Origin of the sequence: Nocardioides agri (assembly GCF_013778305.1) — a bacterium.
Lineage (GTDB): Bacteria > Actinomycetota > Actinomycetes > Propionibacteriales > Nocardioidaceae > Nocardioides > Nocardioides agri.
Map to the genome: position 1 here is coordinate 611,454 of NZ_JACEIC010000001.1, position 111,387 is coordinate 722,840.

At 72.2% G+C, this 111,387-nt stretch carries 115 protein-coding genes and 1 tRNA gene (1 of these 116 cut by a window edge); 52 read left to right on the top strand and 64 right to left on the bottom strand.

Features of this window, described 5'->3' with window-relative positions:
* Nucleotide 1: 1 nt before the first annotated feature.
* Nucleotides 2-997 (bottom strand): NADP-dependent oxidoreductase, encoded by a 996-nt coding sequence (locus tag HZF07_RS03110; RefSeq protein ID WP_157346878.1) that lies wholly within the window; start codon nt 995-997, stop codon nt 2-4.
* A 44-nt stretch (nt 998-1,041) separates the two neighbouring features.
* Nucleotides 1,042-1,326, bottom strand: coding sequence for a Fe-S cluster assembly protein HesB (locus HZF07_RS03115; protein WP_157346879.1), 285 nt, complete (start codon nt 1,324-1,326; stop codon nt 1,042-1,044).
* A gap of 111 nt (nt 1,327-1,437) precedes the next feature.
* Between HZF07_RS03115 and HZF07_RS03120 the strand changes: the two genes are divergently transcribed.
* The 3 genes from HZF07_RS03120 to HZF07_RS03130 all read left to right on the top strand — a co-directional run bounded on the left by HZF07_RS03120 (nt 1,438) and on the right by HZF07_RS03130 (nt 3,297).
* Nucleotides 1,438-1,887, top strand: coding sequence for an OsmC family protein (locus HZF07_RS03120; RefSeq protein WP_157346880.1), 450 nt, complete (start codon nt 1,438-1,440; stop codon nt 1,885-1,887).
* Nucleotides 1,887-2,765, top strand: coding sequence for an oxidoreductase (locus HZF07_RS03125; protein WP_157346881.1), 879 nt, complete (start codon nt 1,887-1,889; stop codon nt 2,763-2,765). The genes HZF07_RS03120 and HZF07_RS03125 overlap by 1 nt, the downstream gene beginning before the upstream one ends.
* 88 nt (nt 2,766-2,853) lie before the next feature.
* Nucleotides 2,854-3,297, top strand: a complete 444-nt coding sequence (locus HZF07_RS03130) for a ferritin-like domain-containing protein (protein WP_181644701.1) — start codon at nt 2,854-2,856, stop codon at nt 3,295-3,297.
* 21 nt (nt 3,298-3,318) lie between these two features.
* Here the strand turns inward: HZF07_RS03130 and HZF07_RS03135 are convergent, their stop codons facing one another.
* From HZF07_RS03135 to HZF07_RS03155, 5 genes are read right to left on the bottom strand one after another with little or no spacing between them, the layout of a single operon-like run.
* Entirely contained in the window at nt 3,319-4,032 is a 714-nt protein-coding gene (locus tag HZF07_RS03135) for a peptidylprolyl isomerase (protein WP_157346882.1), read from the bottom strand.
* Nucleotides 4,033-4,050: 18 nt separating this feature from the next.
* A complete protein-coding gene (locus HZF07_RS03140) occupies nt 4,051-5,124 on the bottom strand; it encodes an alanine racemase (protein ID WP_181644702.1) in 1,074 nt (357 codons plus the stop codon).
* Nucleotides 5,121-5,957: an aldo/keto reductase gene (locus HZF07_RS03145; RefSeq protein WP_157346884.1), complete on the bottom strand. Its 837-nt coding sequence runs from the start codon at nt 5,955-5,957 to the stop codon at nt 5,121-5,123. The genes HZF07_RS03140 and HZF07_RS03145 overlap by 4 nt, the downstream gene beginning before the upstream one ends.
* A 14-nt stretch (nt 5,958-5,971) precedes the next feature.
* The gene (locus HZF07_RS03150; protein WP_157346886.1) at nt 5,972-6,418 is read right to left on the bottom strand and encodes a hypothetical protein; all 447 of its coding nucleotides are present in this window, start codon (nt 6,416-6,418) and stop codon (nt 5,972-5,974) included.
* On the bottom strand, nt 6,415-6,627 hold the full coding sequence (locus HZF07_RS03155; protein WP_157346888.1) for a hypothetical protein: 213 nt from the start codon (nt 6,625-6,627) through the stop codon (nt 6,415-6,417). The genes HZF07_RS03150 and HZF07_RS03155 overlap by 4 nt, the downstream gene beginning before the upstream one ends.
* A gap of 43 nt (nt 6,628-6,670) precedes the next feature.
* Here HZF07_RS03155 and HZF07_RS03160 point away from each other — a divergent pair, with 43 nt between their 5' ends.
* Nucleotides 6,671-7,345, top strand: a complete 675-nt coding sequence (locus HZF07_RS03160) for a M50 family metallopeptidase (RefSeq protein ID WP_309504350.1) — start codon at nt 6,671-6,673, stop codon at nt 7,343-7,345.
* A gap of 9 nt (nt 7,346-7,354) precedes the next feature.
* Complete coding sequence (locus tag HZF07_RS03165; RefSeq protein WP_181644703.1) at nt 7,355-8,227, top strand: LLM class F420-dependent oxidoreductase; 873 nt, start codon at nt 7,355-7,357, stop codon at nt 8,225-8,227.
* Between the two features lie 6 nt (nt 8,228-8,233).
* Here HZF07_RS03165 and HZF07_RS03170 read toward each other — a convergent pair whose 3' ends face one another.
* Nucleotides 8,234-8,731, bottom strand: a complete 498-nt coding sequence (locus HZF07_RS03170) for a VOC family protein (protein WP_157346892.1) — start codon at nt 8,729-8,731, stop codon at nt 8,234-8,236.
* Nucleotides 8,732-8,840: 109 nt separating this feature from the next.
* Here HZF07_RS03170 and HZF07_RS03175 point away from each other — a divergent pair, with 109 nt between their 5' ends.
* The 3 genes from HZF07_RS03175 to HZF07_RS03185 are packed head-to-tail and all read left to right on the top strand — an operon-like array spanning nt 8,841 to nt 10,071.
* A complete protein-coding gene (locus tag HZF07_RS03175; protein WP_157346894.1) occupies nt 8,841-9,275 on the top strand; it encodes an SRPBCC domain-containing protein in 435 nt (144 codons plus the stop codon).
* Nucleotides 9,272-9,619 carry an ArsR/SmtB family transcription factor gene (locus HZF07_RS03180; protein ID WP_181644704.1) on the top strand — a complete coding sequence of 116 codons (348 nt, stop codon included), beginning with the start codon at nt 9,272-9,274 and terminating at the stop codon, nt 9,617-9,619. The genes HZF07_RS03175 and HZF07_RS03180 overlap by 4 nt, the downstream gene beginning before the upstream one ends.
* Before the next feature lie 5 nt (nt 9,620-9,624).
* Complete coding sequence (locus tag HZF07_RS03185; RefSeq protein ID WP_157347535.1) at nt 9,625-10,071, top strand: SRPBCC family protein; 447 nt, start codon at nt 9,625-9,627, stop codon at nt 10,069-10,071.
* A 99-nt stretch (nt 10,072-10,170) separates the two neighbouring features.
* Here HZF07_RS03185 and HZF07_RS03190 read toward each other — a convergent pair whose 3' ends face one another.
* A complete protein-coding gene (locus HZF07_RS03190) occupies nt 10,171-10,521 on the bottom strand; it encodes a hypothetical protein (RefSeq protein WP_157346896.1) in 351 nt (116 codons plus the stop codon).
* A gap of 51 nt (nt 10,522-10,572) precedes the next feature.
* A complete protein-coding gene (locus HZF07_RS03195) occupies nt 10,573-10,914 on the bottom strand; it encodes a hypothetical protein (protein WP_157346898.1) in 342 nt (113 codons plus the stop codon).
* 652 nt (nt 10,915-11,566) lie between these two features.
* Here HZF07_RS03195 and HZF07_RS03200 point away from each other — a divergent pair.
* Nucleotides 11,567-12,130, top strand: a complete 564-nt coding sequence (locus tag HZF07_RS03200; RefSeq protein WP_157346900.1) for a dihydrofolate reductase family protein — start codon at nt 11,567-11,569, stop codon at nt 12,128-12,130.
* 114 nt (nt 12,131-12,244) lie between these two features.
* Here the strand turns inward: HZF07_RS03200 and HZF07_RS03205 are convergent, their stop codons facing one another.
* The 6 genes from HZF07_RS03205 to HZF07_RS03230 form a co-directional block, all read right to left on the bottom strand.
* The gene (locus tag HZF07_RS03205) at nt 12,245-14,593 is read right to left on the bottom strand and encodes an ATP-binding cassette domain-containing protein (RefSeq protein ID WP_157346902.1); all 2,349 of its coding nucleotides are present in this window, start codon (nt 14,591-14,593) and stop codon (nt 12,245-12,247) included.
* A 40-nt stretch (nt 14,594-14,633) separates the two neighbouring features.
* On the bottom strand, nt 14,634-14,870 hold the full coding sequence (locus HZF07_RS03210; RefSeq protein ID WP_157346904.1) for a hypothetical protein: 237 nt from the start codon (nt 14,868-14,870) through the stop codon (nt 14,634-14,636).
* On the bottom strand, nt 14,870-15,280 hold the full coding sequence (locus HZF07_RS03215; protein WP_157346906.1) for a VOC family protein: 411 nt from the start codon (nt 15,278-15,280) through the stop codon (nt 14,870-14,872). The genes HZF07_RS03210 and HZF07_RS03215 overlap by 1 nt, the downstream gene beginning before the upstream one ends.
* Nucleotides 15,281-15,285: 5 nt before the next feature.
* Nucleotides 15,286-15,663: a helix-turn-helix transcriptional regulator gene (locus tag HZF07_RS03220; protein WP_157347536.1), complete on the bottom strand. Its 378-nt coding sequence runs from the start codon at nt 15,661-15,663 to the stop codon at nt 15,286-15,288.
* 89 nt (nt 15,664-15,752) lie between these two features.
* Nucleotides 15,753-16,550 carry a GNAT family N-acetyltransferase gene (locus HZF07_RS03225; RefSeq protein ID WP_181644705.1) on the bottom strand — a complete coding sequence of 266 codons (798 nt, stop codon included), beginning with the start codon at nt 16,548-16,550 and terminating at the stop codon, nt 15,753-15,755.
* Between the two features lie 435 nt (nt 16,551-16,985).
* A complete protein-coding gene (locus tag HZF07_RS03230) occupies nt 16,986-18,671 on the bottom strand; it encodes a DUF7800 domain-containing protein (protein ID WP_181644706.1) in 1,686 nt (561 codons plus the stop codon).
* A gap of 83 nt (nt 18,672-18,754) precedes the next feature.
* Here HZF07_RS03230 and HZF07_RS03235 point away from each other — a divergent pair, with 83 nt between their 5' ends.
* The gene (locus HZF07_RS03235) at nt 18,755-19,165 is read left to right on the top strand and encodes a hypothetical protein (protein WP_157346908.1); all 411 of its coding nucleotides are present in this window, start codon (nt 18,755-18,757) and stop codon (nt 19,163-19,165) included.
* Here the strand turns inward: HZF07_RS03235 and HZF07_RS03240 are convergent.
* Entirely contained in the window at nt 19,162-20,178 is a 1,017-nt protein-coding gene (locus tag HZF07_RS03240; protein ID WP_157346910.1) for a zinc-dependent alcohol dehydrogenase family protein, read from the bottom strand. The genes HZF07_RS03235 and HZF07_RS03240 overlap by 4 nt on opposite strands.
* Before the next feature lie 102 nt (nt 20,179-20,280).
* Between HZF07_RS03240 and HZF07_RS03245 the strand changes: the two genes are divergently transcribed.
* Nucleotides 20,281-21,807, top strand: a complete 1,527-nt coding sequence (locus HZF07_RS03245) for a helix-turn-helix domain-containing protein (RefSeq protein WP_157346912.1) — start codon at nt 20,281-20,283, stop codon at nt 21,805-21,807.
* A 46-nt stretch (nt 21,808-21,853) separates the two neighbouring features.
* On the opposite strand, the gene HZF07_RS03250 is transcribed toward HZF07_RS03245, so the two are convergent.
* Nucleotides 21,854-22,123, bottom strand: coding sequence for a zf-TFIIB domain-containing protein (locus HZF07_RS03250; protein WP_157346914.1), 270 nt, complete (start codon nt 22,121-22,123; stop codon nt 21,854-21,856).
* Between the two features lie 65 nt (nt 22,124-22,188).
* Between HZF07_RS03250 and HZF07_RS03255 the strand changes: the two genes are divergently transcribed.
* The 3 genes from HZF07_RS03255 to HZF07_RS03265 all read left to right on the top strand — a co-directional run bounded on the left by HZF07_RS03255 (nt 22,189) and on the right by HZF07_RS03265 (nt 24,940).
* Nucleotides 22,189-23,007: a glycerophosphodiester phosphodiesterase family protein gene (locus HZF07_RS03255; protein ID WP_309504359.1), complete on the top strand. Its 819-nt coding sequence runs from the start codon at nt 22,189-22,191 to the stop codon at nt 23,005-23,007.
* A complete protein-coding gene (locus HZF07_RS03260) occupies nt 23,004-24,368 on the top strand; it encodes an MFS transporter (protein WP_157346916.1) in 1,365 nt (454 codons plus the stop codon). The genes HZF07_RS03255 and HZF07_RS03260 overlap by 4 nt, the downstream gene beginning before the upstream one ends.
* A 188-nt stretch (nt 24,369-24,556) precedes the next feature.
* Nucleotides 24,557-24,940: an RNA polymerase-binding protein RbpA gene (locus HZF07_RS03265; RefSeq protein WP_157346918.1), complete on the top strand. Its 384-nt coding sequence runs from the start codon at nt 24,557-24,559 to the stop codon at nt 24,938-24,940.
* A gap of 26 nt (nt 24,941-24,966) precedes the next feature.
* On the opposite strand, the gene HZF07_RS03270 is transcribed toward HZF07_RS03265, so the two are convergent.
* From HZF07_RS03270 to HZF07_RS03285, 4 genes are all read right to left on the bottom strand, one after another.
* The gene (locus HZF07_RS03270; RefSeq protein WP_157346920.1) at nt 24,967-25,500 is read right to left on the bottom strand and encodes an FxsA family protein; all 534 of its coding nucleotides are present in this window, start codon (nt 25,498-25,500) and stop codon (nt 24,967-24,969) included.
* Nucleotides 25,497-26,240: a polyprenol monophosphomannose synthase gene (locus tag HZF07_RS03275; RefSeq protein ID WP_309504361.1), complete on the bottom strand. Its 744-nt coding sequence runs from the start codon at nt 26,238-26,240 to the stop codon at nt 25,497-25,499. Before HZF07_RS03275 ends, HZF07_RS03270 begins: the two co-directional genes overlap by 4 nt.
* A gap of 13 nt (nt 26,241-26,253) precedes the next feature.
* The gene (lnt, locus tag HZF07_RS03280) at nt 26,254-27,789 is read right to left on the bottom strand and encodes an apolipoprotein N-acyltransferase (RefSeq protein WP_181644707.1); all 1,536 of its coding nucleotides are present in this window, start codon (nt 27,787-27,789) and stop codon (nt 26,254-26,256) included.
* Nucleotides 27,790-28,190: 401 nt separating this feature from the next.
* Nucleotides 28,191-28,793: a TetR/AcrR family transcriptional regulator gene (locus HZF07_RS03285; RefSeq protein WP_181644708.1), complete on the bottom strand. Its 603-nt coding sequence runs from the start codon at nt 28,791-28,793 to the stop codon at nt 28,191-28,193.
* Nucleotides 28,794-28,880: 87 nt separating this feature from the next.
* Here HZF07_RS03285 and HZF07_RS03290 point away from each other — a divergent pair, with 87 nt between their 5' ends.
* From HZF07_RS03290 to HZF07_RS03350, 13 genes are all read left to right on the top strand, one after another.
* A complete protein-coding gene (locus HZF07_RS03290; protein ID WP_181644709.1) occupies nt 28,881-29,627 on the top strand; it encodes an enoyl-CoA hydratase/isomerase family protein in 747 nt (248 codons plus the stop codon).
* A complete protein-coding gene (locus HZF07_RS03295; protein ID WP_181644710.1) occupies nt 29,620-31,038 on the top strand; it encodes an AMP-binding protein in 1,419 nt (472 codons plus the stop codon). The genes HZF07_RS03290 and HZF07_RS03295 overlap by 8 nt, the downstream gene beginning before the upstream one ends.
* Nucleotides 31,035-32,627: an amidohydrolase gene (locus HZF07_RS03300; RefSeq protein WP_181644711.1), complete on the top strand. Its 1,593-nt coding sequence runs from the start codon at nt 31,035-31,037 to the stop codon at nt 32,625-32,627. The genes HZF07_RS03295 and HZF07_RS03300 overlap by 4 nt, the downstream gene beginning before the upstream one ends.
* A 5-nt stretch (nt 32,628-32,632) precedes the next feature.
* On the top strand, nt 32,633-33,226 hold the full coding sequence (locus HZF07_RS03305; protein WP_157346922.1) for a GNAT family N-acetyltransferase: 594 nt from the start codon (nt 32,633-32,635) through the stop codon (nt 33,224-33,226).
* A 59-nt stretch (nt 33,227-33,285) separates the two neighbouring features.
* A complete protein-coding gene (locus HZF07_RS03310) occupies nt 33,286-34,752 on the top strand; it encodes a KamA family radical SAM protein (protein WP_157346924.1) in 1,467 nt (488 codons plus the stop codon).
* Between the two features lie 684 nt (nt 34,753-35,436).
* The gene (locus HZF07_RS03315) at nt 35,437-35,769 is read left to right on the top strand and encodes a competence type IV pilus major pilin ComGC (protein WP_157346926.1); all 333 of its coding nucleotides are present in this window, start codon (nt 35,437-35,439) and stop codon (nt 35,767-35,769) included.
* A gap of 86 nt (nt 35,770-35,855) precedes the next feature.
* Entirely contained in the window at nt 35,856-36,956 is a 1,101-nt protein-coding gene (locus HZF07_RS03320) for a type IV pilus twitching motility protein PilT (RefSeq protein WP_157346928.1), read from the top strand.
* 4 nt (nt 36,957-36,960) lie between these two features.
* The gene (locus HZF07_RS03325; RefSeq protein WP_157346931.1) at nt 36,961-38,703 is read left to right on the top strand and encodes a GspE/PulE family protein; all 1,743 of its coding nucleotides are present in this window, start codon (nt 36,961-36,963) and stop codon (nt 38,701-38,703) included.
* Between the two features lie 2 nt (nt 38,704-38,705).
* Entirely contained in the window at nt 38,706-39,911 is a 1,206-nt protein-coding gene (locus HZF07_RS03330; protein ID WP_157346933.1) for a type II secretion system F family protein, read from the top strand.
* Nucleotide 39,912: 1 nt separating this feature from the next.
* Nucleotides 39,913-40,398, top strand: coding sequence for a prepilin-type N-terminal cleavage/methylation domain-containing protein (locus HZF07_RS03335; RefSeq protein ID WP_157346935.1), 486 nt, complete (start codon nt 39,913-39,915; stop codon nt 40,396-40,398).
* Entirely contained in the window at nt 40,389-41,042 is a 654-nt protein-coding gene (locus HZF07_RS03340; protein ID WP_157346937.1) for a PulJ/GspJ family protein, read from the top strand. The genes HZF07_RS03335 and HZF07_RS03340 overlap by 10 nt, the downstream gene beginning before the upstream one ends.
* Nucleotides 41,039-43,153: a hypothetical protein gene (locus HZF07_RS03345; RefSeq protein WP_157346939.1), complete on the top strand. Its 2,115-nt coding sequence runs from the start codon at nt 41,039-41,041 to the stop codon at nt 43,151-43,153. The genes HZF07_RS03340 and HZF07_RS03345 overlap by 4 nt, the downstream gene beginning before the upstream one ends.
* Entirely contained in the window at nt 43,150-43,938 is a 789-nt protein-coding gene (locus HZF07_RS03350; protein ID WP_198346527.1) for a prepilin peptidase, read from the top strand. Before HZF07_RS03345 ends, HZF07_RS03350 begins: the two co-directional genes overlap by 4 nt.
* A gap of 46 nt (nt 43,939-43,984) precedes the next feature.
* Here the strand turns inward: HZF07_RS03350 and HZF07_RS03355 are convergent, their stop codons facing one another.
* From HZF07_RS03355 to HZF07_RS03365, 3 genes are read right to left on the bottom strand one after another with little or no spacing between them, the layout of a single operon-like run.
* Nucleotides 43,985-45,193 carry an acetate/propionate family kinase gene (locus HZF07_RS03355; protein WP_181644712.1) on the bottom strand — a complete coding sequence of 403 codons (1,209 nt, stop codon included), beginning with the start codon at nt 45,191-45,193 and terminating at the stop codon, nt 43,985-43,987.
* A complete protein-coding gene (gene pta / locus HZF07_RS03360; RefSeq protein WP_157346941.1) occupies nt 45,190-47,289 on the bottom strand; it encodes a phosphate acetyltransferase in 2,100 nt (699 codons plus the stop codon). The genes HZF07_RS03355 and pta overlap by 4 nt, the downstream gene beginning before the upstream one ends.
* Nucleotides 47,290-47,333: 44 nt before the next feature.
* A complete protein-coding gene (locus HZF07_RS03365) occupies nt 47,334-47,786 on the bottom strand; it encodes an Lrp/AsnC family transcriptional regulator (RefSeq protein ID WP_309504366.1) in 453 nt (150 codons plus the stop codon).
* A 72-nt stretch (nt 47,787-47,858) separates the two neighbouring features.
* Between HZF07_RS03365 and HZF07_RS03370 the strand changes: the two genes are divergently transcribed.
* Both HZF07_RS03370 and HZF07_RS03375 read left to right on the top strand, forming a co-directional pair.
* The gene (locus HZF07_RS03370) at nt 47,859-48,767 is read left to right on the top strand and encodes a 5'-3' exonuclease (protein WP_157347558.1); all 909 of its coding nucleotides are present in this window, start codon (nt 47,859-47,861) and stop codon (nt 48,765-48,767) included.
* A gap of 28 nt (nt 48,768-48,795) precedes the next feature.
* Nucleotides 48,796-49,449 carry an SDR family oxidoreductase gene (locus HZF07_RS03375; protein WP_157346943.1) on the top strand — a complete coding sequence of 218 codons (654 nt, stop codon included), beginning with the start codon at nt 48,796-48,798 and terminating at the stop codon, nt 49,447-49,449.
* Nucleotides 49,450-49,452: 3 nt separating this feature from the next.
* Here HZF07_RS03375 and HZF07_RS03380 read toward each other — a convergent pair whose 3' ends face one another.
* The 13 genes from HZF07_RS03380 to dop all read right to left on the bottom strand — a co-directional run bounded on the left by HZF07_RS03380 (nt 49,453) and on the right by dop (nt 62,637).
* Nucleotides 49,453-52,257, bottom strand: a complete 2,805-nt coding sequence (locus HZF07_RS03380) for a DEAD/DEAH box helicase (RefSeq protein WP_157346945.1) — start codon at nt 52,255-52,257, stop codon at nt 49,453-49,455.
* A gap of 22 nt (nt 52,258-52,279) precedes the next feature.
* Nucleotides 52,280-53,161 carry a diacylglycerol/lipid kinase family protein gene (locus tag HZF07_RS03385; RefSeq protein WP_181644713.1) on the bottom strand — a complete coding sequence of 294 codons (882 nt, stop codon included), beginning with the start codon at nt 53,159-53,161 and terminating at the stop codon, nt 52,280-52,282.
* A gap of 9 nt (nt 53,162-53,170) precedes the next feature.
* On the bottom strand, nt 53,171-53,569 hold the full coding sequence (locus HZF07_RS03390) for a hypothetical protein (RefSeq protein ID WP_157346946.1): 399 nt from the start codon (nt 53,567-53,569) through the stop codon (nt 53,171-53,173).
* Nucleotides 53,566-54,402, bottom strand: a complete 837-nt coding sequence (tatC, locus tag HZF07_RS03395) for a twin-arginine translocase subunit TatC (protein WP_181644714.1) — start codon at nt 54,400-54,402, stop codon at nt 53,566-53,568. The genes HZF07_RS03390 and tatC overlap by 4 nt, the downstream gene beginning before the upstream one ends.
* 22 nt (nt 54,403-54,424) lie before the next feature.
* A complete protein-coding gene (locus tag HZF07_RS03400) occupies nt 54,425-54,700 on the bottom strand; it encodes a Sec-independent protein translocase subunit TatA (protein WP_181644715.1) in 276 nt (91 codons plus the stop codon).
* 61 nt (nt 54,701-54,761) lie between these two features.
* Nucleotides 54,762-55,751: a helix-turn-helix transcriptional regulator gene (locus HZF07_RS03405; RefSeq protein WP_157346950.1), complete on the bottom strand. Its 990-nt coding sequence runs from the start codon at nt 55,749-55,751 to the stop codon at nt 54,762-54,764.
* The gene (locus tag HZF07_RS03410) at nt 55,748-56,725 is read right to left on the bottom strand and encodes a helix-turn-helix transcriptional regulator (protein ID WP_157346952.1); all 978 of its coding nucleotides are present in this window, start codon (nt 56,723-56,725) and stop codon (nt 55,748-55,750) included. Before HZF07_RS03410 ends, HZF07_RS03405 begins: the two co-directional genes overlap by 4 nt.
* 22 nt (nt 56,726-56,747) lie before the next feature.
* The gene (locus HZF07_RS24295) at nt 56,748-57,698 is read right to left on the bottom strand and encodes an FKBP-type peptidyl-prolyl cis-trans isomerase (RefSeq protein ID WP_157346954.1); all 951 of its coding nucleotides are present in this window, start codon (nt 57,696-57,698) and stop codon (nt 56,748-56,750) included.
* 84 nt (nt 57,699-57,782) lie between these two features.
* Complete coding sequence (gene pafA / locus HZF07_RS03420; RefSeq protein WP_181644716.1) at nt 57,783-59,144, bottom strand: Pup--protein ligase; 1,362 nt, start codon at nt 59,142-59,144, stop codon at nt 57,783-57,785.
* Nucleotides 59,145-59,265: 121 nt separating this feature from the next.
* Nucleotides 59,266-60,063 carry a proteasome subunit alpha gene (prcA, locus tag HZF07_RS03425; RefSeq protein WP_157346956.1) on the bottom strand — a complete coding sequence of 266 codons (798 nt, stop codon included), beginning with the start codon at nt 60,061-60,063 and terminating at the stop codon, nt 59,266-59,268.
* On the bottom strand, nt 60,060-60,917 hold the full coding sequence (gene prcB / locus HZF07_RS03430; protein ID WP_181644717.1) for a proteasome subunit beta: 858 nt from the start codon (nt 60,915-60,917) through the stop codon (nt 60,060-60,062). Before prcB ends, prcA begins: the two co-directional genes overlap by 4 nt.
* The gene (locus HZF07_RS03435) at nt 60,914-61,111 is read right to left on the bottom strand and encodes a ubiquitin-like protein Pup (RefSeq protein ID WP_157346958.1); all 198 of its coding nucleotides are present in this window, start codon (nt 61,109-61,111) and stop codon (nt 60,914-60,916) included. The genes prcB and HZF07_RS03435 overlap by 4 nt, the downstream gene beginning before the upstream one ends.
* 17 nt (nt 61,112-61,128) lie before the next feature.
* Nucleotides 61,129-62,637, bottom strand: coding sequence for a depupylase/deamidase Dop (dop, locus tag HZF07_RS03440; RefSeq protein WP_157346960.1), 1,509 nt, complete (start codon nt 62,635-62,637; stop codon nt 61,129-61,131).
* 41 nt (nt 62,638-62,678) lie between these two features.
* Here dop and HZF07_RS03445 point away from each other — a divergent pair, with 41 nt between their 5' ends.
* Nucleotides 62,679-63,308, top strand: a complete 630-nt coding sequence (locus HZF07_RS03445; RefSeq protein WP_157346963.1) for a class I SAM-dependent methyltransferase — start codon at nt 62,679-62,681, stop codon at nt 63,306-63,308.
* On the top strand, nt 63,305-63,778 hold the full coding sequence (locus HZF07_RS03450) for an aminoacyl-tRNA deacylase (RefSeq protein WP_157346965.1): 474 nt from the start codon (nt 63,305-63,307) through the stop codon (nt 63,776-63,778). The genes HZF07_RS03445 and HZF07_RS03450 overlap by 4 nt, the downstream gene beginning before the upstream one ends.
* Here the strand turns inward: HZF07_RS03450 and HZF07_RS03455 are convergent.
* From HZF07_RS03455 to HZF07_RS03470, 4 genes are all read right to left on the bottom strand, one after another.
* Nucleotides 63,775-63,921, bottom strand: a complete 147-nt coding sequence (locus tag HZF07_RS03455; RefSeq protein WP_157346967.1) for a hypothetical protein — start codon at nt 63,919-63,921, stop codon at nt 63,775-63,777. The genes HZF07_RS03450 and HZF07_RS03455 overlap by 4 nt on opposite strands.
* 35 nt (nt 63,922-63,956) lie before the next feature.
* Complete coding sequence (gene arc, locus HZF07_RS03460; RefSeq protein WP_157346969.1) at nt 63,957-65,711, bottom strand: proteasome ATPase; 1,755 nt, start codon at nt 65,709-65,711, stop codon at nt 63,957-63,959.
* Between the two features lie 150 nt (nt 65,712-65,861).
* Nucleotides 65,862-66,770, bottom strand: a complete 909-nt coding sequence (locus HZF07_RS03465; RefSeq protein ID WP_181644781.1) for a tRNA (adenine-N1)-methyltransferase — start codon at nt 66,768-66,770, stop codon at nt 65,862-65,864.
* 65 nt (nt 66,771-66,835) lie between these two features.
* Nucleotides 66,836-67,972, bottom strand: coding sequence for a site-2 protease family protein (locus HZF07_RS03470; protein WP_220131821.1), 1,137 nt, complete (start codon nt 67,970-67,972; stop codon nt 66,836-66,838).
* A gap of 82 nt (nt 67,973-68,054) precedes the next feature.
* Here HZF07_RS03470 and HZF07_RS03475 point away from each other — a divergent pair, with 82 nt between their 5' ends.
* Nucleotides 68,055-68,927: a RecB family exonuclease gene (locus tag HZF07_RS03475; RefSeq protein WP_309504373.1), complete on the top strand. Its 873-nt coding sequence runs from the start codon at nt 68,055-68,057 to the stop codon at nt 68,925-68,927.
* A 9-nt stretch (nt 68,928-68,936) separates the two neighbouring features.
* On the opposite strand, the gene HZF07_RS03480 is transcribed toward HZF07_RS03475, so the two are convergent.
* Entirely contained in the window at nt 68,937-69,614 is a 678-nt protein-coding gene (locus HZF07_RS03480; protein ID WP_157346971.1) for an HAD family hydrolase, read from the bottom strand.
* The gene (gene metH, locus HZF07_RS03485; protein WP_309504377.1) at nt 69,607-73,350 is read right to left on the bottom strand and encodes a methionine synthase; all 3,744 of its coding nucleotides are present in this window, start codon (nt 73,348-73,350) and stop codon (nt 69,607-69,609) included. The genes HZF07_RS03480 and metH overlap by 8 nt, the downstream gene beginning before the upstream one ends.
* A 138-nt stretch (nt 73,351-73,488) precedes the next feature.
* On the opposite strand from metH, the gene HZF07_RS03490 reads away from it, so the two are divergent.
* On the top strand, nt 73,489-74,337 hold the full coding sequence (locus HZF07_RS03490) for a PAC2 family protein (protein ID WP_181644718.1): 849 nt from the start codon (nt 73,489-73,491) through the stop codon (nt 74,335-74,337).
* A 10-nt stretch (nt 74,338-74,347) separates the two neighbouring features.
* Here the strand turns inward: HZF07_RS03490 and mshC are convergent, their stop codons facing one another.
* From mshC to HZF07_RS03510, 4 genes are read right to left on the bottom strand one after another with little or no spacing between them, the layout of a single operon-like run.
* Entirely contained in the window at nt 74,348-75,595 is a 1,248-nt protein-coding gene (gene mshC, locus HZF07_RS03495; protein WP_157346973.1) for a cysteine--1-D-myo-inosityl 2-amino-2-deoxy-alpha-D-glucopyranoside ligase, read from the bottom strand.
* Nucleotides 75,596-75,631: 36 nt separating this feature from the next.
* On the bottom strand, nt 75,632-76,399 hold the full coding sequence (locus HZF07_RS03500) for an SCO1664 family protein (RefSeq protein WP_181644719.1): 768 nt from the start codon (nt 76,397-76,399) through the stop codon (nt 75,632-75,634).
* Entirely contained in the window at nt 76,396-76,977 is a 582-nt protein-coding gene (locus HZF07_RS03505; protein WP_157346975.1) for a DUF3090 family protein, read from the bottom strand. The genes HZF07_RS03500 and HZF07_RS03505 overlap by 4 nt, the downstream gene beginning before the upstream one ends.
* Nucleotides 76,978-76,987: 10 nt before the next feature.
* Nucleotides 76,988-77,719, bottom strand: coding sequence for a histidine phosphatase family protein (locus HZF07_RS03510; RefSeq protein ID WP_157346977.1), 732 nt, complete (start codon nt 77,717-77,719; stop codon nt 76,988-76,990).
* A gap of 32 nt (nt 77,720-77,751) precedes the next feature.
* On the opposite strand from HZF07_RS03510, the gene corA reads away from it, so the two are divergent.
* A complete protein-coding gene (gene corA / locus HZF07_RS03515) occupies nt 77,752-78,723 on the top strand; it encodes a magnesium/cobalt transporter CorA (RefSeq protein WP_181644720.1) in 972 nt (323 codons plus the stop codon).
* Nucleotides 78,724-78,732: 9 nt separating this feature from the next.
* Here the strand turns inward: corA and HZF07_RS03520 are convergent, their stop codons facing one another.
* Nucleotides 78,733-79,557, bottom strand: a complete 825-nt coding sequence (locus HZF07_RS03520) for an undecaprenyl-diphosphate phosphatase (protein ID WP_309504381.1) — start codon at nt 79,555-79,557, stop codon at nt 78,733-78,735.
* 74 nt (nt 79,558-79,631) lie between these two features.
* On the opposite strand from HZF07_RS03520, the gene HZF07_RS03525 reads away from it, so the two are divergent.
* Both HZF07_RS03525 and HZF07_RS03530 read left to right on the top strand, forming a co-directional pair.
* Nucleotides 79,632-80,579, top strand: a complete 948-nt coding sequence (locus tag HZF07_RS03525) for an aldo/keto reductase (protein ID WP_157346979.1) — start codon at nt 79,632-79,634, stop codon at nt 80,577-80,579.
* A 29-nt stretch (nt 80,580-80,608) separates the two neighbouring features.
* Nucleotides 80,609-80,827 carry a DUF5703 family protein gene (locus tag HZF07_RS03530; protein ID WP_157346981.1) on the top strand — a complete coding sequence of 73 codons (219 nt, stop codon included), beginning with the start codon at nt 80,609-80,611 and terminating at the stop codon, nt 80,825-80,827.
* Between the two features lie 16 nt (nt 80,828-80,843).
* Here HZF07_RS03530 and HZF07_RS03535 read toward each other — a convergent pair whose 3' ends face one another.
* A complete protein-coding gene (locus HZF07_RS03535; protein WP_157346983.1) occupies nt 80,844-82,166 on the bottom strand; it encodes a M20/M25/M40 family metallo-hydrolase in 1,323 nt (440 codons plus the stop codon).
* 65 nt (nt 82,167-82,231) lie between these two features.
* On the opposite strand from HZF07_RS03535, the gene HZF07_RS03540 reads away from it, so the two are divergent.
* Both HZF07_RS03540 and HZF07_RS03545 read left to right on the top strand, forming a co-directional pair.
* A tRNA-Leu gene (locus HZF07_RS03540) sits at nt 82,232-82,317 on the top strand.
* 193 nt (nt 82,318-82,510) lie between these two features.
* On the top strand, nt 82,511-84,232 hold the full coding sequence (locus HZF07_RS03545) for a CHAP domain-containing protein (RefSeq protein ID WP_157346985.1): 1,722 nt from the start codon (nt 82,511-82,513) through the stop codon (nt 84,230-84,232).
* Nucleotides 84,233-84,247: 15 nt separating this feature from the next.
* On the opposite strand, the gene HZF07_RS03550 is transcribed toward HZF07_RS03545, so the two are convergent.
* Complete coding sequence (locus HZF07_RS03550) at nt 84,248-84,745, bottom strand: hypothetical protein (protein ID WP_157346987.1); 498 nt, start codon at nt 84,743-84,745, stop codon at nt 84,248-84,250.
* 182 nt (nt 84,746-84,927) lie between these two features.
* Between HZF07_RS03550 and HZF07_RS03555 the strand changes: the two genes are divergently transcribed.
* On the top strand, nt 84,928-85,497 hold the full coding sequence (locus HZF07_RS03555; RefSeq protein WP_157346989.1) for a hypothetical protein: 570 nt from the start codon (nt 84,928-84,930) through the stop codon (nt 85,495-85,497).
* Nucleotides 85,498-85,534: 37 nt separating this feature from the next.
* On the opposite strand, the gene HZF07_RS03560 is transcribed toward HZF07_RS03555, so the two are convergent.
* From HZF07_RS03560 to fadD1, 3 genes are all read right to left on the bottom strand, one after another.
* Nucleotides 85,535-86,197, bottom strand: coding sequence for a hypothetical protein (locus HZF07_RS03560; RefSeq protein WP_157346991.1), 663 nt, complete (start codon nt 86,195-86,197; stop codon nt 85,535-85,537).
* 128 nt (nt 86,198-86,325) lie between these two features.
* Nucleotides 86,326-87,789: an LCP family protein gene (locus HZF07_RS03565; protein WP_157346993.1), complete on the bottom strand. Its 1,464-nt coding sequence runs from the start codon at nt 87,787-87,789 to the stop codon at nt 86,326-86,328.
* Nucleotides 87,790-87,846: 57 nt separating this feature from the next.
* Nucleotides 87,847-89,430, bottom strand: a complete 1,584-nt coding sequence (fadD1, locus tag HZF07_RS03570; protein ID WP_157346995.1) for a fatty-acid--CoA ligase FadD1 — start codon at nt 89,428-89,430, stop codon at nt 87,847-87,849.
* A 97-nt stretch (nt 89,431-89,527) separates the two neighbouring features.
* Between fadD1 and HZF07_RS03575 the strand changes: the two genes are divergently transcribed.
* The 5 genes from HZF07_RS03575 to HZF07_RS03595 are packed head-to-tail and all read left to right on the top strand — an operon-like array spanning nt 89,528 to nt 92,960.
* A complete protein-coding gene (locus HZF07_RS03575) occupies nt 89,528-90,751 on the top strand; it encodes a hypothetical protein (protein WP_157346997.1) in 1,224 nt (407 codons plus the stop codon).
* Nucleotides 90,752-90,773: 22 nt separating this feature from the next.
* On the top strand, nt 90,774-91,385 hold the full coding sequence (locus HZF07_RS03580) for a sulfite oxidase-like oxidoreductase (protein ID WP_181644721.1): 612 nt from the start codon (nt 90,774-90,776) through the stop codon (nt 91,383-91,385).
* Nucleotides 91,382-92,077 carry an FAD-binding oxidoreductase gene (locus HZF07_RS03585; RefSeq protein WP_309504384.1) on the top strand — a complete coding sequence of 232 codons (696 nt, stop codon included), beginning with the start codon at nt 91,382-91,384 and terminating at the stop codon, nt 92,075-92,077. Before HZF07_RS03580 ends, HZF07_RS03585 begins: the two co-directional genes overlap by 4 nt.
* Before the next feature lie 15 nt (nt 92,078-92,092).
* Nucleotides 92,093-92,356 carry a GlsB/YeaQ/YmgE family stress response membrane protein gene (locus HZF07_RS03590; RefSeq protein WP_157346999.1) on the top strand — a complete coding sequence of 88 codons (264 nt, stop codon included), beginning with the start codon at nt 92,093-92,095 and terminating at the stop codon, nt 92,354-92,356.
* A gap of 10 nt (nt 92,357-92,366) precedes the next feature.
* Nucleotides 92,367-92,960: a LysR family substrate-binding domain-containing protein gene (locus HZF07_RS03595; RefSeq protein WP_157347001.1), complete on the top strand. Its 594-nt coding sequence runs from the start codon at nt 92,367-92,369 to the stop codon at nt 92,958-92,960.
* Here HZF07_RS03595 and HZF07_RS03600 read toward each other — a convergent pair whose 3' ends face one another.
* Nucleotides 92,961-94,397 carry a GuaB1 family IMP dehydrogenase-related protein gene (locus HZF07_RS03600; RefSeq protein ID WP_181644722.1) on the bottom strand — a complete coding sequence of 479 codons (1,437 nt, stop codon included), beginning with the start codon at nt 94,395-94,397 and terminating at the stop codon, nt 92,961-92,963.
* Nucleotides 94,398-94,433: 36 nt separating this feature from the next.
* On the opposite strand from HZF07_RS03600, the gene galK reads away from it, so the two are divergent.
* The 3 genes from galK to HZF07_RS03615 all read left to right on the top strand — a co-directional run bounded on the left by galK (nt 94,434) and on the right by HZF07_RS03615 (nt 97,831).
* On the top strand, nt 94,434-95,606 hold the full coding sequence (galK, locus tag HZF07_RS03605) for a galactokinase (RefSeq protein ID WP_157347003.1): 1,173 nt from the start codon (nt 94,434-94,436) through the stop codon (nt 95,604-95,606).
* A 159-nt stretch (nt 95,607-95,765) separates the two neighbouring features.
* The gene (locus HZF07_RS24300; protein ID WP_198346528.1) at nt 95,766-96,410 is read left to right on the top strand and encodes a hypothetical protein; all 645 of its coding nucleotides are present in this window, start codon (nt 95,766-95,768) and stop codon (nt 96,408-96,410) included.
* 32 nt (nt 96,411-96,442) lie between these two features.
* Nucleotides 96,443-97,831, top strand: a complete 1,389-nt coding sequence (locus HZF07_RS03615; protein ID WP_309504388.1) for an LLM class flavin-dependent oxidoreductase — start codon at nt 96,443-96,445, stop codon at nt 97,829-97,831.
* Here HZF07_RS03615 and HZF07_RS03620 read toward each other — a convergent pair.
* From HZF07_RS03620 to HZF07_RS03640, 5 genes are read right to left on the bottom strand one after another with little or no spacing between them, the layout of a single operon-like run.
* Nucleotides 97,824-99,038, bottom strand: a complete 1,215-nt coding sequence (locus HZF07_RS03620; RefSeq protein WP_157347005.1) for an acyl-CoA dehydrogenase family protein — start codon at nt 99,036-99,038, stop codon at nt 97,824-97,826. The two genes, HZF07_RS03615 and HZF07_RS03620, sit on opposite strands and share 8 nt — an antisense overlap.
* Nucleotides 99,035-100,396 carry an acyl-CoA dehydrogenase family protein gene (locus tag HZF07_RS03625; protein ID WP_157347007.1) on the bottom strand — a complete coding sequence of 454 codons (1,362 nt, stop codon included), beginning with the start codon at nt 100,394-100,396 and terminating at the stop codon, nt 99,035-99,037. The genes HZF07_RS03620 and HZF07_RS03625 overlap by 4 nt, the downstream gene beginning before the upstream one ends.
* Nucleotides 100,397-100,454: 58 nt before the next feature.
* Nucleotides 100,455-101,480 carry an ABC transporter permease subunit gene (locus tag HZF07_RS03630; RefSeq protein WP_157347009.1) on the bottom strand — a complete coding sequence of 342 codons (1,026 nt, stop codon included), beginning with the start codon at nt 101,478-101,480 and terminating at the stop codon, nt 100,455-100,457.
* Complete coding sequence (locus HZF07_RS03635) at nt 101,477-102,373, bottom strand: ABC transporter ATP-binding protein (RefSeq protein ID WP_157347011.1); 897 nt, start codon at nt 102,371-102,373, stop codon at nt 101,477-101,479. The genes HZF07_RS03630 and HZF07_RS03635 overlap by 4 nt, the downstream gene beginning before the upstream one ends.
* Nucleotides 102,370-102,762, bottom strand: a complete 393-nt coding sequence (locus tag HZF07_RS03640) for a GntR family transcriptional regulator (RefSeq protein WP_157347013.1) — start codon at nt 102,760-102,762, stop codon at nt 102,370-102,372. Before HZF07_RS03640 ends, HZF07_RS03635 begins: the two co-directional genes overlap by 4 nt.
* Before the next feature lie 100 nt (nt 102,763-102,862).
* On the opposite strand from HZF07_RS03640, the gene def reads away from it, so the two are divergent.
* Together def and HZF07_RS03650 are read left to right on the top strand one after the other, a co-directional pair.
* Nucleotides 102,863-103,462, top strand: coding sequence for a peptide deformylase (gene def / locus HZF07_RS03645; protein WP_157347015.1), 600 nt, complete (start codon nt 102,863-102,865; stop codon nt 103,460-103,462).
* Nucleotides 103,463-103,568: 106 nt separating this feature from the next.
* Nucleotides 103,569-104,705 (top strand): magnesium and cobalt transport protein CorA, encoded by a 1,137-nt coding sequence (locus HZF07_RS03650; RefSeq protein WP_157347017.1) that lies wholly within the window; start codon nt 103,569-103,571, stop codon nt 104,703-104,705.
* Between the two features lie 118 nt (nt 104,706-104,823).
* Here HZF07_RS03650 and HZF07_RS03655 read toward each other — a convergent pair whose 3' ends face one another.
* Together HZF07_RS03655 and cobA are read right to left on the bottom strand one after the other, a co-directional pair.
* A complete protein-coding gene (locus tag HZF07_RS03655) occupies nt 104,824-105,627 on the bottom strand; it encodes a TrmH family RNA methyltransferase (protein WP_157347019.1) in 804 nt (267 codons plus the stop codon).
* Nucleotides 105,627-106,850, bottom strand: a complete 1,224-nt coding sequence (gene cobA, locus HZF07_RS03660; RefSeq protein ID WP_309504392.1) for a uroporphyrinogen-III C-methyltransferase — start codon at nt 106,848-106,850, stop codon at nt 105,627-105,629. Before cobA ends, HZF07_RS03655 begins: the two co-directional genes overlap by 1 nt.
* Nucleotides 106,851-106,944: 94 nt before the next feature.
* On the opposite strand from cobA, the gene HZF07_RS03665 reads away from it, so the two are divergent.
* From HZF07_RS03665 to HZF07_RS03675, 3 genes are read left to right on the top strand one after another with little or no spacing between them, the layout of a single operon-like run.
* The gene (locus HZF07_RS03665) at nt 106,945-107,472 is read left to right on the top strand and encodes a YbhB/YbcL family Raf kinase inhibitor-like protein (RefSeq protein WP_157347023.1); all 528 of its coding nucleotides are present in this window, start codon (nt 106,945-106,947) and stop codon (nt 107,470-107,472) included.
* A 9-nt stretch (nt 107,473-107,481) separates the two neighbouring features.
* Nucleotides 107,482-108,759, top strand: coding sequence for a type I glutamate--ammonia ligase (locus tag HZF07_RS03670; protein ID WP_157347025.1), 1,278 nt, complete (start codon nt 107,482-107,484; stop codon nt 108,757-108,759).
* Nucleotide 108,760: 1 nt separating this feature from the next.
* Entirely contained in the window at nt 108,761-109,813 is a 1,053-nt protein-coding gene (locus tag HZF07_RS03675; protein WP_181644723.1) for an amidohydrolase family protein, read from the top strand.
* Between the two features lies 1 nt (nt 109,814).
* Here the strand turns inward: HZF07_RS03675 and HZF07_RS03680 are convergent, their stop codons facing one another.
* Together HZF07_RS03680 and HZF07_RS03685 are read right to left on the bottom strand one after the other, a co-directional pair.
* Nucleotides 109,815-110,432: an FMN reductase gene (locus HZF07_RS03680; RefSeq protein WP_157347027.1), complete on the bottom strand. Its 618-nt coding sequence runs from the start codon at nt 110,430-110,432 to the stop codon at nt 109,815-109,817.
* Nucleotides 110,429-111,387, bottom strand: the 3' portion of a protein-coding gene (locus tag HZF07_RS03685; protein WP_157347029.1) for an LLM class flavin-dependent oxidoreductase. The gene runs 187 nt beyond the window's last position; the window shows 959 of its 1,146 coding nt (coding positions 188-1,146); its start codon lies beyond the right edge, outside the window; it ends in the stop codon at nt 110,429-110,431. Before HZF07_RS03685 ends, HZF07_RS03680 begins: the two co-directional genes overlap by 4 nt.

The following is a 111,387-nucleotide window of genomic DNA, read 5'->3' on the forward strand; positions in this document are numbered from 1 at the left end:
CCTAGAGACGGACGAGCATCTTCCCGGTGTTGTCGCCGCGGTGCAGGCCCAGGAAGGCGTCGACCGCGTGGTCGAGCCCGTCGACGACGGTCTCGCGCCAGGTCAGCGAGCCGTCGGCGACCCAGGCGCCCGCCCGCCGGTAGAACTCCGACGTGGCGTCGCCGTGGTCGGTGACGATGAAGCCGCGCATGGTCAGTCGCTTGCTGACCATCATCATCAGGTTGCGCGGGCCGGGCACCGGCGCGTCCGCGTTGTAGTCGGCGATCGCGCCGCAGGCCGCGATCCGGCCGAAGTCGGCCATCGCGAAGATCGCCGCCTCGAGGTGGTCGCCGCCGACGTTGTCGAAGTAGACGTCGACCGGCCCGTGCTCGCGCAGTTGGCGGCCGATCGGCGCCGCCTTGTAGTCGAGGGCGACGTCGAAGCCGAGCTCGTCGGTCAGCCACGCGCACTTCTCGGGGGAGCCCGCCGACCCGATCACCTTCGACGCGCCGAGGAGCCGGGCCATCTGCCCGACGGCGGAGCCGACCGCCCCGGCCGCGCCCGAGACGAAGACCGTGTCGCCCTCCTTCAGCTCGGCGACCCGGGTGAGCCCGACGTACGCCGTCATGCCCGGCATCCCGAGCGCGCCGAGGTACGCCGAGGCCGGCACCTGCGAGACGTCGACCCGGCGTACGGCGCGCGCCGGCAGCAGCGCGTGGGTCCGCCACCCGGCCTGGTGCAGCACCGTGTCGCCGACCCGGACGTCGGTCGACCCGGAGGCCACCACCTCGCCGACGGCGCCGCCGTCGAGCGGCGCGTCGAGCGCGAACGGCGGGACGTAGGACTTCACGTCGTTCATCCGACCCCGCATGTAGGGGTCGACCGACATGAACGTGTTGCGCACGAGCACCTCGTCCGGGCCGGGGTCCGGGAGCTCGGTCTCCACCGTGCGGAAGTTCTCCGGCGTGGGCCAGCCGTGCGGGCGGGAGGCGAGGTGGATCTCGCGGGAGGGGGTCATGACAGCGATCCTCGCAGCCGCCCCGCCCGCACGGACGCCGGGTCCTAGCCCTGCAGGCCGAGCGCGAACTCGACGCGCCCGTCCGGGTCGACGGCGGCGTCGAGCACCTTGTCGTCGAGCAGCTCGGCGGCCTGGGCGTCGAGGTAGACGGTCGCCTCGCCCTGCTCGACGACCTGGTCGCCGGGCTCGGGCTGCTCCGCCGCGGTGACCTCGAAGGCCGGTTCTGGTGTGGTCGCGGTGGTGATGCGCAGGCCCGCGGCGTCGCTGCGGCCCGGCTGGTGGGTGATCTCGGTGACGATGGCAGTGGCGGTGTCGGTGAGGGTGAGCATCGCTCGCCTTTCCGATCGCGGTTGCTGGTCTAGTCCACCGTTGCCGATGATCGGCCGCCACACAAGCCGGGCCTCCTCCGGGCGTGTCGGCGTTCTGGCACGCTGAGCGCCATGACCCCCGACCTGCCCGTCCCGCCCGTCGCCGAGAACACCCGCCGCCGCATCGACCTGACCAAGATCGGTGACGGTCGCTTCAAGGCCACCAATGCGCGTGGGGGAGTGTTGCCGATCGGCTCCGGGGGAGACCCCGACTTCACGCCGGTCGAGCTCCTGCTCGCCGCCATGGCCGGCTGCAGCGCGATCGACGTGGACCTGATCACGGGCAAGCGTGCCGACGCGACGTCGTTCGCGGTCGTCTCGGAGGGCGACAAGGTCCGCGACGAGCAGGGCAACCACCTCGTCAACCTCCGCCTCACCTTCGAGGTCCGCTTCGCCGACGACGAGGCCGGCGACGCCGCCCGCGACGTGCTCCCGCGCTCGATCGCCCAGTCGCGCGACCGACTGTGCACCGTCGGCCGCACCGTGCAGCTCGGCGCACCGATCGAGTACGTCGAGGCCTGATGGGCGGCGGCAACCGCGGGTGGGAGGTGCCTCGCCAGGACGGTCGACGCTTCGTCGTGACCGGGGCGAGCAGCGGGCTCGGCCTGGAGACCGCCCGGGTGCTGGCCGAGCGCGGGGCCGCGGTCGTGCTCGCGGTACGCAACCCGGCGAAGGGCGAGGCGGTCGCGGCGGCCCTTGAGGGCGACGTCAGCGTCTGCCCGCTCGACGTGGCGTCGCTGGACTCGGTGCGCGCGTTCGCGGCCGAGATCGGCCCGATCGACGTGCTGATCAACAACGCCGGGGTGATGGCAGTGCCCTACGCGCTGACCGCTGACGGCTTCGAGACCCAGCTGGCGACCAACCACCTCGGCCACTTCGCGCTCACCAACCTGCTGCTGCCGCAGCTGAGCGACCGGGTCGTGGTGATCTCCTCGGACGTGCACGCCCGCGGCGAGGTCGTGCTCGACGACCTGAGCTGGGAGCGACGCGTCTACAAGCCGTTCGGCGCGTACGCCGCCTCGAAGCTCGCCAACCTGCTCTTCCTGCTCGAGCTCGACCGCCGGCTGCGGGCGTCCGGGTCGGACGTGCGAGCGGTCGGTGCCCACCCCGGATCGACGGCGACCGCGATCACCGGGTCCACGGGCAACGCGTTCAAGACCTGGGTCGGCAGCTGGGGCCACAAGCTCGCCGGCATGTCGGTGCGCAAGGGCGCGCTGACCACCCTCTACGCCGCCACCATGGACGTCCCCGGCAACACCTTCATCGGCCCCGACGGGTTCCTGGAGATGCGCGGCTGGCCGACCGAGGTCGAGCGTGCTGACCGCGCCCTCGACGCCGACCTGGCCCGCGGGCTCTGGGAGCGGTCGGAGGAGATGACCGGGGTGCGGTTCCCGCTGTAGCGCCGGCACGTCCGGATCCCCAGCGGTTAGCCGGCGGCCTGGCGGGTACGGCTCCTCGAGCCATCAACCACACCATGGAGGAGCCACTGTGTCGGACGACAACAAGGTCGCCAAGGAGCTTGTCGAGACCCTCAAGGACGGCGAGCGAGGCTTCGCCCGCGCTGCCGAGAAGGTCCGGGACGGCGATCACCCCGAGTGGGCCACCACGCTCCAGCGCCTGTCGGAGCAGCGCGCCGGCTTCCACCGCGAGATCGTCGCCCTGGGCCACGACTACGGCGAGGACGTCGACGAGAGCGGCACGCTCGCCGGGACCGTGCACCGCGGCTGGATCTCGCTCAAGGACGCCCTCACCGGTGACGACCCCACCGCCGTCCTCAAGGCGGCGTCGACGGGCGAGGACCACGCCGTGTCCGAGTACGAGAAGGCGCTCGAGCAGGACCTCAGCGCCGGCTTCCGGGACGTCGTGACCCGGCAGCACGCCGCGGTCGTCGCCGCCCGCGACGAGGTCAGGGCGCTGCAGGGAGCCGCCTGACCCGTCGGCCCAGTCGACGGCTCAGTCGTCGAAGGTCACGCCCGTGATGAACACGGGCGTGGCCGGCGCCCCGTCGGGGCCGCCGTCGGCGGTGCCCTTGGCGGCGATCTTCTCGACGGCCTTCAGCCCCGCCTCGTCGAGCTGGCCGAAGACGGTGTAGCTCGGCGGCAGCGGGGTGTCGCCGTAGACCATGAAGAACTGGGAGCCGTTGGTGTTCGGGCCCGCGTTCGCCATCGCCAGGGTGCCGGCCGGGTAGGTCTCGGACCCGCTCAGCTCGTCGTCGAACGAGTAGCCGGGGCCACCCGAGCCGGTGCCGGTCGGGTCACCGCACTGCAGCACGGCGATGCCGGACTCGGCGGTGGTGAGCCGGTGGCACGGCGTGTCGTCGAAGTAGCCCTGCCCGGCGAGCGAGACGAACGAGTTGACCGTGCACGGGGCCGTGTCGGCGTCCAGGGTCGCCGGGATGTCGCCGGAGGACGTGGTGATCAGCACCGGCACCTCGCCGGAGACCGACGGCTCGGCCGGCGGCGCGTCGACCGGGGTGGCCGGCTGCTGCCCGTCCTCGGGGTACTCGCAGGCCCCGGCCTCCGCAGGCGCCGACGTGGAGGTGTCCGGCGACGCCGTCGGCGTGGGGTCGGAGGCGGTGTCGTCGCCGTCGCCGTCGTCGCCGCACCCGGCGAGAGCGAGCACGGCGACCAGCGAGGCTGCGGCCAGGACGGGACGGCGAGAGCGCATGGCCCAGAGGCTACGGGGTCAGCTGTTCCGACCGCGTGCCGACACCGACCAGCGGACGAGCCCACCGCCGTCGTCGACCCAGAGGGCGTCCGCGAGGTTGACGGTGTTGCACACGTGGTTGGGCACGACGTCCACGCGCGTGCCGAGCGCCGGCAGCGGCGCGCCCGCGAGGTCCACCACCGCGTGATGCTCGGAGAGCTGGACGACGCGGGCGTCCGGGTACGCCGGCAGCCGGCCCCAGCCGGTGGCGTACGCCGCGCGGTCGGCGCCCAGCGCCTTGCTCCCGCTGTCGAGCACCAGGTGGCCGCCGGCGTGGCTGACGACCGTGGCCCGGCACACCAGGGCGATCGACGACGGCGGGACGACGCCGAGCTCCCACTGCTGGGCGTCGCCGAAGACGTAGACCCCGGGGCGCATCTCGGTGACGACGCCGGTGTCGGTCACCGCCAGCGTCGGCGTCGAGCCGCCGCTGACCACGTCCGGCTCCAGGCCGGAGGCGCGCAGCGAGGCGACCGCGGCGGTGAGCGCGCGAGCCTCGTCGGCCGCGGCACCCTCCCGCGCGTCCGGCCCGTAGCCGTGGCCCGGGAACGTGAAGACGCCGCGCAGCGTGAGTCCCGCCTCCACCGCGGCGGCGGCGACCTCGCCGGCGTCGGCCGGATCGGCGCCGCTGCGGTGGTGACCGGAGTCGACCTCGACCAGGACCGCGACGTCGGCACCCTCCAGCAGCGCACCGTTGTGCCGCGCGGCCTCGACCGAGTCGATGCCGATTGCGACGTCCGCCCGCTGGCCGAGGTCGCGCAACCGCGCCGCCGACTCGGCGGTCAGCCAGAGCGGGTAGGCGACGAACACGTCCTCGGCGCCCGACTCCTCGACGAACACCTCCGCCTCGCCGATGGTCGCGACCGTCAGCCCGACGGCGCCCGCCTCGAGCTGCAGCCGCGCGACCTCCGGGCACTTGTGGGTCTTGGCGTGCGGCCGCATCGCGACGCCCGCGGCCGCGGCCCGGTCGGCAGCGGCCGCGACGTTGGTGCGGAGCCGGCCCAGGTCGACACGGAGGTACGGCGTGGGCGGCTCGACCGAGCCTGCGCTCACATCTCCTCGTGCGTGTCGGGGTCGCCGTCGAAGAGACGACCGTCCGGGCGCCCGAGGGCGGTGATCGCGGCGACCTCGTCGTCGGTGAGCTCGAACCCGAAGACGTCGAGGTTCTGCCGCTGGCGCTCGGGCGTCGCGGACTTCGGGATCGGCACCGCGCCCAGCTGCACCTGCCACCGCAGGATCACCTGGCCGGGCGTGACGCCGTACGCCTCGGCGGCGGCAGCGACGGGCGGCTCGCTGAACGGCGCCTGCCGCTTGCCCAGCGGGCTCCACGACTCCGTGCGGATGCCCAGGCGCTCGTTGACGGCGCGCATCTGGACCTGCGGGAAGTAGGGGTGCAGCTCGATCTGGTTGACCACCGGGGTCACGCCGGACTCGTCGATGATCCGCTGGAGGTGCGCCTCGGTGAAGTTCGAGACGCCGATCGAGCGCACCAGGCCCTGCTCACGCAGGTCGACGAGCGCGCGCCACGCCTCGGCGTACCGGTCCTGGCTCGGGTTCGGCCAGTGGATCAGGGAGAGGTCGAGGTGGTCGAGGCCCAGCCGCTCCAGCGACTCGTGGACGCTGCGGGTCGCGTCGTCGTACCCGTGGTCGCGGCCGGGGATCTTGCTCGCCACGAGCAGGTCCTCGCGGGCGACGCCGGACTGCCGGATCGCCCGGCCGACCTCGGACTCGTTGCGGTAGTTGACCGCGGTGTCGATCAGCCGGTAGCCGTTCTCGATTGCGGACCGGATGGCGGCCACGCCGTCGTCGCCGGTCAGCGGGTAGGTGCCGAAGCCGATCGCCGGGAGGGAGGTGCCGTCGTTCAGGGTGTAGGTGGGGATGCCCATGGCGCTCAACGTACTCACCCGCCGGAGTCGACCTCGTCGGGTGTCGCCTCGTGACCCGGGAGGCCGTCGGTGCGGCGGTCCTCCTTCATCTCGGCCTCGTAGAGGTGCCGCTTGCCCTCGACGAGCCGGTCGCGGGCGAGCCGCTCGAGCTCCTTGAAGACCGAGTAATACTCGTCGTCGTACGCCTCGACGATCTGGAAGGTCCAGCGAGCCGGGATGACGTTGCGGCCCACGAGGTCGCGGTCGATCCGGTCGGCGAGCTCGGCGTGCCCGGCGTCGCGCAGCTCCTCGACGGCGTCGCCGAGCGTGAGGTCGGCGGTGCCGGACAGGCGGTGGAAGGTGTAGAGGTGGCCTCGTGCGACCTCGACCGCCTCGAGCGCCTCGGAGAGCTTGCCGAGCGCGGAGACCGTCGCGTCGGTGACGCCGTCCGGCCGGCGGTGGGCCTCGTCCGGACCGCTCATCCGTCGAGGACCTCCGCGGCGGAGACGGCGCCGTGCTCGGACTCGATCGCGTCGGCCAGCTTCGTGACGTCGCCGGCCGGCACGTCGACGCCGGCCTCGGCGAACCCGTCGCGGAGCTCGGCCGCCACCGTGCCCTCGGTCGCGCCGTCCTGGTAGGAGGACACCCGGTCGACGACCGCCTGGATGGCTTCGATCTTCTCGTCAGTCATGCCGCCGTCGTACCCGTTGGAGAGGTCCGGCACGCTTGCGCGCGTGGACTTCCAGGACGCACCGGGCGAGGCGGTCGCCACCGGCGTGGTCGCGCTGCTGCTGGTCTGGGCGCCGGTGTGCTGGAGGTTCACCCGGCACCTCGTCACGATCGCCCACGAAGGCGGCCACGGCGTGGTGGCGCTGCTGACCGGGCGCTCGCTGGCGGGGATCCGCCTGCACTCGGACACCTCGGGCCTCACGGTCTCCCGCGGGCGACCCCGTGGACCGGGCATGGTGGCGACGACGTTGGCCGGGTACGTCGCGCCGGCGCTGCTGGGCCTGGGCGCGGCGTACCTGCTGCTGCGCCAGCAGCCCCTCGCCGTGCTCTGGTCGGGCCTGGTGCTGCTCGCGCTGCTGCTGCTCCAGATCCGCAACTTCTTCGGTCTCTGGTCGGTGGGGGTGGCCGGCGCCGCGCTGTTCGCCGTCACGTGGTGGGGGAGCGGGGCGGTCCAGTCGGCGGCGGCCCACGTCGCGACCTGGTTCCTGCTGCTCGCCGCGCCCCGACCGGTCCTGGAGCTGCAGTCGCTGCGCCGGCGGGGCCGCGCGCGGACCTCCGACGCCGACGTGCTCGCCCGGCTGACCCGGCTGCCGGGCACCCTCTGGGTCGCGGTGTTCCTCGTCGTCACCGGCGGCTGCCTGGCGCTGGGAGGCACGTGGCTGTTGGGCCCGCGGGGCTAGGTTGGCGGAGTGCGCATCGGCATCCACTACGCCAACTTCTCCCACCCCGACTGGCAGCACACGCTGCTCGACCGGCTGACCGCCACCGCCCAGGTCGCCGACCAGGGCGGTGCCTCGATCTTCACGGTGATGGACCACTGGTTCCAGATGGAGATGCTCGGTGGCCCGCCGGAGCCGATGCTCGAGGGCTACACGACGCTCGGCTACCTCGCCGGCCAGACCGAGAACGTGCGGCTGGGGCTGCTCGTCACCGGCACGACGTACCGGCACCCGGGGCTGCTCGCCAAGATCGTGACGACCCTCGACGTGCTCTCGCGCGGCCGCGCGCAGCTCGGGATCGGTGCCGCCTGGTACGACCGCGAGCACGCCGGCCTGGGCGTGCCCTTCCCCTCCACCGGCGAGCGCTTCGAGCGGCTCGAGGAGACGCTGCAGGTCGTGCGCCAGATGTGGAGCGACGACGACGGCGCCTACGAGGGGCGCCACTACCGGCTCGCGGAGACCGTCAACGTCCCGCCGCCGGTGCAGCGGCCGCACCCGCCGATCCTGGTCGGCGGGTCGGGGGAGCGCAAGACGCTCCGGCTGGTGGCGCAGTACGCCGATGCGTGCAACCTCTTCGCCGCCGGCGTCGACGAGATCCGTCACAAGCTCGATGTGCTGCGCCGGCACTGCGACGACGTGGGGCGCGACTACGACACCATCGAGAAGACGATGCTGGGCGGCGCCGCCGACCCCGTCTCGAACCCCGACGCGTTCGTCACCGAGATGGCCGGGTACGCCGCGCTGGGGATCACCACGGTCGAGGTCATGCCGTCGACCCCCGACCCGGTGGGCTGGACGACCACCGTCTGCGAGTCGCTGGTCCCGCGGCTGGCCGAGCTCTGACCGTGCCTAGAGCACGACCTCGCCGTACATCTCGCCCAGCGGGTCGGAGATCAGCTCGACCCGGGTGCCGTCGGGGTCCTTGAGGTAGATCGACGAGCCGCTCTCGAGGAGGTAGTCGACGCCCTGCGCGTCCAGCTTCTCCTTCAGGTGCGCCCACCGCTCCGGGTCGACGGAGATCGCCAGGTGGTGCAGGCCGCCCAGGACCTCGGCGTACGGCCCGACGTCGAGGCCGGGGAAGTCGAAGAACGCGATGAGGTTGCCGTTGCCGATGTCGAAGAAGAAGTGGTTGGAGCCCGCGTAGTCGCGGTTCTCGAAGATCTCGGTGAGCGGGAACTCCAACAGCTCCTGGTAGAAGCGCACCGTCGTCTCGACGTCCGCGCACACGATCGCGACGTGGTGGAGCCCGCGCGCCGACGATGCGGGGCGGCTCGCCTCGGGGGCGAGGTACTGCTCCTTGATCCGCTCGCGCTCGGCGGCGATCCGGTCCAGGTCTCGGTCGGCCATGGGCCGACGGTACTCCAGTTTTCAACTGCTCTGCTTGTGCAACAAAGGGTTGCGCTTTGGGTTCTGCCGACGTACGTTGATACGCAACCAAACGTTGCAGGAGGCAGTCATGGAGTTCGCATCGCTCGAGCGCGAGGTCTACATCGCGGCGTCGCCCGAGGTGGTCTTCGAGGTGGTGAGCCGGCCCGAGCACATCCGCGAGTGGTGGCCGGACGACGCGTCGTACGACGTGACGCCGGGCGCGACGGGGCAGATCAGGTTCGGCGACCCGGATGACGGGGGAGTCCTGGAGACCCTGACCGTCGTCGACGTGCGGCCGCCCGAGTCGTTCTCGTTCCGGTGGACCGACAAGGACCTGCTGGTCACGTTCTCCCTGACGCCGTCGGGGGAGGGCACCCTGCTCAAGCTGACCGAGACCGGCTTCCGCGAGGCGGGCTGGGAGCGGGCCGTGCTCGAGGAGACCTATCGCGAGCACGAGCAGGGCTGGGACCACTTCCTGCCGCGGATCGCGCCGTACGTCGCGTCGCTGGGTGCCCGTCGGTGACGACATCGGTGGACGACGACCTCTGGTCGGCGGTGGGCGACCCGACCCGGCGCCGGATGCTCGACCTGCTGCTGGAGCAGGGCGCCGGCACGGCCACCAGCCTGAGCGAGCGGCTGCCGGTGACCCGGCAGGCCATCGCCAAGCACCTGGTCGTGCTCGACCGGGTGGGCCTGGTGCACGGCACCACGGCCGGGCGGGAGCGGAGGTACGAGGTGGACGACGAGCAGCTCGAACGCGCGGTCGCGCAGCTCAACGCGGTCGGCTCGGCCTGGGATGCCCGGCTGGCGCGGATCAAGCGGATCGCCGAGGCGATCGCAGCCAACAAGACCAACGAGAAGGAGTGAGCGAGATGGTGGACATCCTGCACCAGGTGGGAGTGGCGGGCGCGGCACCGAAGGAGGTGTACGACGCCCTCACGACGCTGGACGGGCTCGCCGGCTGGTGGACGGTCGACACCGCGGGGGAGACCTCCCCCGGCGGCGTCATCGAGTTCCGGTTCGGGCCGGGCGGCATGGACATGCGGGTCGACGAGCTCGACGAGGGCCGCCTGGTCCGCTGGACGGTCGTCGACGGGCCCGAGGAGTGGATCGGCACCACGATCCGCTGGGAGCTGTGCGAGGAGCCGGACTGGGGAACGCTCGTGATGTTCTGGCACGAGGGCTGGCGCGAGCCGGTGCCGTTCATGCACCACTGCTCGACCAAGTGGGCGACGTACCTGATCAGCCTCAAGCAGCTCGTCGAGACCGGCGCCGGCGCACCTGACCCGAACGACCTCAAGATCGTCAACTGGAACTGAGGGTCCGGCCAGGAGGGGTGGCTCCACGGACATTGCCTGACATAATGTCAGTTATCGGCGAACCGGCAGAGACGCACACTCTTGCCGATGTACGTGCGTTCAGTAGGCGCGGACGAGGAACTCTTGACCCAGTTCCTGCTGAAGGACCTGTCGGAGTCGTTCGCCCTCATGGCCCCATCGACGCCACTCGGCGTCGTCACCGTCCACCACCTCATCGCCACCCGGACTGACGTGTCGCTGCCACCAACTCAGCCAATCAATCAGGTCGTGCTCTAGTTGCTGGCTGAGCCCCAGGGTGCCTGGGGCCACGAACCCGGGGCCGTGCTCGGCGAACACTTCCACCGGGAACGTGAGCCCGGGCTCCGGGGACAACTGCACGTTGACCGGTCCAACGGTCTGCGCCAGGAGGCGGTCGATCCACTTCGCTCTTTGGCTGCCCACCTCGTCCACGAAGCGATGTTCCCACCAAGCGGGGCATCCGCCCATGCTGCGATCGATGCGTCAGGTCCAGATGCGGGTGATCCAGGGCGATGGTTCGCCGGTGGCGTCTGCGAAGGCTGCCAGTGACTGGACTTCGGCGCGGCGTACGCCGTCTGGGAAGAAGCCGCGGGAGAAGTGGCCGACGCGGCCGCCGCCGAGCCGTAGGGCGTTGTCGGCGTCGGTGCGGTAGCCCTTGACCGCGTAGGTGGCGAAGCCCTTGCCGACGTAGGCGGAGAACTGTGCGCCGGACTTGATCCGGGCGTAGGTGAACCGGCTGCCGAACCCGGCCGACACGAGCCGTCGCCGGAGCCACTCCAAGTCCACGAAGCGCCCGTCCTTGACCACGATGTGCGCGTGGGTCATGCCGGACTTGCTGCCCTTGGCCGACCAGAGGCGCCGGCGGCACGAGCTCGAGCGCCACGAAGCCAACGTCTGGCGCATGGCGATGCCGAGGCGTCGACGTCGGTTCCGTTGGCGACTGCGGCGTAGCGCGTAGAAGCCAGCGTGAGTCCATGCCCCGGCGCGGTTGCAGCCGGGCGGGTGCGGGGCCCCGCCGCTCCCCAACCGGGCCGGGGCCAGGTCGTGGCTGCTGGATCGGACGATGGGTAGCGCTGACAGACGAGACGACGACTTCACGGCGGGACTCCGGGACTACGAGACGGATGGAGCCGCGCGACCTGTCTCGTAGCCGGTCTATGTCTGTCCCTGGAAGCAAAGAGCAGCCCGGTGGCTACCTATGCCGGGCCGTAGAAGTCGTATGTCAGGGGTGTTCGCTCGCGCGGTGCGCCGAGCCTAGAACCCGGCACCGACAACGCGCCGACGATCCCCACGCCAGTCGCCCAGGGGCCGTCGCGCGTCCTCGGCGCTCCGCGCCTTGCGGGCGCCCAACGACCCCTCAGCGACACCCGTTTGACCCCCCTGAGGCCCCCGTCAGCACCCTGGTGTCAGTTATCGGCGATATGATCAGCCGTGGCGATCGATGGCCTTCGCGCGCGTCCTGGTCTGTACTGACGCCATGCGGAGACTCTCCTACGCCATGAACCTCAGCGTCGACGGCTACACCGCCGCGCCGGGCGATGACCTCAGCTGGAGCGCACCCAGCGACGAGCTGTTCCAGTGGTGGTCCGACCGGGTCGCCGAGACCGGATTGTCGCTCTACGGGCGCAGGCTGTGGGACGGGATGAGCTCGCACTGGCCGACGGCGGACCAGCAGCCTGGCGTCACGCCGGCGCACGCGGAGTTCGCCCGCCGCTGGCGGGACCTGCCGAAGGTGGTGTTCTCCTCGACGATCACCGAGGTCGACTGGAACGCCCGTCTCGTCACCGGCGACGCGGTCGCCGAGATCACCCGGCTGAAGGCCGAGGACGGCGGTCGCATGGACATCGCCGGCGCCACCCTGGCCGCGGCGGCCATGCGGGCCGGGCTGATCGACGAGTACGCGATCGTCACCCACCCGGTCCTGGTGGGCGGCGGCACGCCGTTCTTCACGGCCCTGGACAGCTGGGTGAGCCTCGAGCTGGTGGAGACTCGGACGTTCGCCGACGGCATCGTCCTCACCAGGTACGAGACCAGGCGCTGAGTCCCCCGCCGGCCGTCCTCGGTCGCGGGTGTGGTCGTCGCACCTGACCCCACGGTCGCCGTCTGGCCGCCGTCACGACGCTCAGGTCAGGTGCGACGGCGACACAGCCGCCCGCTAGGAGCCGACGTACGCCGCGAGGTGCTCGCCGGTGAGCGTCTTCTTCCTCGCGCCGACGAGGTCCGCGGGCGGGCCCTCGAAGACCACGAGCCCGCCGTCGTGGCCGGCGCCGGGTCCGAGGTCGATGATCCAGTCGGCGTGCGCCATCACGGCCTGGTGGTGCTCGATCACGATGACCGACCGGCCCGAGTCGACGAGGCGGTCCAGCATGCCGAGGAGGTTCTCGACGTCGGCGAGGTGCAGGCCGGTGGTCGGCTCGTCGAGCACCAGGATGGAGCCGTCCTTGGGCAAGTGCGTGGCGAGCTTGAGGCGCTGGCGCTCGCCGCCCGAGAGCGTCGTGAGCGGCTGGCCGAGCTTGAGGTAGCCCAGCCCGACGTCCTCCAGTCGCGCCAGGATCGCGGCCGCGGCCGGCGTCTTGGCGTCACCGGCCGCGAAGAACGCGTGCGCCTCCCTGACCGGCAGGTCCAGCACCTCGGCGATGTTGAGCTCGCCGAGGCGGTACTCCAGCACCGCCGCCTGGAACCGCTTCCCGCCGCAGTCCTCGCAGACCGTCGCGACGGTCTCCATGAAGCCGAGCTCGGTGTAGATCATCCCGTTGCCGTTGCAGGTCGGGCACGCGCCCTCCGAGTTCGCGGAGAACAGCGCTGGCTTCACGCCGTTGGCCTTGGCGAACGCCTTGCGGATCGGCTCCAGGAGCCCCGTGTACGTCGCCGGGTTGCTGCGCCGCGAGCCCCTGATGGCGCCCTGGTCGACGACCACCACGTCGTCGCGCCCGGCGAGCGAGCCGTGGATCAGCGACGACTTGCCCGAGCCCGCGACCCCGGTGACGACGCAGAGCACGCCGAGCGGCACGTCGACGTCCACGTCGCGCAGGTTGTGCGTCGACGCGCCGCGGATCTCGAGCCTGTCGGTCGGCTCGCGGACGGCGTCCTTGAGCCGGGCCCGGTCGTCGAGGTGCCGGCCGGTGACGGTGTCACTCCCCCGCAGCCCCTCGACCGTGCCCTCGAAGCAGACCGTGCCGCCCTCGGTGCCCGCCCCGGGCCCGAGGTCGACGACGTGGTCGGCGATGGCGATCGTCTCCGGCTTGTGCTCGACCACGAGCACGGTGTTGCCCTTGTCGCGCAGGTCCAGGAGCAGCTTGTTCATGCGCTCGATGTCGTGCGGGTGGAGCCCGACGGTCGGCTCGTCGAAGACGTAGGTGACGTCGGTGAGCGCGGAGCCGAGGTGCCGGACCATCTTGGTCCGCTGCGCCTCGCCGCCGGACAGCGTGCCCGACGGTCGGTCGAGCGAGAGGTAGCCCAGGCCGATCTCGACGAACGAGTCGAACAGGTGCAGCAGGTTGGCGACGAGCGGCGCCACGCCGCGGTCGTCGATCCCGCGCAGCCACTCCGCCGCATCGGTGACCTGCATGGCGCAGACGTCCGCGATGCTGAGGCCGTCGATCTTCGAGGAGCGCGCGGACTCGTTGAGCCGGGTGCCCTCGCACTCCGGGCAGGTCTTGAAGACGGCCGCGCGCTCGACGAACGCCCGGATGTGCGGCTGGAGCGAGTCGACGTCCTTGGAGAACATCGACTTGCGCAGCTTGGGGATCAGCCCGTCGTAGGTGACGTTGATGCCCTTCGCCTTGATCTTCGTCGTCTGCTTGTAGAGCAGGTCGTGGCGCTCCTTCTCGGAGTACTCACCGATCGGCTTGTCCGGGTCGAAGAACCCCGACTCGATGAACGTCGCGACCATCCACCCGTCGGCGGTGTAGCCGGGCACCAGGATGGCGCCGTCGACGAGCGACTTGGACTCGTCGATGATCACGGCCAGGTCGAGGTCCGAGATCGTGCCGCGGCCCTCGCACTCGGCGCACATGCCGCCCAGGTAGACGGCGTCCTGGACGATCTTCTTCTCCCCCTTCGGCCCGGTCATGACGCCGCTGGCCCGGGTGGTGGGGATGTTGAAGGAGAACGCCGTCGGCCCTCCGATGTACGGCGTGCCGAGCCGGCTGAAGAGGCTGCGCAGCATCGCGTTGGCGTCGGTGACGGTGCCGAGCGTGGACCGCGCGTTGGCGCCCATCCGCTCCTGGTCGACCAGGATGGCCGTGGTCAGGCCCTCGAGCCCGTCGACCTCGGGACGCGGCAGGTTCGGCATGAATCCCTGGACGAACGTCGAGTAGGTCTCGTCGATGAGCCGCCGGGACTCCGCCGCGATGGTGCCGAAGACGAGCGAGCTCTTGCCGGACCCGGACACCCCCGTGAACACCGTCAGCCGACGCTTCGGCAGCTCGACCGACACGTCCTTGAGGTTGTTCTCTCGTGCGCCCTGGACCCGGATGAGGTCGTGGTTGTCGGCAGCGTGCATGAGGCGGGTGGCTCCTTCGGTCGGGCGGGCTCGGGCGGGCTCAGTCGTCGGGAAGGGCGGCGAACGCCTTCTTGGTGTCCTTGTACCAGCCCATCCCCTTGATCGGGTGCTTCCAGCGGCCGCGCATGTCCTTGTCGGCGGGCACGTGGGCCTCGTCGCCGGCGGCGACCATGTCCTTGAGGTGCTGGTCCTGGGCGTTGATCACGTCGTCGGCGCTCTCCCCCTGGAACGCCTGGTCGCACGGACCGCCCATCTGACGGCAGGTCATCGTCTTCATCAGGCCACCGCCCGGATCCGGACCAGGTTGCCGGCGGGGTCGCGGAACGCGCAGTCGCGCAGCCCGTAGGGCTGGTCGACCGGCTCCTGGACCACCTCGGCCCCCTTGGCCTGGACGGCGTCGAACGTGGCGTCCACGTCGTCGCTGGCGAGCAGGATCCACCCGTAGGTGCCCTTGGCCATCATGTCGGTGATCATCCGGCGCTCGTCGTCGGTGATGCCCGGGTCGACGGCCGGCGGCCCGAGCAGGATCGACGTGCCGGGCTGGCCGACGGGCCCGACGGTGATCCAGCGCATCGTGCCCGTGCCGACGTCGGTGCGGACCTCGAAGCCGAGGACGTCGCGGTAGAACGCGACCGAGGCGTCGGGATCCTCGTGCGGAAGGACGGTGGTGTGGATGGTGAGGTTCATGGGCTTCACGCTAGGTGCGGATCACCCACCGACGCTTCTTGATTCCTGACCGGTCTGCTGACCTGCTTCACCACGCACGAGGGCACGCCCTTCATCTCCCGGGCGGCCTGCCGGTAGCTGCTCGGCGACATCCCGACGAGCTCGGTGAACCGGGTGCTGAACGTGCCCAGCGACTGGCAGCCGACCTCGAAGCAGACGTCGGTGACGCTCAGGTCGCCGCGGCGCAGCAGCGCCATCGCCCGCTCGATCCGCCGGGTCATCAGGTAGGAGTACGGCGACTCGCCGTACGCCGCCTTGAACTGCCGGCTCAGGTGGCCCGCCGACATGTTGACCCCCCGGGCGAGCGCCTCGACGTCCAGCGGCTGCGCGTACTCGCGGTCCATCCGGTCGCGGACCCGGCGCAGGAGCGCGAGATCGCGGCGGCGCTGGGCCTCCTTCTGCGCGTCCTTCTGGGCGTCGGCCGGCGTGCTGCTCACGCCTCAGATCGTGTCACGTAGGGGGTGGTGCCGCCCACCGTGTGCAGCCCGAGCCGCTCCAGGATCGGCCGGCTGTCGTCGCTGGCGTCCACCTGCAGGATGTCGTGGCCCAGGTCGAGCGCCAGCCGGGCCCGGACGGCGACGAGCGCGCGATAGACGCCCCTGCCCCGGTACGCCGCCAGCGTGCTGCCGCCCCAGAGCCCGGCCACCCGGGTGCCGACCGTCGGTGCCAGCCACGCGGCGCTGACGACCCGACCGTCGGCCTCGGTGTCCTCCACGACGAAGACCCGCACCGGGTCGACGGGGTCGGCGACGCGGCTCGCGAGGTCGTCGGCGAGCCACGTCCAGTCCTCACCCCAGACCTCGCTCTCCATGGCGCCGATCCGGTCGAGGTCCGCACGCTCGGACACCTCGCGCACCGCGAGCCCGGACGGCAGGACCGGCTCGACCGCCAGCGGAGCGGCCTCCCCCAGCACGAGCGCCTCGTGGTCCTGCGGCTGGGCACCGGCCGCGACGAGCAGCGGCAGCAGGTCGGCCCGGTCGTGGTCGAACGTCTTCCACTCGAAGCTCTCGCCGAGCTCCGCGTAGTAGGCGAACGTGCGGTCGACGAGCGCTGACAGCTCCTCGAGGCTGAGGTCCGACGCGTCCTGGGTGAGCATCGCGAACCCCTCGTGGGTGGTCAGCGCGCGAGCCACCGGACCGTCGCGGGTGACCGTCCATGCGTCGGGCACGCGCTGGTCGAAGGTGGCGCGCACCTGCTCGTCGTAGAGGCGCAGCAGCTCGTCGGGGGTCACGTCCGCGGATGCTGGCACGGGCAGGTGCCGTGGGGCCAGCGGTTATCCGCCCGCGGAGAGCCGCTCCGCTGGCCCGAACGGGCTATGCGGAGACCGCCGGGGCGGGTCAATTCGGTGCGAATCCGCCCAAATCGGACTTCCCGGGCGTCCCACGTGTCACCGTCGAAGGGTCGGACCGACCCGGTCCGGACTGCCTGGGGGGCATCGCCGAGGTCAGGGAGGAGGTAGCGCCATGTGGGACACCGTCCAGACGAACACCGTGCATCTCTCGCACGACATGCCGTGCCCGCAGTGCGGTCACGCCCTCCACACCTACCTCGCGTGTGGAGACTCGTGTGACTGCCAGCCGGCCATGGTCCGCGGCGCGGAGCTCGTCTCCGCCTGACCCTCGACCGACTCGCCTCCGGGGTGGCGGCTCGACGGCCTCGCGGCGGCTCAGCCGACGGGGTCGACGGTCGCCTCGCGCTTGAGCACGGGCAGCTCTGGGCGATCGTCGACCACTCCGGAGACCCACCACATCCGCATCCCCTCGGGGTCGAGCTCGAGGACCGCGAGGTTGTTGGCGTACCACGGTCCGTGCGTGACCGACCACCGCAGCGGCTCGAGAGGCACACCGGCGGACAGCGACAGCAGCCGACCCACCACGGTCGAGGCGCGGCGCGCCGCGAACCCGACGACCGCGCGCATCTTCCGCGGCAGCGGGTTGCGGATCGGCGAGCAGACCGCCTGCAGGATCCGGCTGGCGGCGACGCCGCCGCGCGGCCACGCCTCGGCGAGGTAGCTGTGGTGCACGTCGCCGGACAGGAACGTGATCGTCCGCGGCGCCCGGCCGCGCTGCCCCGTCGCGACCTCGAGGACGATCTCCGCGAGGTCGCGGAAGCCGCGTTCGAAGGCCGCCCAGTGCTCGAGGTCCGCACCCTGGCGGAAGCGCTCGCCGAGCCACTTCCCGGGCCTCCCCCACGCGCCCTCGGCGATCGACTCCCCGAAGGACTCCGCGTGGTGCAGCCCCGGCCCCAGCAGGAACGGCAGCGACGTCCCGACCAGCAGGTGGTCGACGTCGCCCTGCATCTGCGCGTCGAGCCACATCAGCTCGCCCTCGTCGAGCATCGATCGCCGCTCCGGCTCGAGCACGCGGGCCGCGCGTGAGTCCACGACGACGAGGCGCGCCTGGGTGTCGAAGTCGCGGGAGTAGCTCCACCGGTAGGTCTCCGGCCGCTGGTCGGCCCGGTCCGCGAGCGCGTCCAGGGCGTCGGAGATATCCAGCTCGTCCGGCCCGTCGTACGCCACGACCGTGCGCCACAGCTCGTCGACCGCCCGCTCCTCGGGCCCCAGGTTCCCGAGGTGCTGGTGCACCCAGTAGGCCGCCAGGCCACCGACCACCCGGTCGTGCCACCAGTCGGTGGACTCCATCGCCCGGCGCCAGGTCCACGACGTGTTCCAGTCGTCGCGGATGTCGTGGTCGTCGAAGATCATCGCGCTCGGGATCGTCGACAGCAGCCAGCGGTTCGCGGGGTCCGACCAGGCCAGGTCGTAGAGATGGGCGTACTCCTCGTAGTCCTTGAGCTCGTACCACGGCGCCACCTCGGGGTCGCGCCGCTGCTCGATGAAGGCCCGCATCGCCGGGCTCGTCTCGTCGGCGTACACCTGGTCGCCGAGGAAGAGCACGAGGTCGGGCCAGCGCTCCCCCGGGTCCTCCGAGCCCCCCTCGGTGATCCCGGCCATGAAGAGCGCATAGGCGCGCAGCGCGTCGACGCCGAACTGCTCCGTGCTCTCCTCGTCGTGGGAGCGGCTCACCCGGCAGGAGCCGAAGGCCATCCGCAGCGGCTTGCCCGGCTCGAGGGTCGCGATCACCGATGGCGGGAACTCCGCGAACGCAGGGTCCTCGGAGGGCCACACGCGGACGCCGTCGACCTCTACGGCGTACGGCGTGCGGGTGCCGGGCCGCAGGCCGGTGAGCTCGACGAGCGCGTAGTGGTGGCCGTGGACGCGGAAGGTGCGGGCCGCCGCGCTCTGGTCCCCGGCGACGACGCAGACCTCGGCCGCGTCGCGGGTCTCGACCCAGACGGCGGCGGACGTCGTATCCACGTGGCGCAACAGCGGTCCCAGCACAAGCGGAGTCACCTCCCCTGCCTACCCCGACGGAGCCGACCTGAAGCCCCACCCTGTGCCGACACGCGGGGACGGTTGGCTCTAGGCTTCCGCTCATGGCGACTCCCGAGCGACGCACCGCAACCGGCACCCCCGCTGTCCCGGCCGCCGCGCAGGCCGCGGCCGGCCCGGTCCCCGTGATGGGGCCGTTCGGTTGGCTGCTGATCCTCAGCGCCGGCATCGGCCTGATCCTCGCGACCTGGCTGCTCTACGGCACCGGGTACGACGGCATGTGGGCCGGCTACCGCGACGGCGTCATCGCGACGATCGTCGTGCTCGCCGCGATGGCCCTCAACACCACCCTCCCCAAGCAGCCGATCCTCGCGCTGCTCGGCGCGTGCGGCATCCTGCTGATCCTCTTCGCGGTGTTCCTCGACAACGAGACCGTGGTGTTCGTCAGCGAGATCGTCGCGGGCGTCGTCCTGCTGGCCGGCGTCGCGCTCTACAGCTCCGGCCGCAAGAGCTAGGGCCGCACCAGCACCTTGATCGCGCGGCGCTCGTCCATCGCGCGGTAGCCCTCGGCCACGTCGTCGAGGGACACGGTCAGGTCGAAGACCCGGCCCGGGTCGATGCCGCCGGCCAGCACCCGCTCGAGCAGCTCGGGGATGTACTTGCGGGTCGGCGCCATGCCGCCGTGCAGGCCGATGTTCTGGGTGAACATCCGGCGCAGCGGCAGCTCGATGCCGTGGGGCGCGCCCACCATGCCGACCATCGACCCCGGCCGGGCGACGCGGAACGCGGTCTGCATCGACTGGTCGGTGCCGACGCACTCGAGCACCGCGTCGGCGCCGACGCCGTCGGTGATCTCCATGACCGCCTCGACCGCGGCCTTGTCACGCTCGGCCACGATGTCGGTCGCGCCGAACGCGCGGGCGATCTCCTGGCGCGGCTCGTGGCGCGACATCGCGATGATCGTCTCGGCGCCGAGCAGCGACGCCGACAGCACGCCGAACAGGCCCACGGCGCCGTCGCCGACCACGACCGCCGTACCGCCCGGGCGCACCTGCGCCGACACCGCCGCGTGGTAGCCGGTCGGGAACACGTCGGCCAGGGTCAGCAGCGACGGGATCAGCGCCTCGTCGGGCATGCCGTCGGTCTTCACCAGGCTGCCCTCGGCCTGGGTGACGAGGGCGTACTCGGCCTGGCCGCTCTGCGTGAAGCCGAGGTTGACGCAGCCGGACTGCGCGCCCGCCTGGCAGTGGACGCACGTGTTGTCGCAGTGGTCGAACGGCACGATCACGAAGTCGCCCGGTCGGAAGGACGTCACCTCCGCGCCGACCTCCTCGACGACGCCGACGCACTCGTGGCCGATCGTGTCGCCGGGCGTGATGTCGTTCTCGCCGCGGTAGGGCCACAGGTCCGAGCCGCAGATGCACCCGGCCACGATCTTCACGATCGCGTCGGTCGGCGCGGAGATCGCCGGGTCGGCGACCTCGCTCACGCGGATGTCTCGGGTACCGTGGATCGTCGTTGCGCGCATGCCGCCATCTTGGCAGGCCGGTCCTCGGCCCCGCTCCCCCGCGCCCGCCACGCCGCGACCCCGCGAGGTTGTGTTATCTCATATGTGAGTTACCGTGGTCGCATGAGCGAGGGCTACAAGGACCGCATCGGCAACCTCATCCGCGACGCGCGCAAGCACCGTGGGCTGACCCAGCACCAGCTCGCCGAGCGGCTCGGCACGAGCCAGAGCGCGGTGAACCGGATCGAGAAGGGCCACCAGAACCTCTCCCTGGAGATGCTGGCCCGCATCGGCTCGGCCCTCGACTCCGAGATCGTGGCCGTCGGCGCCGGTCCCACGCACCTGCGGATCACCGGGCCCACCACCCTGTCGGGCGAGATCGACGTGAAGACGTCGAAGAACGCCGGGGTCGCGCTGCTCTGCGCGACGCTGCTCAACCGGGGTCGCACCACGCTGCGCAAGGTGGCGCGCATCGAGGAGGTCAACCGGCTGATCGAGGTGCTCACGAGCCTCGGCGTGCAGTGCCGCTGGCTCAACGACGACAACGACCTCGAGATCGTGCCGCCGCGCGACCTCGACCTCGACCACGTCGACGCCGAGGCGGCCCGCCGTACCCGCTCGATCATCATGTTCCTCGGCCCGCTGCTGCACCGCGCCGACGTCTTCCAGCTCCCGTACGCCGGCGGCTGCGACCTCGGCACCCGCACCGTCGAGCCGCACATGGCGGCGCTGCGGCCGTTCGGCCTCGAGGTCAAGGCCACCGACGGGCTCTACCACGCGGCGGTCAACCGGGCGATCGAGCCCGGTCGTCCGATCGTGCTCACCGAGCGCGGCGACACCGTCACCGAGAACGCGCTGATGGCAGCGGCGCTGCACCCCGGCACCACCGTGATCCGCAACGCCTCGTCCAACTACATGGTCCAGGACCTGTGCTTCTACCTGCAGCGGCTCGGCGTCACCGTCGACGGCATCGGCACCACGACGCTGACCGTCACCGGGCTGGCGGAGATCGACGTCGACGTCGACTACGCGCCCAGCGAGGACCCGATCGAGGCGATGTCGCTGCTCGCGGCCGCCATCGTCACCCAGTCCCAGATCACGATCCGGCGGGTGCCGATCGAGTTCCTGGAGATCGAGCTCGCGCTGCTCGAGGAGATGGGGCTCGCCTACGAGCGCAGCGAGGAGTACGTCGCGCTCAACGGCCACACCCGGCTGATCGACATCACCACGCGACCGTCGGTGCTGCACGCGCCGCTCGACAAGATCCACCCGATGCCCTTCCCGGGCCTCAACATCGACAACCTGCCGTTCTTCGCGGTGATCGCCGCCGTCGCCGACGGTCAGACGCTCCTCCACGACTGGGTCTACGAGAACCGGGCGATCTACCTCACCGACCTCAACAAGCTCGGCGCCCGGGTCAAGCTGCTCGACCCGCACCGGGTGATGATCGAGGGGCCGACCAGCTTCAGTGGCACCGAGCTCGTCTGCCCGCCGGCGCTGCGCCCGGCCGTGGTCATCCTGCTCGCGATGCTCGCCTCGAAGGGCACCAGCGTGCTGCGCTCGACGTACGTGATCCACCGCGGCTACGAGGACCTCGCCGAGCGCCTCAACCAGCTCGGCGCCAACATCGAGACGTTCCGGGACATCTAGCGAGCGAAGCGGGGCGGGCAACTAGCGCCGACTCGGCGGCGAGCCCTCAGTCGAACAGCGTCTCGATGAACGCCCGGGCCGCGGGCTTGCCGGCCGGCGGCGCGGTCATGTCGGCGGTGATCCGGGGCATCGGCGCGGTGTGCTGGCCGGCATGGCGGTGCCAGTCGGTCTCGGCCTCCACCAGGGCGCCGAGGTCGGCGCGGGAGAGGAAGACCCCGTGACCCTCCGGACAGCTGTTGATCTCCCCCTCGCCGGAGGAGCCGATCGCACGGGTCACGAGCTCCGCGCCGCACCGCGGGCAGGTCAAGGTCTCCATGCTTCGACGGTACCGCTCGCGTGGCGCACCGGCGCGGCCCCGCGCCGATCCGCGATACTCCCGGCGTGAGCAGCCCCGGCCCCGCCCCCCGCACCGGGTTCGCCTACCTGGACCGGCGGGTCGAGGACGGCGGGCCGGTCCTCGCGTTCGCGCACCGTGGCGGCGCCTACCACGCGGAGATCGAGGGCCTGGAGAACACCCTGGCCGCGTTCAGCCACGCGGTCGCGCTCGGCTACGAGTACCTCGAGACCGACGTCCACGTCACCAGCGACGGCGTCCTACTGGCCTTCCACGACGCGGTCCTGGACCGGGTCACCGACCGCGAGGGCGAGATCGGGCGGACGACGTACGCCGAGGTCCGCGAGGCCCTGGTGGGGGGCCGGGAGACGGTCCCGACCCTCGCCGAGCTCTTCGACGCCTTCCCCCACGCGCGCTTCAACATCGACCTGAAGTCAGACGGCGCGGTCGAGGCGCTCGCCGCGTTCGTCCGCGAGCGGGACGCGTGGGACCGCGTGCTGGTCGGGTCGTTCTCGCGGCGGCGTACGACGCGCTTCCGGGCACTGACCGGCGGCCGGGTCCCGACCAGCGCCACCCCGCTCGACATCGTCCTATTCCGGCTGCTGCCCAGCGGCCGGCTCGCGGGCCGCCTGACCCGGTGCGCCGCCCTCCAGGTGCCGCACCGGCGCGGTCGCCTCGTCATCGCGACCGCCGGCCTGGTCAGACGCGCCCACGCGGCCGGCCGGCACGTGCACGTCTGGACCATCGACGACGCCGACGAGATGGGCGTCCTGCTGGACCGTGGTGTCGACGGCATCTTCACCGACCGCACCGACATACTCAGAGCGGTCCTCACCCGGCGAGGCCAGTGGAGGGAGTCGCCATGACCGCGCAGCTGGACCTGCAGGAGCGCCGGCGCGAGCAGAAGGCCTGGTACTGGTACGACTGGGCCAACAGCGCCTTCGTGACGACGACCGCGGCGGTGCTGTTCGCGCCGTACCTCACCTCGGTGGCCGAGAAGGCCGCCTGCGGCTTCGTCACCGACGAGGACAAGGGCCAGAAGTGCACCACCGACCTGCACGTGCTCGGCCTGGACGTCTCGGCGGGCTCGCTGGTCTTCTACATCGTCACGGTCAGCACGATCCTGTCCGCGGTGATCCTGCCGATCGTCGGCGCCATCGCCGACCGCAGCAGCAGCAAGCCCAAGCTGCTCGGGGGGTTCGCGTGGGCCGGCAGCCTCTTCGCCGGCCTGATGGTCTTCGTCGCCGGGGAGGACTGGCAGCTCGGCGCCGCCCTGCTGCTGCTCGCGACGCTGTGCCTGGGGGCCAGCCTGGTCGTCTACGACTCGATCCTCGTCGAGATCGCCGACCCCGACGAGCGCGACCGGGTGTCCTCGAAGGGCTGGGCGCTCGGCTACCTCGGCGGCGGCCTCCTGCTCGCGGCGAACTTCGTGCTGCTGACCGTGATGAGCGACAGCACCGAGCTCGCCGTCCGCATCAGCCTGCTCTCCGCCGGCATCTGGTGGGCGGTCTTCACGGTCATTCCGGTCCGCGGCGTCAGGTCGCGCCCGCCGGTCAACCCGGTCGCCGAGAGCGGCGGTCTGGTGCGGGCCAGCTTCGGCCAGCTGTGGCACACCCTCAAGGACCTGCGCGGCTACCCGGTCACGCTGACGTTCCTGCTCGCCTACCTCTTCTACAACGACGGCATCCAGACCGTCATCTACGCCGCCTCGGTGTACGGCGAGAAGCAGCTCGGCTTCGAGAAGAGCACCGTCCTGATGGCGTTCCTCGTCGTGCAGTTCGTCGGCATCGCCGGCGCCCTCGGCTTCGGCCGGGTCGCGGGCCGGATCGGCGCATACAAGGTGATCCTCAGTGGGCTGTTCATCTGGCTCGCCGTCGTGGTCGCCGGCTGGCTCACGCCGGCGGACAGCCTCCCCCTCTTCCTGCTGCTCGCCGTGGCGATCGGCGTCGTGCTCGGCGGCACCCAGGCGCTGTCGCGGTCCTTCTACAGCCAGCTCATCCCCCGCGGCCGCGAGGCGGAGTACTTCTCGCTCTACCAGGCCTGCGAGCGCGGCACGAGCTGGATCGGCACCCTGATCTTCGGACTCGTCCACCAGTGGACCGACTCCTACCGCCCGGCCCTGCTCGCGCTCATGGTGCTGTTCGTGCTCGGCATCGCGCTCCTGGTCCGGGTCGACCCGGCGCGCGGGATCCGGGAGGCCGGCAACCAGCTCCCCCAGGTCGTGTGAGCGTTCCTGAGAAGTCGCTGTGACCGGTGCCACGAGCGCCGATTCCCGGAATCTTGTCCGTACCTCTACCGTTGAACGGGTTGAGACGTCGACGAGGTGGGTAACTCATCTTCGAGGTCCGGCGTCACAGACGCGGATCCCGTCCGTCTCGGTCAGGTAGTCGGGGGACAAGATTCGGGAGGTGGCTCATGGCGGAGCGCACACTGCGTGGAGCACGTCTGGGGGGCCAGAGCTTCGAGGACGAGCGCGGCATCGAGTTCGCGGCTCGTCAGCAGGTCGGTTACGAGTGCCCCCAGGGGCACGGGTTCGAGATCACGATGTCCGTCGAGGCTGACGTCCCGGCCATCTGGGAGTGCCCGCGCTGCGGCGCCGAGGCGCTGAGCACCTCGGGCATCCAGCCCGAGGTCAAGGCGGAGAAGCCCGCTCGCACCCACTGGGACATGCTCCTCGAGCGCCGCTCGGAGAAGGAGCTCGAGGACATCCTCAAGGAGCGTCTCGAGTTGCTCCGCAACGGTGAGATCGGGCCGGCGCACCTGCACCGCGCCAACCAGAAGAAGCGCAAGGCTTCCTAGCGGCTACGTCGCGTCGGCGGCGACCCTCACTGGTCGTCGTCGTCGTGGACGACCTCGCCCCGGACGACGGGCCCCTCAGCGGGCCCGGGTCCGGGGCCTCGTCGTTCCTGACCCGGTCGGTCAGCACCGGGTCGGCCCGGCCCGCGGACGTCGATCACGCCGGCCAGCATCCGCCGTGAGACCGCCGCTGCCAGCAGGCCACGGAAGATCGGTCGCGTGAGCGGGAAGATCAGCAGGATGCCGAGGATGTCGGTGATGAACCCGGGGGCCACCATCAGCGTGCCGCCGACCAGGATGAGCGCGCCGTCGGCGATCTCGGTCGCCGGCATCCGGCCGCTGTCGAGCGCCTCGCGCAGCGCCCGCCAGGTGCGTGCCCCCTCGTGGCGGATGAGCCAGGTGCCGACGACGCCCGAGAGCACCAGGAGGCCAACCGTCCACAGCACGCCGATCTGCTGGCCGACCTGGACGATGACGTAGATCTCGATCATCGGCATGAGGATGAAGACGATGAACAGCACCGCCTGCGCCCAGCGCAGGCCCCGGCTCCGGGCGGGGCTCATCGCTGCAGCGCCCGTCGTACCTGCCGGGCCCGCTCGCGCAGGCCCCACGCCGTGATCCGGCGCAGCGACTCGGCGGCCACGGCGCCGCTCATCTTCGAGTCGCCCCGGACCCGCTCGACGAACTCGATCGGGACCTCGCGGACGACCATGCCCGACCTGAGCACGCGCGCGACCAGGTCGGTCTGGAAGACGTAGCCGGTCGACTGGACCGACGCGAGGTCGATCTTCTCCAGCGCGGCGCGGCGGAACAGCCGGAAGCCGGCGGTCGCGTCGTGCACGCGCACGCCGAGCAGCATCCGGACGTAGAGGTTGCCGCCGCGGGAGAGCAGCTCGCGGCGCAGCGGCCAGTTCACCACGGACCCGCCGGGCACCCAGCGCGAGCCGATCACGAGGTCGGCGTCGCCGAGCGCGGCGAGCAGCCGGTCGAGCTGCTCGGGCTGGTGCGACCCGTCGGCGTCCATCTCGCCGATCACGTCGTAGCCGCCGGCGAGCGCGACCCGGAACCCGTGCAGGTACGCCGCGCCGAGCCCGGCCTTGGCCGGCCGGTGCACCACCGTGACCGCCCGGTCGGCGGCCGCCAGCCCGTCGGCGATCGCGCCGGTGCCGTCGGGCGAGCCGTCGTCGACCACGATGATGTCGACCTCCGGCTGGGCGGCACGCAGCCGGCCGACGATCCAGGCGATGTTCTCGGCCTCGTTGTAGGTCGGGATGACCACGACGACCCGTCCGATCGGGGTCACTGCGGGCGCCTCTTCACTCGCTCCTGCTCTCTGCACCGGCGAGCTCGGGCTCGGGTGGGACTACGTGCTCGTTGCGCTGCCGACGATACGGGACCAGCGCCAGCGCCAGACCGAGAGCCGTGAGGAACACGCAGATCCGGCCGGACCACGGCCCGATCCGCACGGACGGCGGCACCGAGGTCGTCAGCTGGACCTGCTCGACGAGGGCGGCCTGGGTGCGGGTCGGGGCGCTCGCGACGACGGTGCCGTCAGGGGCGATGACGCCCGAGACCCCGTTGGTCGCGGCGACCACCAGCCACCGTCCGGTCTCGATCGCGCGCAGCCGGGTGATCGCGAACTGCTGCGCGATCTGGTGGGTGTAGATGAACGTCGCGTTGCTCGTCTGCACGGTGAGCATCTGGGCGCCGCGGGAGACCTGGGCGTAGATCCCGTCGTCGTAGGCCACGTCGAAGCAGATCGCGTCGCCGACCTCGGTGCGCGCGATCGTCAGCGGGTCGTCCCGGGTCCCGCTCAGCATGTCGCGGCCGACCTCGGCGAGCCGTCCGAACTGCCGGGTGAAGAGCTTGCGGGCCGGGATGTACTCGCCGAACGGCACCGGGTGCCGCTTGGTGTAGCGCTCCCCCGCGCCGGTGACCGGGTCCCAGACGATGCCCTGGTTGAGCACGTGGTCGGTGCCTGCGTCGACGATCGCCCCGACCAGGATCGGGGCCTCGATCGTGCGGGCGGCGCCGCTGATCGAGGCGTTGAGGTCGTCGTGCTCGAACGGGTCCATGGTCGTGGAGTTCTCGGGCCACACGACGAAGTCCGGCTGCGGCTCCGAGCCGGCCGCGACGTCGTCGGCCAGCCGTCCGGTGACGTCCACCAGGTTCTGGGTCACCCCTCGGGGGTCGTAGAGGATGTCGTTGCCGGGTCCGGGGACGTCGGGCTGGATCGCGGCGACGACCTGCTCGCCGTCCATGTCGGCCTGCCACGGCAGCGCGACCGGCACCAGGAGCACCGCGACGAGCGCGGCCAGCGCCAGGGCCGGCGTACGGCGCTCGCGGCCTCGCGCGACCGTGAGCCACGCCAGCATCGTCCCGCTCAGCGCGAGCGCGAAGCTCACGCCCACCGACCCGATCCACGGCAGCGCGTCGGCGACGAACGTGTCGGCCGTCGCGAACGCCAGCCGGCCCCACGGCATCCCGCTGAAGGGCCAGCCGCTGCGCCACACCTCGATCGCCGTCCAGGCCGCGGCCACCCACAGCGGCCACCAGCGGTGCCGGACCAGCACCGCGGTGAGGGAGCCGAGCAGCGCGAGGAACACGGCCTCCAGCGACGCCAGCCCGATCCAGGCATCCGTCCCGACCGCGCGCATCCAGAACAGCAGGGTCCACTGGAAGCCGATGCCGAACGCGAGGCCCGGCAGCCAGGCGCGGCGGGCGCGCAGGCCGCGGCAGCACAGCACGAACCCGGCGACGCAGAACGGGATCAGGACCGGCAGGGCGACCGGCTCGAAGGCCAGCGCGAGACCGACCCCGCAGACGGAGGCGAGGAGGGTCCGGAGCAGCACGAGTCGACGATACCGACGGTGCGTGCGCTCCGGGCCCGGACCAGCCGGAGGGATCCCGCGCCCTTCGGTCCAACCTGACGTCGACTGGCTGCCGGTGCCTGGCTGTTGTCTACGGGGCGCGGGCCCTTCCGTTGCCGCTCTCGCGCCAGCGCACCGACCTCAGCGAGCCAGGACCTACGGGTGCTGGCAAGGTCACCCGTCGTCCCGGCCACTCTGACGTCGGTACGCCGCGCGCGATCTGCGTGAGCGACCGGCACACCTTGGACGCAGCCCCGGCCGGATGTCAACCGTCCGCTGACCTGCGCAGATGGGCGAAACCGCAGGTCAGGCCGGGTCGCCGGTCCGGCGCGGGAACGCAAAAGTTCGTGGGGCCACGGCGTGTCGCGGGCGACACGCCGTGGCTAGAGCGCGTCCGGGTCCGCAGCACCCACGAGACGGAGCGCCAGGCCGGCGTACTCCGCCGCCAGTGCGTCGGTGTCGAGCGGGCCGGAGGGCGTCCACCAGCGCGCCACGCCGGTGCACATCTCGAGCAGCGCCCGCCGGCCGACGGGGACGGAGCCGAGCCGGAAGGACCCGTCGGCGACGCCGGCCTCGAGCGTGCGCTGCCAGAGGTCCTCGTAGCGGTCCCGCAGCGCCACCACCTCGGCGCGTGCTCCCGGCGAGAGCGCCCGGACCTCGTCGTCGACGACCCGGGTCTGGGCGGGACCCTCCGCGTGCGCGCGGACGTGCAGGCCGACGAGGGCGACCAGCCGCGCCCGGGGGTCGGGGTGCTCGTCCGCGGCCCGCTCCCCCGCCTCCACCAGCCCGCTGAGGCTCTCGCGCATGATCGCGACGAGCAGCTCCTCCTTGGTGCCCATGTAGTGGTAGAGCGACGCGGAGGAGAGGCCCGCGGCGTCGGCGAGCTGCCGGATCCCGGTGCCGTGGTAGCCGCGCTCGGCGAACAGCGCCAGCGCGGCGTCGCGGACCCGGTCCGCAGTCGTGGGCCCAGCGGTGGATGCGGCCACTTGACCCCCTCTCCGACGACGACCTACGGTGCCGATGATGCCCTACCGATCGATCGATCGGTAGACCGGACGTGAAGGAGTGCCTCCGTGGAGGTCGAGTACGTGCGCGACGGCGACGTCGCGGTGATCCACCTCAACCGGCCCGAGCGCCTCAACGCCGTCGTGCCGGCGCTGACCCTCGGTCTCCGCGACGCCCTCGCCCGCGCCGACCGGGAGGGCGCCCGCGTCGTCGTGCTCGCCGGCCGCGGGCGCGCGTTCTGCGCCGGGCACGACCTCAAGGAGCCCGAGCCGGTGGAGACGCCGGTGCAGACCCGCGCCCGGCTGGAGGAGATCCAGGACGTGACCAGGCTGGTGCGCCGCTTCCCCGGTCCGGTGGTCGCCGCGGTGCACGGCTACGCCCTCGGTGCCGGTTGCGAGTTCGCGCTCGCCTGCGACGTGGTGGTCGCGGCGGAGGACGCGCAGTTCGGCTTCCCGGAGGTCGGCGTCGGGCTGAGCGTCACCGGTGGCATCTCCAAGCTGCTGCCGGCCCTCGTCGGCTGGGCCAAGGCCAAGGAGCTGCTGCTCCTCGGCGACCGCGTCACGGGCGCGGAGGCCGCCGAGCTGGGGCTCGTCGCCCGGGCCGTGCCGGCCGGCGAGCACGAGGAGGCGGCGCTCGACCTCGCGCGCACGCTCGCCCAGCGGCCTCCGCTCGCCCTCAGCCTGGCCAAGCAGGTGCTCGACCACGGCCTCGACGCGACCATGGAGGGCGCGATGGCCCGCGAGGTCGACCACGCGATCCTGACCTCGCTGTCCGGCGAGGGCGCCGCTCCCAAGGAGGCCTTCGGCCGTGGCTGACCGGACGCTGGTCTCCCTGCTCGTCTGGGCCGACGAGCGCTGGCCGGACCGGCCGGCATGGACGTTCGTGGCGCCCGACGGCGCCGAGCGGACGCTGACCTTCTCGGAGGTCTGCGCGCAGAGCGCGGCCCTCGCCCAGGCGCTGCGCGAGCGGGGCGTGGAGGCGGGCGACCGGGTCGCGGTGATGCTGGACAACTCCCCGGAGTTCCCGCTGGTCTGGTTCGCGCTCGCCCGGCTCGGCGCCGCCGTCGTGCCGCTCAACGTCCGCTACCGGACCGCCGACGCCCAGCACCTCCTCGACGACGCCGAGGTCCGGCTCGCCGTCACGTCTCCGGCGTACGCCGGGCTGCTCCGCGGCCTGTCCCCCGCCCCGGACGTGGTCCTGGTGGAGGACCTGCACTCGGACGATGCGTTCGAGCAGCGGCCCGTCGACGCCGGCTCGACCGTCAACGTGCAGTACACCTCCGGCACCACCGGACGGCCCAAGGGCTGCCTGCTGTCGCACCGCTACTGGACGACGCTGGGCCGCAGCCTGGTCGAGGAGTTCCCGCGGATCGACGCCGACGACGTGATGCTGACCGCGCAGCCGTTCTTCTACCTCGACCCGATGTGGAACGTCGTGACCGCCCTCATGGCCGGCGCCCACCTGGTGGCGCTCGACGGCTTCCACCCCTCGACGTTCTGGGAGCAGGTGCGCCGGCACGAGGTGACCTACTTCTACTGCCTGGCCGCGATGCCGACGCTGCTGCTGCGGATGCCGCCCGACCCCGCGGACCGCGACCACCGGGTGCGCGCCGTCCAGTGCTCGGCGATCCCGGTGGCCCTCCACGCGGAGCTCGAGGACCGCTGGGGGGTGCCGTGGTTCGAGGCGTTCGGGATGACCGAGACCGGTGCCGACCTCCGGGTCACCCCCGACGACCACGACGAGCTCGTCGGCAGCGGGTGCCTCGGCCGGCCCGCCGGGCACCGCGAGGTGCGGATCGACGACGACGGGCAGATGTGGCTGCGCGGGCCCGGGATGATGGACGGCTACCTCGGCCACCCCGACCCGTTCGTCGAGGGCTGGTTCCCCACCGGCGACCTCGCCCGGCTCGACGACGAGGGCCGCGTCTACCTGACCGGCCGGCTCAAGGACATGATCCGTCGCAGCGGCGAGAACATCGCCGCCCGCGAGGTCGAGGAGGTGCTGCTCGCCCACCCGGCGGTGCGGCTGGCCGCCGTCGTCGGCGTGCCCGACGAGATCCGCGGCGAGGAGGTCAAGGCGTACGTCGTGGCGCCCGGCGCGGGCGCCGAGGAGCTCGAGGCGTGGTGCGCCGAGCGGCTGGCGGCGTTCAAGGTCCCGCGGCTGTGGGAGTTCCGCGACGACCTGCCGCTGACCGCGTCGCACCGCGTCGAGAAGGCGAAGCTGTGAAGGCCGACCTGCTGCTCACCAACGCGCGCGTCCGCACGCTCGACGGCGACGCCGTCGCCCCCGCGGTCGCGATCTGGCGGGACCGCGTCGTCGCGCTGGAGGACGTGCCAGCGCACCGCACGCTCGACCTGGGCGGTGCGGTCGTGGTGCCCGGCTTCCACGACGCCCACAACCACATGGCGTGGTACGGCCTCTCCCTCGCCGAGGTCGACCTGCGGGTCGGCTCGCTCGACGCGCTCTACGACGCCGTCGCGGCCCGGGCCGCGGCGACCGGGCCGGACGAGTGGATCGTCGGGGCCGGCTACGACGACAACAAGACCGGCGGGCACCCGACCCGTGAGGGCCTGGAGCGGGTCGCCGCGGGCCGGAAGGTCTGGCTCAGGCACACGTCGGGACACATGTGCGTGGTCAGCGGCGCCGTGCTGGCCGAGCTCGGCATCGCGGAGTCCCCCGTCGACGTGCCGGGAGGCCTGGTGGTCACCGACGCCGCCGGACGGCCGACCGGGCTGCTCCAGGAGCAGGCCCAGCAGCTGCTGGGGCCGCTGGTGCTCCCCTACCCCGTCGAGCAGCTGGTCGACGCGATCGAGCGGGCCGGGCGGGTCTACCTCTCGCAGGGCATCACCAGCGTCGTCGAGGCCGGCGTCGGCGGTGGCTGGATCGGCAAGACGCCGGTCGAGGTCGCGGCCTACCAGGCCGCCCGTGACGCCGGGCGCCTGCCGGTGCGGGTCGAGCTGATGGTGGCCGCCGACGTGCTCCACCCGGTGCCGGCCCACGAGGCCGACGGGATGCCGCTGGGCATCGACCTCGGCATCCGGACCGGGCTGGGCGACGACCGGCTGCGGATCGGCCCCGTGAAGGTCTTCTCCGACGGGTCGCTGATCGGGCACACCTGCGCGATGACCGAGGAGTTCGCCGACACCCCCGGCGAGCGCGGCTACCTGCAGGGCGACGCCGCCGCGCTCCGGACCCGGATCATCGACGCGCACCGCTCGGGCTGGCGGGTCGCGACCCACGCGATCGGGGACGCCGCGATCGACCTCGTGCTGGACGCGGTCGAGGAGGCGCAGCGACGGTGGCCGCGCCCCGACGTACGCCACCGCATCGAGCACTTCGGGGTCTCCCGCCCCGACCAGGTCGAGCGGGCGGCGGCGCTCGGCGTCGTGCCCGTGCCGCAGGGCCGGTTCGTCGGAGAGATCGGCGACGGCATGCTGCGTGCGCTCGGCCCCGAGCGCGCCGGGTGGGCCTACCGCTACCGCTCGCTGCTCGACGCCGGCGTGGTCGTGCCGGGCAGCTCGGACCGGCCGGTCGTCGACGGCACGCCGCTGCGCGGCATCCACGACATGGTCAACCGCCGCACGGACTCCGGTCAGCCCTGTGGGCCCGAGGAGGCGATCACCGGGCTGGAGGCGCTGCGCGCCTACACCCTCGGCTCGGCGTACGCCTCGCACGCGGAGCGCGACCGGGGCACGGTCGCCGTCGGCAAGTACGCCGACCTCGCCGTCCTCTCCGACGATCCCGCCACGGTCGAGCCGGCCGCCATCCGCGACATCGAGGTGCTCTCGACGGTGCTGGCCGGAGAGGTGGTATAGGAGCGATGAGGCTGGTCGAGGCCGACGAGCTGACGCCGCGCGAGCTGGCGGCGGTCGAGCGCATCTACGTCGACGCCTTCCCCCCGGACCTCCAGGCGCCGTTCCCGGACCTGTTCGCCGACCGGATGCTGGTGCTGCTCGACGACGCCGGGCCCGCCGGGCTCGCCCTCGTGCGCGATCTCGCCGGCACGACGTGGACGTTCCTGAGGTACTACGCCGTCGGCCGGCGCGGGCAGGGCACCGGATCGTCGATGTGGGAGCACCTGACCGGGCTGCTCGCCGCGGAGGGTCGCACCCGCCTGGTGTGGGACGTCGAGGACCCCGGCGAGGCGGGGATCCCGGAGGAGTCCGTGGTGGAGCACCGTCGACGGATCGCGTTCTACGAGCGGCTGGGCGGCCGGCTGCTGCCCGTGCGCGAGTACCACCCGCCGCACGACGACGGGCACCAGCCGCAGCTGCTCCTCATGGACTGCGTCCTGGGCGCGGGTGACGTCGCGAGCCTGCGCGAGCTCGTGGAGGGCGTCTACTGGCTGCGCTACGGACGGGACCCGGACCATGCGGACGTGCGCCGTACGTTGCTCGCCAGCGACCTGATCTGACCGGAAGACATCCGGCGTGTGGTTTGCATCACCGCAAGATCTCCGCTTACGCTCGCGGCATGAGCATCGAGACGTCCATCGCTGCCCTCGTCGAGGACCAGACCGGCCAGCCCTACCCCTACCAGCGGGTGGAGCTCGTCGAGCCGGACTGGACCCGCTTCCCCGGCTGGCGTGACGTCACGACCGAGGAGTGGGCGTCCGTGCAGTGGCAGCGCGCCCACTGCGTCAAGAACATCAAGCAGCTGCGCGAGCTGATGGGCGACCTGCTCGACGAGCGCTTCTACGCCGACCTCGAGCGCGACCAGGCCGAGCGCGCGACGATGTCGATGCTGGTGCCGCCGCAGATGATGAACACGATGGTGCCCACGTCGGTGCCGCACGGGCCGGGCTCGTTGACCGAGGCGTTCTACGCCGACCCGGTGCGCCACTACATGCTCCCGGTCTTCTCCGACCGCCGCACCGACTGGCCCTCGCACCCGCACGCCACCCGCGACTCCCTCCACGAGCACGACATGTGGGTCGCCGAGGGGCTCACGCACCGCTACCCGACCAAGGTGCTCGCCGAGCTGCTGCCGACCTGCCCGCAGTACTGCGGCCACTGCACGCGCATGGACCTCGTCGGCAACTCCACCGCCACCGTCGACAAGCTGAAGTTCGTCGGCAAGCCCACCGACCGGCTCGGCTCGATGCTCGACTACCTGCGCCGTACCCCCTCGGTGCGCGACGTGGTCGTCTCCGGCGGCGACGTGGCGAACATGCCGTGGCCGCGGCTGGAGGACTTCCTCACCCGGCTCCTCGAGATCGACAACATCCGGGACATCCGGCTCGCGACCAAGGCGCTCGTCGGGCTCCCGCAGCACTGGCTGCAGGACGACGTGCGCGAGGGCGTCGGCCGGGTCGCGACGATCGCCCGGTCGCGCGGCGTCTCCCTGGCGATCCACACCCACGCCAACCACGCGAACTCGATCACGCCGCTCGTCGCCAGCGCCACCCAGGCGATGCTCGAGGCCGGCGTCCGCGACGTGCGCAACCAGGGCGTGCTCCTCAACGGCGTCAACGCCGACCCGCACGCGCTGCTCGACCTGTGCTTCCGGCTCCTCGACGGCGCGCAGATCATGCCCTACTACTTCTACATGTGCGACCTGATCCCCTACTCGGAGCACTGGCGGGTGTCGGTCGCCGACGCGCAGCGCCTGCAGCACCACATCATGGGCTACCTGCCGGGCTTCGCGACCCCACGGATCGTGTGCGACGTGCCGTTCGTCGGCAAGCGCTGGGTGCACCAGGTCGCCGACTACGACGCCGAGCGCGGCATCTCCTACTGGACCAAGAACTACCGCACCTCGATCGAGGCGACCGACGCCGAGGCGCTGTCGCGCACGTACGAGTACTACGACCCGATCCACACGCTCCCGGCCGCCGGGCAGGCGTGGTGGGCCTCTCACGCCGACCTGCCGGAGACCGAGCTGAAGGCCGCCGAGGTCGCCGAGGCCTCGCGCCGTACCGCGGCGCTGCAGGCCTGGTGACCGGTACGGCCACGGCGGCGAGGGTCCACGCGCCGCCGTCCTGACCTCTGGTGGCGCGTCGAACCCGGTGGACCGCTGTCGCGCGGATCGGTCGCCAACGCGTCCCGGGTGAACCACTCCACTGCAGCATCGGCTCGCTGGACCCACCGGGACAACAGCCCTCCCGCGCCCGCTGGCCTGGCGGGGACCACGGCGTCGCCGGTCGTCGCCGTCATACCCCAGGTGGAGGCACCTGCGTCTGCCTGGTCCTCGGTGGTCGCGCGCCGTCGGGGTGACTAGACCACCGCTTCGGACCAGTGTCACCGCGGCCGGCCGGTGAGGTCCGCGGTGGCCGCCCGCTCGCCGACGACCGCGTCCTCGTGGGTCCGCCGGCGCCCCGTTCCGCCGCGCCATCCTGGCTGGTCAGCGGCGTGTCGGGATGCCCAGAGCTCCCCTCGGAGGGCGAGCGTCCAGCCACGCCCCGATGACCTGAGGACTGCGCAGCACGCCGCCGATCAGCGGCGAACGAAATCCCGACTCATACCCGATATGCGGGTTGTGCGGCCTGGTTGCGAGCGGCGCGGCTCCCCTCATCCGAATGCGGTAAGCGGTGTCGGTTGCGGGACGGGCCATTGCCAGATCGGGATCCACTGCCACCGGCGCTCGGGGCCTCCATCTCACTTCACCGTCTAGGGGGAACCCACCATGCTTCACAGCGCAATCGAGAACGGCCGCAAGGTCCGCAACGAGGACTCCGGCTTCACGCTCATCGAGCTCCTGATCGTCATCACGGTGCTCGGCGTCCTGGCCGGGATCGTCGTCTTCGGCGTCGCGACCTTCCGGCAGGACGCCAAGGACCAGGCGAAGGCCACGGACTGCAAGTCCGTCGAGGTCGCCGCGGAGGCGTGGAACGCCAAGAACGGCGCCTACCCGGCCACCGTCGGCGACCTCGTCACGGCCAAGTACATCAAGAGCACCCCGTCGTCGCTCACCGCCGCCACCGCGATCACCGCCACCGGGACCGCGACCGGCTGCTGACCGTGATCTGACGGGAGGGCCGCGGCCCGCCGCGGCCCTCCCGCTCCAGAACGGTCCACCCCACCCAGCAGAGGAGCGGCGCCACCATGCAGACGACTTTCCACCAGATCGGCAGCCGGATCGACGGGCTGCTCGCCAGCCTGTGGCAGGCCGGCGGCACCGACCTGCTCCTCTCGGTCGGACTGCCGCCCATGCTCCGCATCGACGGCACGCTGGCCCCGGCGCCCGGGAGCACGTCGCTGTCCGCCGAGGACACCGACGCCCTCCTCGCCGAGGTGCTCACTCCCGAGCAGGCGCGGTCCTGGGCGGCCAGCCATGAGTACGACTTCTCCTTCTCCTGGCGCGACAACGCCCGGATCCGGGGCAACGCGTTCACCCAGCGCGGCCTCACCGCCGTGGCGCTCCGGATGATCCCGCGCTCCATCCCGTCTCCCGACGACCTCGGCCTGCCACCCGTGCTCCGCGACCTCGCGCTGCGCCACCAGGGTCTCGTGCTGATGACCGGGCCGACCGGTTCGGGCAAGTCGACGACGCTGGCCTCGCTCATCGATCTCATCAACCAGACCCGTGGCTGCCACATCATCACCGTCGAGGACCCCATCGAGTACGTCCACGACCACAAGCTGTCGGCCGTCAACCAGCGCGAGGTCGGCACCGACACCGCCAACTTCCCGGACGCGCTCCGAAGCGTCCTGCGCGAGGACCCCGACGTCCTCCTGGTCGGCGAGATGCGCGATCTCGAGTCGATCCGGTTCGCGCTCACCGTGGCGGAGACCGGCCACCTGGTCTTCGCCACTCTCCACACCAACGACACGGCCCAGTCGATCGGGCGCATGATCGACGTCTTCCCCGCCGAGCAGCAGGCCCAGATCAGGGTGCAGCTCGCCGCGGCGCTGAGCTGCGTGGTCTACCAGCGGCTCATCCCCAAGGTCGGCGGCGGGATGACGGCGGCGTACGAGGTCCTGGTCGCCACGCCGGCAGTGCGCAACCTCATCAAGGAGGGCAAGACCCACCAGCTGCGCAACTGCCTGGTCACCGGAACCCGCGACGGCATGCTGACCCTCGAGCAGTCGCTCTCACGGCTCATCCAGGCCGGCGCCGTGACCGAGGAGGACGCGGCCGCGCGGAGCCTCTACCCGAAGGACATCGAGACCAGGCCGCGACTCGCCACCGCGGGACGGGTGTGACGCCATGAAGCTCCGGAGTCGCTCGCGCGACGAGCAGTCCGCCTCCGCGTCGGTCGGCCCCGACGCGTACGACGAGCGGCTGGCGGAGGCGCTCGTGGCGTCGCGCCGGCTGGAACCGCACCAGGTCGACGCTGCGCGCAGCATCGACGCAGGTGGCTCGCTCGCCGAGCAGCTGATCGGATCCGGGGTGATGACCGACGAGGACCTGGCGCACACCCTGGCCGCACACTACGGCGTCGACGAGGTCGACTTCCGGCACACCGATCCCGACGCGGCGGCCGTCGCCCTCCTCCCGCAGGAGGCTGCCCATGCACTCCGCGCGTTGCCGATCGCGATCGAGGACGAACACGTCGTCGTGGCCGTCGTCGACCCGTCTCCCGAGCGCCGGGCGGAGCTCGCGAGCGCGCTCGGTCGGTCGGCGAGGCTCGTGGTCGCGACCCACGCGGACCTGGAGCGGGCACTCGCGAGCGAGTACAAGGCCACCCGCGAGGTGGAAGGCCAGATCCAGGCGTTCGAGGCCCGCGACAGCCTGCGGCGGGAGGCCGACCAGCTCGAGACGGCCCAGGTCAACGAGGACGCGCCGGTCGTCCAGGTCGTGCAGATGATCATCACCCAAGGACTGCGTGATCGTGCTTCGGACATCCACATCGAGCCGTCCGGTGATCGGGTGCGGGTCCGGTACCGCATCGACGGCGCCCTCGCCGACGTGCTCGACCTGCCCGGCTCGATCGGGCCCGCCATCGTGAGCCGGGTCAAGATCCTCAGCGGGATGAACATCGTCGAGCGGCGGCGCGCGCAGGACGGCCAGATCTCCATGGTGGTCGAGGGCCGGGACGTCGACATCCGCGTGGCGAGCACGGCCGTGGTCGGCGGTGAGAAGGTCGTCATGCGGTTGCTCGACAAGTCGCGGTCGCTCTTCCGGCTCGAGCAGCTCGGCATGCCGTCCGACACGGCGGACCGCTACAGCCAGCTGATCCACGCGCCGTACGGCATGGTGATCTGCGCCGGGCCGACCGGCGGCGGCAAGACGACCACGCTGTACGCATCGCTCGGCGAGCTCAACACCCCCGAGCGCAACATCATGACCATCGAGGACCCGGTCGAGTACACCTTCGACTCGATCAACCAGATCCAGATCAACGAGCCGGCCGGCGTCACCTTCTCCGGAGGGTTGAGGTCCATCCTCCGCCAGGACCCCGACGTCATCCTGGTCGGCGAGATCCGCGATGTCGACACCGCGCGGATCGCCGTCCAGTCCGCCTTGACCGGCCACCTCGTCCTCTCCTCGCTGCACGCGACCGAGGCGGTCTCGGCGCTCTACCGTCTCCTCGACATGGGGATCGAGTCGTTCCTCATCGCCTCGTCGGTGACAGCGGTGGTCGCCCAGCGGCTGGTCCGCCGCAGCTGCACGAGCTGTCTCGAGCCCTACTCCCCCTCACCCGAGGAGCTGGCCTTCCTCCGGCGTTTCGGTGACCCGGAGGTGGAGGTCGAGCAGTTCCTGCGCGGCGTCGGCTGCCACTTCTGCTCCCACACCGGCTTCCTCGAGCGGATCGGCGTCTACGAGCTGCTGGCGGTCACCGACCAGGTCCGGGAGCTGATCGTCGACCGCGCCCCGCACGACGAGATGCGCAAGCTCGCCTCCAGCCAGGGCATGCGCACCCTGCAGGAGCAGGCAGCTCGACTGGTCAGGGACGGGACGACCACGGCTGCCGAGGTCATGCGCTCGATCTACATCGCAGGAGTCTGACAATGCCCAAGTTCGCCTATGTCGGAGTCAACCTCGACGGTATCGAGGTCAAGGGAACCCACAAGGCCGCGAGCCGCTCCGACGCCGAGGTGTCGCTCTACGAGCGGCACGTCCGCCAGCTGCGCGTGACGGAGAAGAAGAGCCTGCTCAACTACGAGATCTCGGGACCGCGCATCAAGCGCGAGGAGGTCATGCACCTGTCCCGCCAGATCGCTGCCTTCCTCCGCGCCGGCCTGCCGATCCTCGAGGCCGTGCACACGATCGGTGCCGAGAACGACAACTCCTCGGTCCGGCGGATGATGAACGAGATCGAGGACGGCCTGCGCTCGGGCGAGCGCTTCTCCGACTGCCTGGACAGGTTCCCCAAGGTGTTTCCGCAGTTCTACCGGAGCATCGTCCGGTCGGCCGAGCTCACCGGAGAGCTCGACACCGTGCTGGCCCGCCTCTCGGGCTACATCGAGCGGGACCTCGCGGCCCGGCGCAAGCTCAAGTCGGCGATCATCTACCCGGTGATCGTCGCGGCGATGTCGTCGGTCACGGTGCTGGTCCTGGCGATCTACGTCCTGCCGAAGTTCGAGGACTTCTTCGCCAGCCTCGACGCCGAACTGCCGCTCCCGACCCGCATGCTGCTGGGCATCACCGGCTTCCTCGGAAGCTGGTGGTGGGCGATCGCCGGAGCGGTCGTCGCGTCCGCGGTGCTCTTCTTCGCGATCACCCGGACGAACGGCGGCAAGTACGCCCGCGACGCCTTCCTGCTGAAGGTGCCGGTGCTCGGGGAGACCATCCAGTACGCCCTGGTCGAGCGGTTCTGCCGCGTCCTCGGGTCGATGGTGAGCGCCGGCGTCAACCTGACGGACGCGCTGGCGGTGACGACCGAGGCGCTGCGGAACCGCGTCTACATCAAGCGGCTCGGCGAGGTGACGGAGCAGATCCTCGAGGGCCAGGGCATCGCCGGCCCCCTGGCACGCACCGGGATCTTCCCGGGGACAGCGACGCAGATGCTGCGCGTCGGCGAGGACACCGGCTCCCTCGACACCCAGCTCGAGGTCACCGCGGGGTACTACGAGACCGAGCTCGACTACAAGATCGCGAAGCTGACCGCGCTCTTCGAGCCGATCGTCATCGTCGTGATGGGCCTGATCGTCGGCTTCGTCGCGGTGGCGCTGGTCTCCGCGATGTACGGGATCTTCCGTCAGGTCAACGTGTGACATGTCCGTCCATCGATCACCGCACAACTCCGACCGGGGCGAGACCCTGATCGAGCTGGTCGTCGCCATCGCGATCCTCGGCATCGCGGCCGTGGCCATCCTCGGGGGGCTCATGATGAGCACCCAGACCTCGACCATCCACCGCAACAGCGCGACGGGCGGCGCCTACGTGCGCAGCTTCGCCGAGGCGATCCAGAACTTCGTGGACTCGAGCGGCGGCTACAAGTCGTGCGGCGCCGCTGCGGCGGCCTACGCCGCTGTGGCCGTGCCGGACCTGCCGGCCGGTTACGTTCCGTCGGTCACGGCGGTGCAGTCCTGGAACGGCTCGACCTGGGGCGCATGCACCGGCGACGGGATCCAGCGCCTGGACCTCAAGGTGAGGACCACCGGAGACTCGGTCCGCCGCGCCGAGGAGACGCTGACCGTGGTCCTGCGCCAGCCCTGCAACGGCAGCGCCGCCGCAGCGGGGGCCGACCCATGCAGCTGACCGAAGAGCGCCAGCGGCCGGCGGAGCGGGACGACGGATTCACCCTCATCGAGATGGTGATCACCGTTGCGATCCTGGGCATCGTCTCCGTCGCGCTGTGCGGCGTGATGTTCTCCTACCTGACGTCGACCACCGAGACCAGCGCACGACTCAACGAGTCGACGGACGAGCAGTTCATCTCGACGTACTGGCAGAACGACGTCAGCAGCCTGGGCCGGCGGTACTTCTCCTCCAGCACCAACACGTTCGGCGTGGACCAGTCGGTGTTCGTCGGCGCGGCCGGACCCGGTGGCTGCGGCGGCTCGGTCGGATCCGTCGTCGTCGCCTTCGGCTGGAACGACTTCGAGACAGATCCCACCGCGCCCGACCCGTGGAGCACCACGGCGCAAGGGGTCGCCTACGTCACCGTGCCGAACGGCAGTCGCTTCAACCTCCAGCGGGTGCGTTGCAGGGGCGCTGTGGTCGGCGCTCCCCTGACGGTCGCCCACAACCTCACGGGCACGCCGTCGATCTCCTGCGACACCACGTGCACGGCCGCGACGCCTCCGAACCGCGTCTCCATGACGTTCACCGTCAAGGACGCGAAGGCGGCCGGCAGTCCCGGCTACACCACCACCGTCTCGGCAGACCGGAGGCAGGGATGAGCATCCGACGTCGCGGACTGAGTGACGACAGCGGCGCCATGCTGATCATTGCGCTGCTCATCATCACGACGGTTGCGCTGGTGACCGGCGCCCTCTTGACCCAGGGCTCGACCAGCCTGCGGGCCACGGTGGCCCTGCGCGGGGTCGCCGGCACGTCCTACGGCGCGGACGCCGCCGCCAAGGTCGCCGTCAACAACCTCCGCCTCGGCAGCAAGGCGCCCGGCTGGGTGACACCGACCTTCCCGGGCCCGTGGGCCGACTGGGCCTTCACCGCCAACGCCGACGGCACCGGGTGCTTCGGCGCCGATGGGAGCCTTCCGAAGAACAGCCTGGAGCTGAAGAACCTCTATCCCAGGGCGGGAGACCAGACAGCCGACAGCTCGGCGCGGGTCGACTGCTCCGTCGTGCCGGGCACCGGCATCTTCGGCGCCGGTCTCGGCGTCGGCATCAACGATCCCGACCCGACCGACGCGTTCGCGCGGGCGCTCACGACCGTCGGGACGACGGGCCCCTGGCACGGCATGACCCTCAAGCCGCTCGGGACGGGCAACTCGGCGTCGATGCCGGTCCGTGGCGGCATCGCGTCGAAGTCCTACATCAACGTGACCAACGGGGCCTTGGTCACCGACGGCTACGTCAAGGCCGAGGGCGCCTGCACCGGAGCGATCGTCAGCAGCCCGGCGCAGGCGTGCAACCAGCCGGGCAGCGTGCCGACGCCCACGGCACCGGACCCGCCCCTCACCTCGGTGCCGACCTACCGCGACGCGAGTGCCTACAGCTCCAGCTGTGTCTTCCAGCCGGGCTTCTACAACAACGCCAAGGCGCTGAGCGACGCGGTGAACGGCTGCACCACGGCACGATTCTCGTCGGGGAAGTACTACTTCGACTTCCGCGACGAGGAGCGCGGCACCGGCCAGAACACCTGGAACATCACCACGACGCTGATCGGCGGCGAGTACGTCGGCACCTCGATCCCCGGAGGGTGCAAGAACCCGATCCTCAACGACCCGATCGCGGGCGTGCAGTTCGTGTTCGGCGGGACCAGCCGGATCACGGTGGGCGACGCCGCACGCGTCGAGCTGTGCGGCCCGTCAAACGGCGGCGAGCCTCCGGTGACGGTCTACCAGGAGCAGTCGGGCAGCACCGAGGCCGCCGTCACGCTCCCCGCCGCCAGCGCCGCTACCGCGGACCAGCTCACCGGCAACGTCGCCGGCGACAAGTGGACCACCGGGACCCTGACCCCCGCGACGACCCCGGTGACCTCGGTGCAGGCTCCCATCGGCGCGGCGGACGCCTCCAACGTGATGTGGAAGGTCGCCGGCAACAACGACGACGTCGGGGTCAACCTGCGCAACTTCGCGGGTCTCTCGACGATCCCGGCCGGAGCGGACATCACGTCCGCAACCCTCCAGGTCAAGTACGTGAAGGCGAGCCTGAAGCCGCTGCGGGTCACGGTCAGCACGCAGACGCCGGCCGACGTGACCATCAGCGCTCCCGACGGCACCGGGTGGGGACAGGCGGACATCGCCGCCCAGCTGCGCGCGCTCCTCGTCGGCGGGGCGTTCGACGCCACCAAGCCGCTCCTCCAGCTGCGCATGATGGACGCCAACAAGGACGACACCCTGACGATCGACGCGGTGCGGCTCGCGGTGACCTATGTCCCGCCGTCGCTCCGGACGGCGCAGGACGACCAGATCATCTACGCACCGGGCGGGAACTTCCACGGCGTCTTCGTCGTGCAGGGCGCCACGTTCGTGCCGAAGGGGTACGTCGACCTCGACCCCGGCTCGTCCGGGACCGCGTTGGTCGCCTTCCGGTGGGGCCTGGTCGCCTCGGGAGTGAACCTGAAGGCACAGCCGTCGCAGCAGTTCGGCTACCCGATCGTGTCGATGCCGGTCGCCGGGCACGGCCTCGGCAACAAGGTGACCGTGGTGGACCTCGAGGTCTACGTCTGCGTCGGCCAGTCGACCTGCGCCTCGGGCGGCACCCTGGTCCGCACCGTGCGGGCGATGATCACCGACCCGCCGTACACCGCGTGGGGCTCCGGCTCCCCACGGCCCGAACCGGGTCGGCGCAAGGTCGAGATCCTCAGCTGGGGTGAGCAGCAGTGAGCTCCCAGCTGACGCTCGCCGTGGTGACCCTCACCGGCGTCCTCGGTCTCGTGGTCGGCTCGTTCCTCAACGTCGTGGCCCACCGGGTCCCGCGCGGGGAGTCGGTCGTGAGGCCGCCGTCCGCCTGCCCGCAGTGCCACACCGTGATCCGGACCCGCCACAACATCCCGGTGCTCGGCTGGTTGGTCCTCCGCGGCCGGTGCTACGACTGCGGGTTGCCGATCAGCGTCCGCTATCCGACCGTCGAGGCGGCCACCGGGGTGCTCTTCGCGCTCGCGGGCCTGCGGTTCGCCGACCAGCCGACGCTGCTGGTGGCCTACCTCGCCTTCGCAGGCATCGCCGTGGCCCTGGCGGTGATCGACCTGGACGTCCATCGGTTGCCGAACGTGATCGTGCTGCCGTCGTACCCCGTGCTGGGCGTGCTCCTCGCGCTGGGCGTCGGCGGTGCAGGGCTGCTCCGCGCGGGGGTCGGAGCAGCCCTGCTCTTCGCCTTCTTCTACGTCGTCGCGATCGTCGCGCCCGGCGGCATCGGGTTCGGCGACGTGAAGCTCGCCGGGGTGGTGGGCGGCATGACCGCCGCCGTCTCCTGGGGGGCGTTCCTGACCAGCGCCTTGGGCGGCTTCTTCCTCGGTGCGGTCGCGGGCGTGCTGCTGATGCTGGGGCGCCGCGCGAGCCGCAAGACCGCCGTCCCGTTCGGGCCCTTCATGCTGCTCGGTGCGTGGGCGTCCATCCTCGGCGCCAGCGGGATCGGCCAGCTCTACCTCGAGCGGATGGCCATGTCATGACGCCGGGCGACGCTGCCGAGAGGCGCCGACGTCCCCTGGGGCCGGGTCAGCCGGCTCGGACGACCTCGAGCGCCTCACGAGCGATCTGCCACTCCTCGTTGGTCGGCACGACGAACACGGCGACCTCGCTGTCCGCGGCCGAGATGCGGGCCGGGCCACTCGGCGGGTCCTGGTTGACCCCGACGTCCAGGCGGATCCCGAGCCGCTCCAGCCCGGCCAGCGACCGCTTGCGCGCACCCTCCCCGTGCTCCCCCACCCCGGCCGTGAAGGCGATCGCGTCCACGGTCCCGAGCGCGGCGTAGTAGGCGCCGACGTACTTGCGGATCCGGTAGGCGTAGACGTCGAGCGCGAGCTCCGCGCGCGGGTCCCCCTCGTCGAGGAGCCGTTCGACCTCGCGGAAGTCGCTGTGCCCGAGCAGCCCCAGCAGCCCCGATCCGCGGTTGAGCGCCCGGTCGATCTCCTCCAGCGACCAGCCGAGCTGGCGGTGCAGGTGGGCGTGCAGGGCCGGGTCGACGTCGCCGGAGCGAGTGCCCATCACCAGGCCCTCCAGTGGGGTCATGCCCATCGAGGTGTCGATGGACCGGCCGCCCGCGATCGCCGAGGCCGACGCCCCGTTGCCGAGGTGGAGCACGATGATGTTGACCGACTCCAGCGGCCTCCCGAGCAGCCGGGCGGTCTCCTGGGCGACGAACTTGTGCGAGGTGCCGTGGAAGCCGTAGCGGCGGATGCCGTGGGTGTCGCGCCACTCGAGCGGTACGGCGTAGGTGTAGGCGTGCTCGGGCATCGTCTGGTGGAACGCCGTGTCGAAGACCGCGACCTGCGGGACCGAGCCGAACATCGTGCGGGCCACGGCGAGGCCCTCCAGGTTCGCCGGGTTGTGCAGCGGAGCCAGCGGGACCAGCTCCTCGACGGCGGCGACCAGGTCGTCGTCCACGAGGGCGGGCGCGGAGAACCGGTCGCCGCCGTGCACCACGCGGTGGCCGACGGCCGCCAGCGCGTCGGGGTCGAGCGGCGGGCCGTGGGTGTCGAACGCCTCGAGCGCGGCCCGCAGCGCCGCCTCGTGGGAGGGCAGCTCCAGCTCGCTGCGGTGCTTCGTCCCGTCCCGGCCGGTGTGGGTGAGGACGCCGGTCTGGCCGGAGGGGTCGGCGATCCGCTCGGCGAGGCCCGCGGCGCTGGTCGCCCCCGTCTCGGCGTCGACGAGGGAGTACTTCAGCGACGACGATCCCGCGTTGATGACCAGGACGAGGCTGCTCACGCGCCACCGCCCGCGAGCTGCTGGGCCTGGATCGCGGTGATGGCGACGGTGTTGACGATGTCGCGGACCGTGGCGCCCCGCGAGAGGTCGTTGACCGGCTTGCGGAGCCCCTGGAGGACCGGGCCGACCGCCACCGCCCCGGCGGACCGCTGCACCGCCTTGTAGGTGTTGTTGCCGGTGTTGAGGTCCGGGAACACGAAGACCGTCGCCCGGCCCGCCACGGGCGAGCCGGGCAGCTTGGTCCGCGCGACCGAGGGGTCGATCGCCGCGTCGTACTGGATCGGGCCCTCCACCGAGAGCTCCGGCGCGCGCTCGCGGACCAGAGCGGTCGCGGCCGAGACCTTCTCGACGTCGCTCCCCGCCCCGGACGTGCCGGTGGAGTAGGACAGCATCGCGACCCGGGGCTCGACGCCGAACGCCGCCGCCGTCGCCGCGGACGAGATCGCGATGTCGGCGAGCTGCTCGGCGGTCGGATCGGGGTTGACCGCGCAGTCGCCGTAGACCAGCACCTGGTCCTCGAGGCACATGAAGAAGACCGAGGACACGACCGAGACGCCCGGCACCGTCTTCACGATCTCCAGCGACGGGCGGATCGTGTGGGCGGTCGTGTGGGCGGCGCCGGAGACCATGCCGTCGGCGAGGCCGAGCTCCACCATGAGGGTCCCGAAGTAGGAGACGTCGCGCACGACGTCGGCGGCGTAGGCACGCTCGGTGCCGCGGTGCTTGCGGCGCTGGTAGTACTCCTCGGCGAACCGGTCGGCCAGTGTCGTGTCCGCGGTGCTGGCCGGGTCGAGCAGCGTCGCAGCGGAGACGTCGACCCCGATGCTGGCCGCCTGCGCGTTGATGCGGATCGGGTCGCCCAGCAGCGTGAGGTCGGCGACCCCGCGCCGCAGCAGCAGGTCAGCCGCGGCCAGCACCCGGTCGTCGTCGCCCTCGGGCAGCACGATGTGCATCCGACGGGCGGCGGCCGTGTGCACGAGCTGGTGCTCGAACATCAGCGGCGTCACCGCCCTCGTCCGGGCCACGTCGAGCAGGTCGAGCAGCGCCTCGCCGTCGACGTGCTGGGCGAAGAGGGCGAGGGCGGCGGCGATCTTGCGCGTCGAGCCGGCCGTGAGACGGCCGCGCACGCCCGTGAGCGCTGCCGACGTCTCCTGGGTGCCGAGATCGGTGGCGACGATCGGCAGGGTCGCGCCGCTGCCCTCGAGAAGGCGGGTGACCTGCGGCGGCAGCGGGATGCCGCCGTTGAGCACGATGCCGGAGACCTGGGGGAAGCTCACCGACAGGTGCGCCATCAGCACGCCGAGGACCACCTCGGGGCGGTCCCCCGGCGTCACCACGGCCACGCCGTCGAAGAGCCGGTCGAGCACGTTGGGCATCGTCATGCCGGCGACCAGGAGGCCCAGGACCTCGCGGTCGAGCAGCGCGGGGTCGCCCGACACGAGCCGCCCGTCGCACGCCTGGACCAGGTCGGCCAACGACGGCGCGGCGAGCAGCGGCTCCTCGGGCAGCGCGTAGGCGGGTACGCCGTCGCGCGCCAGCGCCGCGACGACCTCGTCGGGCGAGTGGTCGGTGACGCGGTTGGCTGCGACCGCGAACAGCGTGCCGTGGTTGTCGGCGATCGTCGCCGCTGCCATGTCGGCCACGGTGGACAGCTCGGCGGCCGTCCGGCCCGCGCCGCTGAGGACCAGGAGGACCGGCGCGCTGAGGTTGGCCGCGATGCGCGCGTTGTAGGCGAACTCCGTCGGTGCGGCGACGTCGGTGTAGTCGGAGCCGACGACCACCACCGCATCGCACTTGTCGGCGACCTGGTGGTAGCGCTGCACGATCGTGTCCAGCGCCGCGACCGGGTCGGCATGCACCTCGTCGTAGGTGACGCCGGTGCACTCCTCGTAGGACAGCGAGGTCGCGTCGTGCGCGATGAGCAGCTCGAGGACGTAGTCGCGCTCGCCGCGGGCGGTCTGGGCGTCGCGGCGCACGATCGGCCGGAAGACCCCGACCCGCCCGACCCGACGCGACAGGGCGTCGAGCAGCCCGAGCGCCAGGGTCGACTTCCCTGACGCACCCTCGACCGAGGCCACGTACACGCTCGTGCGCATGCCCCGAGGCTAGCGACCCCCGCTGTCGGTCGGACTCGCGCGAATCAGGTGATCGAGCGGTTCTCGTACGGCGTGGAGAGCACGATGGTGGTGCGCGTCGAGACGTTCGCGGCCGCGCGGATCCTGGCCAGCAGGTCCTCCAGGGCCGCAGGGGTGGCGACCCGGACCTTGAGGATGTAGGACTCGTCGCCCGCGACCGACCAGCACGACTCGATCTCCGCGACGCTGCGCAGCCGCTCGGGTGAGTCGTCGGGCTGCGAGGGGTCGATCGGCCGGATCGAGATGAACGCGGTCAGCGGCAGGCCGAGCTGCTCGTGGTCGACGCTCGCGCCGTACCCCCGGATCAGCCCGCGCTGCTCGAGCCGCTTGACGCGCTGGTGGACCGCCGACGTCGAAAGACCGGTCGCCTTCCCCAGGTCGGTGAAGGACATCCGGCCGTCGTCGGCGAGCAGCTCGACGATCTTGCGGTCGGTCGCCTCGAGCTCTGACTGCGTCACGGCGCACACACTAGCCGCGACGCCGCGTGATTGGATGCGGCTGTGACCGCACCGAGACCTTCCGGCCGGCTGATGCTCCTCGACAGCGCCTCGATGTACTTCCGCGCGTTCTTCGGCGTCCCCGAGATCAAGGGCCCCGACGGCACGCCCGTCAACGCGGTGCGCGGCTTCCTGGACTTCATCTCCCGCCTGGTCGGCGACTACCGGCCCAGCGACCTGGTGTGCTGCTGGGACGACGACTGGCGGCCCCAGTGGCGGGTCGACCTGCTGCCGTCGTACAAGGCCCACCGGGTGGTCGCCGAGCGCTCCGGCGTGCCGGACGTCGAGGAGGTGCCGGACCCGCTGCAGGTGCAGGTGCCGATCATCCTCGAGGTGCTCGAGGCGTTCGGGCTCTGCGTGGTCGGCGCGCCCGGCTACGAGGCCGACGACGTGATCGGCTCGTTCGCCGCGCAGGCCCAGCAGCCGGTCGACATCGTCTCCGGCGACCGCGACCTCTTCCAGCTCGTCGACGACGAGCGCGACGTGCGGATGCTCTACATCGCCCGCGGCGTCGGCAACCACGAGCGGGTCACCAACGACTGGGTGCGGGCGAAGTACGGCATCGACGCCCGCCAGTACGCCGACTTCGCGACCCTGCGCGGCGACGCCTCCGACGGCCTGCCGGGCGTCGCGGGCGTCGGTGAGAAGACCGCGGCCACCCTCCTGGGGCGGTTCGGTGACCTCGACGGCATCGTGGCCGCCTCGCTCGACCCGGACGCGGACATGGGCCCGGGGCCGCGCGCCAAGATCAAGGCCGCCGCGGACTACCTCCGGGTGGCGCCGCAGGTGGTCGCGGTCGCCCGCGACCTCGACCTCGGCGCCCCGAGCACCGCACTCCCCCGCGAGCCCCGCGACCTGGCCCGGGTGGCCGAGCTCGGCGCCCGATGGGGCCTCGAGTCGCCCGTGCAGCGGCTCACCGAGGTGCTGTGCTCGGCTCCCTGACGCCCCGCCGCCTCGTACGGTGTTGGGCATGACTCGCATCGCCATCGTCGGAGGCCACGGCAAAGTGGCCCGTCACCTCGTCCGCGACCTGCGCGCCGCCGGGCACGAGCCCGTGGCGCTGGTGCGTCGCGAGACCTACCGCGACGAGCTCGAGGCGCTCGGCGCCGAGGTGCGGCTGCTCGACATCGAGGCGCAGGACGCCGACGGCTTCGCGGCGGCGTTCGAGGGCTGCTCGGCGGTGGTCTTCGCGGCCGGGGCCGGCCCCGACGGCAAGGTGGAGCGCAAGCGCACGGTCGACCTGGAGGGCTCGCTGAAGTCGATCGAGGGTGCCCGCCGGGCGGGGATCTCCCGCTTCGTGCAGGTCTCCGCGAGCGGCATGGACGAGCCGGTCCCGGCCGACGCCAGCGAGGTGTGGCGCGCGTACGTCGAGGCGAAGCGTGACGCCGACGTCGCGCTGCGGGCCAGCGACCTGGACTGGACGATCATCCGGCCGGGCGTGCTCACCGACGAGCCCGCCACCGGGCTGGTGGCGCTCGCCCCGACGCTGCCGAAGGCCGATGTCCCCCGCGCCGACGTGGCCGCCGTGCTCGCGGCGGTCCTCGACGCCCCGCGCAGCATCCGGCAGCAGTGGGACCTGATGGGCGGCGACACCCCGATCGCCGAGGCGGTCGCGACCGCCTGAGCGCTACTCGTCGTCGGCGAGGCTCGAGTACGCCACCACCCCGCGCCGCAGGGCGGCGACGGTCTGGCGGGCGGTCTCCCGCAGCGGCCCGGCGCCGGCCGCGTCGGCGACCTGGCCGGCGAGATCGATGAGCTGCTTGACCCAGCGCACGAAGTCGCCGGCGGCCAGGTCGCTGACGACGAGCACGTCGTCGAGGTCGTCGCCCTCGGCCCACCGGTAGGCGACCCAGGCGAACCCCAGGTCGGGCGCGCGGAGGAAGTCCAGCCTGTGGTCCCGCTCCAGCGCATCCAGCCCGCCCCAGAGCTTCACCATCTCGGCGATCGCCTCCCGGCTGGCACCGCCCGGCAGGCGCGGGGACGAGGCGTCGTCGGGGCGCCGGGCCTCGAACACCAGCGTCGACAGCGCGGCGGCCAGCTCGGAGGGCGTGAGGTCGTCCCACAGGCCGAGCCGCATCGACTCCGCGGCCACCAGGTCCATCTCCGAGTAGAGCCGCATCAGGTGGCGGCCCCGGTCGGTCACGTTGTCGCCGTCGAGGTAGTCCAGGGCGGTCAGCACGTCGCAGACGCGGTCGAACTGCCGCGCGACCGTGTTGGTCCGCTGCTCGACCCGGCGCCGCAGCGTCTGCGCGTCCCGGGCCAGCTTCTGGTAGCGCTCCGCCCACCGGGCGTGGTCCTCGCGGTCGGGACAGTCGTGGCACGGGTGGGCGCGGAGCTCGCTGCGCAGCCGGGCGATCTCCTCGTCCGCGTGGGTGCGGGAGCCGTCGGTGCGCAGCCCCGACTGCTTGGCCAGCCGTGGCGGCGCCAGGTCGTGGGTCTTGGTCCGCAGCGCGGAGGCGAGGTCGCGTCGCATCTGCGGGTTCCGGCCGTTGAAGTTCTTCGGGATCCGGACCTTCGCGTGCGCCTCCACCGGCGCCGGGAAGTCGATCATCGCCAGCCGGCGGGCCTGCCGGTCGGACGTCACGACGTAGGGGCGCGGCCCCTCGGGCGACCACCCGGGGTCGATGACCACGGCCCAGCCGGCGAACTTGCCGGTCGGCACCATGATCACGTCGCCGGGCTTGAGCAGCTGCAGGGAGGCGATCGCCTCGTCGCGCAGGTCGGCCTTGCGCGCCTTGCTGGCGCCCTTCTCGGCCTCGCCGATCCGGCGCCGCAGGTCGGCGTACTCCATGAAGTCGCCGCGGTCGCAGGTCGCCGCCTCGCGGTAGCCGGCGAGCGCCTCGTCGGACTTGTGCAGCTGGCGCGCCAGGCCGACGACGGCCTTGTCGGCCTGGAACTGCGCGAACGACTGCTCGAGCAGCTCGCGCGAGCGGTCCCGGCCGAAGTGGTGCACCAGGTTGACCGCCATGTTGTACGACGGGCGGAACGACGACCGCAGGGGGTAGGTGCGGGTCGAGGCGAGACCGGCCAGCTCGCGCGGGTTCATCCCGGGCTGCCAGAGCACGACGCCGTGCCCCTCCACGTCGAGGCCGCGGCGCCCGGCGCGGCCGGTGAGCTGGGTGTACTCCCCCGGCGTGATGGCCGCGTGCGTCTCGCCGTTCCACTTGTCGAGCTTCTCGATGACGACCGTGCGGGCCGGCATGTTGATGCCGAGCGCGAGCGTCTCGGTCGCGAACACGACCTTGCACAGCCCGCGCACGTACAGCTCCTCGACGACCTCCTTGAACGTCGGCAGCATGCCGGCGTGGTGGGCGGCGATGCCGCGGGTGAGCCCGTCGAGGAAGTCGTGGTAGCCGAGGACCTGGAGGTCCTCGGGCGGCAGGTCCTTCGCCGCGTCCTCGACGAAGGCGAAGATCTCGTCGCGCTCCTCGGGGGTGGTCAGCCGGATGCCGGCGTGCAGGCACTGGGTGACGGCGGCGTCGCAGCCGACCCGGCTGAAGATGAACACGATCGCCGGGAGCAGGCCCTCGCGGTCGAGACGGTCGATGACGTCGACGCGGCTCGGGACCCACACGCGCCGGCCGTTGCCGACGTTGCGCTGCCCGGGCTTGCCGCGACCCTTCGGCGTCCGCCGGTCACGGATCCGGCTGCTGGCCCAGTCGTCGCGGGCGACCTTGAGGAGCTCGTCGTTGACCGGAGCGCCCTCCTTGACGAAGCCCGCGGCGGCGTCGACGTCGGACGAGGCGAACAGGTCCAGCAGCCGCTTGCCGACCATCACGTGCTGGTAGAGCGGGACCGGCCGCCGCTCCTCGACGATCACCGTGGTGTCGCCGCGGACGGTCTCGAGCCACTCGCCGAACTCCTCGGCGTTGGAGACGGTGGCCGACAGCGAGACCAGGGCGACCGACTCCGGGAGGTGGATGATGACCTCCTCCCACACCGCCCCGCGCTCCCGGTTGGCGAGGTAGTGCACCTCGTCCATGACCACGAAGCCGAGGCCGAGCAGCGTGCGGCTGCCGGCGTAGAGCATGTTGCGCAGCACCTCGGTCGTCATCACCACGATCGGCGCCTCGCCGTTGACGACGTTGTCGCCGGTCAGCAGGCCCACCTGGTCGGCGCCGTAGCGGTCGACGAGGTCGCTGTACTTCTGGTTCGACAGCGCCTTGATCGGCGTGGTGTAGAAGCACTTGCGGCCGGTCTCGAGGGCGAGGTGGACGGCGAACTCGCCCACGATCGTCTTGCCGGACCCGGTGGGCGCCGCGACCAGCACGCCGCGGCCCTCCTCGATCGCCTCGCAGGCGCGCACCTGGAAGTCGTCGAGCGGGAAGGCGTAGAGACCGAGGAAGTCCTTGAGCACCGGGTGGTGGCGGAGCTTGCGATAGCTGGCGTACCGCTCGGCCGGCGAGGGCTGCTGGTCGTCCGCGGCGTCCATGGCCCCAGCCTAGGCGGCGCGGTCAGTGCAGGACGGTCAGGGCACCCGGTGCGCACTCGACGGTCAGCGGGAGGGCGCCGAACCGCTCGCCGTCGGCGTAGGAGACGATCCCCGGCGCCGCGACGGTGACCGACCGGACCCGGTGGTGCTCGTAGGCGGGGTGCGTGACGTGGGTGCCCTTGAAGAGCTTGGGGTAGGTCCGCACCAGGCCGAGCCTGCTCATCGGCTTGATGATGACGACGTCGAGGAGCCCGTCGTCGAGGACGGCGCCCTCGGTGATCCGCAGGCCGCCACCGAACGACGGCCCGTTGCCGACCGCGACCAGCATCGCCTCGAGCGAGCGGGTCTGGCCGTCGAGGTCGAGGATGTACGGGATCGGCGTGAACGTGCGCAGCTCGGCGAGGGTGGCGATGTTGTAGCGCATCTGGCCCTTGGGCCAGGTCATCTCGTTGGCCCGCTCGTTGACGATAGCGTCGAAGCCCGCGGCGAGCACGGTCACGAAGTGCTGGCTGCCGCTGCGGGCGAGGTCGATGGTCCGGGTCCGGCCGGCGAGGACCCGCTCGGCGGCCGCGCGGGGGTCGCTGCGCGGCAGGTCCAGGTAGCGGGCGACGTCGTTGCCGGTGCCGGCCGGGATGATCCCGAGGGTCGTGCCGGTGCCCGCGACCGCCTGGGCGCCGAGGTGCACCATGCCGTCGCCCCCGGCGATCACCAGGGTCTCGACGCCGTCGGCGACGACCGCCCTGGCGAGGTCGAGCGCCTCGGCCGCGTCGCGGCCCTGCAGGCTGCGCACGGGTACGCCGGCCTCGGCGAACCGCTGCAGCGCCGCGTCGCGCGCCAGAGCGCCCTTGCCCTTGCCGCTGGTCGGGTTGGTCAGCAGCGCGATCTCCGCCGGGGTGCCTGTCACGGGCGCACCCTAGCGGGCCGGGCCCCTGCCGTCGGTGAGGCGCAGCCGGACGGCGTACCGCTCGGCGGAGGCGCCGACCGCCCGCGCGAGCCGGTCGAGGGCGTCGAGCACCAGGTCGGCGGTGAACGCGGTGCCCGGGACCGTGATCGTGAGGCGTCCGGCGCGGTCGACCAGGTGGACCTCGCCGTGCCGCCACGCCTGGTGCGCGCCGAGGCGGACCTCGTCGTCGACGACCGGCGCCGGATAGGCCTCATCGACCGCCAGCAGGTCGCAGGGCACCGCCTCGACGTCGGCCGCCTCGAGCATGCCGGCGACCAGGGGGCCGGTGCGCAGGCCGGCCTGCGCCGTCCAGGTCACCTCGGCGATGCCCAGCCAGTCCGGGAGGTCGAAGGGGTCGACGGGTGTCACAGCGGCGACACCTCGTCCGGCGACAGCCCCGCGTTCGGGCTCCGCTCGGCGACCCGGCGGTCGTGGATCCGGGCCAGCACCTCGGAGATGAAGTAGAGCACGACCATCGGCACCGCCATGAACGTCATCGTGAAGGGGTCGGTGGACGGCGTGGCGACCGCAGCGAAGACGAAGATGCCGATGATGATCCAGGGTCGGTAGCTGGCCAGCGTCTTGCCCTTCACGACGCCGGCGCGGTTGAGCATCACCACGAACACCGGGATCTCGAACGCGAGCCCGAAGACCAGCAGGGTCCGGGTGAAGAACTGCAGGTACTCGTTGAAGTCGACGAGGTTGGTGATGACGTCGGGGTTGAGCCCGATCAGCACCTCGAGCCCCTTCGGCAGGGTCACGAAGCCCAGCACGACACCGATGAGGAAGAGCGGGACGGCGACGGCGACGAAGATCCGGGTCCACCGCTTCTCGGCGGGGTGCAGGCCGGGGAGGATGAACGCCCAGATCTGGTAGAGCCAGACCGGGGACGTCACGATCAGCGCGGCGAAGCCGCACAGCTTGAGGTAGAGCATCAGGCCGCCGCCGGCGCCGCTGGTGGTCGCCAGGCTGGACCCCTCGGGCAGCGCCTCGAGCGCCTGCTCGTAGGGGCCGTAGACGAAGTCGAAGAGCTGGTCGAAGAAGAACAGCGAGACGACGAAGACGAGCAGGAAGGTGAGGGCGACCTTCAGCAGCCGGGCGCGCAGCTCCCGGAAGTGGTCGGACAGCGCCATCCGGCCGTCCGGGCCGACGGGATGGACCGGCTTCCCGGACAGGAGCCGGTAGATGCCTCGCAGGGCCACGGGCGGGCGCGACGGAGGGCGGTCAGCCGTTGTGGTTGTCGGTCTGCCGGTCCTCGACGATGGGCTCGTCCGGCGCGGAGGCCGGCGTCGGCGGCAGCTCGGTGGCGGCGCGCGGCGGGGCGGGGGTCGCGCCGTCGGCGGCCTTCTCGTCGTCCTTGAGCCCCTTGGTCTCGGCCTTGAAGATGCGTAGGGCCTGCCCCGTGCCCCGGGCCAGGTCGGGGAGCTTCGCGGCACCGAAGACGAGCACCACGATTGCCAGGATGACGAGCCACTCGGCTCCCTGGGGCATTCCGATCATGGGGTAGAGCATCGTGACCTCATCTGTTGGTGTGGGTGCCTGTCCATACTACGCCGCAGCATCAGTCGTACAGGCGGAGCGTGTCCCCTGCGGCCTGCAGGTACCGCTCCTGGATGTCGCTCGGTGCGAGCACTCGCGCGTGGGGCGCCAGCCTGAGCAGAAGGCGTTGCAGCCAGCGCTCGTCGGCCACCACGAGGTCGACCTCGAGCCGGCCGCCACGGCGCGGGCGGACATCGTCCGTCGGATAGTACTCGACGATCCACCGCGCCGCTGGTTCCAGCGCGAGGGTGACGACCGTGGTGTCCGCGGAGCGCTCGAACAGCCCCTCCGGGCCGAGGTCGCGCGGCGGTGCCGGCTCGGTCTGGATGGGCGTGTCCAGGACCTCGGCCCGCTGGATCCGGTCCAGCCGGAAGAGCCGCGGGGCCTCGGCACTGTGGCACCAGGCGTCGAGGTAGGCGAACCCGTGGGCGCGCACGATCCCGCGCGGGTCGACGACCCGCTCGGACTGCTCGTCGCGGGACGGCACGAAGTAGTGCAGCCGCACCTGCCGGGCGTCGGCCGCGGCCCGGGCCAGGTCGGCCTCGAGGCGGACCAGGTCGGGGCCGCCCGGCGCCTCCCCCGGGTCGATCGCCGGTGCCTCCGCGCCGTGCGCCGCGGCCGCCTCCAGCTTCGCCAGCGCGCGGTCGACGACCTCGCGGGTGTCGCCGTCGGCGCTGCCACGCAGCGCCCGGAGCGCCACGATGATCGCGGTCGCCTCGGTCGGCGTCAGCCGCAGGGGGCGCGCCAGGTAGTCGGCGTTGGTGACCCGGATGACGCCGTCGCCCTCCGGCTCCTCCAGCGCGTCCAGGTCGACGTCGATGAGGTCGTCGGGGTAGCCACCGGGCAGCCCACACATCAGCAGCACCTTGAGGTCCGCCAGCACCTGCTCGGGCGGCACGCCCAGCGCCTCCGCGGCGTCCTCGAGGCGGACCTTGCCACGGCTGTGCAGGAAGGGCACCAGCGTCAGCAGCCGGGCGACCTGGTCGCGCGCGCCGGCGGGGCTCGTGGTCATCGGGCCGCCTCCGCGACCCGGCGGAGCCGGTCGACGACGACGGTGCGCAGCTCGGCGGGGGCCTCGACGTAGACCGCGTCGCCGTAGCCGAGCACCTCGTCGGCCACGCCCGTGCCGCCGCGGCTGATGCGGACCCGGTCCCAGGGCGTACGGCGGTCCGGCCCGTCGACGTCCGTCTCGACCGAGACCGCGTCGCGGCGCAGCGCGACGCCGGCGTCGCGGCGCACGAGCAGCACGGCCTCGCCGGTCGACGGCGGCGGGGCGAGCCGCACCGTCATCGCCCGGACGTCGGTGCCGGCCGGGATCTCGTAGCCGCCCGGTTGCCCGGTGCGGCGGGCCTCGCCCTGCACCCGGGAGAGCCGGAAGACGCGCTCCTCGCCGCGGTCGGTGTCGAAGCCGACGACGTACCAGCGCCCGGAGTAGCGCACGACACCCCACGGCTGGAGGTGCCGGGTGCTGGTCCGGGTGGAGCCCGAGCGGCGGTAGTCGAACTCGACCGCCGCCCGGTCCTGGGTCGCCTCCCAGAACACGTCGAACGAGGGCTCGTCGGCCGAGAGCCGCGGCTCGGCGATGTCGAGCGCCGAGGCGTCGACCTCCAGGCCGGCCGCGGTCAGCTTGCGGACCGCCTCGCTGGTGGCCTCGGCCAGCCGGGCGTGCTGCCAGACCCGGGTGGCCAGGCCGACGACCGCCGCCTCGTCCGGCGTGAGCGAGACGTCCGGCAGCGCGAACTGGTCCAGGCGGACGCGGTAGCCCGGCTCGTCGTCGAAGTAGGCGTCCAGGCTGCCGACCTCGATCGGGACGCCGAGGCTGCGCAGCTCCTCCTTGTCGCGCTCGAACATCTTCTCGAACGCCTCGGTGGAGGTGCCCGGGTAGAGGAACTCGCGGATCCGGTCCTTGGCGATGTAGTGGCGCTGGACCAGCAGCATGATCAGCAGGTTGAGGAGTCGCTCGGACTTCCTGCCGCTGCCGCTCATGCCGCCGATCCTCCCCGACCGATCAGGACGCGGCCAGGATGTCGACCACGAAGTACAGCGTGTCGGTCCCCTTGATACCGGCGTCGGGGTTGCCCTGCTTGCCGTAGCCATCCGCCGGCGGGATCGCGATGATCATCCGGCTGCCGACGGTCGCGCCCACGAGCGTCTTGTCCCAGCCGGAGACGACCTGGCCGACGCCGATGGCGAACGAGGCGGGCTCGCGGCTGTAGCTCTCGTCGAACGGCTTCTTCGCCTTGTAGACCTGACCGAGGTAGTTGACGGTGATCGTCTGGCCCTTCGTCACCTTGTCGCCGTCACCCTCGATCAGGGCGGCCGAGCGGAGCTTGCCGTCAGGCTCCGGCGTACCGGTGAAGTCCAGGCCGGTGACCTTGTCGCCGTCGACGACCAGGTCCGGCGCCCACTTCGGCGCCTTCTGCTCGTCGCCCTGCGGGCCGTCGAGCACGACGACGATGTCCATGATGTCGACGACCATCAGCACGCTGTCATCCGGCGCGATGCCCATCTGGCTGTTGCCGGACTCGCCGAACGCCTCCGTAGCGGTGGTCGTCACCGCCACCCGCGAGCCGACCGTGTGGCCGAGGATCGCGTCGCGGAAGACCGGGCTGAGGTCGTTGCTGGCGGTGAACTGCTCCGGCTTCCCGCCCTCGTCGTAGGTGCTGTAGGCCTTCTCCTGGGAGTAGCCGTTGCCGATCCAGATGTTCGCGGAGACCTGGTCGCCCTCCTTCACCTCGTCGCCGTCACCCTCGGTGACGACGGTGGTCTCGGTCTTGTCGACCTCGAGCTTGCCGTCCCACTCGACCTCCGGCGCCTTGCCGACGTCGCCGGAGATCGTGATGCCGTGCAGGGCGTCGTCGGACCCGCTGCCGCCCTCGTCGTCACCGCACGCGGCGAGCGTGCCGGCGAGCACGAGGGGCAGGAGGATGGCCGGGAGGCGTCGGAGACGTCGAGACACGGATTTTTCACCTATTCGGATCGGGTTCGGTGCAGCGCCGCACACCATATCCGGCGGGTCCTAGGCGGCGGTCGGTGCCGGTCGCTACATCCCGTCGATCAGCCGCTGCACCCGCTCGTCCTGGGCGCGGAACGGGTCCTTGCACAGCACCGTGCGCTGGGCCTGGTCGTTGAGCTTGAGGTGCACCCAGTCGACGGTGAAGTCGCGTCGCCGCTCCTGGGCCTTGCGGATGAACTCACCGCGCAGCCGGGCGCGCGTGGTCTGGGGCGGCACCGACTTGGCCTCGAAGATCTTCAGGTCGGTCGTCACCCGGGCGACGGCTCCCCGCTTCTCGAGCAGGTAGTAGAGGCCGCGCCCACGGTGGATGTCGTGGTAGGCGAGGTCGAGCTGGGCGATGCGCGGGTGGCCCAGCGGCAGACCGTGCTTGGCGCGGTACCGCTCGATCAGCTTCCACTTGATGACCCAGTCGATCTCGCGGTCGACGAGCCCGAGGTCGTCGGACTCGACCGCCTTCAGGCCGCGCTCCCACAGGTCGAGGGCCTGCTCGATCACCGGTGTGCTGATCGCGCGTCGGTCGACGAAGTCGCGGGCCTTGCCGAGGTACTCCTGCTGGATCTCCAGGGCGCTGGCCTCGCGGCCGTTGGCGAGCCGGATCTTGCGGCGCCCGGTGACGTCGTGCGAGATCTCCCGGATGGCCCGGATCGGGTTCTCCATCGTCAGGTCCCGCATGACGACGCCCTCCTCGATCATCCGCAGGACCAGGTCGCAGCTGGCGACCTTGAGCATCGTCGTGGTCTCGCTCATGTTGCTGTCGCCGACGATGACGTGCAGTCGCCGGTACTTCTCGGCGTCGGCGTGCGGCTCGTCGCGCGTGTTGATGATCGGCCGGCTGCGGGTGGTGGCGCTCGAGACGCCCTCCCAGATGTGCTCGGCACGCTGCGAGACGCTGTAGCTGGCCCCGCGGGGGGTCTGGGTGATCTTCCCGGCGCCGACGACGATCTGACGGGTCACCAGGAACGGGATCAGCACGTCGGCCAGGCGGGAGAACTCGCCGGCCCGGCTCACCAGGTAGTTCTCGTGGCAGCCGTAGGAGTTGCCCGCCGAGTCGGTGTTGTTCTTGAACAGGTAGATCTCGCCGGCGATGCCCTCGTCGTGCAGGCGCTGCTCGGCGTCGAGGAGCAGCCCCTCGAGGACCCGCTCCCCCGCCTTGTCGTGGGTGACCAGCTCGACGACGTCGTCGCACTCGGGCGTCGCGTACTCGGGGTGGCTGCCGACGTCGAGGTAGAGCCGGGCGCCGTTGCGCAGGAAGACGTTGCTGCTGCGGCCCCAGCTGACGACCTTGCGGAACAGGTAGCGGGCCACCTCGTCCGGGCTCAGACGGCGCTGGCCCTTGAACGTGCACGTCACGCCGTACTCGTTCTCGATCCCGAAGATCCGCCGGTCCACGTCGTCAGCCTAGGCGCACGGTGGTGGTCTGTGGGGCAACTGCGGGTCGTCGTACCTGACCGGCGCGTCGAGATCGGGCCGCGAACGCGACGCAGCGGTCAGGTACGACGGGTGCTGCGGGTCAGGCCGGCGGGGCGATCGGCGGCTCGTCGGCCGGCGGCTGGTCGGCCGGGGGCGCGTCGGCCGGGGCCTCGGCCGGGGGCGTCTCGGCCGGTGCGGCCAGCTGGTCCCCGAGGATCTCCTGCAGGCGCGCGGCCCGCAGCCGCATGAACTTGCGGGGCTGGGCCCGGGTGCGGTCGAGCACGGCGACCTCGAGGTCGTCGGCCGAGATCGCGCGGTCCGTGGACTCGGTGTGCCCGAGCGAGGCCACCGCGAGGCGTACGGCGTCGGCGAGCGCGGCGCCCTCGACGTAGTGCTCCTCGAGGTAGGTGCCGATCACGTCGGCGGCGCCGCCCATGACGGCGTAGCCGTGCTCGTCGGCGACCTGGCCGTCGTAGGTCAGCCGGTAGAGCTGGTCGTCGGCGGGGGCGTCGCCGATCTCGCCCACGAACAGCTCGACCTCGTAGGGCTTCTCACCGCCGCTGGAGAAGATCGTGCCCAGCGTCTGCGCGTAGGCGTTGGCGAGGCCCCGCCCGGTCACGTCGCGGCGGTCGTAGGCGTAGCCGCGCATGTCGGCCAGGCGCACGCCGGCGATCCGCAGGTTCTCGAACTCGTTGTAGCGGCCCACCGCGGCGAACGCGATCCGGTCGTAGATCTCGGAGACCTTGTGCAGCGCCTGCGACGGGTTCTCGGAGGCGAACAGCAGGCCGTCGGCGTACTGGACCACCACGACGGAGCGCCCGCGCGCGATGCCCTTGCGCGCGAAGTCCGCGCGGTCCTTCATCAGCTGCTCGGGCGAGACGTAGAACGGCATGCTCATGCGACTCCCCCCTCCACGAGCGGGGCCGCCGGGCCGTCGGGCCGGATCATCCGGCCGGCGATCACCTGGTCGGCGATCGCCGCGACGTCGTCGTCGGCCAGCCGCCGGCCCCCGTCGGCGGTGATCACCTGGACGACCGGGAAGATCCGGCGGGTCAGGTCGGGTCCACCGGTCGCGGAGTCGTCGTCGGCGGCGTCGTAGAGCGCCTGCACGACGGCGGTGACGCAGTCGGTCTCGGTCAGGTCGGGGCGGTAGAGCTTCTTCAGCGACCCGCGCGCGAACAGCGAGCCGGACCCGACCGAGTGGAACGCGGTCTCCTCGTAGCGTCCCCCGGTCAGGTCGTAGCTGAAGATCCGGCCCTGGTCGGCGGTGAGGTCGAAGCCGGCGAAGAGCGGCACGACGCTCAGCCCCTGCATCGCCATCGCCAGGTTGCCGCGGATGAGCGCGGCCAGCCGGTTGGCCTTGCCGTCCATCGAGAGCGTGGTGCCCTCGATCTTCTCGTAGTGCTCGAGCTCGGTCTGGAAGAGCCGGACCATCTCGACCGCGATCCCCGCGGTGCCGGCGATGCCGACGGCCGAGAACTCGTCGGCCGGGAAGACCTTCTCGATGTCGCGCTGGGCGATGATGTTGCCCATGGTCGCGCGCCGGTCGCCGGCCATCACGACCCCGCCGGTGAACGTCGCCGCCACGATCGTGGTGCCGTGCGGGGCGAGGTCGGCGGCGTGGCCCGGCGCGAGTCCCTGGGGCACCGTGCGGCGCCCGGGGAGCAGGTCGGGGGCCTGCTCGGCGAGGAAGTCCGAGAACGACGAAGTGCCCGGCTGCAGGAACGCAGCCGGCAGGCGGGGGTCGGTCACTGGCCGCCCTTCTGGATGAACGACTTCACGAAGTCCTCGGCGTTCGTCTCCAGCACGTCGTCGATCTCGTCGAGGATGTCGTCCACGTCGCTGTCGATGGCCTCCTTGCGCTCCGCGACGTCCGTCTCGGGGGCGGTCTCGACCGCCTCCTCGTTCTCGGAGTTGCGGCGCGGCTGCTTCTGCTCCTGTGCCATGCCTTGACCCTATCCACTCAACGGGTGAGAGCGGTGAACAACGCCTCCGCCGTCTCACTGCGATCCAGCAGGTCCCCCACGTGCGCCTTGCTGCCGCGCAGCGGGTCGATCGTCGGGACCCGCTGCAGCGACTCCCGGCCGGGCAGGTCGAAGATCACCGAGTCCCACGACGCGGCCGCGACGTGCTCGGCGTACTTCTCGAGGCACCGGCCGCGGAAGTAGGCGCGGGTGTCCTCCGGCGGGTCGTGCATCGCGACCTCGACCGCGTGGTCGTCGAGCAGCCGCGTCATCCGCCCCGCCGCGACCAGCCGGTGGTAGAGCCCCTTCTCCGGACGGATGTCGGAGTACTGGTAGTCGATGAGCTGGAGCTTGGCGTCGTCCCACTCGAGGCCGTCGCGCTGGCGGTACTGCTCGAGCAGCCGCAGCTTGGCCACCCAGTCCAGCTCGCCGCTGAGCGACATCGGGTCCCGCTCGAGCCGGTCGAGCACCGACTCCCAGCGCGCCAGCACGTCGACGGTCTGCGCGTCGGCGTCGGCGCCGTAGCGGTCCTCGACGTACTTCTTGGCGAGGTCGAGGTACTCCAGCTGCAGCTGGATGCCGGTCAGCTCGCGGCCGTCGGTCAAGGTGACGCGGTGCCGCAGCGTCGGGTCGTGGGAGATGGCCCGCAGGCCAGCGACCGGCGCCTCCACGGTCAGCTCGGTGGTGATGAACCGGTCCTCGATCATCGCCAGCACCAGCGCCGTGGTGCCGACCTTGAGGTAGGTCGAGACCTCGGAGAGGTTGGCGTCGCCGATGATGACGTGCAGCCGGCGGTACTTCTCAGGGTCGGCGTGCGGCTCGTCGCGGGTGTTGATGATCGGCCGCTTCAGCGTGGTCTCCAGGCCCACCTCGACCTCGAAGAAGTCCGCGCGCTGGCTCAGCTGGAAGCCCTGCTCCCGGCCCTCCTGCCCGATGCCGACCCGGCCGGCCCCGCAGATCACCTGCCTGCTGACGAAGAACGGCGTCAGGTGGCGCACGATGTCGGCGAAGGGCGTCGAGCGGCGCATCAGGTAGTTCTCGTGCGCCCCGTAGGACGCGCCCTTGTTGTCGGTGTTGTTCTTGTAGAGCACGATCGGCGTGCCGCCCGGCAGCTGGCCGGCCCGGCGCGCGGCGTCGAGCATCACCAGCTCCCCCGCCTTGTCCCACCGGACGATGTCGAGCGGCGAGGTCACCTCGGGCGTGGAGTACTCCGGGTGCGCGTGGTCGACGTAGAGGCGGGCGCCGTTGGTGAGGATGACGTTGGCCAGCCCCATGTCCTCGTCGGTGAGCTGGGTCGGGTCCGCGACCTGGCGGGACATGTCGAAGCCGCGCGCGTCGCGCAGGGGCGACTCCTCCTCGAAGTCCCACCGGGCGCGGCGCGCCTTGACGGTGGCCGACGCGTAGGCGTTGACCACCTGCGAGGAGGCCACCATCGGGTTGGCCAGGGGCTGGCCCTGCACGGCGATGCCGTACTCCACCTCGGTCCCCATGACCCGGCGCACACTCATGTACCGAGCGTACGCGAGGGGGCACCGCGTAGCCTCGGCTCATGGGCTGGTGGACCGATCGCGTCGTCCCGCACCTGGCCGACCGGTCGCTCTCGACCGGACCGGTGATGCGGCTGCGGGGTCAGGCCGTCGAGGGGCTGTCCGGACGGGTCCTGGAGATCGGGTTCGGCAGCGGGCTCAACGCCGAGCTCTACCCGGCGGAGGTCGACGCCGTCGACGCGGTGGAGCCGTCCGAGGTCGGCTGGCGGCTGTCCGAGGCGCACCGCCGGGCGGCGCAGGTGCCCGTGCAGCGGGTCGGTCTCGACGGGCAGCGGCTCGAGGCCGACGACGCGTCGTACGACGCGGTGCTCTCGACGTTCACGCTCTGCACGATCCCCGACGTGGTCCGGGCGCTCGAGGAGGTACGCCGGGTGCTGCGGCCGGGCGGCGCGCTGCACTTCCTGGAGCACGGTCGCGCGCCGGACGCGCGGGTGGTGCGCTGGCAGCGGCGCCTCGACCCGATCCAGAGGCGGGTCGCCGGCGGCTGCCACCTGAGCCGGGACGTGCCGACGCTCGTCGGCGCCGCGCGACTCCAGGTCGTCGCGGTCGAGGGTGCCTACCTGCCGGGGCCGGGTCTCTCGCACCCCTGGGGCTACGTCTACCGCGGCCGGGCGGCACGGGCGGACGCATGAGTGATCCGTCCCGGGCGCTCGCAGCGGCCGACGCGCTCGGCCTGCGCTACGAGGTGACCCGGCACGGGCCGGTCCGGTCGCTGGCGGAGGCGGCGGCCGCCCGCGGCGTCGAGCCGAGCCAGATCGTGAAGACGATGGTGGTCCGGGTCGCGGAGGGCGACCACCGGTTCGTGCTGGTGCCCGGTGACCGGGAGATCGCCTGGCCGAAGCTCCGCGCCCTGCTCGGCGTCAACCGGCTCTCGATGCCGAGCGCCGAGGCGGCGTACGACGTGACGGGCTACGTCCGCGGGACGATCACGCCCCTGGGCAGCGCCACGACGCTGCCGGTGATCGCCGACGCGGCGATGACCGGGACGATCAGCCTCGGCGCCGGGGCGCCCGGCGTCGCGCTGACCCTCTCGGCCTCGGAGCTGGTCGCCGCGCTGGGCGCGCGCGTCGCCGACGTCACCGAGCCGGCCGACGCCGGCTAGCGGCGGAGCTCGCGTCGCCCGAGCGTCGACTCGTGCGGCCCGATCGCCTCCCAGCTCCCGTCGTCGAACGCACGGCGGCTGGCGCGCCAGCTCAGCGCGGCGGCCACGGTGCCCAGCAGCAGCACGACAGCCCAGAACATCATGCCGCCACCGTGCCCGCCACCAGGACGGGCAAACGTCAGAGGTACTGGCCGGTGTTGGCGACCGTGTCGATCGAACGGCCGGGCTCGGTGCCCTGCTTGCCGGTGATGAGCGTGCGGATGAAGACGATCCGCTCGCCCTTCTTGCCGGAGATGCGGGCCCAGTCGTCCGGGTTGGTGGTGTTGGGGAGGTCCTCGTTCTCCTTGAACTCGTCCACGCATGCCTGGAGCAGGTGCGAGACCCGCAGGCCGTGCTGGTCGTGGTCGAGGAAGTCCTTGATCGCCATCTTCTTGGCCCGGTCGACGATGTTCTGGATCATCGCGCCCGAGTTGAAGTCCTTGAAGTAGAGGACCTCCTTGTCACCGTTGGCGTAGGTGACCTCGAGGAAGCGGTTCTCCTCGGTCTCGGTGTACATCCGCTCGACGGTCGCCCGGATCATCCCCGCCACGCAGGCGTCCCGGTCACCGCCGAACTCGGCGACGTCGTCGGCGTGCAGCGGCAGCTCGGGCAGGAGGTACTTGCTGAAGATGTCGCGCGCGGACTCGGCGTCCGGCCGCTCGATCTTGATCTTCACGTCGAGGCGGCCCGGCCGCAGGATGGCGGGGTCGATCATGTCCTCGCGGTTGGAGGCACCGATGACCAGCACGTTCTCGAGGAGCTCGACGCCGTCGATCTCGCTGAGCAGCTGCGGGACGATCGTGTTCTCGACGTCGGAGGAGACGCCCGACCCGCGGGTCCGGAAGAGCGAGTCCATCTCGTCGAAGAACACGATGACGGGCGTGCCGCTGCTCGCCTTCTCGCGGGCGCGCTGGAAGACCAGCCGGATGTGCCGCTCGGTCTCGCCGACGTACTTGTTGAGGAGCTCGGGGCCCTTGATATTGAGGAAGTAGGACTTCCCTTCCTGGCCCGTCCTGGCCGCGACCTTCTTGGCCAGCGAGTTGGCGACCGCCTTCGCGATCAGCGTCTTGCCGCAGCCGGGAGGTCCGTAGAGCAGGACGCCCTTGGGCGGCTTGAGCTGGTGCTCCTTGAAGAGCTCGGGGTGGAGGTAGGGCAGCTCGACCGCGTCCTGGATCTGCTCGATCTGTCCGGCCAGGCCGCCGATCGACTCGTAGGCGATGTCCGGGACCTCCTCGAGGATCAGCTCCTCGACCTCGGACTTCGGGACCTTCTCGTAGACGTAGCCGGCGCGCGAGTCGAGCAGCAGCGAGTCGCCGGCGCGGATCGTCTCGGTCTTGAGCGGCTCGGCGAGCCGGACCACCCGCTCCTCGTCGGCGTTGGCGATCACGAGCGCCCGCTCGCCGTCGGCCATCAGCTCCTTGAGCATGACGACCTCGCCGACCTGCTCGAACTCGAGCGCGGCGACGACGTTGAGCGCCTCGTTGAGCATGACCTCCTGGCCACGCTGCAGGGAGTCGACCTCGATGCTGGGGCTGACGTTGACCCGCAGCTTGCGGCCGCCGGTGAAGACGTCGATGGAGCCGTCGTCGTTGGCCGCCAGGAACGTGCCGAAGCCGGCCGGCGGCTGGGCGAGCCGGTCGACCTCCTCCTTGAGCTTGGTGATCTGGTCGCGCGCCTCGCGCAGCGTCTGCGCCAGCCGCTCGTTCTGGGAGGTGAGCCCCGCGAGCGATCGCTGCGCGTCGGCGAGCCGGAGCTCGAGCGTGCGCGAGCTGCCCGGGACCTCGCTCAACCGGCTGCGCAGGTCCGAGACCTCCGCCTCCAGGAACCTGACCTGGTCGGCCAGCTCCTCGGGACTGCGGCCGCCCGCACTGGAAACGCCCTCCGATGTAGACATCAGCGCCACCTCCTGTCTCTTCGACCCTACCCGGGCAACCGGCCACGACGGTGGCTCATTTCCACGGTTTGGTCACGATTCCGCAGCGATGGCGCGAATCGCGGGGATGTCGCGGGGATGTCGCGGGGACAGCGAGGACGCGGCAGGAACTCAGTCCTCCGGGACCTCGACCGGGACGCCGGCCGGGCGCGGGCCGGTGTAGTCGGGCCCGTAGGCGCCGGGCGCCGGCCGACGCGACTTCCGGGGCGGGCGCTCGCCGGGAGCCAGCCGGCGGGCGGTGACCAGGAACGCCGTGTGGCCGATCATCTTGTGGCCGGGTCGTACGGCGAGCCCCTCGACGTGCCAGTCGCGCACCAGCGACTCCCACGCCTGGGGCTCGGTGAAGCCGCCGTGCACCCGGACGGTCTCCACGAACCGCGAGAGCTGGGTCGTGGTGGCGACGTAGGCGCAGACGATGCCGCCGGGCCACAGCGCGTCGGCGGCGGCGTCCAGGCACTCCCAGGGGGCCAGCATGTCGAGGATGATGCGGTCGCAGCGCTCGCCGGACGCGGGGAGCGCCTCGGCCAGGTCACCGAGCGTCAGCTGCCACGCAGGGTGCGTCTCGCCCGCCGGAGCGCCGAAGAACTGGGTGACGTTCTTGCGGGCGACGTCGGCGAACTCCTCGCGCCGCTCGTAGGACGACACGCGGCCGTACGGCCCCACGGCGCGCAGGAGCGAGCACGTCAGCGCCCCCGAGCCGACCCCGGCCTCGACCACGTGGGCGCCCGGGAAGATGTCGGCGAGGGCGACGATCTGCGCGGCGTCCTTGGGGTAGACGACCGCCGCGCCGCGCGGCATCGAGACGACGAACTCCGAGAGCAGCGGCCGGAAGCAGAGGTACTCGCCCCCGGCGGACGAGACGACCGTGAAGCCCTCCTCGCGGCCGATCAGCTCGTCGTGCTCGACGTGGCCACGGTTGGAGAAGAAGCGCTTGCCGGGCACGAGCTCGAAGTTGTGCCGGCGACCCTTCTGGTCGGTCAGCCGGATCCACTCCCCTGCCTGCAGGGGGCCGCGGTGCACGCCGGACCAGGCCTCGGGAGGGACGTCGGGCGCGGCGGCGGAGGTGTCGGACACGGCCCGAGAGCCTAGTGCGCCGCCTCGCGGAACGCCCTATCGACGTCCGCGGTGGTGAGCACCCCGACCAGGCGGCCGTCGGGGTCGAGGAGGAGGTACTCCCCCGCCGGGTGCCGGTTGAGCGCCAGGACGAGCTCCTCCCCAGCGAGGTCGGCCGGGAGCCGGAGCCCCTCGTCCAGCGTCCGGGCGACCGTCGAGGTCGCGATCCACGGCTGCCGCTCGACCGGGGTGGCGGCGACGGCCGCCTCGCTGACGATGCCGACCGGCTCACCGGCGCCGGTCACGGTCACGATGCTGCCGGCCTGGGCCTCGCGCGCCCGGCGTACGGCCTCGGCGAGCGGGAGGTCCGCGGGGACGGCGAGGGTGCGCCGCGCCAGCTGCCGGGCGACGAGGTGCGGGATCCGGCGGCGGATCCGCGCTCCGCTCATCGCGGCCGTCGCTCCCGACCACAGGAACACGGCGATGATGAACGCGAGGGCGAAGTCGAGGATCGTCGGCTCGACGCCGGTGAGCTGGGCCTGCAGCAGCGGGTAGGCCATCGCGGCGACGGCGGTGGCTCGGCCGGTCCACCCCGCCGCGATCGTCCCCCGGTGCATGTCTCCGGTGATGCGCCACACGGCGGACTTGAGGACCCGGCCGCCGTCGAGCGGGAGGCCCGGGACGAGGTTGAGCACCCCCACCAGGATGTTCGCGCCCGCGAGCCCCTCGACGGCGACCAGGAGCAGGCCGTCGGGGGTGATGAACCACAGGCCCACGGCGACGACGCCGACGAGAAGGGAGGTGAGGGGCCCGACCACCGCCACGAAGAACTCCTCGCGGGGCCGCTTGGGCTCGGCCTCGATCGCGGTCATGCCGCCGAGGAAGTGCAGCGTGATCGCGCCGACCGGCATCCCGAGCCGACGGGCCGCGACGGCGTGCGACGCCTCGTGGAGCAGGACCGAGCCGTAGAGGATCACCGCGAAGACGAAGCCGCCGACGTACTTCCACGCCCCGAGGCCGGGCTCCGTGGCCTCGATCCGGGGTGCCACGACGATGGCGATGAGGCCGGCGACGAGGAACCACGACGACGACACGAGGACGTCGCTGCCGGCGATCGTGCCGATCTTGAACGCGCCCGACGGCCTCGCGGGTCGGTCGGGATCGGGCACGCGTCGAGGCTAGCCGACCGTGTCGCTGCGGGGCCGGGGTGGGACCGCGGGACTGTCGGTGGGCTCGCCTAGGGTGAGGCTCGTGGGTGTGCAGCAGGAGTCCCCGTCGGTCGCGCTGTCGACCCCGGTGGACGGCGTCGAGGTGCTGGGCGCGCTCTCGCCGAGCCGGGCGAGCGACTTCATGGGCTGCCCCCTGCAGTACCGCTTCCGGATGATCGACCGGCTCCCCGAGCCCAGCTCTCCCGACGCGGTGCGCGGCACGGTCGTGCACAAGGTGCTCGAGGACCTCTTCGACCTGCCGGCCGCAGACCGCACCCCGGAGCGGGCCGCCGGCATGGTGGAGCCGGCGTGGTCGGCGCTGCTCGAGCAGACCCCGGAGCTCGCCGAGATGTTCGCGGCCGAGGGCGGCCCGGAGATCACCGCCTGGCTCACGACCTGCCGCACGGTGCTCGACCGCTACTTCACCCTCGAGGACCCGCGCCGCCTCGAGCCCGCCGAGCGCGAGCTCTACGTCGAGGCCCTCCTCGACTCCCGGCTGCTGCTCCGCGGGTTCGTGGACCGCATCGACGTGGCTCCGGACGGTGCGCTGCGCGTGGTCGACTACAAGAGCGGCAGCTCGCCCAGCGAGATGTTCGAGGGCAAGGCGCTCTTCCAGATGAAGTTCTACGCCCTGGTGATCTGGCGCAGCCGCGGCGTCATCCCGGCGATGCTCCAGCTCGTCTACCTCGGCAACGGCGAGATCCTGCGCTACGTGCCCGACGAGGCCGACCTGCTCGCGACCGAGCGCAAGGTGCAGGCGGTGTGGGAGGCCATCCGGCTGGCCCAGGAGTCCGGTGACTGGCGGCCGAACCGGAGCCGGCTCTGCTCGTGGTGCGCGCACCAGGCGCTGTGCCCGGCCTTCGGTGGCACTCCGCCGCCGCTGCCGACGCCCGACGACGAGCCCGCCGCGTCCTAGCTCTGGCCGCTAGCCCTGCTCGGCCCAGACCTCGCCGACGTCGAGATCCACCAGGCTGTCGCGGAAGATCCGCCGTTGCGTCGCCAGCACCGGCACGTGGTTCTCGACCACCAGCACCAGGCAGCCGGCACTCTCGGCCGACTTCGCGCCGGTGTTGGAGTCCTCGATGGCCAGGCAGTCCGCGGGCGCGACGCCCAGGGCCGCGGCCGCGGTGAGGTAGGGCTCGGGGTGCGGCTTGCCGAACTCGACCTTGTCGCCGGTCACGATCACCCGGAAGGTCTCCGGGGGCAGCTGGGACAGGATCGGGGCCACGAACCGCTCGTAGGACATCGTCACCAGCCCGCACGGCGTGCCCGCTGCCGTCAGCGCGGCCAGCATCTCGACCGCGCCCGGCCGCCACGGCACCTCCTGCTCGACGCGCGCCACGACGCCGTCGAGCAGCTCCTCGACGATGTGCTCGGGAGGCAGGTCGATGCCCATGTGCTCGCGGATGTAGCGACCGGACTCGAGCAGGTCGTTGCCGACCAGGTTGAGGGCGTGCGCCCGGCTCCACGTCCCACCGTGCCGCTCGGCGATCTCGAACTCGGTGTCGATCCAGTAGGGCTCGGTGTCGACCAGGGTGCCGTCCATGTCCCAGAGGACTGCGGCCGGCCGAGCGGCCTCGCCCGGCACGGCCGGGTCAGTCATCCGGGTCGTAGCCGAGGTTGGCGGAGAGCCACTTCTCGGCCTCCGGGACCGACCAGCCCTTGCGCTCGGCGTAGTCGGCGACCTGGTCGCGGCCGAGCCGCCCGACGACGAAGTACTGGGAGTCGGGGTGCGAGAAGTACCAGCCGGACACCGCGGCGCCGGGCCACATCGCCATGCTCTCGGTCAGCGTGATGCCGGTGGTGGCCTCGACGTCGAGGAGCTCCCAGAGCGTCCGCTTCTCGGTGTGCTCGGGGCAGGCGGGGTAGCCGGGCGCCGGCCGGATGCCGGTGTACTTCTCCGCGATCAGGTCCTCGTTGGACAGCTGCTCGTCGCTGACGTGGCCCCAGAACTCGGTGCGGACCCGCTGGTGGAGCCGCTCGGCGAACGCCTCGGCGAGCCGGTCGGCGAGCGCCTCGAACATGATCGCGGAGTAGTCGTCGTTGGCGTCCTTGAAGGCCTGGATCCGGTCCTGGGAGCCGAGGCCGGCGGTCACGGCGAACGCTCCGACGTGGTCGGGCAGCCCGGTCTCCTTGGGCGCGACGAAGTCGCCGAGGGACCGGTTCGGTACGCCGGCGCGGTGCTCGCCCTGCTGCCGCAGGTTGTGCAGCGTCGTCAGCACGGTGGTGCGCGACTCGTCGGTGTAGAGCTCGATGTCGTCACCGACCGCGCTGGCGGGGAAGAAGCCGAGCACGCCGTTGGCGGTCAGCCACCTCTCGGCGACCACGCGGTCGAGCATCGCCTGCGCGTCGTCGTAGAGCGCGCGGGCGGTCTCCCCGGTCGTCGGGCTGTTGAGGATGTCGGGGAACTTGCCCTTCATCTCCCAGGCGTTGAAGAACGGCTGCCAGTCGATGAACTCCCGCAGCTCCGCGAGGTCGTAGTCGGTCAGCACGTGGATGCCGGGCCGGCGCGGCGCGGGCGGCTGGTAGCCCGACCAGTCGATGGGCGTGCGGTTGGCGCGGGCGTCCTCGATGGCGAGCATCGGCCGGTCGTGCTTGGCGGCGTGCCGCTCGCGCAGCGAGTCGTAGTCGGCCTTGACGTCGGCCAGCACCTGGGGACGCTGGGTGTCGTTGAGCAGCGCGGCGAGCATCGGCACCGACCGCGACGCGTCCTTGACCCAGATCACCGGGGCGTCGTACTTGCCGTCGACCTTGACGGCGGTGTGCGCGCGGGAGGTGGTGGCGCCGCCGATGAGGAGCGGGATCGTGAACCCCTGCCGCTGCATCTCGGAGGCCACGTTGACCATCTCGTCGAGCGAGGGGGTGATCAGGCCGGAGAGCCCGATCGCGTCGGCGCCGATCTCGGCGGCGGTGTCGAGGATCTTCTGTGCCGGCACCATCACGCCGAGGTCGATGACCTCGAAGTTGTTGCACTGGAGCACGACGCCGACGATGTTCTTGCCGATGTCGTGGACGTCCCCCTTGACGGTTGCCATGACGATCGTGCCGTTGGTCTCCTTGGCGGTGGCGTACTCGGGGTTGTCGATCTTCTCCTGCTCGATGAACGGGATCAGGTAGCCGACGGCCTTCTTCATCACGCGTGCGGACTTCACCACCTGCGGCAGGAACATCTTGCCGGCGCCGAACAGGTCGCCGACGACGTTCATGCCGTCCATCAGCGGGCCCTCGATGACCTCGATCGGGCGGCCGCCGCGCGCGGCGATCTCCTGTCGCAGCTCCTCGGTGTCAGCCTCGACGAACCCGTCGATGCCCTTGACCAGCGCGTGCGTGATCCGCTCGCCGACCGGCAGCGAGCGCCACTCCTCGGCGGCCGCCTCGACGACCTCCCCGGCCTTGTTGTGCTCCTCGGCGATCTCGAGCAGCCGCTCGGCGGCGTCCGGACGCCGGTTGAGGACCACGTCCTCGATCCGCTCGCGCAGCTCGGGCTCGACCTCGGAGTAGGGGATCAGCGCGCCGGCGTTGACGATGCCCATGTCGAGCCCGGCCTCGATCGCGTGGAAGAGGAACACCGCGTGGATGGCCTCGCGGACCGGGTTGTTGCCGCGGAAGGAGAAGCTGACGTTGGAGATGCCGCCGGACACCTTCGCGCCGGGCAGGTTCTCCTTGATCCAGCGGGTCGCCTCGATGAAGTCCTTGCCGTACGCCGCGTGCTCCTCGATGCCGGTGGCGACGGCGAACACGTTGGGGTCGAAGATGATGTCGTCGGGCGAGAACCCGACCTGGTCGACCAGGATCCGGTAGGCGCGCTCGCAGATCGCCTTGCGCCGCTCGAGGTTGTCGGCCTGGCCGTCCTCGTCGAAGGCCATGACGACCGCGGCCGCGCCGTACTTGCGGCAGAGGCGGGCCTGCTCGAGGAACTTCTCCTCGCCCTCCTTGAGGGAGATCGAGTTGACGATCGCCTTGCCCTGGACGTTCTTCAGCCCGGCCTCGATGACCTCCCACTTCGAGGAGTCGACCATGAGCGGCACCCGGCTGATGTCGGGCTCGCTGGCGATGAGCTTGGTGAAGCGGTCCATCGCCGCGACACCGTCGATCATGCCCTCGTCCATGTTGACGTCGATGACCTGGGCGCCGCTCTCGACCTGCTGCGCCGCGACCGACAGGGCGGTGTCGTAGTCGCCGGCCTTGATCAGGTTGCGGAACCGGGCGGAGCCGGTGATGTTCGTGCGCTCGCCGACGTTCACGAACAGGCTGTCGTCGGTGATCGTCAACGGCTCGAGGCCGGAGAGCCGCAGGCCGGCGGACAGCTCGGCCGGCGTACGCCGCTCCTTGCCGTCGACGGCCCGGGCGATCGCGGCGATGTGGGCGGGCGTGGTGCCGCAGCAGCCGCCGACGAGGTTGACGAAGCCGCTCTCGGCGAACTCCGCGACGATCGCGGCGGTCTCCTCGGGCGCCTCGTCGTACTCACCGAACGCGTTGGGCAGGCCGGCGTTGGGGTAGCAGGAGACGAACGAGTCGGCCAGCCGCGCCATCTCGGCGATGTAGGGCCGCATCTCCTTGGCGCCGAGCGCGCAGTTGAGGCCGACGGCGAGCGGGCGCACGTGACGGACCGAGTCCCAGAACGCCTCGGTCACCTGTCCGGACAGCGTGCGGCCGGACGCGTCGGTGATCGTGCCGGAGACGATGACCGGCCAGCGGCGGCCGTGCTCCTCGAAGAGCGTCTCGACCGCGAAGATCGCGGCCTTGGCGTTGAGGGTGTCGAAGATCGTCTCGATGATCAGCAGGTCGGAGCCGCCGTCGACGAGCCCACGGGCCGCCTCGAGGTAGGCCGAGACGAGCTGGTCGAAGGAGACGTTGCGGGCGCCCGGGTCGTTGACGTCCGGGGAGATCGACGCGGTGCGGGTCGTGGGGCCGAGGGCGCCGGCGACGTACCGCGGCCGGTCCGGCGTGCTCGCCGCGTCGACCTCGCGGCGCGCGAGGCGGGCGGCCTCGGCGTTGAGCTCGTAGGCGAGCTCCTGCATGCCGTAGTCGGCGAGCGAGACGGCGTTGGCGTTGAACGTGTTGGTCTCGATGATGTCCGCGCCGGCCTCGAGGTACTCGCGGTGGATGCCGGCGATGATCTCGGGCTGGGTGAGCGTGAGGAGGTCGTTGTTGCCGACCAGGTCGGCCGGCCAGTCCGCGAACCGCTCGCCGCGGTAGCCCGCCTCGTCCGGACGATCGCGCTGGATGGCGGTGCCCATCGCGCCGTCGAGCACCAGGATCCGGCCCTCGAGGGCTCGGGTGAGCTCCTCGGTGGCGTCAGGTCGCAGGTCGGGCGACGCGATCCGGCCAGACGGCACGTGGTCTCCTCTCGTGGCCCCGATGCCGGGGCCCAGGGGTCAAGCCTAGGAACAGCGTCCACTTCCTGGACTCTGTTCCCAGATCCTGACACCGGCGATCCTGACCGCAGAAATCACCGCGCCGACTACGCTTGAGGTGTGATCGAGCTCGAGGCGACGCGCGACCTGGTGGACCCCGTCGTGATCGCTGCGTTCGAGGGCTGGAACGACGCCGCGGATGCCGCGTCCGCGACCGTGGACCACCTGATCCGTGTCTGGGGCGCCCGGGTGATCGGCGCGGTCGATCCCGAGGACTTCTACGACTTCCAGGTCAACCGGCCCTCGGTCGGCATCGACGCCAGCGGCTACCGCCGGATCAGCTGGCCGAGCACGCAGATCGCCATCGCGTCGCCTCCGTCGCTCGACCGCGACGTCATCCTCATCCGCGGCATCGAGCCCAACATGCGGTGGCGCCAGTTCGCCGGTGAGCTCGTCGCTGCCTGCGAGGAGCTCGGCGCCGGGCTCGTCATCACGCTCGGCGCGCTGCTCGCCGACACCCCCCACACCCGGCCGATCCCGGTGACCGGCACCGCGACCGAGCCCGAGCTGGTGGACCGGCTCAAGCTCGAGGAGTCGACCTACGAGGGCCCGACCGGCATCGTCGGCGTCTTCCAGGACGCCTGCGTCCAGGTCGACATGCCGGCCGTGTCCTACTGGGCGGCGGTCCCCCACTACGTGGCGCAGCCGCCGTGCCCCAAGGCGACGCTCGCGCTGCTGGGCCAGATGGAGGACCTGCTCGAGGCCAGCATCCCGCTCGAGGACCTGCCGGAGGACGCTCGAGCCTGGGAGCGCGGCGTCGACGAGCTGGCCGAGGAGGACGAGGACGTCGCCGACTACGTGCGCTCCCTGGAGGAGACGCGCGACACCACCGACCTCCCCGAGGCGTCCGGCGAGGCGATCGCCCGCGAGTTCGAGCGGTACCTCAAGCGCCGGCAGGACGACGACTGACGGGCAACCCTCAGTCGAACCAGACCGCGACGCCGAGGGCGGCGTCGAGCACGGCCAGCACCTGGCCGGCCGCGTCGGGGTCGGAGGTGTCGGCCAGGCCGTCGGTGCCGAGCGTGGCCGCGACCCAGCGGTCGACCGCGGCGGTGGCGCGCGGCGCGTCGAGGTCGTCGGCGAGCGCCGCGAGGACCTCGCTGACGACGGGAGCGGCGGGTGCGCCGGCACCGAGCGAGAGGGCGCGGCGCCACTGCGCGAGGTCGTCGACGGCCGTCCAGAGCTCCTGGTCGGTCCACTCCCAGTCGGCCCGGTAGTGGTGGCGCAGCAGCGCCAGCCGGATCGCCATCGGGTCGACCTCGCTGTTGCGCAGGGCCGAGACGAAGACCAGGTTGCCGCGCGACTTCGACATCTTCTCGCCGTCGTAGCCGACCATCCCGGCGTGGCTGTAGACCTGCGCGAACGCCGTCCCAGGCGCGGCGACCTGGGCGTGGCCGGCGCACATCTCGTGGTGCGGGAACACCAGGTCGCTGCCACCGCCCTGGACGTCGAAGGCGCCGCCGAGGTGCTGCATCGCGATCGCGGCGCACTCGATGTGCCAGCCTGGCCGCCCGGGGCCCCAGGGGCTGCCCCACGACGGCTCACCCTCGCGCTCGCCGCGCCACACGACGCAGTCGAGCGGGTCCTTCTTGCCGGGTCGCTCGGGGTCGCCGCCGCGCTCGGCGAAGATCTCGAGCATCTGCTCGCGGGTCCACCCCGACTCGGTGCCGAAGGCGGGGTCCGCGGTGACCGAGAAGTAGAGGTCTTCGTCGACCCGGTAGACCGAGCCGGCTGCCTCGAGCCGCTGGATGAGGTCGACGACCAGCGGGATCGACTCCACGGCGCCGACGTAGTGGGCGGGCGGCAGCACGCGCAGCGCGCTCATGTCCTGGCGGAACAGCTCGGTCTCGCGCTCGGCGAGCTCGACCCAGTCGACGTGCACCTTCGCGGCCCGCTCCAGGAGCGGGTCGTCGACGTCGGTCACGTTCTGGACGTAGACCACCTCGTGGCCGGCGTTGCGCCAGGCGCGGTTGAGAAGGTCGAACGCGACGTAGGTGTTGGCGTGGCCCAGGTGCGTGGCGTCGTACGGCGTGATGCCACAGACGTAGAGCCGGGCCGGGCCGTCCGGAGCGGTGGTCACGAGCCCGCTCGACGGGGTGTCGTGGACGGCCACCGGCGGGCCCGCCACGGGCAGGACGGGGATCTCCGGGGACGGCCACGCTCGCATGTCGGGAAGCCTAGCGAGTGCCTGTCGGTCCACTCGTCAGAAGGGCGGCCACGGGACCGCGGGCCACTCGCCGCGCGGCACCGGCATCACGGCGCGGTCGAGCAGACGGGAGCACCGCCGCAGCAGCGCTTCGACCTCGCGGTCGGTGAGGTGGGAGGCGAGCTCGGCACCGGCCGGCGAGGCGACCAGCTCGCCCACCCGGGCGACGACCGCGAGGTGCTCCTCGGCCACCGGCTCGCCCGCCCAGCCCCACAGCACGGTGCGGAGCTTGTGGTCGGTGTGGAAGGTGACGCCGTGGTCGACGCCGTAGCGGTGGCCGTCGGCCATCTCCAGGACGTGACCGCCCTTGCGGTCGGCGTTGTTGGCGATCACGTCGAAGACCGCCATCCGGCGCAGCGCGTCGGAGTCCTCGTGGACCAGCGAGACGCCCCGGTCGTGCTCGTCGATGCCGTCGAAGACGTGCCTCCACCCGGGCGGGACCGACCCCTCGGGCACCAGCGTGACGGCGTCCTGCCCTTCGTCGGGCTCCTGCCAGCGCTGCACCATCCCCCAGCCGTGCGGCCCGTCGCGCAGCCAGGTGTGCGGCACGACGTCCCAGCCGAACAGCTCGGAGAGCAGGTAGGCCGCGCGCTCGCGGTCGGCCAGCGACCCGTCCGGGAAGTCCCAGAGGGGGCGCTCCCCCGCGACCGGCTTGTAGACGACCCTCACGCCGTCGATCTCGCCGAGGAACGTCGCGTTGGAGGCCGGCATGATCCGCCCGTGCAGGCGCAGATCGCCCTCGAGCAGGTCCGCGTCGACGGTCACGGGTCCCGGCGCCGGAACCCGTTGGCGCGCACGCACAGGTGTCCGTCGGGGTCGACGGGGTTGCCGCAGAAGGGGCAGTCGGGCCGCCCGGCGCCGAGCACCTGCTCGGCGCGCTTGACGAATGCGCGGGCCACCCCGGCGGCGATCCGCACGAGGAAGACCTCGTCGGGCTCCGGCTCCTCCGGGACGCCCTCCGGCTCCTCGTCCGGCCCGAGGACCGCGGCCTCGTGGAAGGGGAAGACCTCGATCACGACCCGCTCGTCCTCGGGGTCCCAGGACAGCGTCATCGTGCCGGCCCGGAACTCCTCCTCGATCGGCTGCTCGAGTGGCTCGGTGTCGTCGAGCGCGAACGGCGCCACGGCCGGGACGGCCGCGTCACCGTGGGTCGCGGCCAGCACCTCGTCGAGCAGCTCGTCGATCCGCTCCGCGAGCGCCTGCACCTGCTGCTTCTCCAGCGCGACGCTCGTCAGCCGGACGCCGGTGCGGGCCTGCAGGAAGAAGGTGCGCTGGCCAGGAGGACCCACCGTGCCCGCGACGAATCGCTCGGGAGGGTCGAAGCCGTGGACCAGAGGAGCCATGGCGACAACCCTAGACGGCGGCTGATGGGCCGGCGCCGCCCCCGACCGCAGCGTCCGTCGCCCTCCCCGTGGCGCGCTTGGACGTCCCCCGCCGGCGAGGCGGAGGGGCCGCGAGCCAGGACAGGTCGCCCGCGTGGCTGTTGGTGGCGAGCACGTAGGGACGGGTGCCGGTGTAGCGGACGATCGACACGGAGGCGGGGTCGACGTGGAGGCGCTGGAAGAGGTCGAGGTGCATGCCCAGGGCGTCCGCGAGGATCGACTTGATCAGGTCGCCGTGGCTGACCGCCACCCAGACCGCGCCGGCCCCGTGCTCGGCCTCGACCTCGGCGTCCCGGCGGCGTACGGCGGCGACCGCCCGCGCCTGCATGTCGGCCATCGACTCGCCTCCGGGGAAGGTCGCTGCCGACGGCTGCGCCTGGACCGTCGCCCAGAGCTTCTCCTTGGCCAGCTCCTTGAGCGGGCGGCCCTGCCACTCGCCGTAGTCGCACTCCGTCAGGCCGCTGTCGGTCGCGACCCGCGGCGCGCCGGAGTGCGCCTTCGCGATCGCTCGGGCCGTCTGGCGGCACCGCTCCAGCGGGCTGGTGACCAGCGCGGCGAGCGGGACGGCGGCGATCCGCTCCCCGGTGCGCACGGCCTGCCCCTCGCCGGTCTCGTCGAGCCGCACGCCCGGGAGACGGCCGGCCAGGGTCCCCGACGCGTTCGCCGTCGTCCGACCGTGGCGCACGAGGATCACGGTTGCCATGGCGGTGACTGTAGTGGGGCTACGGTGAGCGCGTGATCGTCGACAGCGCGCTCTATCGCGCCGGTGCGCGGGTCCAGGGTGACGACGACCTGGCCGCGCTCCGCGCGCGTGCCTGCGAGCCGGGCGACTTCGTCTGGGTCGGCGTGCACGAGCCGTCCGAGAACGAGTTCCAACGGCTCGCCGAGATCTTCGGCCTGCACCCGCTCGCGGTCGAGGACGCCGTGCGGGCGCACCAGCGACCCAAGCTGGAGCGCTTCGGCGACAGCGTCTTCCTGGTGCTCAAGACGCTCTGGTACGTCGACGAGGCCGATGCCGTCGAGACCGGCGAGATCGCCCTCTTCCTCGGCCGCGATTTCGTGGTGAGCGTGCGGCACGGGGCGGGCAACGAGCTGCACACCGCCCGGCTCGAGCTCGAGGCGAGTCGCAAGCTGCTCGGCCACGGCCCGGGCGGGGTGCTGTACGCCGTGCTCGACCGGGTCGTCGACGAGTACCTCCAGGTGGTCGACGAGCTGGTCGTCGACGTGGACGAGGTCGAGGCGTCGGTGTTCTCCGCGGAGCGCACCAACGACGCGTCGCGCATCTACGTGCTCAAGCGCGAGCTCGGCGAGGTGCGCCGGGCCGTGATGCCGCTGCGGGAGCCGGTCGCCCGGCTGGCCGCGGGGACGGTCACCGGGGTGCCCGACGGCGCGGCGCCCTTCTTCCGCGACGTCAGCGACCACCTCGCCCGCGCCGCCGAGACCGTCGACGGCCTGGACAGCCTGCTCTCCAGCGCCTTCGACGCGCACCTGGCCCAGATCTCGGTGCAGCAGAACGACGACATGCGCAAGATCTCCGCGGGCGCAGCGCTCATCGTGGTGCCCACGTTCATCGCCGGCGTCTACGGCATGAACTTCCACCACATGCCGGAGCTCGGCTGGACCTTCGGCTACCCGTTCGCGCTGCTGCTGATGGCCACGGTGGCCGGCGGCCTGTGGGTCTGGTTCAAGAAGTCCGGCTGGCTCTAGCCGCGCCGCTCATGCGGCGATCGTGCCGGTGGCCACCAGCAGCAGCGTGAGCGCGCCGAGCGCGATCCGGTAGACCACGAACGGCGTGTAGGAGTGCGTCGTCACGTAGCGCAGCAGCCACGCGATCGCGGCGTACCCGATCAGGCCGGCGACCACGGTCGCCACGATCGTGGGGCCCCAGCCGTAGATGTTGTCGCCGTGCGGGATCTCCTTGAGCTCGAACACGCCGGCGCCGATGACGGCCGGGATCGCCAGGAGGAAGGCGTAGCGGGTCGCGGTCTCGCGCTCGTAGCCGAGGAAGCGGCCCATCGAGAGCGTCGCCCCGGACCGGGAGACGCCGGGGATCAGCGCGCACGCCTGGGCGGCACCCATGAGGAGGGCGTCGCGCAGTGACAGCTGCTTGAGCGTCTTCTCGGTCGAGCCGACGCGGTCGGCGATGCCGAGCACGATGCCGCCGACGATCAGGGTCGTCCCGACGATCCACAGGCTGCGGAAGTCCTTTTCGATGACGTCCTTGAGGAGCACGCCGAGGACCACGATCGGGAGGGAGCCGATGATGATGAACCAGCCCATCCGGGCGTCGAGCTGACCGCGGTACTCCGGCCGGCGCAGCGACCTCAGCCAGGTGGTCGCGATCCGCCAGATGTCGTGGCGGAAGAAGATGAGCACGGCGAGCTCCGTGCCGATCTGGACGACCGCCGTGAACGCCGCGCCGGGGTCTCCCCAGCCGAACCACTCCGGGAAGATCCGGAGATGGGCGCTGCTCGAGATCGGCAGGAACTCGGTCAGCCCTTGGAGAATGCCGAGCACCACGGCCTGCAGGTAGTCCACCACGGGCGGGAATCCTACGGGCGTCCACCGGGCGTGCCGCCGAGGCCCACCGTCGGCTCGCCGACTACCTTGACCGCATGCAGCACAGACGCGTCGGCACGACCGGCCTCTCGGTGTCCCGACTCGGGCTCGGGACCATGACGTGGGGACGCGACACCGACGAGCACGAGGCCCGCGACCAGCTCGCCGCCTTCACCGAGGCCGGCGGCACCCTCGTCGACACCGCTGCCGGCTACGGCAACGGCGCGTCCGAGGAGCTGCTCGGCTCGTTGCTGGGCGACGTGGTGCCCCGCGACGACGTCGTCATCGCCACGAAGGCCGGCATCAGCGCCCGCAACGGCGGACGGGTCTACGACACCTCGCGCGGCTACCTGCTGCGCACGCTCGACGCATCGCTGCGCCGCCTCGGCGTCGAGCACGTCGACCTGTGGCAGGTGCACATCTGGACCGACGACGCGCCGCTGGAGGAGACGCTGACGGCGCTCGACCAGGCGGTGGCGAGCGGACGCGCGGCGTACGTCGGCATCTCGAACTACTCGGGCTGGCAGACCGCCCAGGCGGCGACCTGGCAGCGCGCCGTCCCGGGGCGGGCGGTGCTCGCGAGCACGCAGGTGGAGTACTCCCTGCTCAACCGCACCGTCGAGCAGGAGGTGCTGCCCGCCGCAGCGGCGCTCGGCCTCGGCGTGCTGCCGTGGTCGCCTCTGGGGCGCGGCGTCCTCACCGGGAAGTACCGCACCGGGACGCCGTCCGACTCGCGCGCCGCGTCGTCGCACTTCGCGGGCTTCGTCGGCCCCTACCTCGACGACCGGTCCGCGGCCATCGTGGAGGCAGTGGCGCGCGCCGCCGACGGCCTCGGCTGGTCGGCGCTCGAGGTCGCCCTGACCTGGGTGCGCGACCGGCCCGGCGTGACCGCCCCGATCCTGGGGGCCCGCACCGCCGCGCAGCTGCGCGCCGCCCTGGGCGTCGAGGAGCTGACCCTGCCGCCTGAGATCATGGCCGCACTGGACGACGTCACGAGAGACTGAGATCGACTGCCGATCGACAGGGGGTACCGATGACCCGAGCGCTACGTCAGCCGCCAGGGCGCGGCGTGGAGTGGGAGTTCGACCGGGTGTCGTTCTCGCGTGAGTTCCCCCGGTCGGTGGTCACCAAGTTGCTCGTGGAGCGCGCCGAGCACGGAGGCTGGGAGCTCGACCGGGTCCGGATCGGCGCCGACGGGACGCGTCGGGTCGTGCTGCGGCGCAAGATCATCCGCGCGGTCCGCACCGCCTGAGCGTCAGGCCGACCGGTCAGACCTCGTCGAGGAACCGGTCGAAGACCCGGGCGCCGAACTCCAGTGCGTCGACGGGGACCCGCTCGTCGACGCCGTGGAAGAGGGCGGTGAAGTCGAGGTCGGCCGGCAGCCGCAGCGGCGCGAAGCCGTAGGAGCGCATGCCGAGCTTGCGGAAGTGCTTGGCGTCGGTGCCGCCGCTCATCAGGTACGGCGCGACGATCGCCTCCTCGTCCTCGGCGAGGATCGAGCGGGTCATGGCGTCGACCAGGTCGCCGTCGTACGGCGTCTCCCAGGCCGGCTGGTTGGAGACGTAGTCGATCGAGACGTCGTCACCGACCAGCGCGGCGATCGTCGCGAAGAACTCGTCGTCGAAGCCCGGCAGGAACCGACCGTCGACGTGGGCGGTCGCCTCGGTGGGGATGACGTTGACCTTGTAGCCGGCGCCGAGCATGGTCGGGTTGCAGGTGTTGCGGATGACGGCGCCCATCATCCGGGCCGCTCCCCCGAACTCCGACACGAGCGCCTCGGCGTTCTCGGGCGTCGCCTCCGTGCCCGCGAGCTCCCCGACCGACGCGAGCAGCGTCTGCATGGCGGGCGTGAGGCGCACCGGCCACTCGTGCGCACCGATCCGCGCGACGGCTGCCGACAGCGACGTCACCGCGTTGTCGGCGTTGATCATCGAGCCGTGGCCGGCGCGGCCCCGCGCGGTGAGCCGCATCCAGGCCATGCCCTTCTCCGCGGCCTCGATGAGGTAGATCCGGCGCCCCCGCACGGTCGCGCTGAAGCCACCCACCTCGCCGACGGCGTCCGTGCAGTGCGCGAGCTCGTCGGCGTGCTGCTCGACGAGCACCTGGGCGCCGAGGTGGCCACCCGCCTCCTCGTCGGCGGTGAAGCAGAGCGTGATCGGCCGCGAGGGCACCGCGCCGGCCCGCTGCCGGGCGCGCACGACCGAGAGCAGCGTCGCGTCGAAGTCCTTCATGTCGACCGCGCCGCGACCCCACAGGTAGCCGTCCTGGATCTCGCCGGAGAACGGGTCAACCTGCCAGTCCTCGGCCGCGGCGGGGACCACGTCGAGGTGGCCGTGCAGGAGCAGCCCGTCGCCCGAGGAGCCGCCCCACTGGGCCACGACCGAGGTCCGGCCGTGCTCGGACTCGAAGAGCCGCGGCTCGATCCCGACCTCGTCGAGCAGCGCCGCGACGTGCTCCGCGGCCTTGCGCTCACCGGGCCCCTCGTCGGTGCTGCCGTAGTTGGAGGTGTCGATCCGGATCAGGTCCCGGCAGAGCTCGACGACCTCGCCGGCGGGGTCGTAGGTCGACGGCTGCGGCGGGGTCTCGGTCATGGCCCCAGCATGGCACCCCCGATGCGGAACTTCGGCCCGGCCTTTGCTACTGTTCCACCGCACTCGTCCGGGTGGCGGAATTGGCAGACGCGCTAGCTTGAGGTGCTAGTGCCCGTATTAGGGCGTGGGGGTTCAAGTCCCCCCTCGGACACCGACGAAGACCCCTGGCTCCTCCGAGCCGGGGGTCTTCTGCATGTCCGGGTCCGTCGTGCCGATGATCCTTTCGGAGGGCTGAACCACCCGAATCACACGGCTGTAATTTAACTATTGTAGTTCGGCGTGTCGCTTGACTATTTCTGTCACATCGTTCCCACAAGCGCACTTTTGTCCCTAGACTCCCGGCCGTGACGCTCTGGAACCGGCTGCGCGCGCCGCTGACCTCTGCACTTGCTGCAGGCCTGGTCATCGGCCTCGTCGTGCTGGTGCCGAGCACCGCTGACGCCGCAGCCGGCCGCGACCGGGACAAGGACCGCGACCGGAGCAGCAAGGCCGCCGCGCTCGCCGCGGCTCGCGCGGACGGCCTCACGGCGTCCCCCGTGCACTTCAAGAAGTCCTCCTACCTCTGCTACGGCTACGCCGCCTGCGCGGCCGCAGGCATGGGCTCGGGTGGTTACGCCACGGCGAACAAGAAGATGTACTGGCGGATGTACGCCGGCCACAACTGCACCAACTACGTCGCCTACCGCCTGGTCCAGAGCGGGATGCCCAACAGCCGCCCGTGGGCCGGCGGCGGCAACGCGACCTACTGGGGCACCTCGGTCCCGAGCCTCACCAACGGCACGCCGACCGTGGGCGCGGTCGCGTGGTGGAAGGCCAACCAGGGCCCGGCCGGCTCGGCCGGCCACGTCGCGTACGTCGAGCGGGTCGTCTCCGCCGACGAGATCGTGATCTCGCAGGACAGCTGGCGCGGGGACTTCTCCTGGGCCACAGTGACCCGGACCAGCGGCAACTGGCCGAGCGGGTTCATCCACTTCAACGACGCCGACCTCGTCAACACCGCGGCGCCGGTCGTCGACGGCCTGCCGAAGGTCGGCGCCCAGCTGACCGCGACCAGTGGCTCGTGGACGCCGACCGACGCGACGGTCCGCTACCAGTGGTTCGCCAACGGTGCGCCGATCCCCAAGGCCACGAAGTCCACGCTCCCCCTGACCGCCGACCGCATCGGGCAGACGATCACGGTCCGCACGACCGCCCGCAAGCTGGGGTACGCGAAGGTCGCGGCCGTCTCGACCGCGACCGCAGCGATCCTCCCGGGCCAGTTCACGGCCACCGCTCCCCCGACCATCAGCGGCGTCGTCAAGGTCGAGAAGTCGCTCACCCTCGCCGAGGGCACGTGGGACGTCACGCCGGAGGCCACCACCGTCCAGTGGTACGCCGACGGCCAGCCGATCGCGGGCGCCACCGGCCACACGCTCAAGCTGACCCCCGACCTCGCCGGTCGCGTCATCAGCGCCGGGGTCACCGCGCAGCGCACCGGATGGGACGCCGCCACGGTGAGCACGGCGATGACCGCGCCGGTCACGCCGGGCACGATCCGGGTGCGGACCAAGCCGGTCCTCAGCGGCACCGCCAAGCCGGGCAAGACGCTCACGGTCGCCACCGGCGCCTACCGGCCCGCCGGCACGACCGTCGCCGTCCAGTGGCTGCGCGACGGCCAGCCGATCGCCGGCGCCACCGCGGCGACCTACCGCGTCACCAAGGACGACCTCGGCACCCGCGTGTCCGCCCAGGTCAGCATCGCGAAGGCCGGCTACACGACCGTCGGTCTCTCGACCGCGAAGTCGGTCCGCGTCCGCACCACGCCGCGGATCCGCTTCGACCGCACCGCGCTCCGCCACGGGGTCAAGGTGGTCATCGAGGTCCGCAGCCCGCACCTCGCGCAGGTCGAGGGCACCCTCCTGGTGCGCGTCGACGGCGGGGCCGTCCAGAAGCTCACGCTGCGGCACGGCAGGGCGCGCCTGGTGCTCCGTGGGCTGGCGCAGGGCGAGCACACCATCAAGGCCGTGTACGCCGGCAGCCCGGTCGCCGACCGGACCGGGCGCGAGGGCAACGTCCGGATCCGCTGACCTCGGGCCCGTCTGTCAGCCGCGGCGCAGCCGCGTGACCGCGGGCGCGCGGTCGACCTCGACGCCGCGCTGGATGCCGAACTGCGCGAACATCCGGCGCTGGGCGTGGCCGGTCAGGCAGGACCGTGCGACGGCGAGCGTCACGGTCTGCCTGCGCCAGGTCCCGGTGAGGTCGTCGCAGGCACGGGGACGCAGATCGAAGTGGTCGAAGAAGAGCAGTCGGGTCCGAGGCGGCTGCCCGGGCCGCTTCCTGATCTGGACGACGTAGCCAGCCTCGAAGATCCCGAACTTGCTCAGGCTCAGCGCGGCAGTGCCCCTGCTGCCGAGGTCCGGGATGCGGGCCACGACGCGGAGGTGCTGGTCGGCATGGGTGTAGGTCGCGCTGGCGATGTCGATGCTGGCCGGAGCGTCGCCGAGCGGGTCCTTGCGGCGGACGGTGTCGGCGCTGGAGGGAGCCGCGGTCGCGACGAGGGCAGCAGCGACGGCCGCGACGGTCACGTGCTTCCAGATCACGGTTCACCTCCGCGTCGGACGGGCGTGGAAGCTCCAGCATCCTCTTCCCGGCGCCGTTGCGGAACCGACCGCGGCCTCGCACGGGCCGGAGCACCGGGAAATGTCCCCCAGATGGGGGCGGTGGAGAGCGTCGCCGGCTCGTACGGTTGTCACGCGGAGCCCCTGAGGCGGGAGGCCGGACAGTGGACTGGTGGGGTGGGCACGAAAAGACGCCGAACCCGACGTCGTCGGTCGTCGCCCTGCTCACCGCCGGTCTGGCGGCGAGCGCCGCGGAGCGGACGGACGTGCTCCCCGCAGGCTCGGGACGCGGACCCCGACACGCACGGCGCGACCCGGTCGGCGAGCAGATGCTGTGTGTGGTCGCGTGCGCGGTGTTCGACTCCGGCGCGATCCATCGGATGGCGGTCGGTCTGGGGCTGGCCGACCACGCGAGCGCGCTGCTCGTGGCGCACGGCTGCGATCGCGCAGAAGCGCTGGCGCTGGGCGGCTGGGAGGGCAGCAGAGCCGGACGGCTCGTCGCCGCAGCGCGAGCGCGACGTGGCGCGGAGCTGCGGACCCTTGCCAACGACTGGCTGGGCAGGGACGCCGATGTCGTCGGTGGTGTGTCCGTGCTGACCCAGCTCTCGGAGCTGACGACGGAGATCGCCCTGACCCGCCGGCCGGAGTGCCACGGCGCGGATGTCGCGGAGCGCCTTCGGCGTTGGGGAGTCCGCGCGGCGGTCGACGCGCTCGCGTACCCGGAGGACCTCTGATCCGTGCGCTCCGCTCGCGGCGCAACGACGCGGGATCTCAGGCGTTCTCGGGGTGCGGCGGCGGGGCCCCGTCCTCCGGACCACTCGTCCACGTCGCGCCCGAGGCGGTCTCGTGCGGCCCCTCGTGACGGTCGCGGAAGCGGCACGGCTCGATGACGGGCCTCCCGTCGTCGAGGACGCGCAGATGGGCCTCGCAGTGGTACCGGAAGCCGGGTGGGTCGCGGTAGGCCTCGCCCGCTGAGACGATCTCCACGCACTCGGGGCACGCGTCCCCGCTGCGACCGTCGAACATCTCGCCCATGAGCACCGTGACCTGGACGCCGCACGCCGCGAAGGGTCCGGCGTCGGTGTAGAGGTGGTGCGCGCCGTCGGCGGGCCCGTTGCGCCACGGGTCCCCGCCGTCCGTGCCGGTGGTGTCGATGGCGTGCGCCGAGCCCGCGGACGTGGCGTGGGCGACCCGGATGACCCGCACCGGCCGTCGCCGGAGCGGCAGCGGATCGTCCGGCGCTCGCTCACCCGCAGGTGGAGCGGCGCCCGCGCCGCGGAGCCGGTCGCCGAAGGCCTTCTCGAACCGAGCCAGGGTCGAGGCCGGTACCTGGGTGTCGGGCTGCGCCGCCCGGCATCCGAGCTGTTCGAGCGCTCGTACGACGAACGCAGTGCTGGTCTCGTACTGTCTGGCGATCTGATCGACAGTCTGCATTCGGCCCCCCAGTCGAACGTCTGCACCGAGCGTAGAAGCGTTCACGGGCAGATGGGCGCGGTTCGGCCTCAGATCACGGACGGTGCGGCAGGTGGACTGGACCGGTGCACCGGCCAGCCCTCGGGCGCTCAGCTCTCGGGGTGGTAGCCGCAGGCGTCGGCGGTCTCGACCGCGTTGCCCGGGTCGTCCCGGTCGGCGCGGGGGGCGCGCGGCCCGAGGGCCTTGGCGACCACCGACCGCATCCAGTCGTAGTCCGGGTCCCCGGAGAAGAACTTGTCGGAGTTGACGAAGGCGATCGAGCGCATCTTCTTGCCCTTCACCTTCAGCGCCAGGTCGACGAAGGCAGGCATCAGGTCGCGGGGCACGTCGGTGCGCAGGATCTCCTTGCCGGCCGCCGCGAGGTCCTGGTAGCGGCGCAGCACGTTGAGGGGGTCCGCCGCGTCCACGATCGCGTTGACCATGCAGCGCTGGCGGAGCATCCGCTCGTAGTCGTCGGAGCCCCACCGCCCGCGGGAGTACCAGAGTGCGTGGAAGCCGTCGAGGTGCTGGTCCGGCCCGGGATCCAGGTAGCCGGTGGGCGGGATGCCGGCGTCGGTGTTGCCGTTGATCGCGATCGGCTCGTTGATGTTGACCGTCACCCCGCCGATGGCGTCGACGAGCTGCTGGAAGCCGAGCAGGTTGATCAGCATGTAGTAGTCGACGTCGACGCCGAGGCTGCCCGAGACGGCCTGCTTGATCGCGTCGGCGCCCTCGTTCTCCGACGTCCCGAGGATGCCGGGGTACATCGTGGGCACCTGGCCGTAGATGGCGTTGAGCATCCAGAACCCGGCGTCGGCATCGGGGTCGGTGCTGCGGTACCCGTCCGGGAAGACCTCGTGGAGCGGGCTGTCCTCGGGGAACTGCGCGTTCATCATGTTGCGCGGCAGGCTGAAGGTCACCGCCCGCCCGGTGCGGGTGTCCATGCTGAGCAGGATCACCGAGTCGGTCCGGATGCCGGTGCGACCGACTCCCCCGTCGCCGCCGAGCAGCAGCACGTTGACGCGGTCCTTGCCCGCCCACGGGTCGGCCTTGGTGACGTTGGTCGGGGCGGTCGCGGTCTGCTCGTTGTCGAACACCGTCGCGACCAGGTCGCGCTGGCTGTTGGCGATCCGCATCGCCTGCACGGCGGGGATGCTGCCGAGCACGCACAGCAGCACCACCACGACCACGCCGAGGCTCTTCTCCAGCCAGGCCATCCCGATCGGCCGCACCATGAGGTAGGTCGTCGCGACGACGAACAGCCACATCGCGAGCAGCGCGCCGAGCAGGAACCGCAGGGCCTGGAGCCGGGCCGGGTCGAAGGCGAGGTCGACGGCGCGGCTCAGGTCACCGGCGTAGTAGCCAGCGACGGCCAGGCCGCCGAGGAAGAGCACCAGCACGGCCCACCCGAGGCGCCGTCGCGACCAGATGTAGCCGACGCCCGGCAGCACGGCGCCCAGCACCGTGATCCCGAGCGCGCCGGCCAGCGTCCGGGCGCGCCGGTAGCCGCGGGGAGCCCGCTCCGCGCGGTGCCGGCCCGGCGCCGGAGACGGAGCGGGCGCGGTCGGTTCCACCGACACCACCATGTGCACCCTCCCGGTCGCGCCGCGGAGATGCTACCGCCGGAGACGTCAGACGGCGGCGACGACGCCGTACGCCGTGCCGCGTGCCTCCCGGGTCCAGAGGACGCCGTCGCCGGCGGTCGGTCCCTGGGCCGCGAGCTCCCGCTTGAGCACCTTGTTGGTCGCCGTGCTCGGCAGGTCCGGCGCGACCCGCACGTAGCGGGGCCAGGCCTTGGCGGAGAGGTCCGCCTGGGTGGCCAGGAACTCCTCGAGCTCGCCGGGCGTGAGCGTCGCACCGTCCTGGAGGACGATCGCGGCCATCACCTGGTCGCCGACGAGCTCGTCGGGCACGGCGTAGACCGCGACCCGGTTGACCGCGGGCAGCCGCTGGAGCACCCGTTCGATGGGTGCGGCGGCGAGGTTCTCGCCGTCGACCCGCATCCAGTCCGCAGTGCGGCCGGCGAGGTAGATCCACCCGTCGGCGTCCTTGTAGGCGAGGTCGCCGGACCAGTACATGCCGTGGCGCATCCGGTCGTCGTTGGCCTGCTGGTCGTTGTAGTAGCCGCCGAAGTAGCCGCCGCCGGTCGTGTTGACCAGCTCCCCCACCGCCGCGTCGGCGTTGACGAGCTTGCCGTCGGCGTCGAACTCGGCGACCGCGCACTCGGTCACCGTCTCGGCGTGGTAGATCGCGACCCCGTCGAAGCCCTTCCCGATCGAGCCTGCAGGCGTCCCCGGCTCGCGGGTGATGATCACGGCCAGCTCGGTCGACCCGAAGCCGTCCCACACGTCGCAGCCGAAGCGGCGGCTGAACTCGTCGATGTCGCGATCGCTGGCCTCGTTGCCGAACGCCACGCGCAGGGTGTTGTCGGCGTCGTCGGGCTGCTCGGGTGTCGCCAGGACGTAGGCCAGCGGCTTGCCGACGTAGTTCATGTAGGTCACGCCGTAGCGGCGCACGTCGGCGAGGAACCTCGACGCGCTGAACCGCGCCGGCACGATCGTCGCGCCCGCGCACACGGCGGGGCTCCAGCCGGCGACCACGGCGTTGGAGTGGAACAGCGGCATCGAGACGTAGCAGACGTCGCCAGGCCCGAGCTCGAAGCGGCCCTGCAGGTTGAGGCCGGAGAAGAGCACCATCAGGTGGCTGACCTGGACGGCCTTGGGGTCGCCGCTGGTGCCGGAGGTGAAGATCATCATGAACGTGTCCATCGCGTCGACCTCGCGGTGCGGGACCAGCGGCCCGGCCCCCGCGACGAGCGCGGCCCACTCCGGCGACGAGGTGTCGAGGACGCGTACGCCGGACAGGTCCAGGCCGTCCAGCAGCGGCCGGTGCTCGGCGTCGGTGACCAGCAGCTGGCACTCCGCACGGCGCACGTCCTTGAGCAGCCCCTCGCCGCGGCGGGTGTTGTTGATCCCGCAGAGCGTGAAGCCGCCGAGCGCGCCCGCGGCCATCATCCGCAGCATGTCCGGGCCGTTGCCGAGCAGCGTGCCGACATGGAGCGGCCGGTCGGGCTCCGCGGCCCCGATGAGCGCCGACGAGACCGCCGACGCCTCGGCGACGTGCTCGCGCCACGTCCAGCTCTCCTCGCCGTGCCGCACCGCCACGCCGTCGTCCTCAGCCCGCTCGCGCAGCAGCTGCTGGACCGTCTCCGCCATGCCCGCCCCTCCCTCGTCTTGACACGTGTCAAACTAGGCGACGTCGTCCTAGACTGCAACACGTTCTAGTTGTCGACGGTCCCCCGACGGAGGTCCCATGCCGAGCAGGTACGCCAGCCTGAGCCGCGCCGAGCTGGCCACGCTCGTCCCCGAGCTGCTCCTCCTCGGCCAGCTCATCGACCGGTCGGGGATGGCGTGGTGCATCTCGGCCTGGGGCCGCGAGGAGATGGCCCAGGTGGCCATCGAGGAGTGGGCCGGGTCGAGTCCGGTCTACACCCGGCGGATGCAGCGCGCGCTGGGCTACGAGGGCAACGACGTCGTCACGATCTTCAAGGGACTGCAGCTCGACATCGGTGCTCCCCCGCAGTTCATGGACTTCCGCTACGACGTGCAGGACCGCTGGCACGGGACCTTCCACCTCGACCACTGCGGCGCGCTGATGGACGTCGAGCCGATGGGCGAGGCCTACGTCCGCTCGATGTGCCACGACATCGAGGACCCCACGTTCGACGCGACCGCGGTGGCCACCAACCCGAGGGCGCAGGTGCGGCCCGTGCACCGGCCCCCGCGCACCCCGGCGGACCGCCACCCGCACTGCGCCTGGACGGTGACCATCGACGAGGCCCACCCGGAGGCCACGCCGCTCGCGCCGTACTACGTCGTGGAGCGGACCCGGGCCGCCCACCTCGAGCTCGACCCGATCGACCCCGCCGATGACGGCACGTCCGACTACGCGGGCGCGCTGCTCTCCGACGTCGACTTCGGCGCGTTCTCCCACTCGGCGCTGGTGCGGATCGCCGACGAGGTCTGCCTGCAGATGCACCTGCTCAACATCTCCTTCCGCCTCGCCGTGGAGAAGCGGGCGAGCGACGACGACCAGGCCACGGAGATCGCCACCAAGCAGCTCGTCGGCGTCGCCGGGATCGGCGCCGAGCGGATCCGGCGCGCCCTCGGCCTGCCCGCCACCAGCGCGGGTGCCCTGCGGGTGCTCGAGCTGCACCCGCTGCTCAACCCGGCGGCGTACGTCGACGCCGAGGTGAGCGCGGACCGCCTCGTCGTCCGGCCCTCCGCCGCCCACGACGACGGCGCCTGGATCGACCTCTGCGGCCCCGGCCGGACCGCGGCGCTGCAGGCCGTCGTGCGGGCGGTCGACGCGCACCTCGACGTCGAGGTCGAGGGCGGCGACGCGGCGTGGACCGCGACGGTCGTGCGCAGAGAGGTCCCCGCGCCGGAGGCGGGCGAGGTCGCCGTGACCCGGTTCAGCACCGGCTCGACGTTCGCGTTCGAGCCACGGCGGTCGCTGCCCATCACGCCGGTCTGAGCGTGCGTGCCAGACTCGGAGCGTGCCCGTCACCCGAGGCTTCTTCGGCAAGAAGCGACCCCAACGTCCCGACCGCCTGCCGCCGGGGCAGTACGACGCCGGCAGCTCCTGGCCGACCTTGACGGCCGAGGCCACGCCGCGCCTCGACGTCGAGACCTGGACGATGACGGTCGACGGCCTCGTCGGCCGCCCCCACACCTGGACGTGGCGCGACGTCCAGGCGCTGCCGGCGTCGGCGTACGTCGGTGACATCCACTGCGTGACGACCTGGTCGAAGTTCGACATGACCTTCCGCGGGGTGAGCGTGGACACGCTGCTCGAGGCCGCGATGCCGCTGCCGGAGGCACGCTTCGTGATGGCGCACTCGACCACCGGCTACACCACCAACCTGCCGCTCGACGACGTCACCGGCGGCAAGGCCTGGGTCGTGTGGGAGGTCGACGGCAAGCCGCTCACGCGCGACCACGGCGGACCGGTGCGGCTGCTCGTGCCGCACCTCTACTTCTGGAAGTCGGCGAAGTGGATCACCCGGCTCGAGCTCATGGAGCGCGACCGGCCGGGCTTCTGGGAGCAGAACGGCTACCACGACCGCGGCGACCCGTGGCTCGAGCAGCGCTACCAGGGCGACCCGTGACGGCGCCCACCGGCGACTGGACCACCGGGACGATCATCGAGCTCGACCATCCCACCGACCGACTGGTCCGGCTGCGCCTCCACGTCGACGACCGGGTCGACCACCTCCCGGGGCAGCACTACGTCGTCCGCCTGCGCGCGCCCGACGGCTACACCGCCCAGCGCTCCTACTCGATCGCGTCGGACCCCGACGACCCGCTGCTCGAGCTGATGGTCGAGTGCCTCCCCGGCGGCGAGGTGTCCGGCCACCTCCACGACGTCGCCGAGGTCGGCGACGTGCTCGAGCTGCGCGGCCCGATCGGCGGCTGGTTCGTCTGGGAGGGGGACGTGCCGGCCATCTGCGTCGCCGGCGGGTCCGGCGTGGTGCCGATCGTCGCCATGGCCCGCTACGCCCGCCGGCTCGGACTCCAGGACCGGCTGCGGGTGGTCGTCGTGGCGCGCACCTGGGAGGAGCTGCCGTACGCCGCCGAGCTCCAGAGGTACGGCGCGTTCATCGCCCTGACCCGCGAGAACCTCACCGACCGGGTGGCCGCCCCGCCGTACCACGACGAGCTCGCGCCGTACCTCGACGGCGTCGAGCGCGCCTACGTCTGCGGCTCGGTCGGGTTCGCGTCCTACGCCACCCGGCTGCTCGAGGAGTCGGGGATTCCGGCCGACACGATCCGCGTGGAGCAGTTCGGAGAGAGCGGGTGACCCTAGGATCGATCCATGCTCATCCTGGCAATCATCCTGTTCGGCATGATCATCGGCGCGGGCGCCCAGCTGATCCTGGGTCGGGAGGGCGGCAGCATCGACTGGACGCTCGCCATCGTCGCCGGGCTGGTCGGCTCGTTCGTCGGCGGACTCCTGATCAGCCTCCTGTCGGGGGACGGTCTCGAGCTGCACGCGACCGGCATCATCGGCTCGCTCGTCGGTGCCCTCGTGGTCACCGCGGCCTGGCGCTGGTACGCCGGTCGCTCCACGACCGCGTGAGCCCCGGGCCATGAGTAGTGCCTTCGGGCACTTCGACGTCGGGTTCGTCACCGGGGCGACCCCGGACAAGTGGGCGCGCACCTGGCGCGAGCGCTACGCGCGCGACCCGCTCGAGCTCGTCCCGGTCACCGAGGACGAGCAGGAGGCCGGGATCCGCGACGGGCGTCTCGACATGGCGCTGGTGCGGCTGCCGATCGACCGGGACGGGCTGCACTGCATCCCGCTCTACGACGAGCTCCCGGTCGCGGTCATGGGGGTCGAGCACCTCCTGACGCTCACCGAGGAGGTCACCCTCGCCGACCTCGCCGACGAGCAGCTGGTGCTCCCCCACCGCTCCGGCTGGACGCCCGACGCCGAGCAGCTCGCCTGGCCCCCGATGACGGTCGCCGACGCGGTCGAGGTGGTCGCCTCGGGCACCGGGGTGGTCGTCGTGCCGATGTCGATCGCCCGGCTGCACCACCGCAAGGACGTCACCTACCGCGTCGTCACCGACCTCGAGCCCACGAAGGTCGGGCTCGCGTGGCGGATCGACAACGACGACCCGTGGGTGCAGCGGTTCATCGGGATCGTGCGCGGCCGCACCGAGCGCAGCTCGCGCGACTGATCACCACGACGTCGCGAGCGGCCGGCCCTCGTGGAAGCCGGCCGCCGACTGCACGCCGACGACCGCCCGCTCGTGGAGCTCGGCGAGGCTGCGCGCCCCGGCGTACGTGCACGCGGAGCGGACGCCCGAGCAGATCTCGTCGATGAGGTCCTCGACGCCGGGGCGCGCCGGGTCGAGGTACATCCGCGACGACGAGATGCCCTCCTCGTAGAGCCCCTTCTTGGCGCGGTCGTAGGCCGACTCCGTGCTGGTGCGGTTGGCGACGGCGCGCGCGGAGGCCATGCCGAACGAGACCTTGAACGCTCGGCCCTCGGCGTCGTGCAGGAGGTCGCCGGGCGACTCGTGCGTGCCCGCGAACCACGAGCCGATCATCACCGAGGACGCACCGGCGGCGAGCGCGAGCGCCACGTCGCGCGGGTGCCGCACGCCGCCGTCGGCCCAGACGTGCCGGCCGAGCGCGCTCGCCGCCTCGGCGCACTCCAGCACCGCCGAGAACTGCGGGCGGCCGACGCCGGTCATCATCCGGGTGGTGCACATCGCGCCCGGACCGACGCCGACCTTGATGATGTCCGCGCCGGCCTCGATCAGCGCCCGGGCGCCTGCGGCGTCGACGACGTTGCCGGCGGCGACCGGCACCTGCGGGTCGAGCGCGCGTACGGCGCGCAGGGCCTCGAGCATGCGGTCCTGGTGGCCGTGCGCGGTGTCGACGACGAGGCAGTCGACCCCCGCCTCGAGCAGCTCCTTGGCCCGGACCGCGACCTCGCCGTTGACGCCGAGGGCGGCGGCGATGCGCAGACCTCCGGAGGCGTCCACGGCCGGGGTGTAGAGGGTGGCGCGGAGCGCGCCGGTGCGGGTGAGCACGCCCACCAGCGACCCGTCCGCGTCGACGGCGACCGCGAGCGCCGCGCGGGCCGCGTCGAGCGCGTCGAACGCCTCGCGCGGGTCGGCGTCGGCGGTGAGCCGCACCTCGACCGGCTGCATGACCTGCTGCACCTGGGCGAACCGGTCGACCTCGGAGCAGTCGGCCTCGGACACGATGCCCACGGGCCGGCCGCCGTCCACGACGACCGCCGCGCGGTGCGCGCGCTTGGGGATGAGCGAGAGCGCCTCGGCCACGGTCTGGTGGGGGGCGAGCTCGATCGGGGTGTCGAAGACGTGGTGCCGCGACTTCACCTCCGCGATGACGTCGGCGACCACGGTGGTCGGGATGTCCTGCGGGATCACCGTCAGGCCACCGCGACGAGCGACCGTCTCCGCCATCCGCTTGCCGGCGATCGCGGTCATGTTCGCGACGACGAGCGGGAGCGTCGCCCCGGTGCCGTCCGCGGTGGCGAGGTCGACGTCGTAGCGACTGCTCACCGCGGAGTGCCGCGGGACCACGAAGACGTCGTCGTAGGTCAGGTCGTGGGCGGGCTTCGTCGCGTGGAGGAACTGCACGTCGGACCACTCTAGGTGTCCCCCTAGGGTGTGCGCATGCCGCACGTCGACGCAGGAGACCCCGCCGAGCTCGCCGCCACGGCCGCCGCCCGCTTCGAGGACGCGTTCGGGCGGCCCGCGGCGGTCGTGGCGCAGGCGCCGGGGCGCGTCAACCTGATCGGCGAGCACACCGACTACAACGCGGGCCTGGTCCTCCCGGTCGCGCTGGCGCACGCGACGTACGCCGCCGTCGCGCCGCGCACGGACGGGGTCGTCCGGCTGCTCAGCTCCGAGGCCGAGCCGTGGTCGGGCACCGTCGACAAGCTCGGACCGGGCGCCGTCGAGGGCTGGGCGGCCTACGCCGCCGGCGTGCTCTGGGCGCTGGCGCAGCAGGGGCACGACGTGCCCGGGATGGACGTGTTCGTGCACAGCACGGTGCCGCTCGGCGCCGGGCTGTCCAGCTCCGCCGCCCTGGAGTGCTCGGTCGCCGTCGCCGCGTGCGCCGTGCTCGGCATCGAGCTGTCCCGTCCGGTCAGGGACGAGGTCATCGCGGCCTGCATCCGGGCCGAGACCGAGGTCGCGGGGGCGCCGACCGGTGGGATGGACCAGACGATCTCCATGCTGGCCGCCGCCGACGCGGCCCTGCTCATCGACTTCGAGTCCGGCGCGTCGACCCCGGTGCCGCTGCCGCTGGCCGAGGCGGGCCTGCGCCTGCTCGTGACGGACACCCGCGTCCAGCACGCCCTCGTCGACGGCGGGTACGCCGCCCGTCGTACGGACTGCGAGGAGGCAGCCGCCGCCCTCGGCGTGCCGTCGCTGCGGCGGGCCACGGCCGACGGCGTCGCCTCGCTCACCGACGAGCGCGTGCGGCGGCGGGCGCGGCACGTCGTCACCGAGATCGCGCGCGTGACCGCGACCGTCGACGCGGTCGGCGCCCGCGACTGGCAGGCGGTCGGCCCGCTCTTCGCCGCGTCGCACGCGTCGATGCGGGACGACTTCGAGATCTCCTGCCCGGAGCTCGACCTCGCGGTCTCCGCCGCCGTCGAGTCCGGCGCCCTGGGCGCCCGGATGACCGGCGGCGGGTTCGGCGGCTCCTCGATCGCGGTCGTCCCCGAGCACCGGCTCGACGCCGTCGTCGCCGCCGTGGACATCGCGTTCGCCGGTGCCGGCTTCCGCGCACCGCAGCACCTGGTCGCCGCTCCGTCGGGCGCAGCGGGGCTGGTGGGCTAGCACCGTCCGCGTGCTCCGCAGCGGGGACGTCGACGACGAACGTGTGGCTGTCAGAGACGGCAACGGCCCTCGGCCTGTGAGCCGGCCGGTTCTGGGTACATGCTTCAATCCAGAGAGCGACACGCAGGACCGCCGACGAACCAGCCGAAGGGGACGCGCATGGCCCGCAGGAACCCGATCCAGAAGTTGCAGGACGCCGTCGTGGGGACGGTCGGCGGGGTGGTCGCCGATCCGAAGGGATCGGTCGGCAAGGCGGCCGGGCAGGTACGCGGGGTGGTCTCGCTCGGGCTGACCGTGGCCGGCCAGGTGGCGGGTCAGGTCGCGGACCGGCTGTCGGGTGGCGGGGAGCCGTCGCCGCCGCCGTACGGCAGTGGCCGGCCCGACCTGCGCGTCGCCGAGCCCGTCGAGCCCGTCGAACCGACCGGGTCGACCGTGTCGACCGGGGGCGGGGGCACGGAGGTCGCACCGAAGCCCACCGACGTGGCGCGCGTCGTCGCCAAGAAGGCACCGCCCGCGAAGAGGGCCGCGCCGTCGACGCCCAGCGACAAGCTGCCCCCGCGCAAGGAGCCCGCGAAGAAGGCGGCCGCCAAGAAGGCGCCCGGCAGCAAGACGGCAGCGAAGAAGGCACCGGCCAAGAACGCGCCGGCCAAGAAGTCCCCGGCCAAGAAGGCGCCGGCCAAGAAGGCGCCTGCGAAGAAGGCGCCGGCACCCGAGGCCGCGCCCCTCCTCGACCCGGCGGTCACCAAGGCGGTCGCCAGCGAGGCCGAGATCGGCGCCCGGGCCGCCGACCCCGACAAGGGCTGAGCACGACGGGCGGGCTCCCCGACCCGGCGCTGGTGGTCCTGGTCGGGGCATCGGGCTCCGGCAAGTCGACCTGGGCCGCGCAGCGCTACCGCGCCGAGGAGGTCGTCTCCTCCGACGCGCTGCGGGGCGTCGTGGGGAGCGGGCCGCACGACCTCGACGCGTCTGCCGAGGCCTTCGACATCCTCGACCGCGTCGTCGCCGCGCGACTGCGCCGCGGCCTCACCACCGTGGTCGACACGCTGGGCCTCGACGAGGGACGGCGTACGGCGTGGTGCACCGCCGCGCGCGACGCCGGCCTGCCGGCAGTCGTCGTCCTGCTCGACACTCCCCCGGACGTCTGTCGCCGCCGCAACCGCGCGCGGGACCGGCCGGTCCCGGCGCCGGCGCTCACCGCGCAGCTCGGGAAGGTCAGCGCCCTCGGCGCCGCCCTCGACCTGGAGGGGTGGGACATCGTCCAGCGCGTCGCCGGACCCGGTGACGAGCCCGACGGGATACCCGAGCGCCCGGACCGGCCCACCGGGCGGCGCGACGAGCGGCGCAGCTCCCAGGGACTGCGGTTCGTGCTGCAGGTGAGCCGGTTCCCGTGGGGAGAGGCACCGGCCGGCTGGCTCTCGGCGGTCGCGACCGCCGCGGACGAGGCGGGGTTCGCCGGGCTGGCACTGATGGACCACCTGATCCAGATCCCCCAGGTCGGTCGCGCCTGGGAGCCGATCCCGGAGCCCTGGGTGACGCTCGGCCTGCTCGCCGGCCTCGACACCGGGCTCGAGCTCGGCACCCTCGTCACGCCGGTGACGTTCCGTGCCCCCGGCATCACCGCCAAGGCGGCCGCCACCCTCGACGCGCTCAGCGGCGGCCGCGCGTTCGTCGGTCTCGGGGCGGGGTGGTGGGAGCGCGAGCACGCGGCGTACGGCCTGTCCTTCCCGCCCGCCCGCGAGCGCCTCGACGACGTCGAGGCAGCGATCGCCACGATGCGCGCGCTCTGGGCACCGGGGACCAAGGCGGCCGCCGGCCTGCCGGAGACCACGGGCTACCCGCGCCCGGCGCACGACATCCCGATCATCCTGGGCGGCGCCGGCGCTCGGACGCTGCGGATCGCGCGCCGGCTCGCCGACGGCGTCAACGTCGCGACCGGCAACGTGGACCGGGCCATCGCCGCGCTCGAGGGCACCGACGTCACGATCACCGTGCTCGACCTGCCCACGATCGGCCGGGACCGCGAGGACACCTGGGCGCGGGTCGAGCGGCTGCGCGGCAGCACGCCCGCGGCGGCGTACGCCGAGCGCACCCATGCGGGCACCCCGGGCCAGCAGCGCGACCGGTACGGCGCACTGGCCGACCGGGGCGTCGACACCGTGTTCGTGGCGCTCGCCGACCTGGCGGACGCGGCCGACCTGGAGCGCCTCGCGCCGCTGACTACTTGAGCTCGGCGCTGGTCAGGCCGAGCACCCGCCGCGCCACGATCAGCTGCTGGATCTGCTGGGTGCCCTCGAAGATGTCGAGGATCTTCGAGTCCCGCGCCCACTTCTCCAGCAGCTCGGCCTCGCTGTAGCCGAGCGTCCCGCAGAGCTCCACGCAGGAGAGCGTGATGTCGGAGCCGACCCGCCCGGCCTTGGCCTTCGCCATCGACGCCTCGAGCGAGTTGGGCCTGCGGTTGTCGGCCATCCATGCGGCCTGGAGCATCAGCAGGTAGGCCGCCTCCCAGTCCGCCTCGAGCCGGAGCAGCGCGGCGGCGGCCGCCGACTGCACGAGGCCGGGCCGGTCGTGATCGACCTCCACGCCGGCCTGCGCCAGCAGGTCACGGGTCAGGTCGAGCGCGGCCCGCGCGCAGCCGACGGCCATCGACGCGACGAGCGGCCGGGTGTTGTCGAAGGTCGCCATCGCGCCGGCGAAGCCCTGCTTCACGTCGATCTCGGGCGAGCCGAGCAGGTTGTCGGCCGGCACCCGGCAGTCCTCGAAGCGGATCGTCGCCGTGTCCGACGCCTTGATGCCGAGCTTCTGCTCGAGCCGCTCGACCGTCATCCCCGGCGTGCCCTTGGGCACCACGAACGACTTGATCGCCGCCCGGCCGAGCTCCCGGTCCAGCGTCGCCCAGACGACGACGGCGTCCGACCGCTCCCCCGACGTCACGAAGATCTTCTCGCCGTTGAGCACGTACTCGTCGCCGTCGCGTACGGCGGTCGTGCGGATGCTCGCCGAGTCCGAGCCGGTGCCCGGCTCGGTGATCGCCATCGAGGCCCACAGGCCGTCGAAGCGCTCGTGCTGCTCCTCGTTGGCCACCGACGCGATCGCGGAGTTGCCGAGCCCCTGGCGCGGCATCGACAGCAGCAGGCCCACGTCACCCCAGCACATCTCGGCGATCGACATCACGGAGGCCAGGTTGGTGCCGTTCCTGACCGAGCCGTCGTCGCCCTCGTCGGAGCGCTTCACGCCGGCCGCGCCGGCGCCCTCGCTCGCGCCGGACTCGGCGAGCCCGTCGATCATCGCGGCGAGCATGTCGAGCTCCTTGGGGTACTCGTGCTCCGCCTTGTCGTACTTGCGCGAGATCGGCCGCAGCATGTTCATCGCGACCTGGTGGGCCTGGCCCACGAGCGGCTTGAGCCGCTTCGGGTCGTCCAGCCAGATGCTCATACCAGCACACCGCCTTCCATCACGCCGATCGCTCTGAGGTCGCGGTACCACCGCTCCACCGGGTGCTCCTTGACGAACCCGTGGCCGCCGAGGAGCTGCACGCCGTCGAGCCCGATCCGCATGCCCTTGTCGGCGCAGAGGCTGCGGGCCAGCCCGACCGACCGGGCGATGTCCTCGCCCGCGGCCGCGCGCGAGGCGGCCTTCCAGGTGAGCAGGCGCATCGCCTGCAGCTCGATCGCGATGTCCGCGACCATGAACGCCACCGACTGGCGGTGCGCGACGGGTTCGCCGAACGCCTCGCGCTCCTTGACGTACGGCGTGACGTAGTCGAGCACCGCCTGGCCGACGCCGACGGCGAGCGCGCACCATGCCAGCCGCGAGAGCCGCACGCACTCGGCGTACGTCGACCCGTCGGTCTCCCCCAGCACGGCGTCGGCAGGGACCTGCACGCCGTGCAGGTGCAGCTTCGTCAGGCCGGCCGCTCGCACCCCCATCGCCGGGTCCGCCTCGATCTCCAGCCCGTCGGCGCCCGCCTCCACGAGGAAGAGCGTGGGGCGACCGTCGAGCGACGCTCCGACGATGAGCAGCTCAGCGTCGGCGCCGCGCGGCACCGCGGACTTCAGCCCGTCGAGCACGAAGCCGTCGCTGGTGCGCCGGGCCGTGGTGGCGGGACGGAGCACGTCGAAGAGGACGGACGGCTCGTTGAGGGCCAGCGCGGCGGCCGGCACGTCGTCGCCGCCGAACGCCGGGAGGTAGGTCTGCTGCTGCGCGTCGGTGCCCCAGAGGCCGATCGACGTCGCGACCGCCCCGGGCGCGAGCGACGCCACGGCGAGCCCGAGGTCGCCGTGCGCGAGAGCCTCCGCGACCAGCACCCCGGCGACGGCCGAGCGCTCCTCCGCGACGCCGCCGAGCGACTCGGGCAGCCCGAGGATCGGCAGCCCGAGCTCGCGCCCGGCCGTCAGGACCTCGTCCGGGGCGGCACATGCCTCGTCCGCCGTGGCGGCCGCCGGCCTCAGGACGTCGGTGGCGAGCTCGGTCACGACGTCGACGAGCATCTGCTCGTCCTCGGTCGGCGTGAGGTCGAAGACGCCGGTGCGCGGCGCCGCCGCCGGGCGGGCGCCCGCGTCGGAGGTGCCGCGCCGGGTGAACGTCCGGCCGGCACTCGTGATCGTGCGGAACCCGCCCCGGGTGGCGGTGAACACCGCCTGCTCGGTCTGTCTCCGCACGCCGAGACGGTCGAGGAGGTCGCTCTGCGCGAGCTTGCCCAGCGCGGCCACGGCGTACCCGATCGGGTCGCGCCGCTCGCTGGAGGCGAGCCCGTGCCTACCGCCGGGCCGGAGGCTCTGGATCAGGGTCATACCCGAAAATGTAACTCGGAGTTACATCTCCGGCTACAGGTCGGGGCCGTGCGCCCGGTCACAGGTCGCGGCGGATCCTCCAGAAGCAGAAGCCGGTCAGGCCGCCGGCGAGCAGCACCAGGATCGCCGTCTCGAGGACCTGGATGCGCCAGAACTGCGAGGCGGGCAGGTAGGTCATCTGCTGCCGGTAGCCCTCGTCGGTGAGCCGGTCCAGGCACGCCGCCATGGCGTCGCGGCCGCCGCCACAGTCCGTGGTCCAGGCCGGGAACTCGTCGACCACCGCGCCGGAGGGGTCCACCGTCTGCTGGGACAGCAGCCACGCTCCAGGCTTCTCGAGATCGGCCTCGAGCCGCTGGAACGGCCCGGGGCCCGAGCCCGGGCCGCCGCCCGCCATGATGCCGCGGATGGTCTCCTCGGAGATCTCCTGGTCGAGCGCGACCGGGTCGCCGAGGTGCGGCTGCACGAGCTGCGGCAGCGCGACCTGCAGGCCCACGACCGCGACCAGCGTGACCGCCATCGCCGCGACCGTGCGCCGGAGCAGCAGACCGGCGGTGACCCCGAGCGCGAGGGCGAGCAGCGTCATCGCGGCGGGCACCAGGCCGCGAGCGCCGAACAGCACCGGGTTCAGCCGCGGGACCGTGAGCAGCATCCCGCCCTCGGAGTAGCCGCCGGCGATGGCGTCGTCGATCGGGGCGCACCACCACGTGAGGGCCAGACCGACCAGCCCCGCGGCCAGGCCGGCCAGGGCGGTGAGGCCGAGCTTGGTGGCGAGCCATCGCGTCCGGGTGACGCTCTGGGTCCACACCAGCCGGTGGGTCCCGGCCTCGAGCTCGCGGGCCACCATCGGGGCACCCCAGAAGACCCCGACGAGGGCGGGCACCGCGTAGACGAGACCGGTGCCGAAGTCGAAGAGGGCCTGCTTCGTGTCGTCGATGCCGAGCTGGTCGAAGAAGTCCTCGGGCGCCTCGGCGAACATGTTGGCCAGCTGCGGCCCGGTGGCCGCGAGCGCGATCGCGAAGCACGCCACCGTCGTCAGGACCACGAGCGCCGAGAGGCGGAGCTGCCGCCAGGTGAGCCAGATCATCGCAGGGCCTCCAGCGAGGGACGGGCGTCGGCGCGCGCGAGGGCCTGCCGGCTCATGTAGGCGAGGACGAGGTCCTCGAGCGTGAGCCGGCTGACCTCCCAGGCGGGGTCGAGGACGGGGGCGTCGGTGCGCACGACGTACGTCGACTGCCGGTCGGTGTGGCTCGCCGTGACGACCTCCTGGGCGGCGGGCAGCGTCGCGGGGTCGCGCCGGGGGCCGGTGAGCCGGAGGTGCGAGCCGAGCAGTTCCTCGATGTCGCCGGCGACCTGCACCCGCGAGTCGACCAGGACGATGAGGAAGTCGCACGCCCGCTCGACGTCGGAGACCAGGTGGGAGGAGAGCACCACGCTGAGGTCCTGCTCGGCGACCGCCTCCATCAGGTCCTGGAGGAACTCCCGCCGGGCGAGCGGGTCGAGCGCGGCGACCGGCTCGTCGAGCAGCAGCAGCTCGGGCCGCTTGGCCAGGCCGAGGGTGAGCGCGAGCTGGGCGCGCTGGCCGCCGGACAGCCGCCCGGCTCGCTGCTTCGGGTCCAGCCCGAGCCGGGCGACCCGCTGCCGGGCCTGGGTCTCGTCCCAGCCGGGGTTGAGGTGCGCGCCGAGCCGGAGGTGGTCGGCGACGCTGAGCCCGGCGTACGTCGGGGTGTCCTGTCCGACGTAGCCGACGCGCGTGCGCGGGGCGGACCGGCCGGTGGGCCGCTCCCCCAGCACCTCGATCTCACCCGCCGACGGCGCGAGCATCCCGACCGCGAGGTTGAGGAACGTGCTCTTGCCGGCTCCGTTCGGGCCGACCAGCCCGACGACCCGACCGGACGGCACCTCGAGGGAGCAGTCGGAGAGCGCCCAGCGGCTGCGGTACTTCTTGCCCAGGCCGGCCGACCTGATGACGGTGCTCATGCGGTGTCCTCCCTCAGCGCGGATCGAAAGGTGCTGTCGAAGATGGCCTCGATGCTCTCCTCGTCGAGCCCCGCGCGCCTCGCCTTGGCCAGCCAGCGCTCGAGGTCGGTGCGCAGCGGGCCGTGGGCGGCCAGGGTGTTGTCGGCGAGGGTGCGGGTCACGAACGTGCCGACGCCCGGCCGCGCGCTGACCAGGCCCTCGAGCTCGAGCTCGCGGTAGGCCTTGGAGACGGTGTTCGGGTTGATCGCCAGGTGCGCGACGACCTCCTTGACTGTCGGCAGCCGGTCGCCCTCGCGCAGGATCCCGAGGCGCAGGGCGCGGCGGACCTGCTGCACGAGCTGCTGGTACGGCGCGACACCCGACCGGCCGTCGAGGTGGAACTCGATCAACTCGGCTCCTCGCAAGTTCGGTTCTACTAGGTACCTAGGAGAATGACACTGGCGCGGGGAGCGGTCAAGGCCCTCGGCGGTGACACCTAGGATCTGCACCATGTCCGAACAGTCCGCCGCCGCCCCGGTGCACGCCCCGCACGGACCGCTCCCCGAGGGCGGCTCGGTCCGCCCGATCACCCGCTGGGGCACGCCGGTGATGCACCGCCCGCAGCAGCAGGTGACGGCGTACGACGACGCGCTGCGTGCGCTCGCCGCCGACATGGTCGCCACCATGTACGCCGCGGACGGCGTCGGCCTCGCCGCCTGCCAGGTCGGGGAGGACGTCGCGATGTTCGTCTTCGACTGCCCCGACGCATCGGGAGAGCGGACCGTCGGCGTGGTCTGCAACCCCGTGCTCAGCCTGCCCGAGGGCCGCGACCGTCAGCTCGACGAGGACGACGAGGGCTGCCTGTCCTTCCCGGGCGCGTTCGTCGAGTGCGCGCGCCCGGACTTCGCGTCCGTCACCGGCACCGGCCTCGACGGGGAGCCGGTCACGTTCGCGGGCGACGGGCTGCTGGCCCGGTGCCTGCAGCACGAGACCGACCACACGGTCGGGACCGTGTTCGGCGACCGGCTGCCGACCAAGCTGCGCAAGAAGCTCCAGAAGGCGCACGACAAGGCGGCCTCCGACTACCCGGCCGAATGGCCCCGGGCCTGAGCGGCGGCGTACCCTTTCCTCCGGTCGGCCCACGGAGCGAGGAGGTGAGTGCAGTGCATAGCGACAGTCGCCGCTCCCCTGCTCCTGCTCACCGTGAGGTCTCGTCATGTCCGACCGCAGCTTCAAGCCGATCCGCTCACTGACCGGCCGGGTCCGCCGTCCGGCCAACCGCCAGCCCGCCGCTCCGGGCGCATCGCTCGCCGTCGAGCGCATCGCCGACCGCGTCAGCATGGTCGACAGCGCCGTCTACGTCCGTGGCGACCGCGTCGACTCGCCCACGTCGCTGGCCGAGACCTACCGGTCGCTCCACGAGCACGACGACGCCGTCGCCTGGATCGGTCTCTACCGGCCCGACCAGCACGAGCTGGGCTCGCTGGCGCAGGAGTTCGACCTGCACGAGCTCGCCGTCGAGGACGCGATCGTCGCCCACCAGCGGCCCAAGCTGGAGCGCTACGACGACACGCTCTTCGTGGTGCTCCGCGCCGCGCACTACGTCGATGCGCGCGAGGAGGTCGACTTCGGCGAGGTGCACCTCTTCGTCGGCCCCGACTTCGTGATCACCGTGCGGCACAGCGAGTCGCCGGACCTCTCCGCCGTACGCCGCCGGCTGGAGTCGAACCCGGACCTGCTCGCGCTCGGGCCGGAGGCGATCCTCTACGCGATCCTCGACCGGATCGTCGACGGCTACGGCCCCGTCGTCGCCGGACTCGGCAACGACATCGACGAGATCGAGACCGAGGTGTTCGGCAGCGACCCCCAGGTGTCGCGCCGCATCTACGAGCTCTCGCGCGAGGTGATCGACTTCCAGCGCGCGACCCGGCCGCTGGCGACGGTCCTCGCCAACCTGTCGGCCGGCTTCGAGAAGTACGGCACCGACGAGGAGCTCCAGCGCTACCTGCGTGACGTCGAGGACCACCTCACGCAGGTCATCGAGCAGGTCGACGGCTTCCGGCAGCTGCTGCGCGACATCCTCACCGTGAACGCCACCCTGGTCGCGCAGCGGCAGAACGAGGAGATGCGGGCGCTGTCGGAGGCGAGCATCGAGCAGAACGACGACGTCAAGCGCATCTCCGCCTGGGCGGCGATCCTGTTCGCTCCGACGCTGGTCGGCACCGTCTACGGCATGAACTTCGACCACATGCCGGAGCTGCACTGGGCGCTCGGCTACCCCTTCGCGCTCGTCCTGATGCTGCTGGTCAGCGTGACGCTGTGGGGCGTCTTCAAGTACCGCCGCTGGATCTGAGTGCCGACTCGGCGCGTCTTGCCCGCTCAGACGTGCCGAGTCGGCGCGTCATGCTCAGCTGGTGGGCAAGACGCGCCGAGTCGAGGCCCATCAGCGGGCAAGACGCGCCGAGTCGGCGTCAACGGCGGGCGGTCACGTAGCAGGCGACGGCCGAGGCGGCGGCCACGTTGAGCGAGTCGATGCCCGCGGCCATCGGGATGATCGCCCGGCGGGCCGCGGTGGACTCCCAGCGCGCGGAGAGACCGTGGCCCTCGGAGCCGAGCACGAGCGCGACCCGGTCGAGCCCGGCGACGGCGTCCTCGATCGGTACGGCGTCGGGCGCGAGCGTGAGCGCGACGGTGGTGAAGCCGAGGTCGGCGAGCGAGGTCAGCGCGTCCGGCCAGGACGGCAGCCGCGTCCACGGCATCGTGAAGACGGCGCCCATGCCGACCTTGATCGAGCGCCGGTAGAGCGGGTCGGCGCAGCGCGGCGCCAGCAGTACGGCGTCGAAGCCCATCGCCGCTCCCGAGCGGAACACGGCGCCGACGTTGGTGTGGTCGACGAGGTCCTCGAGGACCAGCACCGACCGCGCGCCCTCGACCACCGACTCGACCGACGGCAGCGGCAGCCGCTCCAGCGAGGCCAGGGCGCCGCGGTGCACGTGGAAGCCGGTGACCTGCTCGATCAGCGCCTCCGACAGCACGAAGCACGGCGCGTCCGACGCCGACAGCTCCGTCGCCAGCCCGTCGAGCCACCGCGGCGCCATCAGGAAGGACCGCGGGCGGAAGCCGGCCGCGACCGCCCGGCGGACCACCTTCTCCCCCTCGGCGAGGAAGAGGCCGTGGTCGGCCTCCAGGTGCTTGCGCAGCTCGACGTCGCGCAGGTCGCGGTAGTCGGCGAGCCGCGGGTCGGCGGGATCGTCGATCTCGACGATCGTGGCCATCAGGCGTAGACCTCCGGCGCGGCGACCGCGACCACGTCGCCGACGACGATGATCGCGGGCGGCCGTACGGCGTGGGCGGTGATCTCGCCGCCCAGGGTCGCGAGGGTCGCGTAGACCGTGCGCTGGCCCGGCATCGTGCCCTCGGCGACGACGGCGACCGGGGTCGACGGCGCGCGGCCGCCCTCGACGAGCGCGGCCGCGATCAGCGGCGCGTTCTCGACCGCCATCATCAGCACGACGGTGCCCGACAGGGCACCGACAGCGGCCCAGTTGACCAGCGACTCGGGATGCCCCGGCGGCAGGTGCCCCGAGATGACGGTGAACTCGTGGGCCACGCCGCGGTGCGTCACCGGGATGCCGGCGACGCCCGGCACCGAGATCGAGCTCGACAGCCCCGGCACCACGGTGACCGGGACGCCGGCCTCGCGGCAGGCGATGACCTCCTCGTAGCCACGCCCGAACACGAAGTTGTCGCCGCCCTTGAAGCGCACCACCCGCTTCCCGGCGAGCGCGCGCTCGACGATGATCCGGTTGATCTCCTCCTGCTGCGCCGACCGGCCGCGCGGCAGCTTGGCGACGTCGACGAGCTCGACGTCCGGCGGCAGGTCGCCCAGCAGCTCGCGCGGCGCGAGCCGGTCGGCCACCACGACGTCGGCGTCCATGAGCGCCTTGCGGCCGGCGACGCTGATCAGCTCCGGCTCCCCCGGCCCGCCACCGACGAGGACGACGCCCGGGGCGTGGTCGCGCTGCCGCTTGGCGCCGATCTCTCCCTCGCGCATCCCCTCGACGATCTCGTCGCGGATCCGGGCCGACCGCTGCGGCTCGCGGTTGCTGAGCACCGCGACCGTGACGCCGTCGTGCCGGCCGGTCGCGGGCGTCCACGCGGTCGCCCGGGTGCCGTCGTCGGAGCGCACGCAGAAGACCCGGCGCTCCTCCGCGGCCGCGCTGACCTGCTCGTTGACCTCGACGTCGTCGGTGGCGGCGATGCAGTACCAGCTGCCGTCGAGGTCCGCGGGCTCGAATCCCCGTTCGTGCCAGGTGACCTCGCCGGAGCCGACCAGCCCCTCGATCGCGGGCGTCACCACGGGCGACACGACGTGCACGTCCGCGCCGGCCGCGATCAGCTGCGGAACCCGTCGCTGCGCCACGTGCCCGCCGCCGACCACCACCACGCGGCGGTGGGCCAGGCGCAGGCCGGAGGGGTACGTCGGGAAGTCGTCCACCGCCCCATCATCGCCGGTTCGGCGCCGCGCCCCTGGGCACGGGTCGGTCATCGGACTACGTTCGGACCGAGTCCGCGATTGCGATAGGAGCGAGATGATCCTCGACCGGCCCGTCAGCCCCAACCCCTACGACCTGCTGCCCGCCGTACCGTCCTTCACCGTCACGAGCACGGACGTCACCGACGGCCAGCCGCTCGCCGACGCGCACGTGGCCGCCGCGGGCAACACCTCGCCGCAGCTGTCCTGGTCGGGCGCGCCGGAGGGCACGAAGAGCTACACGGTCACCTGCTTCGACCCCGACGCCCCCACGCCGAGCGGCTTCTGGCACTGGGTGCTCGTCGATCTGCCCGCCGACGTGACGTCGCTCGACGCCGGGGCCGGCGCCGAGGGGGCCTCGCTGCCCGGCGCCGCCTTCATGTGCCGCAACGACGGCGGCTCGAAGGCGTTCATGGGTGCCGCGCCGCCCGAGGGCGACCAGGTGCACCGCTACTTCTTCGTCGTGCACGCCGTGACCGAGGAGTCGCTCGGCGTCGACTCCGACGCCTCGCCCGCCGTCGTGTCCTTCAACCTCGCGTTCAAGACGGCCGCCCGGGCGATCCTCCACGGCACCTACGAGCACTAGGCCGTCGCCATGGGACTGGTCGGCGGGTGGGTCGTCGACATGGCCGGCGTCGCGCGGGCCAAGTACGTGCCCACGACCCGCACCGAGGCGTTCCAGGTGCACGGGATGGGCGCCTCGCCGTCGTGGAGCGTCTTCTGCGTCGACGGGTCCATCGCGTTCACGCCCGAGCTCAACGTCGTCGGCGACCTGCGCATCCGGATCGACCCCGACGACCTGCGCACGGTCGCGGACGGCGTCGCGATCGCTCCCGGCGACCTCTACCTGCAGGACGGCACGCCGTCACCGATGTGCGCCCGCAGCGTGCTGAAGCGGACCGTCGACGAGGCGGGGGCCGCCGGCCTCCGGGCCCGGGTCGGCGCCGAGCTCGAGTGCACCCTGCTGCGCACCGACGGCGAGCGCGCGACCGGCCGCGGCTGGACGCCGTACGGGCTGGGCAGCTCGCTGGCCAGGTCGGCGTTGCTGGTCGACCTCGCCGAGTCGGCCGAGCGCGCCGGGCTGGGCGTCGAGCAGCTGCACACGGAGTACGGCCGCGACCAGCGCGAGGTCTCCCTCTCGCCCGCCGATCCGGTGGCGGCCGCCGACGCCGTCGTGCTCGGGCGGGCGGTCATCGGCCGGGTCGCGGAGCGGCACGGTCTCGGCGTGTCCTTCTCCCCCGTCCCGTTCGCCGGCGACGCGGGCAACGGCGCCCACCTGCACCTCTCCGTCGAGACCGCGAACGGCCCCGTGTTCTCGGGCGGCTCCGGCGCGCACGAGCTCACCGACGACGGAGCCAGCGCGATCGCCGGCGTGCTGAGCACGCTCCCGGAGCTCATCGGCGTGTACGCCGGCTCCGCGGTGTCGGCGCGCCGGCTGGTGCCCGGCAACTGGGCGGGAGCGGCGCTGTGCTGGGGGCTGGAGAACCGCGAGGCCGCCGTGCGGCTGGTCGCGGCCGGGCCGGCCAGCGCGCACGGCGCCAACATCGAGCTCAAGGTCGTCGACCCGAGCGCCAACCCCTACCTCGCGACCGCCGCCCTCCTCGGCAGCGTGCGCCGGGGCATCGAGCTCGGGCTCGCCCCGGTGGCGCCGGTCGACGTGGACCCGGCTCGGTCGGGTCAGGACCTGGCCGTGCTGCCGACGCACCAGGCCGCCGCGCTCGACGCGCTCGCCGGGTCGGAGGTCGCCCGCGAGCTGCTGGGCACGCCGGTCGTCGAGGGCCTGCTGGCCGTGCGTCGCCACGAGGTCACCGCCTTCGCCGGGCTGCCGCTGGCGGAGTCGGCCGAGGCGCTGCGGCTGGCCTGGAGCTGGTGACGTGCTCGCCGACCACGTGGAGGAGGTGCGCCTGGTCGACCACCACGTGCACGGCTGGTTCACCGAGCCGGGCGATCGCGACGCGTTCGAGGCCGCTCTCAACGAGGGATCGACCGGTCCGGTGCCGCCGGGCCGGTCGGGGTTCGACCTGCCGCTCGGCGTCGCGCTCCGGCACTGGTGCGCGCCCCTGCTGGGCCTGCCCCGGCACGCCTCGCCCGACGACTACTGGGAGGCTCGGGCCGCGACGCCGTACGACGAGCTCGTGCGCACGTTCGTCGAGGCCGCCGGCGTCGACCACTGGCTCGTCGACACGGGTCTGACCCCTGCCCTGGTCACCGACCCCGAGCCGCGGTCGGAGGTGCTGCGCCTCGAGCTGCTGATGGAGGAGGTGCTCGGCGAGCGCGACGTCGTCGGCGCCTTCCGGGAGCGGCTCGACGCCACTGACGCCGTGGCCGCGAAGACGATCGCGGCCTACCGCTGCGGCCTCGACATCGACTGGTCCCGCCCCTCCGCACGCGCCGTCGCCGGCCGCGCCCGGGCGTCCGGCGGCCGCGTCGAGGACCCGGTGCTGGTCGCGTTCGGGGTGCACGAGGCGGCCGCCCGTGGCCTGCCGCTGCAGGTGCACACCGGCCTGGGCGACCGCGACCTGGACCTGCGGCGGGCCGACCCGCTGCACCTGCGGCCGCTGCTCGAGGCCGTGGACATCCCGGTCCTGCTGCTGCACTGCTACCCGTTCCACCGGCACGCGGGCTACCTCGCGCAGGCCTACGACCACGTCTACGTCGACGTCGGCCTGGCGATCAACCACCTCGGCGCCCGCTCGGTCGAGCTGGTCGCCGAGGCGATGGAGCTGGCGCCGTTCGACAAGCAGCTCTACTCCTCCGACGCCTACGGCCTGCCGGAGCTGCACTTCCTCGGGGCCCAGCAGTGGCGCTGGGCGATGGGGCAGGTGCTCGGTGGGTGGGTACGCCGCGGCCACTGGTCCGAGCACGACGCGATCCGCGTGGTCGACATGGTCGCCGGTGACAACGCCCGGCGCGTCTACGAGCTCTGAGTCAGCCCTGGGACGCCCGGCGGAGCAGCTCCTCGAACGGCGTGGGCGCGGTGAGCTCGTCGTCGACCGTGCGGCGCTTGGACACGGCGCTGTCGACGCGGCTGACCTTGCCCATCAGGGCGGCCAGCTCGCCGGCGGCGCGGGTGACACGCGCGTCGAGGTCGGTGCCGGCGAAGTCGTCGGTCGCGGCGTAGACGCCGGTCGGCACGACGATCGCGTGCAGGTAGGCGAAGAGCGGTCGCAGCGCGTGCTCGACCACCAGCGAGTGCCGCGGCGTGCCGCCGGTCGCGCCGAGGAGGACCGGCGTGCCGTCGAGCGCGCCCGGCTCCAGGACGTCGAAGAACGTCTTGAAGAGCCCGGAGTACGACGCGGAGAAGACCGGCGTCACGACGACGACGCCGTCCGCCTCGGCGACGGCGCGCTGGGCCGCGGCGAGCTCCGGCGCCGCGAACCCGGTGAGCAGGTGGTCGGTCAGCTGGTGCGCGAGGTCGCGCAGCTGCACGTGCGTGACCTCGACGTCCTCCAGCGCCTCGACCGTGGCGGCGGTGAGCCGGTCGGCGAGCAGCCTGGTCGACGACGGGTTGGACAGCCCGGCGGAGACGACGACGAGGGAGGTCATGCCCGCGCCTCCTCACGGTCCGAGCTGCCGGTCACGTCGTCGGCCTCGGCGTACACCGTCGAGTCCTTGGCGCCGCCGGCGGCGGCGACGAGCGAGGCGTGGGTCGGGGCGTCCGGCACGTTGGCCGGACGGCCCTCGGCCATGCCCTTGCGCAGCTCGGGCAGGATCTCGCCCAGCAGGTCGAGCTGCTCCAGCACCGTCTTGAGCGGCAGGCCGGCGTGGTCGACCAGGAAGAGCTGGCGCTGGTAGTGGCCGACGTAGTCGCGGAAGCCGAGCGTGCGCTCCAGCACCTGCTGGGGCGAGCCGACGGTCAGCGGGGTGGCCTCGGTGAAGTCCTCCAGCGAGGGGCCGTGGCCGTAGACCGGGGCGTTGTCGAAGTAGGGCCGGAACTCGTCGACGGCGTCCTGGCTGTTCTTCCGCATGAAGAACTGCCCGCCGAGGCCGACGATCGCCTCGTCGTACGCGCCGTGGCCGTAGTGCTCGAAGCGGCGGCGGTAGAGGTCGACCATCTGCTGGGTGTGGCCGGCCGGCCAGAAGATGTGGTTGTGGAAGAAGCCGTCACCGTAGTAGGCCGCCTGCTCGGCGATCTCGGGGCTGCGGATCGAGCCGTGCCACACGAACGGCGCGACGCCGTCGAGCGGACGCGGGGTCGAGGTGTAGCCCTGCAGCGGCGTGCGGAAGCGGCCCTCCCAGTTCACGACGTCCTCGCTCCAGAGCCGGCGCAACAGTGCGTAGTTCTCGATCGCGAGGTTGATGCCCTCGCGGATGTCCTTGCCGAACCACGGGTAGACCGGGCCGGTGTTGCCGCGGCCCATCATCAGGTCGACGCGGCCGTCGGTGAGGTGCTGGATCTTCGCGTAGTCCTCGGCGATCAGCACCGGGTCGGTGGTGGTGATCAGCGTGGTCGCGGTCGAGAGGATGATGTTCTCGGTCTTCGCGCCGATGTAGGCCAGCG

Excerpts from the sequence above, each read along its gene's own strand:
- fadD1 (WP_157346995.1), bottom strand. The coding sequence starts at position 89,430 with ATGGCGGAGACGGTCCAGCAGCTGCTGCGCGAGCGGGCTGAGGACGAC.
- HZF07_RS03595 (WP_157347001.1), top strand. The coding sequence starts at position 92,367 with ATGAGTAGTGCCTTCGGGCACTTCGACGTCGGGTTCGTCACCGGGGCG.
- HZF07_RS03620 (WP_157347005.1), bottom strand. The coding sequence starts at position 99,038 with ATGAGCATCTGGCTGGACGACCCGAAGCGGCTCAAGCCGCTCGTGGGC.
- HZF07_RS03240 (WP_157346910.1), bottom strand. The coding sequence starts at position 20,178 with ATGCGCGCAACGACGATCCACGGTACCCGAGACATCCGCGTGAGCGAG.
- HZF07_RS03220 (WP_157347536.1), bottom strand. The coding sequence starts at position 15,663 with ATGGACCGCGAGTACGCGCAGCCGCTGGACGTCGAGGCGCTCGCCCGG.
- HZF07_RS03480 (WP_157346971.1), bottom strand. The coding sequence starts at position 69,614 with ATGACTGACCCGGCCGTGCCGGGCGAGGCCGCTCGGCCGGCCGCAGTC.
- HZF07_RS03560 (WP_157346991.1), bottom strand. The coding sequence starts at position 86,197 with ATGCAGACTGTCGATCAGATCGCCAGACAGTACGAGACCAGCACTGCG.
- HZF07_RS03370 (WP_157347558.1), top strand. The coding sequence starts at position 47,859 with ATGCTCCTCGACAGCGCCTCGATGTACTTCCGCGCGTTCTTCGGCGTC.
- HZF07_RS03345 (WP_157346939.1), top strand. The coding sequence starts at position 41,039 with ATGAGCATCCGACGTCGCGGACTGAGTGACGACAGCGGCGCCATGCTG.
- HZF07_RS03315 (WP_157346926.1), top strand. The coding sequence starts at position 35,437 with ATGCTTCACAGCGCAATCGAGAACGGCCGCAAGGTCCGCAACGAGGAC.
- HZF07_RS03665 (WP_157347023.1), top strand. The coding sequence starts at position 106,945 with ATGATCCTCGACCGGCCCGTCAGCCCCAACCCCTACGACCTGCTGCCC.
- HZF07_RS03335 (WP_157346935.1), top strand. The coding sequence starts at position 39,913 with ATGTCCGTCCATCGATCACCGCACAACTCCGACCGGGGCGAGACCCTG.
- HZF07_RS03330 (WP_157346933.1), top strand. The coding sequence starts at position 38,706 with ATGCCCAAGTTCGCCTATGTCGGAGTCAACCTCGACGGTATCGAGGTC.
- HZF07_RS03525 (WP_157346979.1), top strand. The coding sequence starts at position 79,632 with ATGCAGCACAGACGCGTCGGCACGACCGGCCTCTCGGTGTCCCGACTC.
- HZF07_RS03170 (WP_157346892.1), bottom strand. The coding sequence starts at position 8,731 with ATGGCCGACCGAGACCTGGACCGGATCGCCGCCGAGCGCGAGCGGATC.
- HZF07_RS03435 (WP_157346958.1), bottom strand. The coding sequence starts at position 61,111 with ATGGCACAGGAGCAGAAGCAGCCGCGCCGCAACTCCGAGAACGAGGAG.
- HZF07_RS03630 (WP_157347009.1), bottom strand. The coding sequence starts at position 101,480 with ATGATCTGGCTCACCTGGCGGCAGCTCCGCCTCTCGGCGCTCGTGGTC.
- HZF07_RS03250 (WP_157346914.1), bottom strand. The coding sequence starts at position 22,123 with ATGGAGACCTTGACCTGCCCGCGGTGCGGCGCGGAGCTCGTGACCCGT.
- mshC (WP_157346973.1), bottom strand. The coding sequence starts at position 75,595 with ATGCGAGCGTGGCCGTCCCCGGAGATCCCCGTCCTGCCCGTGGCGGGC.
- HZF07_RS03110 (WP_157346878.1), bottom strand. The coding sequence starts at position 997 with ATGACCCCCTCCCGCGAGATCCACCTCGCCTCCCGCCCGCACGGCTGG.
- HZF07_RS03235 (WP_157346908.1), top strand. The coding sequence starts at position 18,755 with ATGGCGACTCCCGAGCGACGCACCGCAACCGGCACCCCCGCTGTCCCG.
- HZF07_RS03505 (WP_157346975.1), bottom strand. The coding sequence starts at position 76,977 with ATGGCTCCTCTGGTCCACGGCTTCGACCCTCCCGAGCGATTCGTCGCG.
- HZF07_RS03405 (WP_157346950.1), bottom strand. The coding sequence starts at position 55,751 with ATGACCACGAGCCCCGCCGGCGCGCGCGACCAGGTCGCCCGGCTGCTG.
- HZF07_RS03655 (WP_157347019.1), bottom strand. The coding sequence starts at position 105,627 with ATGGCCACGATCGTCGAGATCGACGATCCCGCCGACCCGCGGCTCGCC.
- HZF07_RS03375 (WP_157346943.1), top strand. The coding sequence starts at position 48,796 with ATGACTCGCATCGCCATCGTCGGAGGCCACGGCAAAGTGGCCCGTCAC.
- HZF07_RS03410 (WP_157346952.1), bottom strand. The coding sequence starts at position 56,725 with ATGAGCGGCAGCGGCAGGAAGTCCGAGCGACTCCTCAACCTGCTGATC.
- HZF07_RS03260 (WP_157346916.1), top strand. The coding sequence starts at position 23,004 with ATGACCGCGCAGCTGGACCTGCAGGAGCGCCGGCGCGAGCAGAAGGCC.
- HZF07_RS03625 (WP_157347007.1), bottom strand. The coding sequence starts at position 100,396 with ATGACCCTGATCCAGAGCCTCCGGCCCGGCGGTAGGCACGGGCTCGCC.
- HZF07_RS03115 (WP_157346879.1), bottom strand. The coding sequence starts at position 1,326 with ATGCTCACCCTCACCGACACCGCCACTGCCATCGTCACCGAGATCACC.
- dop (WP_157346960.1), bottom strand. The coding sequence starts at position 62,637 with ATGAGTGTGCGCCGGGTCATGGGGACCGAGGTGGAGTACGGCATCGCC.
- HZF07_RS03135 (WP_157346882.1), bottom strand. The coding sequence starts at position 4,032 with ATGCGCTCTCGCCGTCCCGTCCTGGCCGCAGCCTCGCTGGTCGCCGTG.
- HZF07_RS03175 (WP_157346894.1), top strand. The coding sequence starts at position 8,841 with ATGGAGTTCGCATCGCTCGAGCGCGAGGTCTACATCGCGGCGTCGCCC.
- HZF07_RS03670 (WP_157347025.1), top strand. The coding sequence starts at position 107,482 with ATGGGACTGGTCGGCGGGTGGGTCGTCGACATGGCCGGCGTCGCGCGG.
- HZF07_RS03310 (WP_157346924.1), top strand. The coding sequence starts at position 33,286 with ATGAGCATCGAGACGTCCATCGCTGCCCTCGTCGAGGACCAGACCGGC.
- HZF07_RS03155 (WP_157346888.1), bottom strand. The coding sequence starts at position 6,627 with ATGACTGACGAGAAGATCGAAGCCATCCAGGCGGTCGTCGACCGGGTG.
- HZF07_RS03530 (WP_157346981.1), top strand. The coding sequence starts at position 80,609 with ATGACCCGAGCGCTACGTCAGCCGCCAGGGCGCGGCGTGGAGTGGGAG.
- HZF07_RS03575 (WP_157346997.1), top strand. The coding sequence starts at position 89,528 with ATGCCGAGCAGGTACGCCAGCCTGAGCCGCGCCGAGCTGGCCACGCTC.
- HZF07_RS03145 (WP_157346884.1), bottom strand. The coding sequence starts at position 5,957 with ATGGGCATCCCCACCTACACCCTGAACGACGGCACCTCCCTCCCGGCG.
- HZF07_RS03185 (WP_157347535.1), top strand. The coding sequence starts at position 9,625 with ATGGTGGACATCCTGCACCAGGTGGGAGTGGCGGGCGCGGCACCGAAG.
- HZF07_RS03150 (WP_157346886.1), bottom strand. The coding sequence starts at position 6,418 with ATGAGCGGTCCGGACGAGGCCCACCGCCGGCCGGACGGCGTCACCGAC.
- HZF07_RS03125 (WP_157346881.1), top strand. The coding sequence starts at position 1,887 with ATGGGCGGCGGCAACCGCGGGTGGGAGGTGCCTCGCCAGGACGGTCGA.
- HZF07_RS03650 (WP_157347017.1), top strand. The coding sequence starts at position 103,569 with ATGTCCGACCGCAGCTTCAAGCCGATCCGCTCACTGACCGGCCGGGTC.
- HZF07_RS03380 (WP_157346945.1), bottom strand. The coding sequence starts at position 52,257 with ATGGACGCCGCGGACGACCAGCAGCCCTCGCCGGCCGAGCGGTACGCC.
- HZF07_RS03305 (WP_157346922.1), top strand. The coding sequence starts at position 32,633 with ATGAGGCTGGTCGAGGCCGACGAGCTGACGCCGCGCGAGCTGGCGGCG.
- HZF07_RS03445 (WP_157346963.1), top strand. The coding sequence starts at position 62,679 with ATGGGCTGGTGGACCGATCGCGTCGTCCCGCACCTGGCCGACCGGTCG.
- HZF07_RS03340 (WP_157346937.1), top strand. The coding sequence starts at position 40,389 with ATGCAGCTGACCGAAGAGCGCCAGCGGCCGGCGGAGCGGGACGACGGA.
- HZF07_RS03270 (WP_157346920.1), bottom strand. The coding sequence starts at position 25,500 with ATGAGCCCCGCCCGGAGCCGGGGCCTGCGCTGGGCGCAGGCGGTGCTG.
- HZF07_RS03195 (WP_157346898.1), bottom strand. The coding sequence starts at position 10,914 with ATGACCCACGCGCACATCGTGGTCAAGGACGGGCGCTTCGTGGACTTG.
- prcA (WP_157346956.1), bottom strand. The coding sequence starts at position 60,063 with ATGAGCATGCCGTTCTACGTCTCGCCCGAGCAGCTGATGAAGGACCGC.
- HZF07_RS03210 (WP_157346904.1), bottom strand. The coding sequence starts at position 14,870 with ATGAAGACGATGACCTGCCGTCAGATGGGCGGTCCGTGCGACCAGGCG.
- HZF07_RS03245 (WP_157346912.1), top strand. The coding sequence starts at position 20,281 with ATGAGCGAGGGCTACAAGGACCGCATCGGCAACCTCATCCGCGACGCG.
- HZF07_RS03680 (WP_157347027.1), bottom strand. The coding sequence starts at position 110,432 with ATGACCTCCCTCGTCGTCGTCTCCGCCGGGCTGTCCAACCCGTCGTCG.
- arc (WP_157346969.1), bottom strand. The coding sequence starts at position 65,711 with ATGTCTACATCGGAGGGCGTTTCCAGTGCGGGCGGCCGCAGTCCCGAG.
- HZF07_RS03325 (WP_157346931.1), top strand. The coding sequence starts at position 36,961 with ATGAAGCTCCGGAGTCGCTCGCGCGACGAGCAGTCCGCCTCCGCGTCG.
- HZF07_RS03635 (WP_157347011.1), bottom strand. The coding sequence starts at position 102,373 with ATGAGCACCGTCATCAGGTCGGCCGGCCTGGGCAAGAAGTACCGCAGC.
- HZF07_RS03205 (WP_157346902.1), bottom strand. The coding sequence starts at position 14,593 with ATGCACGCTGCCGACAACCACGACCTCATCCGGGTCCAGGGCGCACGA.
- def (WP_157347015.1), top strand. The coding sequence starts at position 102,863 with ATGTCCGAACAGTCCGCCGCCGCCCCGGTGCACGCCCCGCACGGACCG.
- HZF07_RS03535 (WP_157346983.1), bottom strand. The coding sequence starts at position 82,166 with ATGACCGAGACCCCGCCGCAGCCGTCGACCTACGACCCCGCCGGCGAG.
- HZF07_RS03120 (WP_157346880.1), top strand. The coding sequence starts at position 1,438 with ATGACCCCCGACCTGCCCGTCCCGCCCGTCGCCGAGAACACCCGCCGC.
- pta (WP_157346941.1), bottom strand. The coding sequence starts at position 47,289 with ATGCGCACGAGCGTGTACGTGGCCTCGGTCGAGGGTGCGTCAGGGAAG.
- HZF07_RS03320 (WP_157346928.1), top strand. The coding sequence starts at position 35,856 with ATGCAGACGACTTTCCACCAGATCGGCAGCCGGATCGACGGGCTGCTC.
- HZF07_RS03200 (WP_157346900.1), top strand. The coding sequence starts at position 11,567 with ATGCGGAGACTCTCCTACGCCATGAACCTCAGCGTCGACGGCTACACC.
- HZF07_RS03455 (WP_157346967.1), bottom strand. The coding sequence starts at position 63,921 with ATGATGTTCTGGGCTGTCGTGCTGCTGCTGGGCACCGTGGCCGCCGCG.
- HZF07_RS24300 (WP_198346528.1), top strand. The coding sequence starts at position 95,766 with ATGGCCCGCAGGAACCCGATCCAGAAGTTGCAGGACGCCGTCGTGGGG.
- HZF07_RS03590 (WP_157346999.1), top strand. The coding sequence starts at position 92,093 with ATGCTCATCCTGGCAATCATCCTGTTCGGCATGATCATCGGCGCGGGC.
- galK (WP_157347003.1), top strand. The coding sequence starts at position 94,434 with ATGCCGCACGTCGACGCAGGAGACCCCGCCGAGCTCGCCGCCACGGCC.
- HZF07_RS03510 (WP_157346977.1), bottom strand. The coding sequence starts at position 77,719 with ATGGCAACCGTGATCCTCGTGCGCCACGGTCGGACGACGGCGAACGCG.
- HZF07_RS03450 (WP_157346965.1), top strand. The coding sequence starts at position 63,305 with ATGAGTGATCCGTCCCGGGCGCTCGCAGCGGCCGACGCGCTCGGCCTG.
- HZF07_RS03400 (WP_181644715.1), bottom strand. The coding sequence starts at position 54,700 with ATGATCGGAATGCCCCAGGGAGCCGAGTGGCTCGTCATCCTGGCAATC.
- HZF07_RS03215 (WP_157346906.1), bottom strand. The coding sequence starts at position 15,280 with ATGAACCTCACCATCCACACCACCGTCCTTCCGCACGAGGATCCCGAC.
- HZF07_RS03265 (WP_157346918.1), top strand. The coding sequence starts at position 24,557 with ATGGCGGAGCGCACACTGCGTGGAGCACGTCTGGGGGGCCAGAGCTTC.